Raw genomic sequence first — 114,391 nt, forward strand, 5'->3', positions numbered from 1 at the left:
GCCTGCAGCTGCTTCATGTGGCTGACAACGGGGTCATGGTCGACATAGTTGCGCGCCACATAGCGCTCCAGCCATTCTCCCGGCCACTCGCAAAGCAGCACATGGTCCTTTTGCTGGCCTCTTGGCGTGCCCGGTTGCGGAACCGTTCCGGCCATCAGCGCCGTCAGGCCGAACTCCGAGGTTATGCCAAGCAGTTTTTCGCAGACCGCGGCCGCCGTATCGGCGTGCTGCAGCTGATCTATGAATTCCAGTGTGCGATCGAAATGGCCCATTGCAACATCTACCCCATGTTGCCTTCCCGCGTTGAGATCAACGGCCCAGTGCTTGACCCGCACTTTGCCCTCGACCCCGGATTACAAACCTGCTCCCCTCAGTTTGCAGCGGCTTGCGGCTACCCTCCAGCCGACCGCCACACATGTTTGCAAGCTCGCCGAAGCATAGCCCTAAATCGGCGTGATGAAATCAAAAACCGTTGTGCCTGTGGCATTTTCGTACCAAAAGCCACATTGGACATGACAGGGCGGAGCTCGATGGTGGCAATTCGGTGGATGACCATCGTCTTGATGCTGGCAATGACGGGGGCAGCGTGGCTCACGGGAGCGCGTGCCGCGGAGCCGCAAGTGCCGGTGCTGTGGGATGCCAAGGAGCGGCTGCCGAAGCCTGACCTTTCCGCGCTGCCGCGTCTGAGATTCCTGACCACCACCGATTTCCCGCCGTTCAACTTCCTCGACGGGGCGGGCCGCTTGTCCGGCTTCCACGTCGATCTGGCGCGCGCGATCTGCGCCAAACTCGGCATCGCCGAAAAATGCCAGATCCAGGCGCTGCCTTGGGCCGAGCTCGAAGGGGCGCTGCAAAAGGGCGAAGGCGAAGCGATCATTGCCGGCATTGCCGCCACGCCGGAGTCGCGGTCGAAATATGCTTTCTCGCGTTCCTACCTGCAGTTTCCGGCGCGCTTCATCATGCCGAAGGCAAAGGCGCTCACGGAGCCTATCTTCGACAGACTGCGTGGCAAGCGCGTCGGCGTGGTCGCAGGCTCCGCGCATGAGCGGATGCTGCGCGATTATTTCGGCACCGTCCAGGTCGTTCCTTTCGCGCAGCTGGAAGCGCTCTACGACGGTCTCAAGGCCGGCAAGGTCGACGCCGGCTTCGGCGACGGCATGCGCTTCGCCTTCTGGCTGGGCAGTTCGAATGCCGCAGCCTGCTGCCGCTTTGCCGGCGGTCCCTATCTGGCGCCCGAATATCTGGGGTCGGGTATGGCCATCGCCACCAGGGCCAACGATCCAGCGCTGGCCGCAGCGTTCGACTACGCACTGCAGGAGATTTCGGTGAAGGGCATCTTCGCCGAATTCTATCTGCGCTATTTCCCGGTCAGCTTTTTCTGATCCGCGCGAACGGCGAACTTGACGAGTTGCCCCGCGCAGATGACGAGCCGATCCGCTTGGGCGATCCGAAGGTGCCGCATGAGTGCGGCCCCTTTCGGGCGTCCTGCCCGCCGCCATGTCACCGTATACGACACGCCGTCTCAGCTTGGCGGGAGCTTCACCGTCTCGATTGTCGAGACGCTTTCCAGACCAACCGCGCCGCACTCAGCAATGAACGAACAATGCCGCTCTTTCGAGCGGATCGATCCTGACAAAAATGGTGGTGCTCGCGCGCCACCATTCTTGCTATTCTTACGTAAATTACCTACTATAGGTACTTCAAAAGGAAGTACGACGATGAAGCAATTCACATTCTCGGACATGAATCGCGTGTCAGGCGAAATCCTCGAAACGGCATTGATCGAGCCGGTGGCCCTGACCAAGCGCGGCAAGGAAAAGCTCGTCATCCTGTCCGCTGCTCAGTACCATCAGCTCGTCGGCCAGCCGCATTCGGCCGCTTTTACGATCGAGGACGCACCGGATGAAGTCCACAATGAACTCATGACTGGACTGGATGCAATAATTTCCGGCGACACGCCCGATGCTTAAAGCCGGCGATCTGCTCCGATTTTATTACCTATGGGCGCGGGAAGCAGACGCCGGCGAGGAATCCGGACGCAAGGCGAGGCCGGTCTGTATCGTGGTTCGGACGCCCGCAACGCCAGCAGCCTTGTTTCTCTTTCCGCTGACTTCGCAAAAACCCGACCGGTCGCGCCCGCACCTCGCCATCAGCGAAATCGAATGCCGCCGCGGCGGCCTCGACTATCCGTCATGGCTGGTCCTGGACGAATATAACCGGGTGCAGGTCGATAAAGCCTATGATCTGACGACGACGAGGCCGATCGGCGCGTTCAGTCCGGCATTTGTCCGCAAGATTGCTGGCGTGATTAAAGAGACGGCGGCGCAGCGTCGATTGCGTGGCATCGTTCGCAAATAGCCGGACTGTCCGCCTCGCGGCGCACCAGTCGCGTATCGACGAGATTCAACGTCTGCTCGCTGGCTACCGCGCCTGACAACTCTGCGAACCGTCCATGAGAAGCTTGCCCCGCTTGCCTCCCTGCCGGAGACCCCAGTCGGGATAGTAGAGGAAGTCGCAACTTTACAGAAAGATGAAAATCGAGCTGGCGGCGCGTTCGAAAAGCGCCTGGCTATCTGGGATCGGGTATGGCCATCGCCACCAGGGCCAACGATCCAGCGCTGGCCGCAGCGTTCGACTAGGCACTGCAGCAGATTTCGGTGAAGGGCATCTTCGCCGAATTTTATCTGCGCTATTTCCCGGTCAGTTTTTTTCTGATCCGGCCCGGTCAGCTTTTTCTGATCCGGCCCGGTCAGTTTTTTCCGATCCGGCCCTGTCAGTTTCTTCTGAACCGTTGGGGTCTGGATCAAGTCAGCGTGCGCAGGCGAGCCTTGGCAGCTCGGGCGATGGCGGCGACGGTGAGCGTGTCGAGATCGAGCTGGCGACGGATAAGCTGCAGCACCCTCACCTCCTCCAGGCGCATTTCGAGGTCGACCGCCGCAACCTCGAAGGCTGCGGCATAGGCGGTGTCAAGCAGGCGCTCGGGCAGTGCTTCAGCGACGTGCGCCAAAACGCCTTCCAACCCGTCCTTTTCGTGCAGCAACTTCTGGCAGTCCTGGGCGACGCCGACCAGCCGGTTGTGGTCGAAGTCCTCGAACACCGGCCATGAGCGGACGACGTCGCCAATCCGCGCCAATTCGACATTGGTCATGTCACGATCGGACGCGGAAGTGATGACCATAAGATAGATCAGGGCTTCGTGCGGTGGCAATGGCATTTAACAACTCCTCAACGGGCTCCGAAGTTAGGAACGCGGCACCGACGTCGCAAGGAAAAAGCGCCGCGATCGTTGACGCCCACGGCAGGCACGCCTAGAGACCGGTTGAAAAAATCATCCGGCCCCTTCTTGCGACGATGCCGGCGAATAATTTGGAAAACAGTGACATGGCGGGGTCAAACATCATCGATCTCAATCCCGAGGTGCTTGCGGCAGCGGCCGAAAGCAAGGCGTGGCCGTTCGAGGAAGCCAGGAAGATCGTCGAGCGCTACAAAGGGGCTGACTTTCCCGAGACTGTCCTGTTTGAGACCGGCTACGGTCCGTCGGGGCTGCCGCACATCGGTACTTTCGGCGAGGTCGCACGCACCTCGATGGTCCGCCACGCCTTCCGCGTCCTCACCCGGGACACCGTCAAGACCAAGATCTTGTGCTTTTCCGACGACATGGACGGCATGCGCAAGATTCCGGACAGCGTCCCCGATCGCGCCGCACTCGAGCCGCACCTGCACAAGCCGCTCTCGTCCGTCCCCAATCCTTTCGGCGGCGACTATGCGAGCTTCGCAGACCACAACAACGCAATGCTTTGCCGCTTTCTGGACACGTTCGGCTTCGACTACGAGTTCGCCAGCGCGACGGAATACTACAAGGCTGGCCGTTTCGACGACGTTCTGCTGCGCGCCGCCGAACGTTTCGACAAGATCATGGACGTGATGCTGCCGACGCTCGGAGAGGAGCGTCAGGCGACCTACAGTCCGTTCTTGCCGATTTCCCCCAAAAGCGGCCGCGTGCTTTACGTCCCCATGAAGCATGTCGACGCCAAGGCCGGGACTATCACCTTCGACGATGATGGCACCGAAACCACGCTGCCCATAACCGGCGGCAGGGTGAAGCTGCAGTGGAAGCCGGATTTCGGCATGCGCTGGGCCGCGCTCGGCGTCGATTTCGAAATGTTCGGCAAAGACCACCAGACGAATGCGGTGATCTACGACCGTATCTGCAATATCCTGGGCGGGCGCGCTCCCGAGCATTTCGTCTATGAGCTGTTCCTGGACGAGAACGGCCAGAAGATTTCGAAGTCGAAGGGCAACGGACTGACCATCGACGAGTGGCTGACCTACGCGCCGACCGAAAGCCTCGAGCTCTATATGTACCAGCGGCCGCGGCAGGCCAAGAAGCTCTATTTCGACGTCATTCCGAAGGCGGTGGACGAGTATTACGCCTTTCTGTCCGCCTATCGCCGGCAGGAGTGGAAGGAGCGGCTGGGAAATCCCGTCTGGCACATGCATGACGGCAACCCGCCTGTCGTCGACCTGCCGGTATCGTTCGCGCTGCTGCTCAATCTGGTCAGCGCCTCGAACGCCCAGAACAAGGACGTGCTGTGGGGGTTCATTTTGCGCCACACGTCAGGCGTGACGCCGAAGACCCATCCCGAGCTCGACCGGCTGGCCGAGTATGCGATCCGCTATTTCGACGATTTCGTGAAGCCGGCCAAGGTGTACCGGGCCGCCGATGCGGTCGAGCGCGAGGCGCTGACGAAACTGTCCGAAGCGCTCGCCGCATTGCCGATAGATGCCGATGGCGAGGCGATCCAGAATGCCGCTCTCAACGTCGCGCGCAAGATCAAGCGCTATCAGGACCACTCGAAGCAGAGCCCGGAAGGCGGGCCGGGCGTCTCCGTCGCCTTCTTCCAGATGATCTACCAGATTTTGATCGGACAGGAGCGCGGCCCGCGCTTCGGTTCCTTCGCTGCGCTCTACGGAATAGCAGAAACCCGCGCGCTCATTCAGAAGGCGCTGGCTGGTCAGCTGGCGGCGTAGCCGCCGCCGAAGGATCGAGAATCGGCTGCGTCGGCTGCGCTGTGGCCGCAAAGGGGGCTGGTGCCGGAGGCAGGCCGGAGAGACTGGGCGCCGGCCCGAAAATGCCCTTCCTCGCCATACGGGCCTTCTCGCCGGCCTCGACGTAAGGGCCACCCTTGGCGGCGCGCGCCCAGCCGTTTTCGATCAACCACTGGCCGACATCCTGGTTGCCGACGCGGCATTCGGCGGTGATCAGGTCGCGGCCGCCCTCGGGTGGCACCGTGCAGACCACCGCCCGACCGCGCAGGAAGGCACGGAACGCCGTTCGCGCCCGGGTGCCACACGTCCACGACTTGCCGCCGTCGGTGCACGTTTCGTCCTGCCTGACGATGTCGACGCCGGAAATCGCGACGGAGTAGCCTTTGGCCTCGATCACACCGGCGGCCGATGCAACCGGCTGGAACAGTTTTGTCCCGTTCCAGTCGTCGGGCATTTTCGTTTTGGGCGGCTTGGGCGGTCCGGCCAGCGCCAACTCACTCAGCGGCGCGCGCGGCTCGACCCGCTCAAGCTCTTGCGGCTGAAGCTGCGGCGGCGCGACGACTTCGGGATCGATGGCCCTGGAACGCGCCTCTGGGCTCGCCGCCTTGGGTCGCGGATTTGCTGATGTAGCAGGCGCTTGGGATTGCGCCGCGATGCTGGCCTGCGCCCGAGCCGCGACGCGCCCATTTTCGTCCTGCAGCACGGCGCGGCCACCTGCGGCAATCGCAGCCCCCATTGCCAGGATCGTCAATACCGCGGCGGCGGCATGAAGCGGACTCACCGGCGGCCCCTACTGGCTTGCCCAGACAATCCGCGCCACCCATTCGACATCGCGCATCGGGATGTCGCGATCCGGGTGATCGGGATTGAGCGAGACCAGCATGATCGACTTCGCCGTCTGACGGTCCAGCACCTTGGCCATCACCTCGCCGGCATTGGTCTTGACGACGACGCGGTCGCCCTTGCGGGTGGCGGCGCCCGGCTCGACGATCAGCACGTCGCCGTTGCGGTAGAGCGGCAGCATGGAATCGCCCTGGACCTGCAGCGCATAGGAGGTTTCAGTCGCCCGTGCCGGAAGCTCGATCAGGTCCCAGCCCTGCCCCACGGGGAAGCCGGCATCGTCGAAGAAGCCGCCGGCGCCGGCCTGGGCGAAGCCGAGCAGCGGCACCGAAGACGTCTGTGCCGGCAGAGATCCGGGAACGGTCTTGCCCCGGCCTTCGACCAGTCCGGTGAATTCGTCGAGCGAAGCGCCGGTCGCCTCGATGATCTTGGCCAGCGACTCGGTCGACGGCCAGCGCGGCCGCCCGTCCGAGGACAGCCGCTTCGATTTGTTGAAGGCCGTCGAATCGAGGCCCGCGCGTTTCGCCAGCCCCGACGCCGAGAGCGAATAGCGCTCGGCGAGAGCATCGATGGCGGCCCACACGCGGTCATGCGAGAGCACTTTTGCTCTCCTTCAGAACAGGAAAAAATACCTTCTCCGTTCTAACCGGTGGCCGTGAGTTTGTCCACCATCGAAGGCGGCGTCACGCCGCCTTCTTGGCCTCGCTCCTGGCATAGGGGTCGAAGCGTTCGTAGAAAGTCTCGTCCTTCTCTGCCATCTCGAGCAGGAGCTTCGGCGCTTTGAACTCGCCGCCGTACTTCTTCTGAAGACCCTTGGCGATCTTGACGAATTTCTTTGCGCCGATGCCGTCGATGTAGGACAGCACGCCGCCGGTAAAGGGCGCGAAGCCGAAGGCGAGGATCGAGCCGACATCGGCCTCGCGCGGATCGGTGACGATGCCCTCCTCCATCACCCGGGCCGCCTCTAACGCGATGGTGACCAGGAGCCGCTGCTTCAGTTCCTCATAGTCGACCTCTTCAGGCGGCAACTGCCGATAGAGATCCTTCAGGCCCGGCCACAGCTTCTTCTTGGCAGGCTTTTGCGGATAGTCGTAAAAACCCTTGCCGTTCTTGCGGCCGAAGCGGCCATGCGTGTCGACCAGCGTGTTGATCAGCGTCATCTGCTTCGGGTCGACCGCCTTGTCGCCGAGATCGCGCATGGTCTGCTTCATGATCTTCTGCGCGAGGTCGATCGCCGTTTCGTCCGTCAGCGCCAAGGGGCCGACCGGCATGCCGGCGGCCTTCGCCGCGTTCTCGATCATCGGCGCCGGAATCCCCTCGATGAGCATCTTGTAGGCTTCCGACATGTAGCGCAGCACGCAGCGGTTGACGTAGAAGCCGCGCGTGTCGTTGACGACGATCGGCGTCTTCTTGATCGCGCGGACGAAGTCGATCGCAGTGGCCAGCGCCTTGTCGCCCGTCTTCTTGCCCAAAATGATTTCGACCAGCATCATCTTGTCGACCGGCGAGAAGAAATGGATGCCGATGAAATTCTTCGGCCGCGCCGAATTCTTCGCCAGCGACGTGATCGGGATGGTGGACGTGTTCGATGCAAAGACCGCCGCCGGCTTCAGCACGGCCTCCGCCTTTTCGGTGGCGTCCTTCTTGACGCCCGAATCCTCGAACACCGCCTCGACCACCAGGTCGCAGCCTGCGAGGTCGGCATAGTCCGCCGTCGGCGTGATCAGCGACAGCAGCCTGTCCTTGTCCTCCGGCTTGGCGCGGCCCTTCCTGACCTGATCCGAGATCAGGCTGTCCGAATGCGCCTTGCCCTTGGCGGCAGCGTCCATGTCGCGGTCGAGCAGCACCACCGGAATGCCGGCCTTGGCCGTGACATAGGCGATGCCGGCGCCCATGAAGCCGGCGCCGAGCACGCCGATCTTCTTGAACTTGGTTTCCGGCACGCCGGCCGGACGACGCGCGCCCTTGTTCAGTTCCTGCAGCGACACGAACAGCGAGCGGATCATCGCCGCCGCTTCCCTGGTCTGCATGATCTCGGTGAAATAACGCTGCTCGATGCGCAAGCCGGTATCGAACGGCACCAGCAGGCCTTCATAGACGCATTTCAGGATGGCTGCGGCAGCCGGATAGTTGCCATAGGTCTCGCGACGCAGGATGGCGATTGCCGGTGGCCACAGATTGGCGCCGGCCACCGAATAGACCGGGCCGCCGGGCAGCTTGAAGCCCTTCTCGTCCCACGGCGCCACTGGCTTCAAGCCATTCTTGATCATGGCTTTGGCGGTTTCGACCAACTTCGTCGGTTCGGCAATCTCATGGATCAGGCCCATCGACTTGGCCTTCTGCGGCGACAGCGTCTGGCCGGAAGTCAGCATCTGCAGCGCCTGCTGCTGGTCGGTCAGCCGCGGCACGCGCTGAGTGCCGCCGGCACCCGGGAAGATGCCGATCTTCACTTCGGGGAGCGCCATCTTGACCTTGTCGGAATCGGCCGCGACACGGCCATGGCAAGCGAGCGACAGCTCGAACGCGCCGCCCATGCAGGTGCCGTTGATCGCCGATACCCACGGCTTGCCTGAGGTCTCCAGCTTGCGGAACAGGCCGGTCATGTAGCCGGCATTGTCGAACAATGCCTTGGTCGCCTTGTCCAGGTCCTTGGCTTTATCGGCTGCGAACTTCGACAGCATCTTCTGCAGCATGGTGATGTCTGCACCGCCGGAGAACGTGTCCTTGCCGGAGGTGATCACCGCCCCCTTTATTGCCGCGTCGCTCGCCACCTTGTCGACGATGGCGTTCAGCTCCAGCATCGCCTCTTCGGTGAAGACGTTCATCGAGCGGTCGGGCATGTCCCAGGTGACCAGCGTGATGCCATCGGCGTCGATGTCGAGGGTGAAATTGGTGTAGCTCATCGGTCTCTCTCCCGTCAGACGCGTTCGATGATCGTTGCGGTGCCCATGCCGGCGCCGATGCAGAGCGTCACCAGCGCGGTGTTCAGGTCGCGGCGCTCCAGTTCGTCCAGCACCGTTCCGAAGATCATCGCACCGGTTGCGCCGAGCGGATGGCCCATGGCGATGGCGCCGCCATTGACGTTGATCCTGTCGTGCGAAATGTCGAAAGCCTGCATGTAGCGCAGCACCACCGAGGCGAACGCCTCGTTGAGCTCGAACAGATCGATGTCCGACAGCTTCATCCTGGCACGCTTCAGCAGCTTCTCGGTCACGTCGACCGGACCGGTCAGCATCAGCACCGGCTCCGAACCGATATTGGCGAATGCACGGATGCGAGCGCGCGGCTTCAGGTCGAGCGACTTTCCAGCCTTCTTCGAGCCGAGCAGAACGGCCGCCGCGCCGTCGACGATGCCGGACGAATTGCCGGCATGGTGGACGTGATTGACCTCCTCCACCTCGGGATGCTTCTGCACCGCGACGGCATCGAAGCCGCCCATTTCGCCGGGCATGACGAAAGACGGGTTGAGGGCCGCCAGCGACTGCATATCGGTCGAAGGCCGCATGTGCTCATCGTGGTCGAGGATGGTCAGGCCGTTCTGGTCCTTGATCGAGATCACCGAATTCTTGAAGCGGCCTTCGCCCCAGGCTTTGGCGGCGCGCTTCTGGCTTTCGACCGCATAGGCGTCGACGTCGTCGCGCGAAAAGCCGTACTTCGTGGCGATCAGATCGGCCGAGATGCCTTGCGGCACAAACCAGCCCGGCAGGCCGACCGAGGGGTCCATGAACCAGGCGCCGCCGGACGCGCCCATGCCGACGCGCGACATCGATTCGACGCCGCCGGCGATGACGATCTCGTCGGCGCCCTGCGCGATCTTGGCGGCGCCGAAATTGATGGCGTCCAGGCCAGAGGCGCAGAAACGCGAGATCTGCATGCCGGGCGCTTTCGTGTCGTAACCGGCCTCGAAGGCGGCGGCGCGCGGAATGACAGAACCCGCCTCGCCGACCGGATCGACGCAGCCGAAGATGATGTCGTCGACGGCGCCGGTGTCCAGCCCATTGCGGTCACGGATCGCCGCAAGCACCTTGGCGCCGAGCCGTACCGCCGGCACCTCGTGCAGCGAGCCATCCTTCTTGCCCCTGCCGCGCGGCGTGCGCACGGCGTCATAGACATAAGCTTCGGCCATTTTCCTGCTCCTTGGTTTGCTGAAAGTCTCTCAGAGAGAGCGCCCGATCAGCAATTTCATGATCTCGTTGGTGCCGCCGTAGATGCGCTGGACGCGGGCGTCGCGGAACATCCGGGCGATCGGATACTCATTCATGTAGCCATAGCCGCCATGCAATTGAAGGCATTCATCGACGACTTTTCCCTGCAGGTCTGACAGCCAGTATTTGGCCATCGAGGCCGTCACCGGGTCGAGGCCTCCATTGATATGGCGGGCGACGCAGTCATTGTAGAAGACCCGGCCGATGGTCGCCTCGGTCTTCAATTCGGCCAGCTTGAACTGGGTGTTCTGGAAATCGATAATCGCCTTGCCGAAGGCCTTGCGCTCCTTGACGTAGTCGATGGTCAACGCCAGCGCCCGTTCGACCATGGCGATGGCGCCGGTGCCGATCTGCAGCCGCTCCTGCGGCAATTGCTGCATCAATTGGACAAAGCCCTGGCCTTCCTCGTGGCCGAGCAGATTGGAGGTCGGCACGCGCATATCGTTGAAGAACAGTTCCGACGTGTCGTTGGCCTTGAGCCCGATCTTGTCGAGGTTGCGGCCGCGCTCGAACCCTTCCACCTCGTCGGTCTCGACGACGATCAGCGAAGTGCCCTTGGCGCCCTTCTCCGGGTCGGTCTTGGTGACGATTATGATGAAATTGGCGAGCTGGCCGTTGGTGATGAAGGTTTTTGAGCCGTTGACCTTGTACTGGTTGCCGTCCTTCTCGGCGCGCGTCTTGACGCCTTGCAGGTCGGAGCCGGCGCCGGGCTCGGTCATGGCGATGGCGCCGATCAGCTCGCCGGTCGCCAGTTTCGGCAGCCACTTCTTCTTCTGCTCCTCCGAGCCGTAGTGGAGGATGTAAGGGGCGACGATCGAATTGTGCAGGCCGATGCCGAAACCGTCGACGCCGACATGGCCGATCGCCTCGATGATGGCGCTCTCATGCGCGAACGTCCCGCCCGAACCGCCATATTCCTCCGGCACAGAGGCACAGAGCAGACCGGCCGCGCCCGCCTTCAGCCAGCTCTCGCGGTCGACCATCTCGTTCTTCTCGAACTCGTCATAGCGCGGCTCGATCTCTTCCGACATGAAGCGGTGCGCCATGTCGTAGAGCATGCCGACCTCGTCCGCCGCCCAGGCAGGTTTGGGAAGGCCAAGAATTTCGGCGGGGTTGGTCATGCTGTTTCTCCCTTGCGCCGACGTCCCCCTCCCCTCGAGTTGAGGGAAAATCGAGCTTAGAACGCTTCCGCCGGCAGTGCCATCAATGTATCGGCGCCGCTGGAGATGCGGGCGAGGTGTGCCGACGTTTCCGGCATGATCCGCTCCATGAAGAAGCGCGCCGTCACCAGCTTGCTGTCATAGAAGGCCGAAGAACCATTGGCGTCATTCGCCAATTTCGCCCCGGCTGCCTTGGCCATCTGCGCCCACATATAGCCCAGCGCCACCAGGCCGAAGAGATGCATGTAGTCGGTCGAGGCGGCGCCGGCGTTATCGGGCTTGGCCATGCCGTTCTGCATCAGCCACATCGTCGCCGCCTGCAGATCGTTGAGGCCCTTCTTCAGCGCCTTGGTAAAGGGCGCCATCTTCTCATCAGTGCGGTTCTCCTCGCAGAATTCGCCGACCTCCCTGAAGAAGGCCTGCACGGCGCGGCCGCCATTCAAGGCCAGCTTGCGGCCGACGAGGTCGAGCGCCTGGATGCCGTTGGCGCCCTCGTAGATCATGGCGATGCGGGCATCGCGCACGAACTGGCTCATGCCGTGCTCTTCGATATAGCCGTGCCCGCCGAACACTTGCTGCGCCATCACCGCGTGGTCGAAACCCTTGTCGGTGAGCACGCCCTTGACCACCGGCGTCATCAGCCCGGTGTAGTCGTCGGCAGCCTGGCGGTCCTTGTCGTCACTGGCACGGTGGGCGATATCCGACTTGATCGCCGTCCACAGTGCCAGTGCGCGACCGGCCTCGTTGAAGGCCTTCATGGTCATCAGGCTGCGGCGGATATCGGGGTGGACGATGATCGGGTCGGCCTTCTTGTCCGGCGCCTTCGGCCCAGACAGCGAGCGTCCCTGCAGGCGATCCTTGGCATAGGACACAGCGTTCTGGTAGGCGACCTCCGACACAGAAAGCCCCTGCAGGCCGACGCCGAGCCTCGCTTCATTCATCATCGTGAACATCGCTTTCAGCCCGCCATTCGTCTCGCCAAGCAGCGTGCCTTGTGCCTCGTCATAATTCATGACGCAGGTCGAATTGCCATGGATGCCCATCTTCTCCTCGATCGAGCCGCAGGAGACGGCATTCTTCTCGCCAGGATTGCCAGATGCATCGAGCTTGAGCTTCGGCACGATGAACAGCGAAATGCCCTTCACGCCTTCCGGCGCGCCCTCGATGCGGGCCAGCACCAGGTGGACGATGTTGTCCGCCATGTCGTGCTCGCCGGCCGATATGAAGATCTTCTGGCCTGAGATCCTGTAGGTGCCGTCGCCGTTGGGAACCGCCCTGGTGCGCAGCAGGCCGAGATCGGTGCCGCAATGCGGCTCGGTCAGGTTCATGGTGCCGGTCCAGACGCCTTCGACCAGCTTCGGCAACCAGAGCGCCTTCTGCTCGTCGGTGCCATGGGTAATGATCGCGGCGATGGCGCCCTGCGTCAGGCCGGGGTACATCATCAGCGACATGTTGGCCGAGATCATATATTCGGAAACAGCGGTATGCACCGCGTAAGGCAGACCCTGGCCGCCAAATTCGACGGGTGCGGCCAGCCCCAACCAGCCGCCCTCGCGGTATTGGTCGAAGGCCTCCTTGAAGCCCTTCGGCGTCGTCACCGAACCGTCGCCATGGCGCTCGCAGCCTTCCATGTCGCCGACGCGGTTCAGCGGCTGCATGACATTTTCAGCGAGCTTGGCGCCCTCGGCGAGGATGGCCTCGAGCACGTCCGGCGTCGCGTCGGAAAATCCGGGAAGATTGGAATAGCGCTGGTAGCCCAGCACTTCTTTCAGCACAAACAGCGTGTCCTGGACCGGCGCCCTGTAGATCGGCATGCATTTCCTCCACCATGCGGCCTTGGCCCCGAATCCCCAATGTGAAGTCAGACGGGCATGCGGACCAATGTTCAGGTCGGAATAGCAAAAGTTGACGTTTGCGTAAACGTCAATTTTTTGATGCGACAAATTAATCCCCGCCGCTCGCTCATAGCGTAACGGCGCTGGCCGTAGCCAGTCCGAACAGATTGAAAGATATTCGTCCCGTCGCAGCCGCAAGACAAAGGGAAGAGCCGCGCAGCCAAGGCCCACGCGGCTCTCTCCCAGAAGGCCGTTCACCGGAAGCCGGCGAAGAATTACCCGGCGACGCTGGCCTGCGGCGCCGAGCGTTCGCTCAGCATCTGACGCACCGCCGCCATCGAGTTGCTCAACTCGTTGATGGCATCGTCGATCAGAGCCCGCTGCTTCTGCAGGCGGGCAAGCTGCTTCTCCGACTTGTCGAGCGTCAGTCGCAACTGCTTGGTGTTGGAACCGCTGGGGTCGTAGAGGTCCATCATTTGCTTGACGTCGCGCAGCGAGAACCCGACCTTGCGGCCGAGCAGGATCAGCTTCAGCCGCGCCTTGTCGCGGCGCGTGTAGAGACGGGTCGAGCCGTCGCGCTGCGGATTGAGAAGGCCCTTGTCCTCGTAGAAACGCAGCGTACGCAGCGTTACTCCGTATTTCTTGGCCATCTCGCCGATGCGGACAAGATCCTCGCCGGCTTTATCGGACATGTCATTGGTATTGGCCGCGGCTTCGCCGGGCGAAACAAGTTTCATGGTCACTGGCTTTCCCCATCTGGTGGCGCCGCGGTCCTGGACCGTGCGTCGCCTGAGTCGAAGCGGGGGCGTGCTTCCACTCGTGGTTTCAACAAACAAAATCGCAAACGGCACAATCTGCACCCTTACGTTTACGTCAATTCTATACCGATAGCCGCCTCACGAAGCAAGGGCGTCGTGCGGGAGGACCTTTTTGCCGCATCCGCCAGCGCATGGCCCGGCGGCGCTTCAGGCGCTCGTCAACATCGTTGCAACTTCTTAAGCTTGGTTAACGCGTTGTTTACCACGTTGGGCGAATTGTGCGCATGTCGGTCACCCGTGGTTATCCTGTAGCGAATTTTTCACGGTTTCGGAGTCCACCGCAGCAAGCCGCGGCCGTCTTCGTTTCCGGCAGGACTTTGGGAACTGGTCATAAAGCCAGCAGCGATTGTGAACGGGCGCATCGATGAACAGCAAGCAGTCCTATCTCGATACACTCAACACCGGCCGGCAGCGCAGGCCGTACACCACGCTTGAACAGCTCAACCGCTCTCTGGAAACGCTGGAGCAGCGGCTGGAGCGGACGCGCGAGGACTTGAGCGAACGTCCCGATCCGCGCCGGCTGAGCGCGGAGCCGCGCTATGCCAGCGCCCGGCCCTATGAGGATCCGCGCCCGGCGCAGCCGCCGAAAAGCCCGGCGCCAGCTGCCTTCGACCAGAATTACCAGGCGATCGCCCGCGACATCGACCGCGTGCGCGGCCAGGAGGACGGCGTCGCCGTGGTCGGCAAGATCGCCGGCGAATTGCGTGGCCTGCGCGAGGAACTGCGCCACCAGATGACCACCGGCCTGCAGCGCGAATTCGAAGCGCTGCGCAACGACATCGAGCGGGCTTTCCAGGCAAGCACCCAGCCGGGTGGCCAATCGGCGGGAGGCAAAGGCAGCGCCGAACTCGGCGTCGAGTTCGAGCGGCTTTCCGGCGCCATCCAGTCCCTGGCCGAAAAGAGCGACGACAGAAGCGTCAACATGCTCCGGCTCGATCTGGAGCAGGTCAAGGCCGCACTCGACACGTTGGCGCGCGAGGAGAGCGTGGAGGCGGTCGGCCGCCGCTGGGACGAGTTCGACCGCCGCTGGACCGCGTTCGAGGATCGTGTCGATGCCGATCAGCGACAGCGGTCGGACGCACCCGGTCTTTCGATACTGACCGAAAGGCTCGAACAGATCAGCAATGCCGTCAACAATCTGCCGGAATCGCTTTCGCTGCGCTCGCTCGAAGAGAAGGTCCGCACGCTTGCCGGCGCCGTCGAGCATTTCGCCCGCCAGCAGGACAGTCTCGGCAGCAGCACATTGGCGATTATCGACGAGCGGCTGGACGAGATTTCCCGCGCCATCGTCGCCTCGACCGTCGCTGCGCAGGCCAATTCATTCGACCCCGAAGCATTCGAGCGTATCGAGAAGCGGATCGCCTCGCTTGCCGAACAGATCGAGGAAGTGACGCAAGTTCACCCCAGCGGCGAGGTCATCGACCGCCTCAACATGCTGTCGAGCCGGGTCGACGATCTTGCCAACCGGGCCAATTTGCCTGAGCAGGCGATGGAGCGTCTCGACAAGCAGATCGCGCTTATTGCCGACAAGATCGACCGGGCGCCTGCCATGCCGGACGCCGACTATATCTTCCAGGGGCTGGAACAGCGTTTCGACGTGCTGTCCGGCATGATGGAGCGCCGCCAGGGCGACGCGATCGAACAGGGCAACATGCTGTTTCGTGATCTCGAGCGCCGGCTGGGCGCAGTTGCCGACAGGCTGGACCAGCGCATGCCGCAGATCGACGGGGCCGGCATCATGGACGCCCTCGACGCCCGCTTCAGCGCGCTGGCCCAGCGCTTGGAGACGCGCGTTCCCGATCACGCAGGTGAAGCGGCGATCCGTGGCCTGGAAAGCCGGCTCGAAGACATTTCAGTCCGGCTGGATTCATCGGCGGCACAAGTCGCCGGTATCGACCCGGCCCTGATCCGCAGCCTGGAAGCGCAGGTCGCGGGCCTGTCGGCGCACCTTTCGAAACCCGGCGCGCCACTGCCGGAATTGGAGGATATCAGCCCTCGTCTCAACGAAATCGAGAAGTCGCTGGCTGGCACCCGCGATTCCATCCTCAGCGCGGCGCGCGAGGCAGCCGAGAGCGCCGTCCGTTCGTTGGCGGGCTCCAGTGCCAACACGGCGGCCGTCTCTGGCCTCGCCCAGGATCTGAAGACGCTCGAAGCACTGACGCGCCGTTCCGACGAGCGCAATTCGAGGACCTTCGAAGCCATCCACGACACGCTGCTCAAGATCGTCGACCGGCTGGGCTCGCTGGAAACCGGCGAGCCGACCGACGCTGTGAGCGAACTTCTGAATACGCAGCCGGCCGAGCCGGACAGCTGGCGCGGCGTGCGATCGTCAAAGATGGCCGTACGTGACGCGCCGTCCATGGACATCGACCAGCCACTGCCGCTGACGGAAGACATGGCCGACCTCGACAGCCATGTCTCTGCCATGATCAGCGATGAACCAGGTTCCCATAGCGAACCGGGCACGCGTAGCGACCCGGGCACGCGCACGCCGGCCGAAGCCGCCGCGGCCGCGGCCATGGCGGCGCTTGGCTCGGACACGTCGGAAAAAAGCCAGCCGACCGGCGGCCGGAAGTCGATGCTCGGCGGACTGGCGCGCGCCTTCAAGGCCAAGAAGGAGACGATTGTTCCACCGCTTGCCGGCTCCGCGCCTGATGTCGAGATACCGATTGCCGATCTCGACGAGCCGCTGGACCCGAAGGTTGCCAACCGGCCGCTGGAGCCCGGCTCCGGCCCACCTGACCTCAACGCCATCATGAAGCGCGTGCGCGACGAACGCGGCCCGCCCGGCAGGGCCGGCAATGCCGACGCATCGAAATCCGACTTCATCGCCGCTGCCAGGCGCGCGGCGCAAGCGGCCGCTGCCGAGGCCGACGCTCTCAAGCGGCAATCGACGATGAGGGGGCCGGTAAAGGCGCTCAGGATCGGCGACTTGCTCAAGGCGCGACGCAAGCCGATTCTGATGGCAGCCGCCGCGGTCATGCTGGCGCTCGCCGGCCTGCAATTGGGCAAGGCCTTTGTCTCCGACCCGGTCGATATTGCCAGCAACGACACGACGCAGATGGCGGCCGCGCAGCCAGCGGAAAGCGCATCGATCGGTACCGTCAACGAGCCGAAGACGGACGCACAAACTGCAGGGGATAGCGCATCAGGCGGCGCTGTCCGGCAGGCAAAGCCATCCGAATCGGTAGCCGAGGACGACATGCCGGCGCAGACCGCCATCGCCACGCCGTCGGAAAACGAAATATCGGCGGATGCCGAAACGCCGATCGACTCAGGGTCCGCGGCCGAGCCTGTTCCTGCGCCAATGGCTTCAACGACGTTGCCCGATCCGGCGGCGGCGAACGTGACAGCGTCGGCACCTGCGGGCCCGACGGTTGCGGACGCCGAACCAATGGCCACCGCGCCGGACGCCACCCCCGCGACCCAGGACATGACCGGCACGGTCACTTCAGCGGTTGCATCGACGGCGGCGGCCACTGCCAAGATCGACATTCCAGCCGATGCCGGCCCGGCTGCCTTGCGTGACGCAGCGGCCGGCGGCGACGCCGAGGCACTGTTCGAGATCGGCTCGCGCTACGCCGAATCGCGCGGCGTCAAGCAAGACATGGCAGCGGCCGCCAAATGGTACGAGAAATCAGCCGAGCTCGGCTTCGCACCGGCGGAATACCGCATCGGCAACTTCTACGAGAAGGGCACCGGCGTCGCCCGCGACGTCAAGAAGGCGAAGACCTGGTACCAGCTCGCCGCCGAGCAGGGCAACGCCAGCGCCATGCACAACCTCGCCGTGCTCTTCGCCATGGCGGCGGACGGCGTGACCGACAATGAATCGGCTGCGCACTGGTTCCAAGCCGCCGCCGATCTCGGTGTCAAGGACAGCCAGTTCAATCTCGGCATCCTGGCGGCGAAGGGCGTCGGCATGAAGCAGAATCTCGAAGAGTCCTACAAATGGTTCGCGCTCGTCGCCAAGACCGGCGACAAGGATGCGGCGGCAAAGCGCGACGAGATCGCCAAGGCGCTCAGGCCCGAGCAGCTCGAACGCGCACGCGCCGCCACGGAGCTGTGGAAGGCAAAGCCGCTCGATCCTGCGGCCAATTCGGCCGATATTCCCGAATCGTGGCAGGACGGCACGCCGCAGACGACCGCCAGCGTCGACATGAAGAAGGTCGTTCAGAACATCCAGCGCATTCTCAACAAGAACGGCTACGAGGCCGGCAATGACGACGGCGTGATGGGCCAGAAAACCAAGGATGCCATCATGGCTTTCCAGACCGACAACGATCTGAAGCCTACCGGCACGGTCGACGAAAAGCTGGTCAAGGCGCTGCTTGCGCGCAAATAACGTCAGATGCGTCGTTTCCGCGACGCCTTTGCCACACATTTGCCTGTTAACTGATTGAGTTGTTTTTTGTTTCGGCGACGTGGCGAGGTTTGACTTCGCCGCCCGGCCGGCGCAAGAACGGACAGGCTTTTGGCGCGAATGCCCGCCACGGTTGCATTCGCCGACGGGCAAACTGATCGAGACTGACGGGTGGGCATCTATCTCCCGATCGCGGAAATTTCCGTCAACATCTTCGTGCTGCTGGCCATGGGCGCGGCGGTGGGCTTCCTCTCGGGCATGTTCGGAGTGGGCGGCGGCTTCCTGATCACGCCGCTGCTGATCTTCTACAACATACCGCCGGCGATCGCAGTCGCCACCGGCGCCAACCAGGTCATCGCCTCCTCCTTCTCCGGCGCATTGTCGCACGTGAAGCGCGGCACGCTCGACTTCAAGCTCGGCGGTGTGCTTTTGGCCGGCGGCATCGTCGGCTCGACCGGCGGCATCTTCGTCTTTGGCTTCTTGCGCCGGCTCGGCCAGCTCGACCTGTTCATCTCGCTGCTCTACGTCGTGCTGCTCGGCACCGTCGGCGGGCTGATGCTGGTCGAGAGCGTCAATGCGCTGCGCGCCGCGCGCAGCGGCGCGGCACCGGTGCTGAAGAAATCCGGCCAGCACAACTGGATCCACCGCTTGCCGCTGAAGATGCGGTTCAGGGCCTCGAAGCTTTTCGTCAGCGTCATCCCCGTGCTCGGCCTCGGCGCCGGCATCGGTTTCCTGTCGTCGATCATGGGCGTCGGCGGCGGCTTCATCATGGTGCCGGCGCTGATCTATCTCTTGAAAGTGCCGACCAACGTCGTCGTCGGCACCTCGCTGTTCCAGATCATCTTCACCTCGGCCTACACCACGCTGGTCCATGCCACCACCAACCAGACGGTCGACGTCATGCTCGCCTTCTTGTTGATGGCGGGCGGCGTCGCCGGCGCGCAATACGGCGCCAAGGCCGGCCAAAGGCTGCGCGGCGAGCAGCTCAGGGCGCTGCTGGCACTGCTGGTCCTGGCGGTTGCCATCCGGCTCGCCATCGATCTGTTCGTGACGCCGCCCAGCCTCTATTCGCTGTCCGGCGCGGATCCGACCTGATGGCGGGTTTTAGGACGTTCCTGGCCGTTGCCTCGCTGTCGCTATTCGCCGCCTCGTCACCGGCAAGAACGCAGACGCCGGTTACCGAAAACATCCAGATCGGCCTGTCCACCGACCATGTCTCGATCACCGCCGGCTTTTCCGGCGCCGACCTCACCATCTTCGGCTCATTGGAAAATGCCGACCCGCGTGTCGCGCGCCAGGGGCGCTACGACATCGTCGTCGTGCTTGAGGGTCCGGCCCGGAAGGTCGTCGTGCGCCGCAAGGACCGGGTGCTCGGCATCTGGATCAATCTGGAGTCCGAGACCTTCAAGAATGTGCCGGTGTCCTATTCGGTGGCGACGACGCGGCCGCTGCAGGACGTCACCGACCCCAACAGCTACAAGCAACTGTCGCTTGGCGCCGCCAACATCTATATGCAGCCGGCCGACGCTGGCGACAGTCCGGCGACCATCCAGGAATTCACCGCAGCGCTGCGCGAGCGCAAGACGGCGACCGGCCTCTACAGCGTGAATGTCGGCGGCGTGCAGTTCCTGTCGCAGAACCTGTTCCGCGCCACCGTCAGGCTCGCCCCCAATGTTCCGGTCGGCACCCACAAGGCACGCGCGTTCCTGTTCAAGAGCGGCCTGTTCATCAAGGAAAGCTCCGCCCAGCTCGAAATCCGCAAATCCGGTTTCGAACAGTCGATCTTCCGCGTCGCCCACGATTATTCTTTCCTGTATGGCGTCTTCGCGGTGTCGTTGGCCATGCTGACCGGCTGGCTCGGAAGGCTCGTCTTCCGGAAGGATTAAACTCTCTTCAAAAGGCGGTTCCCCTTTTTACGCTCGTGGGTTAGACCGCGACCCCGGCCCGGCCGAACACCGGCTGTCGCTCCCCAAATAAAAAATACAGGACTTTGCGATGCGACCAGCATTCGGCGGTATCGACTTCGGCACTTCGAATTCCACCGTCGGCGTGATCAGGGACGGGCAGCCGCAACTGGTGGCGCTGGAAGACGGCGAGGTGACGCTGCCCAGCGCGGTGTTCTTCAATTTCGAGGACAACCGCACCTACTTTGGGCGCCGCGCCATCGCCAACTATACCGACAGCATCGAAGGTCGCCTGATGCGCTCGCTGAAGAGCGTACTCGGCGGTACGCTGGTCCATGAAAAGACGCGCATCAAAACCCGATCGATCGCCTTCACCGAGATCATCGGCCTGTTCGTCGGCCACCTCAGGAAAAGGCTGGAAGAGGATGCGGACGACACGGTTGAGAGCGTGGTGCTCGGTCGCCCCGTGCAGTTCGTCGACGACGATGCCGAGGCCGATGCCAAGGCCGAAGGTGAACTCGAAAACGCGGCCCGTAGCCAGGGCTTCAAGCATATCGCCTTCCAGTTCGAGCCGATCGCGGCGGCGCTCGACTACGAGCAGAAGGTGACGCGCGAAGAACTGGCGCTGATCGTCGACATGGGCGGCGGCACGTCCGATTTCTCGATCGTGCGGGTCTCGCCGCAGCGCGCCCGCTCCCTTGATCGCAAGGACGACATCCTGGCCAGCCGAGGCATCCACATCGGCGGCACCGACTTCGACCGGCTGTTGAGCATCGCCCATGTGATGCCGCAACTCGGCTACCTCTCGCCGACCAAGGACGGCAAGCGCAACTTGCCGGCCAGCTACTTCATTGACCTGGCGACATGGCAGCGCATCAATCTGGTCTACACCGCCCGGGCGATGACGCATCTGCGCCAGATCCGCTACGAGGCGGAACGCGCCGACCTGGTCGACCGCTTCATCGACATCGTCGAGCATCGTTACGGGCACGCGCTGGCCGCTTTGGTCGAGAGGGCCAAGATCGCGCTGACGGAGCAATTTTCTGGTGATGTCGTAGTCGCGCTGCCCGGTGCGAAGTTCGCGACCGAAATTACGCGCGCCGGGCTCGAGGCGACGATCGCCAGGGAAATCGAACGGGTGGCCGCAACGGTTGGTGAGACCATCCGCGACGCGCAGGTGAAACCCTCCGACATCTCCGCGGTGTTCCTGACCGGCGGATCGACCGCCATCCCGCTGGCAAGGCAGCAGATATTGGCCCTGGTGCCGCAGGCGTCGGTCATCGAAGGTGATATGTTCGGCTCGGTCGGGCTTGGGCTGGCGCTCGATGCGCAGCGGAAATTCGGTTGACCCGGCTTACCCGCGGACGGTCTCGCCGGCCCTCACGCCCAGATGCGCCTTGAGCGCCATCTGGGCCAGACTTGCCTGCCGGTCACGATGCGTGATCATGGCGAAATCGCGCTTTGGCAGATCGATCGGCACGGCTCGCAGGCTGCCCTCGGCGACCGCGCGTTCGACGACGAGCTCCGAAATGATGGTGGCGCCGGCGCCGGCCTCGACCGCCTGACGGACCGCCTCGTTGCTCGGCAGCACCAGGAATATCCGCAGGTCTGCGAACGATATCCCTTCGCGGCGGGCAAGATCTTCCAGCACCTCGCGCGTGCCCGATCCGCCTTCCCTGATGATCCAGCGGAGTTCCTTGATATCGGGATGCCCGGGCAAAACTTCGGCGATCTCGGGATGCGAATGCGCCACGACCAGCATCAGGCGATCCACATCGACCTTGGCGCGCCGCAATATGTCCGATTCAGTGCGCCCCTCGACCAGGCCAAAATCAGCCGTACCGTCGAGTACGGTGGTCTCAACCTGCCTGGTGTTGCCGATGGTCACGCTCAGCCTGACGGCGGGATAGGCCTCGTGGAAGGAGGCCAGCCGGCGCGGCAGCCAGTAGCTGGCGATGGTCTGGCTGGCGGCGATGGAAAGGCTGCCGGTGATCGTCTGCGAGACGTGCTCCAGCACGTCGTGGGCGGCAGCCGCCCGTTCGAGCACGGCCTTCGCCTCGGGCAGAAACCTGCGCCCGGTCTGCGCCAGTTCGATGTTGCGACCGACCCGGTTGAACAGCTGGACGCCATGCTGCTGTTCGAGCGAGCGGATGGCGGCCGAGGCGGCCGACTGGGAAATGCCCAGTAGCTCGGCCGCCTTGGTCATGTGCGCCCGTTCGGCGACAGCAACGAATATCCGCAGTTGGTCCAGGGTCATGCGGAGAATTAAGAAACAATTTCGATTGGAATTACAAGAGCAACTTGTTAGACGGATCGATTGCTTTGTTCTAATTTTCCCGGCGGAGTTGGAAAAAAATCGCGGCCAACCTGCAACGGGTAGAAAAGTGATCGGGCGGTTCAAATCCTTGTTTGCCCATTGGACCCGCGGTCTGCGGCGTCGGCTTGCCGGCGACCGTTATCATCCGGAAGAACACTACATGCGCGGCCCCGGGCCGAAGACGAGAGCCAAATTCGCAGACCGCAAAAGCCCCGAATCATGAACCACGGACCGCTGCGCGGCGCCAATTCCGCACCGTCCCAACGGTCGCTTGCCGACACCCGCGCGCCCCACGAGGGTGACGGCGTCGATACCTCGCCTGACGTCTCAGACAGCATCGCCAAGACCACCTGCTACATGTGCGCCTGCCGCTGCGGCATCGACGTCCACATCAAGGACGGCAAGGTGCGCTACATCAACGGCAACAAGGACCATCCGGTCAATCGCGGCGTGCTGTGCGGCAAGGGCAGCGCCGGCATCATGCAGCAATACAGTCCGGCCCGGTTGAAGAAACCGTTGCTGCGCACCGGTCCGCGCGGCTCGGGAGAATTTCGCGAGATCGAGTGGGAGGAGGCTTTCTCGATCGCGACGGAACGGCTTTCGAAAATCCGCCGCACCGATCCGAAGAAACTCGCCTTCTTCACCGGCCGGGACCAGTCGCAATCGTTGACCGGCTGGTGGGCGAGCCAGTTCGGCACGCCGAATTTCGCCGCCCATGGCGGCTTCTGCTCGGTCAACATGGCGGCCGGCGGGCTCTATACGATCGGCGGCTCGTTCTGGGAGTTCGGCGAACCCGACTGGGACAACACCAAATACTTCATGCTGTTCGGCGTCGCCGAGGACCATGATTCCAACCCGATCAAGATCGGTCTCGGCAAGCTCAAGGCGCGCGGCGCCAAGGTGGTCTCGATCAATCCATGCCGCACCGGCTACAACGCCATTGCCGATGACTGGATCGGCATCCGGCCCGGCACCGACGCCCTGTTCGTGTTTGCTCTCATCCATGAACTGCTGAAGGCCGGCCGCGTCGATCTCGATTATTTGCTGCGCTACACCAACGCCCATGTCCTCGTCATCCAGGAGCCGGGTGCAGCAGATGACGGGCTGTTCGCACGCGACAGCGGCGGCAATCCGCTGGCCTGGGACAGGCTGGCCAAAGTCTCGGTCAGCGCCACCGATACCGACGCAAAGCCGGCGCTGACCGGCAACTTCCAGGTCGATGGCCGCCGCTGCGTACCGGTCTTCCAGCTTATCGCAGACCGCTACCTGCACGAGAGTTATTCTCCCGATGCGGTCGCCGAACGCTGCGGCGTTACCGCCGACACCATCCGCCGCATCGCCGCGGAACTGGCGCATGTCGCCTTCGAGCAGGCGATCGAACTGCCGGTGGCGTGGACCGACTGGGCCGGCCGCCGGCACGAGACGATCAAGGGCCGGCCGGTGTCGATGCACGCGATGCGCGGCATCTCGGCGCATTCGAACGGTTTTCACACCTGCCGCGCCATCCACCTGCTGCAAGTACTCCTGGGTACGGTGGACGTGCCCGGCGGGTTTCGCTTCAAGCCGCCTTATCCGCGGTCGGCGCCGCCGGGGCCGAGGCCGGCGGGCAAGGACGTCAGGCCGATGACGCCGCTCGAAGGCATGCCGCTCGGTTTCGTCTGCGGCCCCGACGATCTGCTGGTCGATGACACCGGCACGCCGACCCGTATCGACAAGGCCTATTCCTGGGATGCGCCGCTGGCAGCACACGGGCTCATGCACACGGTCATCCGTAACGCCTGGGCCGGCGATCCCTACAGGATCGACATGCTGTTCATGTACATGTCCAACATGGCTTGGAACTCGTCGATGAATACCGTCGAGACGATGGCGATGCTGACCGATATGGATACGTCAGGCGAGTACAGGATCCCGTTCATCATCTATTCCGACGCCTATTATTCCGAGACCGTGCCGTTCGCCGATCTCGTGCTGCCGGACACCACCTATCTCGAGCGTCATGACTGCATCAGCCTGCTCGACCGGCCGATCAGCCACGCCGATGGACCGGGTGACGCCATCCGCCATCCGGTTGTCGAGCCGGACCGCGACGTGCGGGCGTTCCAGACGGTGCTGATCGAGCTCGGCGCGCGGCTCGGCCTGCCCGGCTTCGTCGCCGACGACGGCTCGGCCAAATACCGCGACTATGCCGATTACATCGTCAATCATGAGCGCAGGCCAGGCATCGGCTCGCTCGCCGGCTGGCGCGGCAAGGACGGAATTTTGATCGGCAAGGGCGATGCCAATCCCGACCAGCTTCAGCGCTACATCGACAATGGCGGCTTCTGGCACCACGATTTTGCCGACGACCAGCGCTACTACAAGATGGCCAACCGATCCTATCTCGAGTTTGCCGAGACCATGGGTTTCATCCCGAAGGCCGAGCCGATCGTGTTCCAGCTCTATTCCGAGCCGATGCAGCGGTTTCGCCTCGCCGCGCGCGGCCATGGCAGGGTGCTGCCGCCGGAGGCGGAGCGCAGCCGCATCGAAACCTATATGGACCCGTTGCCGTTCTGGTACACGCCCTTCGAGGAGGCGGTTGTCGACGTTGAGAAATACCCTCTGCATGCGCTGACGCAGCGGCCGATGCACATGTATCATTCCTGGGGCTCGCAGAACGCCTGGCTCAGACAGATCACCAGCCAGAACCGGCTGTTCGTGCACAGCCGAACCGCCGCCGGCCTCGGGCTTGCCGATGACGACTGGGTTTGGATCGAGAGCATCAACGGCAGGGTCAAGGGACAGATCAAGCTGGTCGACGGGGTCAACGTGGACACGGTGTGGACCTGGAACGCGATCGGCAAGCGGCGCGGCAGTTGGGGGCTGAAGGACGACGCGGCCGAATCCAACCGCGGCTTCCTGCTCAACCACATCATCGGCGACCAGACTTCTGCCGATGCGAACGGCAAGCGCTACTCGAATTCCGATCCGGTGACCGGCCAGGCGGCATGGTTCGACCTGCGCGTCCGCATCGTCAAATGCGCGGCTGAAGAAGCCGGCTTCACCGAGCCGCAGTTCGAGCGCTTCCGGCAGCCACCGCATTTTGAGCCCTCGCCCGACAAGCTCAGTTTCGGCGCTGAATTCCGCCGGGCAAGAGAGAGATCATGACCTGCCTTCCCGCCCATACCGACAAGAAGCTCGGCCTGGTCATCGACCTCGACACCTGCGTCGGTTGCCAGGCCTGCGTTACCGCCTGCAAGGAATGGAACACCGGCGGTCACATGGCGCCGCTGACCGACATCGATCCCTATGGCGGCGATGCCGACGGGGTCTGGTTCAACCGCGTGCACAGCTATGAGCACATGACGGAGATGGGTGGGCGCACGGTCAATTTCCCACGCTCCTGCCTGCATTGCGAGACACCGGCCTGCGTCACCGTCTGCCCGACCGGCGCCTCCTACAAACGGGCCTCGGACGGCATCGTGCTGGTCGACGAAGACAAGTGCATCGGCTGCAAATTGTGCAGCTGGGCCTGCCCCTATGGCGCGCGTGAGTTCGATACCGATGTCGGCGTGATGAAGAAGTGCACGCTGTGCGTCGACCGCATCTACAACGACAATCTGGCGGAAGAAGACCGCGTGCCGGCCTGCGTCGCCGCCTGTCCGACCAGCGCGCGGCACTTTGGCGATCTCGGCGACCCGGCATCGGCGATCTCGCAACTGGTGGCCGAACGCGGCGGGGTCGACCTGATGCCCGAACTCGGCTATCACCCGACCAACAAATATTTGCCGCCGCGCGCCCACACGCCGCGCGCTGCATCGGTGCCGGCGCCGAGGCTCGAACCGTTGCGGGTTGAAGGCGGTTTCCTCGGCTGGGTCGATCGCATGCTTTCGCATTGATCAGCATCCATGCATCCAGCCTTCTCCGTCGTCTTCTTCACCACTGCCACGGGCGCCGGTTACGGCCTGCTCGCGCTGCTCGGCGTGCTGGCCGGACAAGGATTTGTCCCGCCTGATTTCTGGCTCGGCCTCGTCGGCATGGGGCTGGCGCTCGGCCTGATCTCGGCCGGCCTGCTGTCGTCGGCCGGCCATCTCGGCCGACCAGAACGCGCCTGGAGAGCATTCTCGCAATGGCGCAGCTCATGGCTGTCGCGCGAAGGCGTTGCCTCGGTCGCGACCTTCGTGCCGGCGGGATTGTTCGCCTTCGGCTGGCTGTTCCTCGGCCGCACAAACGGCTGGGTGGCCGTCGCCGGGCTGCTGGCTGCGGTGGGCGCGGTCGCCACCGTCTGCACCACCGGCATGATCTATGCCTCGCTGAAGCCGATCGCCCAGTGGCACAGCCGCTTCACTTTGCCCGGCTATCTGATCTTTTCGGCGATGAGCGGCAGCGTGCTTCTCAACGCGCTGCTGCAGGGCTTCGCCCTCGGCTCGACTATCGTTCTGACAGGTTGCGTACTGGTGACCTTGCTCGGCTGGGGCTGGAAGCTGGCAAATTGGCGCTACAATGACAGGCTGGAAATCCCGACCAACGCCAACACCGCTACCGGACTTGCCGGCGGTACGGTGCGGTCGCTGGAATGGCCGCACACCGAAGAAAACTACCTGCTCAAGGAGATGGGCTTTCGCATCGCCCGCAAGCACAAGGCGCGGCTGCGCCAGATCACGCAAGTGCTGGCCTTCGCTCTGCCCGTCTTGCTGCTGATTGCCGCATTCGCCTTGCCATGGCCCTATGCGGCGGTGCTGTCGGCACTCGCCACATCAGCCCAATTCGCCGGCATGCTGGTCGAACGCTGGCTGTTCTTCGCCGAAGCGAAACACACCGTCACCCTCTACTACGGCCTATAGAGCAGCTCAGCCCGGCCGCAGCATCGCGTGGGAAATCGCAAAAATGCGCTCGGTGCCGAGCATATAGGCCATCAGCGTCTCGCGGCGGAACAGCCCGGCATAGGCGCGGTCGAGCACATTCAGCGAGCCGGTATAGGCGCCGAAGGCCGGCATGATCATGCGGCCGCCGTCGCCGGCAAAGCAGCGCCGTCGCACCGAGCGGCCTTGCTGCACGATGCGGGCGCAAGGGTGCAGATGACCTGATATCTCGCCTTCCACTCTCACCGCCGAAGGCTGGTGCCGGAATACGAGAGAGCCGATGGCCAACTCTCGCACCGTCTCGCCGGGCAGGCCGGCCGGCGCATCCGGGTCATGGTTGCCGGCAACCCAGAACCAGTCGCGGCCGGCCATCAGCGCTTCCAGGCGTTCGCGAAAGCTTGCATGCATGCGCGCGGCGCCGCCGCCGTCATGAAAGCTGTCGCCGAGGCTGATGACGATCGCCGGCTGATAATCGGCAATCACCGCCTGCAATCGCAGCAACGTCGCACCGGTATCATAAGGCGGGATCAACGTACCGCGCCGTGCCAGCGACGAGCCCTTTTCCAGATGCAGGTCGGACACGGTCAGAAGCCGAAGCTCGGGAAAATAAAGCACGCCGCGGCGATCGCAGATCGCACGCTCGCCGGCGATGCCGATAGGATCGGCATCCGCCAGGAGCGCCGTCATGGCGAGTGCGAATGTCATTTCGTCCCCATGGCCTCCTCGACCAGCGTTGCCGCATCCATCAGCAGCGTATCATCGGCCTCGCCATGCACCGGCATCTTGCCGATCTCGAGCATGATCGGCACGGCGAGCGGCGAAATCTGCTCGAGGTCTTTATGCACGATTCGTCCCTGGATACGCGAGAGCATCTCGGCAAGTCTGCTGACATCCAGCAGACCCGTGGCCGCGTCGGCACGCGTCGCCTGCAGCAGGATGTGGTCGGGCTCATGGCTGCGCAGGACGTCGTAGATGAGGTCGGTCGAGACGGTGACCTGGCGGCCGCTCTTCTCCTGGCCCGGATGACGCTTTTCGATCAGTCCGGAAATGAGCGCGCAATTGCGAAAGGTGCGCTTCAAAAGCCAGCTGCCGGCCAGCCAGGCTTCGAGATCGTCGCCCAGCATGTCCTGGTCGAAAAGCGCGGCCAGCGACGGTTTCTTCGCCCGGAACATCCTGCCCATATCGGCCAGCGACCATATGGCAAGCGCATAGTCGGTGGCGACGAAGCCGAGCGGCCTGGCTCCCGCCCTGTCGAGCCGGCGGGTAAGCAGCATGCCAAGCGTCTGGTGCGCCAGCCTGCCCTCGAACGGGTAGGCCACCAGATAGTAGCGGTTGCCGCGCGGAAAGGTCTCGATCAGCAGGTCGTCGCGCTTCGGCAGCACCGATTTGTCGGCCTGGAAGCGCAGCCAGTCGGCGACCTGTTCCGGCAGCTTCTTCCATCGCTGCGGGTCATCCAGCATGATGCGGACCTGTTCGGCGAGGTAAGTCGAAAGCGGGAATTTGCCGCCACCATAATAGGGCACCTTGGCGTCACTGCCGGGCGCATTCGACACGAAACATTCATTGTCGCGGATGCCCTCGAAGCGCAGCACCTTGCCGGCGAACATGAAGGTGTCGCCATGCGTCAGCGTTTCGAGGAACGCCTCCTCGATCTTGCCGAGAACCCGACCGCCGCGCGAGGCAGAGCCTTTGCTGCCGGCCTTGACATAACGCACGTTGAGCGCCGGCACCTCGATGATGGTGCCGACATTCAGCCGGTACTGCTGGGCGATGCGAGGATTGGAGACGCGCCACAGCCCGTCCTTGTTCAGGCGGATGCGGGCGTACCGCTCGTAGTTCTTCAGCGCATATCCGCCGGTGGCGACGAAGTCGACGACACGATCGAACGTCGGCCGGTCGAGTTCGGCATAGGGCGCGGCGGTTCGCACCTCCTCGAACAGCGCATCGGCATAAAAAGGCGCGCCGCAGGCGCAACCCAGGACATGCTGCGCCAGCACGTCGAGCCCGCCATTGACCAGTGGCGGCGTGTCCTGGGCGCCGAGATAATTGGCGTCGAGCGCCGCCCGGCATTCCAGCACCTCGAAGCGGTTGGCCGGAATCAGGATCGCCTTCGACGGCTCATCCATGCGGTGGTTGGCGCGGCCGATGCGCTGCGCCAGCCGGCTCGCACCTTTGGGAGCGCCGACATGCACGACCAGGTCGACATCGCCCCAGTCGATGCCGAGGTCGAGCGTCGACGTGGCGACGATGGCACGCAAGGCATTCTCGCCCATGGCTTTTTCGACGCGCCGACGCTGGGCGACATCGAGCGAGCCGTGATGCAGCGCGATCGGCAAAGTGTCCTCATTGACCCGCCACAATTCCTGGAACAGCAGTTCGGCCTGGCTGCGCGTGTTGACGAACAGCAGGGTCGTCTTGTGTCGCTTGATCTCGCTATAGATCTCCGTTGTCGCGTAGCGGGCCGAATGTCCGGCCCACGGCACGTGCTGTTCCGAGTCGAGGATGGAGATGTCGGGCCTGGCGCCTCCGGTGACGACGATCAATTCGGCCATGCAGCCGGGTGGATTCTGGCTGACCAGCCAGCGCCGCAATTCGTCCGGCTCGGCAACCGTCGCCGACAGGCCGATCGTCTGCAAGCTGGGAACAAAGGATCGCAGCCGAGCCAGCCCGAGCGACAGGAGATGCCCGCGCTTCGACGTCACCAAGGAATGCAGTTCGTCGAGCACGACATAGCGCAGATCCTCGAAGAAGCGCCTGGCGTCGGGCGCAGCAATCAGCAGCGCCAGTTGCTCGGGCGTCGTCAGAAGGATGTCGGGCGGGGCCAGCTTCTGCCGCTGGCGCTTGTGCGCGGGCGTGTCGCCGGTGCGCGTCTCGATGGTGAGAGATAGGCCGATCTCTTCCACCGGCTTGCCGAGATTGCGCTCGATGTCGACGGCCAGCGCTTTCAGCGGCGAGATGTACAGCGTATGGATGCCGCGACGCGCCTGCCCTGGCTTTCCCCCTGGCCGCCCGGCCAACTCGGTTAGTGAAGGCAGAAATCCGGCCAGCGTCTTGCCGGCGCCGGTCGGCGCGATCAGCAGAACCGATTGCCCGGCCTGGGCAGTCGCCAGCAATTCTATCTGGTGGGCGCGCGGCGACCAGCCTCTTTGCGCGAACCATTTGAGGAATGGCTCGGGCAAGCGCACGGCGGCATTCTGTTCGGCGAGGCGCGGCTGCTCTGTCACCCGCCAGAGGTAGCGCGGCGCCGTGCAATCGCCAAGCAGAATCGGAACAAAAGGTGATCGTGCGCTTTTCCTTCTCCCCCTTGTGGGGCATCGGCAATGCTCGGTCGCTATTGAGGTTGGCGCTCTACGGCGCCCCCCTCTGTCCTGCCGGACATCTCCCCCACTTGGGGGGAGATCGGCAGTTCCGCCGACAGCGCCTCTTTTTCGAGGTTGGCGATTGGCGAAATCAAAGATGACGGCCAATCTCCCCCCTTGTGGGGGAGATCGGCAGCTTCGCTTTGGCCGCCAATCCTGCAACGTTGGTGATTAGAGAAGGAAAAGCGCTTGCGCTACGGCCGCCTAAACCCTGTCGGACCGCCATAGAGATAGCCGATGCGGGCGAGGGCTTGCCTGAACCCTTCACGCGAGACCAGCATGGTGTGGCCGTTGGCGTGGATCATCGTTTCCGGGTCGGCCATGACAGCGACATGGCCTTTCCAGAACACCAGGTCGCCGCGCCGCAACCCGGCAAGATCCGGACCCGGGTCGAGCGGCTCGCCGATGGTCGCCGCCTGCATGTCGGAATCGCGCAGCACTTGCCTGCCGGTCATGTGCATCGCCAGTTGCACGAGGCCGGAGCAATCGATGCCGAAGCCGGAGGCGCCGCCCCACAGATAGGGGGTGCCGAGAAAAGTCTCCGCGACCGCGACATAGTCGGCAGCCGGCTCTCCTAGAGGCCTGAGATGGCCTGAGATGACTGCCTCGCCGGACGGCAGCAACGCATAATGCGTGCCGCGCGTTTCTGCCGCGCCGGTCACCGTCAGCGCCGATCCCATCGACAGTTGCCCGCTCAGCGGAAGCCGCAAATCAGGTCCCGGATAGAGGAAGGTGCGCGGCACCGAGACGACATGGGTGGGCGCATGGTCCCGTCCGCCCAGCACGGTGTCGGCGACATAGCCGACATAGCCGTCGCGCTCCGACTGGATCCAGGCCCAGCCCTCGGCATCTTCGAAGACGAGGACGTCGTCACCGAACAGGGCTTGCGTGTTGACGCCGGCATCCGGCCGCGGCGCCTTGCGGATGTCGGCCACTGCGGCTGAAACCCGCGCTGGCCGCCCGGCGACGAAGCGATCGGCGGCGACCTCGCCTTCCAGCCTGATATCGGCGAGATCGGAACGGAAGGCGTGAAGGCGGGCATCCCTGGCGGTCAAATCGGCAACTCGGTGTCAGAAGGGCGGTTCGGTCAGATGGGCAATTCCTGGGCTCTGGCGATGATAACATCGCCGAAGCGCTCGACAAAGAGAGCACCTTCCACGGTTCGCTTGACCAGCACGTTGCGCTTGTCGAGCTCATCGCGATGGCGCGAAACCAGCTTCATTGCGCCCATCGTGTCGAGCGCCCTGGTGATCACCGGCTTGGTGACATTGAGCCGCGCGGCGAGGCCGCGCACCGTATGCGGCGGTGGATCGAGATAGATCGTGAACAGGATCGCCGTCTGGCGCATGGTGAGGTCCGGCGCATCGTCGCGCACCTGGTGCAGCATCACCTGCTGCCACAGTCGCAAGGCCTGGCTCGGGCGCATCGAAATCGACATCCGGCCACAATGACGGCAAATTGTTTCGGTTCCGTTTCAGTCACGAGAATGTCCTGCACCGCGCCGTCAGGCGTAGCGTTTCGAGATCACCCTTTCCAGCGCGCGGATGCCTTGCGCCTCGCCGCCGGCGAGACCGTACGGACGATCGGACGGGTTCCAGGCGAAGATGTCGAAATGCGCCCAGGCGGCGGTCTTCTCGACGAAGCGCTTCAGGAAAAGCGCCGCGGTGATCGAGCCGGCGAAACTGTCTGACGTGACATTGTTGATGTCGGCGATCTTCGACGACAGCTTTGCGCCATAGGGTTTCCACAGCGGCATGCGCCACAGTGGATCCTCGACTGCGACCGAGGCCGCAGCCAGGTCGGAGGCCAGCGCTTCATCGCCGGTGTAGAACGGTGGCAGATCGGGACCGAGCGCGACGCGAGCAGCCCCGGTCAAGGTCGCCATGTCGATCAGCAGTTGCGGCTCGTCGTCATCCGCCAGAGCCAAGGCGTCCGCCAGCACCAGCCGTCCCTCGGCGTCGGTGTTGCCGATCTCGACGGTGATGCCCTTGCGGCTCACCAGCACGTCGCCGGGCCGGAAGGCGTTGCCGGCAATCGAATTTTCGACCGCCGGGATCAGCACACGCAGCCGGACCTTCAGCCCGGCGGCCATGATCATCAAGGCGAGGCCCAACACGTTGGCCGCGCCGCCCATGTCCTTTTTCATCAAGAGCATGCCCGAGGACGGCTTGATGTCGAGACCCCCGGTGTCGAAGCAGACGCCCTTGCCGACCAGCGTCACCTTCGGGGCGTTCTCCGGTCCCCAGATCATGTCGATCAGCCGCGGTGCGCCTGATGAAGCGCGGCCGACCGCATGGATCATCGGGAAATTCTTCTTGAGCAGGTCGTCGCCCCTGGTCACCGACACTTCGGCGTCGTACGTCCCGGCCAGCGTCCGAACTGCCTTCTCCAACTCGTCAGGTCCCATGTCGCTGGTCGGCGTGTTGACCAGATTGCGCGTCAGGAAAACGCCCTCGGCGATGCGGCGAACGTAAGCCCCTTCAGCGCCGGGGGGCAGCGAGAAACGCAGCGTCCTGCCAGGCTTTTTGCCATAGCGGGTGAAGACATAGCCGCCGAGCGCCAATGCGATGGCCGCGATTTCCGGCTCGGCCAGTGTGGAGGCGAAATGCCAGTCGCCTGCGGGCAAGGCTCTCGCCAGCGCGCCGATGGCAAGCGCGCCTTCGCCGTCGCCCGTGCCGAACAGGGCGCCGGCGAGCGCGCCGTTTTCGCCGGGCAGGATCAGCGTCCTGCCGGCCTGACCGGAAAAGCCGTTGGCCCTGGCCCAGGCGAGCGAGGAGGAAGCAAGCCCTGCCGCATCCAGTCTATCCTTCGCCACCAGATGAACCGGCAGCGTGGTCTTCAGTTCTCTCTCGATGAGTTCGACTGGCATTCGACGGTCTCCGGCTTCCGAGTCGGCGCGTTTTAACGATCCGTTAGGGTTAACAGAATATTTCTGCGGGAGGGAAGATGGCCACGTAAAAGCCAATGTGACGAATGGAGGCCCTGGTGCAGATGCCGACCAACCGCATGACCAACGCCACGGCCAAGCGGCTGATCACCACGGCGTTTATAATAGCGCTCGCGGCCAGCGTTGCAGGCTGCGGGACCAGCAAGCTGACGACCGGCTCGATCGGACGCCCCAGCGGCAAACCCTTGGAAACCATGTCGGCCGGCGAGTTGCACAAGGCGACGATCGCGCTGGGTCAGTCCTACGCCAAGAACCCCAACGACAAGCGGATCGCGACGAATTATGCCGCGGCGCTGCAAATGGATGGCGACGCCGACCAGTCGCTCGCCGTGATGCGCAAACTGGCAATCGTCCTGCCGAAGGACCGCGACGTGCTCGCCGCCTATGGCAAGGCCCTGGCCGCCAACGGGCAGTTCGAGCCGGCGCTCGACGCGGTGCGCCGCGCGCAGACACCGGAATATCCCGACTGGAAGCTGGTGTCGGCGGAAGCCGCTATTCTCGACCAGCTTGGCCAGAGAGACGGGGCGCGCCAAAATTACCGCAAGGCGCTTGACCTCAAGCCGAACGAACCTTCGATCCTTTCCAATCTCGGCATGTCCTATGTTCTGGAAGGTGACCTGCGCACGGCTGAAACCTATATGCGCTCGGCCGCCCAGCAGCCGAATGCCGACAGCCGCGTCCGCCAGAACCTGGCGCTGGTCGTCGGCCTGCAGGGCCGCTTCGACGAGGCCGAGACGATCGCCTCGCAGGAGCTGTCGCCCGAACAGGCGCAGGCGAACGTGACTTACCTTCGCCAGATGCTCGCCCAGCAGAATGCCTGGAGCCAGCTCAAGGACCAGGACAAGACAAAGCCCGCCACCAACTGACGGCGGCTCGTCATACATATCGATGTCGACGCTGCCCCTCATTGCCCTACCGGGCATTTCTCCCCGTAAACGGGGAGAAAGAAGCTGACTGGCCCATCAGCGCCCTTCCTGAAACGCTTGTCGTTGGCGAAACCTTCGACGACGCGGCTTTCTCCCCGTCACTATACGGGGAGAAATGCCCGGCAGGGCAATGAGGGGCAGCGCCGGCCTGTCAAGAATGCATTACTGGCTGCTCGATGACGGCTGGTCGCCGAAAATGCCGCGCTCGCTGACCTGGATGCCGGCGGGACCCAGAATGATGGCGAACAGCACCGGCAGGAAGAACAGGATCATCGGCACGGTGAGCTTCGGCGGCAAGGCCGCGGCCTTCTTCTCGGCGGCGTTCATGCGCATGTCGCGGCTTTCGCCGGCAAGCACGCGCAGTGCGTGCGCCACCGGCGTGCCGTAGCGCTCGGCCTGGACCAGCGCCTGCGACACCGACTTGACCGATTCCAGGCCGGTGCGGCTTGCTAGGTTCTCGTAGGCCTGCTTGCGCTCCTGCAAGTAGGAAAGCTCGGCATTGGTCAGGATGAACTCTTCGGCAAGCGCCACCGACTGCGCGCCGATCTCGTCGGCGACCTTATGAAACGCCGCCTCCACCGACATGCCGGATTCGACGCAGATAAGCATCAGGTCGAGCGCGTCCGGCCACGCCATCTGGATCGACTGCTTGCGCTTGGTGGCGCGGTTGTTGACATAGAGCACCGGCGCGTAAAAACCGGCATAGGCGACGACGATACAGACGAACAACTTGATGAGAGGCGGCTGCTCCGGCAACCCGCCGAGCACGAACAGATAGATCGCAGCCAGGGCAAAGCCGACAAACGGCAGGATCAGACGGAAGAAAAGGAAACGCGTCAACGGATTCTGCCCGCGGAAGCCAGCCACCTTGAGTTTCTGCAAGGTGCCTTCATCGGCCAGGGCGCGCCTGAGGTCCAGCCGGTCGACAATATTGCGCATGCCGATCGACTGTTGCTCGCGCAGGCCCTTGCGGCGGCGATCGGCATCGAGGGCAAGCCGCGCACGCTGCTTGGCGCGCAGTTCGTCGCGCTCCAGCGCCACCGATTTCATGCGCGCCTTGAGCTGGTTTCCGCCAAAGGCAGGCAGCAGCGTGAACACGGTGGCAAACACCGCAATGCCGACCAGCAGGGCAATCAGAAATGCCGGATCGGTAAGGGTTTTGACGACGTTCTCAGTCATGCGCTAAACCTCGAAGTTCATCATCTTGCGCATCACCAGGATGCCGATCGACATCCAGACCGCGGAGCAGCCGAGGATCAGATTGCCGACGCTGGTGGTGAACAATGGCATGATGTAGTTCGGGCTTGTCAGGTACACGAGACAGGCGACGACGAATGGCAAGGCGCCGATGATCACCGCTGACGCCTTCGCTTCCATCGACAGCGCCTGGACCTTTGCCTTCATCTTCTTGCGGTCGCGAAGCACGCGCGAAAGATTGCCCAGAGCCTCCGACAGATTGCCGCCGGCCTGGGACTGGATCTGGATGACGATGCCGAAGAAGCTCGCCTCGGTGCACGGCATCGTCTCGGCCATGCGCAGGCTGGCGTCGGGGATCGACAGGCCCATCTGCTGCGAATCGATGATGCGGCGGAACTCGGTCTTGACCGGTTCGGGGGATTCATTGGCGATCAGGCGGACGGCGTCGTTCAGCGGCAGGCCGGATTTGACCGCACGCACGATGATGTCGAGCGCGTTCGGAAATTCGTTGAGGAACGCCTTGACCCGGCGCGCGCGGCTAAACGAAACGAACCAGCGTGGCAGGCCGAGGCCACCGACCAGCAGCGCACCCGGCAAGACATACAAAGGCGCACCGGCGAACCAGGCAAGAAACGTCAGGACGACGCCGCAAACCGCCGAGTAGAGATAGAAGCGCTCGAGCGAGACCTTCATGCCTGCCTGACGGATCTGGGCCTTCAGGGGCGGCTTTTTGGCGAGGCTCTGGCTGGTTTTGTGCTTCTGTTCGAGGTCCTTCAGTGAATCCTGAACCGATTTGCGCCGCTTGGCCGCTTCCGCCACGCGATCGCGCGAAGCCTTGACGACGGCACCATCCGTCTCGGCGGTCTTGATCGTTTCAAGCCGCCTGCCGACCTGCTTTTCAGTGCTGATCCGGTTGAACAGAAAAGCATAGGCGACCGCGCCGGCGCTGAGGCCGGCGAGCACGATGAATGCCAATACGGTGCCGTCAATTCCAAACATCGGCCCTGGCCCCTACGCCTCCAGATGAATCAGTCAGCGCGTTTCTCCATCGCCTCGAGCGCATTGGCGAGGCGCTGTTCCTCGCCATAGTAGCGGGCGCGCTCCCAGAAATGCGGACGACCGATGCCTGTCGAAACGTGCTCGCCCAGCAGCCTGCCGTTCGCGTCCTCGCCTTTGATGTTGTAGAGAACGATGTCCTGCGTGATGATGACGTCGCCCTCCATTCCGATCACCTCGGTGATGTGGGTGATGCGCCGCGATCCGTCGCGCAGACGTGCGGCCTGGATGATCACGTCGACGGAACCGACCACGATTTCACGCACGGTTTTCTGCGGCAGCGTGTAACCGCCCATCGCGATCATCGATTCGATACGGTTCAGGCATTCGCGCGGGCTGTTCGAGTGGATAGTGCCCATCGAGCCGTCATGGCCGGTGTTCATCGCCTGCAGAAGATCGAACACTTCAGGTCCGCGCACTTCGCCGACGATGATGCGCTCGGGCCGCATGCGCAGGCAGTTCTTGACCAGATCGCGCATGGTCACCTCGCCCTCGCCCTCGAGGTTGGGCGGGCGGGTTTCCAGACGCACGACATGCGGCTGCTGCAGTTGCAGCTCGGCCGAGTCCTCGCAGGTGATGACGCGCTCATCGCGGTCGATATAGTTGGTCAGGCAATTGAGCAGCGTCGTCTTGCCCGAACCGGTACCGCCTGAAATGACGATGTTGCAGCGGACGCGGCCAATGATCTTGAGAATCTCGGCGCCGGGCGGCGAAATGGCGCCGAACTTGACCAGCTGGTCGAGTGTCAGCTTGTCCTTCTTGAACTTGCGGATGGTGAGAGCTGCGCCGTCGATGGCGAGCGGCGGCGCGATGACGTTGACGCGGGAGCCGTCGGGAAGGCGCGCGTCGCAGATCGGGCTCGATTCATCGACGCGGCGGCCAACCTGGCTGACGATGCGCTGACAGATGTTGAGGAGCTGCTGGTTATCGCGAAAACGGATGCCGGTCTGCTCGACCTTGCCGTTGACCTCGATATAGACGTCCTTGGAGCCGTTGACCATGATGTCGGCGATGTCGTCGCGGGCGAGCAACGGCTCCAGCGGCCCATAACCGAGCACGTCATTACAGATATCCTCGAGCAGTTCTTCCTGCTCGGCGATCGACATCGCGAAATTCTTGATCGCGATGATGTCGTTGACGATGTCGCGGATTTCCTCGCGTGCGCTTTCGGGATCGAGCTTGGCGAGTTGCGACAGGTCGATGGTGTCGATGAGCGCGGCAAAGACCTGGCTCTTGGTGTCGTAATAGGTTTCGCTCTTTTGGCGCTGGAGCTTTTTCGGCTCCGGGGCCAATGGCGGCGCCTCGACCGCACGGCGTGCGGGCGGCGCGGCAGACGCGCCAGGCGTGCCGGACGACGGCGGCGGTGCGGGTTTGGCGAGAACCGCCGTTTCCGCAGGTTTTGCCGCCGGCGTGGCAGGCGCAGATGCCGGCTGACGGAATTCCGGGGTGAACCGGCTGCCGTCGTCGCTACCTCTTTTGCCAAACATGATCGATTACCAATTCCGCTCCGGAAGCATCACTTCTTGCCGCGCGAGAGCTTGCCAAGGAGATTGCCGAGGCCCGCTTTCTTTCTTGCCTTGATTTCGCTGCGCCCGGTCAGCACATGCGCAATTTCGTTGATCGTGCCGACAACCGGGTTCCTGGCATCCATTTCGCCGAGCATGCGCCCGTTGTTGGCGGCGTTTCCGAACAGCAGCGGCTCGAAGGCAATGACCGACATCGGCGACAGGCCGAGCGAGTCGGCGAAGTCGGACGACGAAATCTCCGGGCGCTTCGGCACTCCGGCCTGGTTGATGATCAGCTTCGGCGGCGGATCGTTCGGGCGAAGCCGCTTGAACATGTCGGCCAGATTCTTGGTGTTGCGCAGATTGGCCAGCTCCGGCGTCGCCGTGATCACGATCTCGTCGGCTTTGACCAGTATGTTCTTGGTCCAGCCCGTCCAGACGTGCGGAACATCGAGCACCAGCAGCGGCACGCTGCGCTGCGCCGTGTCGATAAGCTGGGTGAAAGCCTCCGGGTCGAAATCGTAGACCCGATCGAGCGTTGAAGGCGCTGCAAGCAGCGACAGGTGCTCGGCGCACTGGGCAAGCAGCCGATCGAGATAGACCTCGTCGAGGCGCTCCGGTGAGAAAACGGCTTCGGCAATGCCTTGCGCCGGATCCTGATCGAAATTGATGTTGGCGGTTCCGAAAGCCAGGTCGAGGTCGGCGACAACCACTTCCGACTTGAACAGCGACGACATCGCCCAGGCCACATTATGGGCAATGGTCGAGGAGCCGACGCCACCCTTGGCGCCGATGAAGGCGATCGAGCGTCCGATCGGCTCGGCTTCCGGATCAACGAAAATCGTCGAAATCACGCTGACGATATCGGCCATCGATACCGGCGCGATGACATATTCGGAAATGCCGGAGCGGATGAGCTCGCGATAGAGCCCGACATCGTTGTAGTGGCCGATGACCACGACCTTCGAGGTCGGATCGCAGTATTCGGAGAGCTGCGTGAGCTGCTCGAGCAATTGCTTCGGCTCGCTGCGCGATTCCAGCAGGATCAGGTTCGGCGTCGGCGCCGATTGGTAGAACTCGATGGCGGTGGCGATGCCGCCCATATGGACCTTCAGATGGGCGTTGGCCATGCGGCGATCCTCGCCGGCGCGCTCGATCGGATTGGCAACGCCCTCGGTCTCGCAAAATGCCTGGATCGAGATGCGCGGAATCGGCCGCAGCGCCTGCATGGCGGCGACATCCTGCTGCGAGCTTTCGCCGCCGTCTAACCCCGTGTCGTAGGCAAGATTGCTCATTGTCATTTCTTTCCGTGACTTGTCTTCCCGTGACTGGCGCGGCTCAAGCTCAATACTCGACTTCCGAATTGCCGAGGAACTCGTCCGAAATGCCTCGCTCGCGGTAGACGTCGATCACCCCGCTGCGATTTTCTGCGTCGATAACGGATTGCTTGCGGGGCCCGAGCAGATCGGTAGGGTTTGCGATCTGGGCGGCAAGATTGTTCTGATACGAGCAGCCGAAATCGGCATAGTGCTTGTTTTCCGAGGTCTGCAGCAGGTCTTCGGGCCAGCGTCCGCATCTGCCGGTCTGCGCCTTCACCGTGACATAGGCGACGCGGATCGGCGCGGACGCTTCGGGCGAAGCCGACTGGTAGGTGGTGATGACGATCCGGCTGCGGCTGATGCCGCTGGCAATCGCAAGCCTGGCGAAATCGCGACCGGCCGCGGTCGCGGCGATCTCGTTCGCCGAACCGCTCGGGATCGAGATCGTCAAGGTCGGAGCGGCGCTCTTGTCATAGCCATCCAGGAAGCCGAGAAGCGTGTCGCGCTGCGACCCGGTCATACCGCGATCGCCGGCGCCGACCGGAAGGTCGATCTTCTGGTTTTTCTCGGCAATGACGATCGGATGGTTGGTGCGATAGTCGTCCGGAACAGCGCCGACAGTGATGCTGTCCCGGTTGGCGCAGCCCGCCAGCAATGCCGCGACCGCAACCGCCAGGAGCGGAACGACCGGCTGGCTGATCCGCGACCGGCCGGACCGCATCGCTGCGATGATTGTCCTTGGCTTCAATGCTGACCGAGACATGTCCGCTTCCCCCTTACTTGTAGATGAAGCCGACGACGCCGTGGTAACGGCCGTTGGGCTTGTCGGTCTGCATGGTGCCGTAGACGCGATTGACACGGCCAAGGAACATGCCGGCGCCATCGCTGGCGGCGTTGAAATTGTCATCCGGCTTGGCAAGGGCGTTGCGCGTCACCGGCTTCACCAGATAGGGCGTGATTATGATGACCAGCTCGGTCTCGTTGCGGACGAAGTCCCGGCTGCGGAACAGCGTGCCGAGCACCGGAATCTTGGTCAACCCAGGCAGGCCGTTGACGGCTTGCCTGATGTCGTCTCGTACCAGGCCGGCGATCATCATCGAGCCGCCGGAAGGCAGCTCCACCGTCGTGTCGGCCAAGCGTTTCCGGAGCGACAGGACGTTCGTGCCGGGGCTTGTCACACCCTCGGACAAGGATACCGATGCCTCGGTCGTCGGCTCGGAAACCGACGTCCTGACCTTCAGGCTGATGCGGCCGGGAGACAGCACCACCGGCTGGAATTCCAAGCCAATGCCGTATTCGAGCTTCTCGATGTCATACGTCTTCAAACCGGTCTGGTTATCGTCGGACACAGCTTGGGAAACGCCGGTCACCATATTGTACTCGCCGCCGACCTTGAAGGTCGCCTTCTCGCCGGATACGGCCGTCAACGTCGGCTCGGCCAGGGTTTTCATGACGCCTGACTGTTCCATGGCGTTGATGTAGGCGTCGAGCGTCGAGGTGCCGATAGCCAGGCCAGAGTTCGACAGCGACTTGCCCAGGCCGGTGAAATTGTCGCTTACCGCGGCCCAACTGATGCCGTTGCTGCTGCCGCTGCCGATCAGGTTGACGCCGAGCTGCTTCATCACCGAGCGGCTGACCTCGGCCACCGTCACTTTCAGCGTCACCTGGTCGTCGCCGATGATCTGCAGCAGGTTGACGATCTGGCTGACGCGACGCTCGGAATCCGGATTGTCGATGTCGACACCGGCTTCGGCCGAGCCGCCGGAGGCGGTCTGCGAATACTGTCCCGTGGTCGCTTCACCGCCGGACACGAAGATGGTGGCCAGCTGTTCCGCGCGCTTGGCATCCAGCGGAGTGTCCACGGTTCCGGTCAGGACGACGTTGTCGTTCAGCAATTCGACCGTGATGCTCGATGACGGTATGAAGCGCCTGATATAGTCTTCCAGTCCGGCGACGTCACGTTCGACCGCCAGGTCGAGGCTGACGATCTGTTCGCCATTGGGGCCGAAGACGAAGATGTTGGTGTCGCCGACCGCCTTTCCGAAGAGATAGATGCGCCTGGCGGTGCGGGTCACCGCATCGGCGACCGCCGGGTTGGCGACGAGAATATCATAGGCATCGCTCGGCAGGTCAATGACCACCGATTTGTTGAGGCCGAGCTTGACCCGCTGGGTGGCGGTCGAAGCCGACACCTCGGCGCCTGCCGCATTCGCCTCGATGAGGCCATGTGCATTCGTTCCAAGCAGGAACAGGCCGAGAGCCGCAGCCAGTGTGACCGGAGCGTTTAACCTCATTGCCTTGCTCCCACTTCGGAAACTTCGCCCGACTTGATCAGGCGCACTGTTCCGCGCCGGCCATTGCCGGAAACGAGATAGTCGGCCTCGCCCAGATTCTTCTCCTGGGTGTCGGTGATCGACCGCAGCGCCAATGTCAGGCGATCCGCCATCTGCTGGGCGACGGTGATGATTTCCGCCTGCTGCGGTGTCAGTTCCAGCGTCGCGGTCTGGCCGACCCTGGTCCGCTTGCCTTCCTCGTCCTCCTGGATGGTCTGGTCGATCGCCAGGACGCGAATGTTCTTGAGGATGGTCTCGGTGGTAAAGCCGCTGCCGCCGGCTGCCGGATCGGCCCTGCGGGTCATGATGACGTCGACGAAATCATTGGGAAGTATGAAGCCGCCGGCCGACGTGTCGGCCGATACGGCTGTGGCGACGGCCCGCATGCCGGAGGGCAGGATCGACGACATGAAGCTCTGTCCCTCGCCGATCAGCTTGGAGCGCCGCAACGGCTCACCGGCATACATCGCCACACGGGCGACGCCGCCTTTCAGCTTCTCCAGCGCATCGGGCTCCGCGGCGCGGGTTATGAAATTCGCGTTGATGCCGTCGGCCGGCCAGGACTGCCAACTGATGTTGTTCTCCAGCGGACTGCCCATCGGAACGTCGCCGGACAGGACAAGCACGTCCTGCAGCGCGATTGCCGGCGCCTGGGGGCCGGAATCGACGATTTGAGGCGGCGGCGTCGCCACCATGTTTTTTGCGACATATCCTGCGCCACCCGCCGCGGCGACCGCCACGCCCAGAATGATCAGTCGGGATGCTGGCATCTGTCCGAACCTCGTCCTTGGCAAACAAACTAGCCAAGCCGGACCATGCAGCGGCAATCGTCAAAACAAGGTTAATTTAATACTTACGATCGTGATTAATTTAAGGTTTACATAAATTTGAGGCATCGGTCCGGACCGCAAAAAAGGCGGCCAAAGCCGCCTGTTTAAACGCCAAATCGAATGTGAAAGGCAGGCCTGACGCGGGAAGAATCAGGCCGCCAGGCTTGCGAGCGCCCATGCCATCAACGGGGAAGCCGGAAAGGTGAGCAGGCCGCCAATGCCAAGCGCAATGCCATAGGGAACGCCTGATGTCTCGTCGGCGAAATGGCGTAAAAACGGATTGTGGCTTGTGACGGCCGCAAGCGGCGATTTCCGATAGACGAGGATGGCGAGCGTCAGCAGGCCGCCGATGACGGTCGAGACCAGGAGATATTCGACGAGGTGGATGTTCAGCCCCATCCAGACGGCGCTGGCGGCCAGCAGCTTGGCGTCGCCGCCGCCCATGCCGCCGAGCGCGAACAGCCCGAAGGTCACGGCGAGGACCAGGCCGCCGGCGGCAAAATGCCAGCCATAGCTTGCCCAGTCCATGCCGGTCAGCGGCGCGACCAGGGCGAAGACGGCGACAAGCAGCACAGGCACGCGATTGGCGATCGTCATCGACAGCATGTCGGAGATCGCGGCAAAAAGCATGCAGAACGGAAAGACAACGAAGATCAGGGCTTCAAGCATGGGCGTGGCGCCTGTGGTCAAACTGTGGCCGGCCCCAGCCTAGGCATGTCCGATTAACGATTGGTGAGGCCGAAATTTCAAATCGTCCGATACGATTAGATAAGGGCCGCCAGTGCGGCGGCCCTTATCTGGAAACAGCTGAGCGCCGCTAGCTGCCTTAGGGGGCGACGGGGGCGTTGGTCACCGCGTTTCCGATAACGTTGAACTTGGTGTTCAGCGCGGTGCCGAGCTGGCCGGCGCCGACCATGATGGCGAGCGCGATGAGAGCGGCGATCAGACCGTATTCGATGGCGGTCGCGCCGGATTCGTCCTTCACAAAACGTGCAATGAGATTAGACATTCGAGAGCTCCTACTCCAGGTGTTACAGCAATTCCGTCAACTTCTCTGTTGGCTGATCGGATACTGCCAATCTATCGAGAAGCTCTTTCAATCGGCTTAATAAACAGCCTTACCGATTCCTTTCCGGCCTCGATGGCATTGCCTGGTTAATTGTAGACTAAGCGACGCCTATGGATCCGACAGGCACGGCAGGCTGCGAAAGGCGCAATTTAGCGACCTGGTTCCTCGACACAGTGATGTTGATGATCGGTGATCGGCAACGAACGTCGATTTGAGACTAGCGGATGCATCCCCCCTTCGTCATCCAGAGCGAAGCGACGCGGCGCCACCCCGTTCCGCGAAAAAGCTCGAACCATTCTGGATTGGCCATCTCGATCAGCTCGATCTTCCACTGGCGCGGCCAGCGCTACAGCGACTTCTCGCGCCGGATGGAGTCGCGAATGTCGAAATGTTCCTCGTACCAGACCAGGCGCTGCACGCCGTAGCGGCTGGTGAAGCGCGAGCCTGCGCCGGATTTGTGCTCCGGCATGCGGCGGCCAAGATCGTCTGTTCGCGGATGTAGATCGTGCCGCGCTTCTGGCTCGCGGTCATATAGCCGGTCATGGACAAAGGGTAGCTCGGACCGTTGCGGATGCAAGTGCCGTTCTGGGCCGCTGCATTCTTCGGCTGATGTCACGGCATGGATCCCAGGGTCTGCGCTGCGTCGCTTCGCTCCTTGCTCCGCCCTAGGATGACGAAGACATGGTGGCTTGTGGCTAACCCGGATATCTCACACAGTTGAAGTGCATCGGGGCTGCGAATCAGAGAAAATTGTTTTGCGACAACAGCTTAGCTTTGATTGCGAGGCGCCCCGATGCAAACAGAGTGTAGCGCAGAACAGTTTGATTTTGCACCCGTCGAAAAGCGCGGGGTTGTGGCTGGTTTTGACGGCGGGACGATCACTTCGGATGCCGGCGCGCTTCTGCTGGGGCTGACGGACCGGGCGATCGGACTGGTCGGCCGCTTTGCCCGTTGCTTCACGGACGCGCGCAACGGGGACTTGATCGAGCATGAAGTGAAGACACTGGTTGGCCAGCGCATCTTCGCCATGGCGCTCGGCTATGAAGACCAAGCAAGATCAGTGCTTTCGCTGCGGTCCGGGCCATGAGCGAAGGACGGCTGCATCAAAATTCCTGTGTGCGCGCAAAATACGGGATGATCATGGCAGCAAAACTTTGATGAAACGTATCGGCACCACTTGCCGAATCGATGATCGTTCGATTGGCGCGCGGCTGCCGGTTCAGTGAACCCGGTAGAGGACGAGTGGCTGGTCCAGCGTCTCCGATATCGGCTCAAGCCAGGACGGAGCGTCCCCCTTGACGATATCCGCCATCAGGCCGTTGGGCGCCCAATCCACCAGCGACCCGGTCTCGTCATTTCCGGGACAGAAGGCGAGCAGTCCGATCTTCTCGCGTCGCATGACTGCATGCGCCTGGTCAGGCGTTCCCATGAAGGCATCGAGCACCGCGATATTGCCAGCATTGTTGCGGTGATAAGGCCCTGCGAGAACCCGGTGAGGCGTCGTCGCGATCATCGGTGCGCCAAGGTTCGAGATCGTCAGCACCGTGGTCGGCGGCTGTTGGGCCAGCAAGGCATAAGTTGCATCGGCGGTACAGGACAGTTTGCCCTTGCCGGCGGTTGTGGCGCCAGCGTTCTGCTTCGGCGCGATGGCATTGGCGATCGCATGCGAACCGGCGCTCCATACCAGCGTCAGCGAAATCAGCCAGGCGAAGACCATTTTGAGCGTCGCCTTGGCGGTGCGCCCCTGCGCATCGCGCCTCGCGGCCGCCACCATTGCGGCAAGCGGGATGATGGCGAACGGCAGCGAGAAACTCGTACCGCGTATCTGCCAGACGCTGACGGCGGTGGCTGCCACCAGGAAGCCGAGAAGCATCACTTCAGGCCGTCGCACGCCGTGCCGCAGCGTCGCCGTGACAAGTATCCCCACAGCAATGGCCGGCGTCGCATAATTCTGGGCGACATTCTCGGGTTGCAACGCGACTATGTTCCATAGCGGTTGCGCCTCGGCCACAGAATTCAGCCAAAAATCGCGCATCCTTGGATCGAGTCCGACAAAAGGGTCGCCCAAGCATTGCGGGGCGATCAGGATCGCGACGGCGCCGACGGCGATCGCCAGGATCAGGAGACCGGCAAGCCGCGCCGGCATCCCCTTCGAAATAGTGACGGTGGCAGTGGCGGCAAGCCCGAGCCCGCCCAGCAGGGCGACCACAGCCAGCCGTGCCGAATAGGCGTCGCACTGCGCGATCCACCATGACGATGGCGGCACGGTCGCAACGAGCGCGAGAGCGGCCGCGCCGGCGAAGCCAAGGCCGAAACCGATCGCATCGCCGGGACCGTCCTTGCGTGAAAACAACAGCGCCGCCGCCGCGCAAGCGCCTGCCACCGCGACATAAGGCGCGGTCTCCATGCCGATCGCCAGCATCAGGGCAGCGCAAACGCCGCTGCCCGCTGCCCTGCGCCATCCGGGCGCCAGCAGCAGCTTCACCATGGCCAGGGCGAACACGACCTGGAGGTTGTGATGGTCCAGCGCCCGCGCGGTAAACAGGCCCATGGCACTCAGCGTTATGGCGCCGATCACCAGCGCCGGAAGCATTGTGTGCGGACCGGCCAGCAACCGCGCCGCCCGGACGATGAGAAACAGCGCCGCGATGCTGAGCAAGGCCGGCCAAAGTATCTCGGCAACCACCTCGCCCGCGGCCATGCTGCCGGTCAGCGCCGCCACTGCCAAAACGATCGCCGCAATCGGCACGTCGACGATGCGCGACCAGTGCATGACGAAGCCGCCGTCCGGCCCCATGCGGTACTGGTGGAGGTCGAACCACGATTGTCCGCCCAGCCAGTCGCGGATCTGCGCCAGCCGCATCATGCTGTCGTTATCGCCGCCAGAATCGAACAATGTCGGGAAACCGGTCGCGGCCTGCGCACCGACCATCACCAGCGCCGCGAGCAGGCTCGCGGCGAGGTCGGCCTTCCAACCTTCAAGACGCGACGGCCGCGCGATAGCGAGCGTGGTGGCGTTGGACATGTCGATGGTTCCGGTGAATTCGTCCCAACTTAAACCTAGCCTTAACGGCTTCAATAAATAGTAAACCTCGAGGTGCGGAGCGGACGCGGACCGGTCGCGGCCCATTCCACCCCGCCGGAGTTCCACGATGCCACACAGCACGCGTCCCGACCTGACAATCGCGATCCTGATTCCTTGCTACAATGAGGAACAAACCATTGGCGACGTCGTGCGTCGCTTTCGCGAGACGCTACCGGCCGCAACAGTCTACGTCTACGACAACAATTCGCGCGATCTCACCGCGCTCAAGGCGCGCTCCGCCGGCGCCATCGTGATCCGCGAAGCGCGGCAAGGAAAAGGCAATGTCGTACGGCGCATGTTCGCCGATATAGACGCCGATATCTATCTCATGGCCGATGGCGACGGCACCTATGCGCCGGAAGACACGCCGCTTCTCATCAACACGCTGATCACCGAGCGCTGCGACATGGTGGTCGGCACGCGTCGCGGCGTGACCGCGGATGCTGGCCGATCCGGACATGCCTTCGGAAACCGCATCTTCAACAGCCTCTACAAACGCCTTTTCGGACGCGACTTTACCGATATCTTCTCCGGCTATCGCGCTTTTACGCGACGTTTTGTGAAGAGCTTTCCGGCCGTCTCCTGCGGATTCGAGATCGAGACGGAAATGTCCGTCCACGCCTCGCAGCTCAAACTGCCGGTCGCCGAAATCCCGCTCGACTATGGCCGCCGGCCGGAAGGGTCGTCGTCGAAACTGTCCACCGTCCGCGATGGCGCCAAAATCCTGCTGATGTTCGCGATGCTGATGAAGGAGACACAGCCTTTCCGTTTCTTCGGAGCCATCGCCGCCGTACTCCTGGTTGCCAGCCTGATCCTGATGGCGCCGGTGTTGGTCGAATATTTCGAGACCGGCCTGGTCCCGCGCATGCCGACCTGGGTGCTGTCCATCGGCTTGCTGCTGCTCTCGGTACTGATGGCCGTGACCGGGCTCATTCTCGACTCGGTGTCGCGCGGCCGGGCGGAACAGAAGCGTATCTTTTATCTCTCCCTTCCGACTTTCGGCGCGGGCAAACCCGACGCGATCATCGGCGCCAGCCGCCGCGACGTAGCCTGACGTCCACCATCGGAGCCGCACCCGTGAATAGAGAAACCACAAACCGCATCCGCTTCGTCCTCGAGGATGTGCTGCCGCCGATCGTGCGGGACTCCGCCCTGTTCCGGGGCGTCGCCAGTATGGCCTGGGGCGGCCACATCACCCGGCTTGCGGCCTTCCGTGAGCGTGCGCCGTTCCTGACGGCCGATGAATACGAAACGCTCTATCGCGAGCATCCGCGCGTGCATGAGGGCACGGACAATTCCGAAGCCTGCATCGAGCGCATCATCGCCGACACGGTCGGCGACAGCGTCTGCGATGTCGGCTGCGGCACCGGCGTATTGATCAAGCGCATCCGCGAGGCGCGGGATGGCGCCGGCCATTATACCGGCGTCGACTTCGTGGTGGCGGACGCGGCGGCGATCCCCGGCGTCGACTACGTTGCCGCTCGTATAGAATATCTGCCCTTTCCAGATGCGGCCTTCGACACGGTCATCTGCACGCATGTCATCGAACACGTTCTGGAATACCGGCAGGCGATCGCCGAACTGCGCCGCATCTGCCGCACGCGCCTGATCATCGTCGTGCCGCGCGAGCGCGAATACCGCTATTCGTTCAACCCGCATTTCAACTTCTTCCCCTACACGCATTCCTTCCTGCGGGCCGTGCATCCGGTGCCGCGGAATCATGCGTGCGTGGATATCGGCCGCGATATCTATTACTCGGAAGACCGGCTGGAAGCCTGAAGCCGTGGGAGTCTATTCGTTTCCCGTTCTCGCAGGGCTCGTGCTGACGCCTCTGCTGATCTCGGCGGGTCAGGTGCTGTTCAAACTGACCAGCGCGCGGGCCGGCGGCACGGACGTTCCGAGTGTGCTCGCGCTGTTCGCCGACCCTTACCTGATCGCCGCCTTCGCCATATACGGCTTTGGCACCATCGTCTGGATCTATGTGCTGAAATCCGTTCCGCTGACGGTCGCCTATCCGTTCATGGCGCTGACCTTTTGCGCCGTGCCGCTGCTCGCCTGGTCGCTGCTCGGCGAACAACTCAGCCTGCGCTACGGGCTCGGTGCCGCGCTGATCATCGCCGGACTGCTCGTCGTCAACGGTTGACGTCCCTTTAGCCCGGATATCTCACACAGTTGAAGTGCATCGGGGCTGCGAATCAGAGAAAGTTGTTTTGTGACAACAGCTTAGCTTTGATTGCGAGGCGCCCCGATGCAAACAGAGTGTAGCGCAGAACAGTTTGATTTTGCACCCGTCGAAAAGCGCGGGGTTGTGGCTGGTTTTGACGGCGGGACGATCACTTCGGATGCCGGCGCGCTTCTGCTGGGGCTGACGGACCGGGCGATCGGACTGGTCGGCCGCTTTGCCCGTTGCTTCACGGACGCGCGCAACGGGGACTTGATCGAGCATGAAGTGAAGACACTGGTTGGACAGCGCATCTTCGCCATGGCGCTCGGCTATGAAGACCTGAACGACCACGACGAGTTGCGCCACGATCCGGTGATGGCGGTGCTGGCCGGCAAACTCAAGGCGCGGCGCCCCCAGAAATGCGCGGCCGTGGCCGGCAAGTCGACGCTCAACCGGCTGGAGCTGAGCCGGCGCGAGCCTTCGCGCTATCACAAGATCAGCCATGATCCGGCGGCGATCGAGGCGCTGTTCGTCGAGCTGTTCATGGGCGCACACGCGGCGCCGCCCGAGGAGATCGTGCTCGATTTGGACGCCACCGACGATCCCGTGCACGGCAATCAGGAGGGGCGCTTCTTCCACGGCTAGGGCGCGAAGGATCACGGCATTTATCCTGGGCCGTTGCATTCCTCGGCTGATGTAACGGCATGGATCCCAGGGTCTCCGCGACGTCGCTTCGCTCCTGCTCCGCCCTGGGATGACGAAGCGAGGGGTGTTTCGGCTAATCTTGGAGGTTTGCGATTGCCACTGAGATTCGCCGCTGAAAGTGCTGTGGCACCTTCGCTGCCGGCCGGTCGGGCAGCCAAATCTCCAACGCTGGCGATTGGCATAAACCACCACGACTTCGTCATCCTAGGGCGAAGCAAGGAGCGAAGCGACGCGGCGCAGACCCTGGGATGACGAAGGCATGGTGGCCTGTGCAGAGGAACTAGGAGAGGGCGGGCCGCTCCTGGCGATCCCAGCTCCCAGGCGATCAAACTGCCGAGCCGACATCTTCACAGCTCCCCTCCGCTTAACCCTTGCTTCACCAATCTCGTTCATGTTCCGTTGAGCAAATTGCCGCCGTGGAGCGCTTCAATGACCGGGCCGAGATCGTCCTTTCCGTTTGCCGCGCTGCTTGCCGCCACGGCTCTTATCGTGCCGGCCAAGGCCGGCGCCGGCATCGAGGTCACCATGAACCAGGCGAAGATCGTCAAATTGTCGCGCGTTGCCGATACGATCGTCGTCGGCAATCCGGCGATCGCCGACGCTTCGGTGCAGGATGCTTCGACGATCGTGCTGACGGGCAAGGGCTTCGGCGTCACCAATCTCGTCGTCCTCGATCAGGAGGGCCGTCCGATCGTCGACGAGCAGATCACCGTCGTGCGACAGGACGCGTCCTCGGTGCGCATCTATCGACGCGCCGAAATACAGACCATGTCGTGCACGCCGTATTGCGAAAGCTCATATAAAAGCGAGGCGGAGAAGACCTCGGAAGCCGAGATGAGCGCCGGCCAGTAAGCGACCCCGACCGTTTCGTCTCGCTGAAAAAGCCGCTTCGGTTATCGGCCTGTTAAAACCTCCCCTTCGAATTTAACGATCATCAAAACCGCACTTCAATGGGTTTGCGCTAATGTTGCCCGACACCCCCTAAGGGATCGGCAGGCACGGGACATGAGCAAAGCAAGACGATCAAGCCTTTCAGCGCGCTTCCTTGGCGACCGGCGCGGCAGCACCGCTTTGGAGTTCGCGATGCTTGCGGTGCCATTTGCGCTCCTCGTCTTTGCCATACTGGAGAGCTGCATTTCATTTGCCGGGCAAGAGGTGATGGCCAATATCACCGACGATGTCGCGCGCCAGCTGCGGACTGGCCAGATAAGGCAGGCCAACGTGACCGAGGCGACGCTGAAATCCATGATCTGCAGCCGGCTGGAGATCATGGTCGCCAAGGACTGCCCGGGATTGGAAGTGGATCTGCGCGCGTATCCGAGCTTCGCCGCTGCGGCCCAGGCGGGCTTCAATATCCAAGACGGCGAAATCGCGTTGACCGGCACGACCCCCTCGACTTTTACGGTATCCCCGGGCTTGGCTGAATCGATAAACATGCTGCGGGTTTTTTACAAATGGCCCGTCATGACCGATTTCATGGCCAAGTCGATGGCCAATCTGAAAGACGGCAACACGCTGCATTTCGCATCGATGACCTGGAAGAACGAGCCGTTCGACGACTGAAAATGCAAACCGCTGCGTGGGAAAAGGACGATAGCATGGGGCGTGCGGGGGCACATATGAGGACCGCTTGGATCTGCGCGAAAGCCATACGGTTCTGCCGTGATCGCCGCGGTGTCGCGGCGGTTGAGTTTGCCTTCATCGTGCCCGTCCTGCTGATGATGTATTTCTTGACCATGGAAGCCTCGCAAGCCATCGAGACCAACAAGAAGGTCAGTCGCATCGGCAGCATGGTGGCGGATCTCGTCACCCAGCAGCAGACCGTCACGCCGGCCGAACTCGATGCGATCATGCAGATCGGCAACTCCACCCTTCAGCCGTACAACCGATCGACCCCGGAAATCACCGTCACCGCAATAGAGGTCACGAACGAGCCGACGCCGCGGGTGCTGGTCGCTTGGTCACGCAAGATGGTCGGCGATGCCTTCAGCGCCGGCGCCGCCAAAAACTCCGTCACCACGGTTGCACCGCAGCTCGAGGTCAAGGGCACGTTTCTCGTTCGCGTCGAAAGCAATCTGGCATACGAGCCGATCATCACCTGGTCGGCGGATAGTGAAAAGCGGCTTGGCTTCAGTTCGGCTTTCAACTCGATATCGATGGGCGAAACTTATTATCTCAGGCCCCGCAGGAGCCCGACGATTACCTGCGACACCTGCTGAACGACGGCGCCCGATCGCCATTGCTATCCGTTTGCCTGGTTCCGAATTGCCAATGGCGGCGCGGCCGCCTATGTCTGGGCGGACAGACAAACGATAATAATGATCCCCTGCAATGGCGCGCGCCTTCCTTTTTGTTCTCGATTCCTTCGGCATCGGCGGCGCGGCCGACGCCGAGCGCTATGGCGACACCGGTTCCAACACGTTCGGACACATCGCTCGAGCCTGCGCGGAAGGCCGGGCGGATCGCGAGGGGCTGCGCAAAGGACGGCTTTTCGTACCCAACATGCTCTCGCTCGGCCTGGCGCAGGCGGCGAAAACCGCGACAGGATTCTGCTTCGACAGCGGCGGCCTGCTTGCCTCCGCCTTCCACGGCGCGGCGCAGGAGATTTCCAGCGGCAAGGACACGCCGTCAGGCCATTGGGAAATCGCCGCCTTGCCGGTCCGCTTCGACTGGGGCTATTTCCCGGACACGGTTCCCGCCTTTCCAGCCGACCTGACCGAAGCGATCATTCGCGAAGGAAAGGTGCCGGGCATTCTCGGCAATTGCCATGCTCCGGGCACCGAGATCATCGAGCGGTACGGCGAGGAGCATGTCCGCACCGGCAAGCCGATCTGCTACACTTCGGTCGACTCCGTCCTGCAGATCGCCGCGCATGAAGTTCACTTCGGCCTGGAGCGGCTCTACGAATTCTGCAAGGTGGTGCGCAGGCTGGTCGATCCCCTGAACATCGGACGGGTGATCGCGCGGCCTTTCATTGGCGAAACTGCCGCCAGCTTCGAACGGACGCACAACCGCCGGGACTATTCGGTGCCGCCGCCCGAACCGACCCTGCTCGACCGGCTGACGGCGCGCGGCAGCCGGGTCATCGCGGTCGGCAAGATCGGCGACATCTTCGCCCATCGCGGCATTTCGGAAGTGCGCAAGGCCGCCGGCAACATGGCGATGTTCGACAAGGCGCTCGGCGCGATGGATGACGCGGGCGACGGCGACCTCGTCTTCGCCAATTTCGTCGATTTCGACACCGAGTTCGGCCATCGGCGCGACGTTGCCGGCTATGCCGCCGCGCTCGAGGCCTTCGACCGGCGGCTGCCGGAGGCGCTTGCACGGCTCAGGGAAGGCGACCTTCTCATCCTCACGGCCGACCATGGCAACGATCCGACCTGGCACGGCACCGATCATACGCGCGAACGCATTCCGGTGATCGGTGCCGGACCGGGCTTTGGCGGCGACATCGGGTTGAGAGCGACGTTCGCCGACATCGGTGAAACCGTCGCCGAGCATCTTGGGTTGGCACGCGGCCGTCACGGCACCTCCTTCTACACAGCGATAGGCGGCCATGCCTGAGTTGCCTGAGGTCGAAACGGTGCGGCGGGGCCTGCAGCCGGTTCTGGAAGGCGCCCGCATCGCCCGCGTCGAGGCGCGCCGGCCCGACCTGCGCTTTCCGTTTCCCGAGAATTTTTTGGAGAGGCTGACCGGCAAGACGATTACGGCGCTCGGCCGCCGGGCCAAATACCTGACGATGCACCTGGAAGGCGGTCCGGTGCTGATCTGCCATCTCGGCATGTCGGGCTCGTTCCGCATCGAAACCTCCGATGGCAGCGAAATGCCCGACAGCAGCGAAATGCTGGGCGCGTTTTATCATGAGCGCCCGAAGGCCGCGGTACACGACCATGTCGTCTTCCATATCGTCTCTCCCCAAGGCGCCCGGTCCCGGGTGACCTTCAACGATCCGCGCCGTTTCGGCTTCATGCTGTTTTCGGAAGGAGCGCCTGACACCCATCCGATGCTGGCGGGGCTTGGCGTCGAGCCGACAGGCAATGCGTTGGACGGCGAGCTGCTCGCCTCGCTGCTGAAAGGCCGGAAGTCGCCGCTAAAGGCAGCACTTCTCGATCAGCGGCTGATCGCCGGGCTCGGCAATATCTATGTGTCGGAGGCGCTGTGGCGCGCCGGCCTGTCGCCGTTGCGCGAGGCGGGCACCATCGCAAAGCCTGGAAAGAAGGCCAAACAGCAGCGCGACGCCCTGGCCGAAGCAATCCGCGCGGTGATCGCCGATGCGATCGCCGCCGGCGGATCGTCGCTGCGCGACTATGTGCAGACCGACGGGTCTCTGGGCTATTTCCAGCATTCGTTCGCGGTCTATGATCGCGAGGGCGAGCCCTGCTCCAAGCACGGCTGCAGCGGCCATATAGAACGCATCGTGCAAAGCGGGCGTTCCACCTTCTATTGCCGGAGCTGTCAGTTGTAAGCTAGTTCGTTTGCGCACCACGTCTTCGTCATCCCAGGGCGAAGCAAGGAGCGAAGCGACGCGGCGCAGACCCTGGGATCCATTCCGTGACATCACCCGAAGAATGCAACGGCCCAGAACGGCGCTTGCATCCGCAACGGTGACAGTTACCCTTCTACCATGATCGGCTATGCCTATATGACCGCAAGCCAGAAGCGCGGCACGATCTACATCGGCGTCACCAACGATCTTGGCCGTCGCATGCCGGAGCACAAATCCGGCGAAGGCTCGCGCTTTACCAGCCGCTACGGTGTGCAGCGCCTGGTCTGGTACGAGGAGCACTTCGACATTCGTGACGCTATCCAGCGCGAGAAGTCGCTGAAGCGCTGGCCGCGCCAGTGGAAGATCGAGCTGATCGAGAAGACCAATCCAGAATGGTTCGAGCTTTTTCGCGGAACGGGGTGGTAGCGTTTAGTTCTGGGCCGTAGCATTCTTCGGCTGGCATAACGGCATGGATCCCAGGGTCTGCGCCGCGTCGCTTCGCTCCTTGCTCCGCCCTGGGATGACGAAGGGAGGGAGGAACCGAGGCGCCAAGGTGTGAGCTGGCGCGCCTGGATGCAAGGAGATGACCGAGTGAGGAGATACAGTCATGGCCTATGAAACGATTATCGTCGAAACCCGCGGCAAGGTCGGGCTGATCACGCTGAACCGACCGAAGGCGCTCAATGCGCTGAACTCGCAGGTCCTGGCGGACGTAGTCGCGGCCGTGAACGGCCTTTGCGCGAATGCCGATATCGGCGCTATGGTCATCACCGGCTCCGAAAAGGCCTTCGCGGCAGGTGCCGACATCAAGGAAATGCAGGCGATCTCCTTTGTTGACGCCTATGTGCAGGATTTCTTTATCGGCTGGGAAGAGCTCACCCGAGCGCGCAAGCCTGTCATCGCGGCGGTGGCCGGCTATGCGCTCGGCGGCGGCTGCGAGCTGGCGATGATGTGCGATTTCATCATCGCCGCCGACAACGCCAGGTTCGGCCAGCCCGAGATCACGCTCGGCGTCATGCCGGGCATGGGCGGATCGCAGCGCCTGACCCGTTTCGTCGGCAAGTCGAAGGCGATGGACATGTGCCTGACCGGACGGATGATGGATGCGGCGGAAGCCGAGCGTTGCGGCCTGGTGTCGCGTGTCGTGCCCGCCGGCGAATTGCTCGAGGAGGCGTTGAAGGCGGCGGCCAAGATAGCCGATTTTTCGCTGCCGTCGGTGATGATGGCGAAAGAGGCCGTCAACCGCGCCTATGAAACGACACTGGCCGAGGGGCTGCGGTTCGAGCGCCGGCTGTTTCACTCACTGTTTGCACTCGATGACCAGAAGGAAGGCATGGCGGCCTTTGTCGAGAAGCGGAAGCCAAATTTCTCGAACCGGTAGCCAAAATTTCTCGAACTGGTAGATGGCGACGACATCAGCCGGGAGCGAGCGACAGCAGCGGCCAAAAAGAAGGCGAAGCAGCGTTGACGCGCCGGAAAAGCTGAACTATAAGCCGCACCAACCGAGGCGGCCCTGTGGCTGCCCGTTTGTTTTTTGCGCCTTGCGGCATCCCGCATGCGCCCACCAGATCAGAAGAGAGGCATCATGGCCAATACCTCCTCGGCCAAAAAGGCAACGCGCAAGATCGCCCGCCGCACGGCGATCAACAAGAACCGCCGCTCGCGCGTGCGGACCTACATCCGCCAGGTCGAAGAGGCGCTCGCCTCGGGCGACAAGGCGGCCGCGCAGGCTGCTTTCAAGGTGGCTGAGCCGGAATTGATGCGCGCCGCGAGCAAGGGCGTGGTGCACAAGAATACGGCATCCCGCAAGGTGTCGCGCCTGGCCCAGCGCCTCAAGGTGTTGTCGGCCTAACCCGGATATCCGGGCTGATATACCTTTACTAAACTTGTCCTTTTCAGACCCGGCCGCTCGTGCCGGGTTTTTTCGTTTGCCGGCAAGTACTTAAAAAGAAAGCCCGCAAGCAACACCCCGCACGATTTCGAAGTTCGAATTGCTTTGCCGGCATATACATGCCGGCTGACAGGCGTAGCCGCTGAAAGCGTTCACGGCGAAAATATCAACTGTCGAAAATCACCTTTATTTTTCAAACGGTTGCGGACGGTCATCCACAGCTTGTTCACATCGGGTGCGAGGGATGGGGGACAATTGCCTGTCAAGAAAATTATTTGATAAAATTTCGCGCGACGCGGCCTTTTTCACATTCGCCGGAAAAGGGTTTGAATCACAATGGGTTTGTCAAAACAAGCCAGTGCAACGCAGGCTCCGAACACGTTTGCGCTAACCACATTCCTTAAAAATCCGTTAGTCGTGGCCTTGCCCTATCCACAGCGATTTCGCTAAGGTCTGTCTATCGAGAGGGACGGGCCGTTGGCCCTTAACCCAGCCTGAATCGGCCAGCACAAAATGGCAGAATTCATGACGCGGATCATCTCCGCGTACGGGTTTGGTTTGCCTTTTCGATACGGTAGGGGAATGGCGTAATTGTACATGGCAGATCAATGACGCGCCGGCGTTTCGCCGGGCGGAATTGTATTGCCCTGACATGACCAAAGCGGGCTGGCTCCGAGGAGCCGGCGCCGGTTCCCCGACAATGAGGCGACATCAGCTGCCGGCGGCGGCGATGGTGTCGCTGTGAGGACACGGTCGCCGGAAACATGAATGCAGGAGGCGCATTCCCGGCGGAAAAAGGTACAAAAGGACAAGGAACTCGATCATGCAGAGCGGCATCGAAAGGGAGCTTACGGGCGACCTCCCATTCCCTGGGACCTTAACCGGAGGGGACGCTATGTCGGCTTCCATCGACGCGGAACAAAAGTTCGACCGGGTCAAGGCCCAGTTGAAGGCGCGTCTGGGAACCGAAGTCTATTCGAGCTGGTTCGGGCGCATGAAGGTCGCCGAGGCGTCCCGGGGCATTGTCCGCATCTCGGTGCCCACCGCCTTCCTGCGCTCGTGGATCAACGGCCACTACCTCGACCTCATCGCCGAGTTGTGGAAACACGAGGATCCTGAAATCCTCAAGATCGAGATCGTCGTGCGCACCGCTACCCGCCCGGGGCGCAACGGCGTCGAGCCCGAAGTGGCCCCGGCGCGCAAGATGACCAGGCAGGCGCAAACGGCGCTGGCCGCGGGAACAGCGGCCCCCGGCAGGGTGGAGCGGGTACCGGCACCTCGCCCGGGAATGCCTGCCGAGACCGAGTTCCGGCACAATGTGCTCGGTTCGCCGCTTGACCCGCGCTACACGTTCGGCTCCTTCATCGAAGGACCGTCGAACCGGGTGGCCTTCGCCGCCGCCAAGGCGGTGGCGGAATCGCAGTCGAGCGCGGTGCGCTTCAATCCGCTGTTTCTGCACGCGACGGTGGGGCTGGGCAAGACGCACCTGCTGCAGGCGATCGCGGCGGAATCGCTGAAGCAGAATCCGAAATCGCGCGTCGTCTATCTCACGGCCGAATATTTCATGTGGCGGTTTGCCACCGCGATCCGCGACAACAACGCGCTGACGCTGAAGGAACAGTTGCGCGACATCGACCTCCTCATCATCGACGACATGCAGTTCCTGCAAGGCAAGTCGATCCAGCATGAATTCTGCCATCTGATCAACATGCTGCTCGACAGCGCCAAGCAGGTGGTGGTCGCCGCCGACCGGCCGCCGTCGGAACTGGAATCGCTGGAGCCCCGCGTCCGCTCGCGCCTCAACGGCGGCGTCGCGCTCGAAATGTCGGCGCCGGATTTCGCCATGCGGATCGGCATGCTCAAGCTGCGCCTTGCCACCGCCAAGGCCGACGATCAATCGCTCGACATCTCGGAGGAGATCCTCAACCATGTCGCCCGCACGGTGACCGGCAGCGGGCGTGAACTCGAAGGTGCGTTCAACCAGCTTCTGTTCCGCCAGTCGTTCGAACCGCAGATCACCATCGACCGCATCGATGAGATCCTCGGCCACATCTATCGTTCGGGCGAGCCGAAGCGGGTGCGCATCGAGGACATCCAGCGCATCGTCGCGCGCCACTACAATGTGTCGAAGACGGAACTTCTGTCCAACCGGCGCACCCGCACCATCGTCAAGCCGCGGCAGGTCGCCATGTACCTGTCGAAGGTGATGACACCGCGCTCCTTGCCGGAGATCGGGCGGCGTTTCGGTGGCCGCGACCACACGACGGTGCTGCACGCCGTGCGCAAGATCGAGGACCTTTCAGGCGTCGACAACACGCTGGCGCAGGAGCTCGAATTGCTGAGAAGATTGATCAACGATCAGGCCTGACCGGCCCGAAAAACAAAAGCGTGTCGCGTCTGGATGGCCGCGACGCGCTCGTTATCTCCGTCCTTATGCACGTCGTTGCCGCAAAAACCGCCGCGCACCCTCGGGCCTGACCCGGGCTGACCCGAGGGCATACTTTTGGGCGACGAGCATTGGCTTGCGGGCTTCGCCGGTTTTATCCCAAGAAAGCCCGCGTAACCGGCCCGAACCGTCAGCGCGGGCTTGCGTTCACCGGTTTTTTCCTGTCAGTTTGTGCAGATTCTGACCTGTTCAGACCTTTCGCGGGTTGCCGCTTGCCGGAGACCCGCCCATTCATTCAAGCGAGCCTGTTTCGTCATGCGTGTTATCCTGGAACGGTCAAATCTCCTGAAGTCGCTCAACCACGTTCATCGCGTGGTCGAGCGGCGCAACACCATACCGATCCTGTCGAACGTGCTGCTGAGCGCCGAAGGCGCCACCCTTGAAATGAAGGCGACCGACCTCGACCTGGAAGTGACCGAAGCCACGCCCGCCAAGGTCGAGCGCGGCGGCGCGACGACGGTTCCGGCGCACCTGCTCTACGACATCGTGCGCAAGCTCGCCGACGGCGCCGAGGTCATGCTGAAGACTGACGAGGACGGCAACGCCATGACGGTGACCTCGGGCCGCTCGAGCTTTCGCCTCCAATGCCTGCCGCAATCCGATTTCCCGGAGCTTTCGGCCGGATCGTTCTCGCATATCTTCCGGCTCGATTCGGTCGCGCTCAAGGGCCTGATCGAGAAGACCCAATTCGCCATCTCCACCGAAGAGACGCGCTACTACCTGAACGGCATCTACCTGCACACGCATGACGCCGACGGCAAGCTGAAGCTGCGCTCGGTAGCGACCGACGGCCATCGGCTGGCGCGCGCCGAGATCGACGCGCCGGCAGGATCGGAAGGCATGCCGGGCATCATCATTCCGCGCAAGACGGTCAGCGAATTGCAAAAGCTCGTCGATGACCCGGATATCGCGGTGACCACCGAATTGTCCGACACCAAGATCCGCTTCACCATCGGCAGCGTCGTCTTGACCTCGAAGCTGATCGACGGCACCTTCCCGGACTATCAGCGGGTGATCCCGACCGGCAACGACAAGAAGCTGATCATCGACCGCCAGAGTTTCGCCGCCGCCGTCGACCGCGTCTCGACCATTTCGTCCGAACGCGGCCGGGCGGTGAAGCTTTCGATTGGAGAAGGCCAGGTCACGCTTGCTGTCAACAATCCGGATTCGGGCAGCGCCACCGAAGAACTGGCCGCGGATTATTCGTCCGACGCGATCGAAATCGGCTTCAACGCCAAATATCTGCTCGACGTCGCCGCCCAGTTGACCGGCACCGAGGCAAAATTCATGCTGGCGGATGCCGGCTCGCCAACGCTGATCCACGACATGGCCGACGAAACCACGCTCTACGTGCTGATGCCGATGCGGGTCTGATGCATGTCGCGCAAAAGTGTGCAGCGGTTTTGCGATAACGACTTGCATAAAACAACAACCTAAAGCGCGTCGCATGAGGCCGGTCAAACGCGGCGCGCTTTAGGCCCGAACGAGGCCATCTTGCTGTCATGACCGGAGTTGCGAAGCAGCCTGAGCGCGATCAGCAGACTCATATAAGTAAGCTTTCGCTTACCAGTTTCCGCAATTACACAACACTGTCGATCGATCTCGATCCCGGCCCGGTGGTTTTTTCCGGTGACAATGGTGCCGGCAAAACCAATCTGCTGGAGGCGATTTCCCTGTTGACGCCGGGGCGCGGCCTGCGCCGTGCGCCTTATGCCGACGTGGCGCGCGAAGGCGGCGACGGCGGCTTTGCCATTCATGCCCGGCTCGATGGGCCGGACGGCCCGGTCGAGATCGGCACCGGCATCGCAGGCGGCGACGCCGCCGAAGGCGGCCGGCGGGTGCGGATCAACGGCGCGGCGGCGCGCTCGGCGGAGGACATGCTGGAATGGTTGCGCGTCGTCTGGCTGACACCGGCGATGGATGCATTGTTCACCGGGCCGGCCGCAGATCGGCGGCGCTTTCTCGACCGGCAGGTGCTGGCGATCGATCCGGGCCACGGCCAGCGCGCGCTCGACTACGAAAAAGCGATGCGCGGCCGCAATCGACTGCTCGCCGAAGGCTCGCGCGACGGCGCTTGGTTCGATGCGATCGAGACGCAAATGGCCGAAACCGGTGTGGCGATTGCCGCGGCGCGTGCCGAACTGGTGCGCCTGCTCGCCGCCATGATCGACAGGCTGCCAAGCTCCGGTCCCTTTCCGCAAGCCGACATCGGCCTGTCCGGCGCGCTGGAAAGCGAGGTCGCAACCAGCGCGGCTGTCGATGTCGAGGAGCGGTTCCGCCGCACTCTTGCCGAAGCGCGCGATCGCGACCGCGCCGCCGGGCGCACGCTCGACGGGCCGCACCGGTCGGATCTCGTGGTGCGGCACCGACCAAAGGCGATGCCGGCCGAACTCTGTTCGACCGGCGAGCAGAAGGCGCTGCTGGTCGGCATGGTCCTGTCGCACGCCCGGCTGACCGGCGAGATGTCTGGCATGACGCCGATCCTGCTGCTCGACGAAATCGCCGCCCATCTCGACGCGGGCCGACGCGCCGCGCTGTTCTCGATCCTCGAAGAGCTGAACTGCCAGGCTTTCATGACCGGGACCGATGCGGCGCTGTTTTCCAGTCTCAACGGACGCGCGCAGTTTTTGACCGTCGATCATGGGGCGGTTAGGCCGACTATAGCGAGTAGCGAGTAGCGAATGGTGAATGGTGAATGGTGAAATAAGGGTGCTCTCGGTGCTCGCTACTCACTTACTCACTACTTTCACTACTCACTACTCACTACTCGCTATTCGCTATTCGCCCGCTGCGTACCTCGATGGCCAAGCTCGATGGCAGGCTATATGGTCCGGCGATGATCACCACCGCGCTCACCGACGAAGAACTCGAACGCTACGCCCGCCACATCGTGCTGCCCGAGATCGGCGGCGCCGGCCAGCAGCGACTGAAGCGGGCTCGCGTCCTGGTCATCGGCGCCGGCGGGCTGGGAGCGCCGGTGCTTGAATATCTTGCCGCAGCCGGCGTCGGCACACTCGGCATCGTCGACGACGACAGCGTCTCGCTGTCGAATCTGCAAAGGCAGGTGATCCACGGCACCGGCGCTGTCGGCATGGCGAAGACCGACAGTGCCAAGGCGGCGATCGCCCGCATCAACCCCAACGTCGCCGTGGAACTGCACAATCTCAGGCTGACGGCGGACAACGCCCCTGCCCTTGTCGCCGGTTATGACATTGTCGTCGACGGCTCCGACAATTTCGAAACCCGTTATGCGGTGGCCGACGCCTGCGCCGTGGAAAAGCGGCCGCTGGTCCATGCCGCCGTCGGCCGCTTCGACGGCTCAGTGACCGTGCTGAAACCGTTCGAGACCGGCACGGACGGCAGGCCGAATCCGAGTTATCGCGATCTGTTTCCGGAACCGCCGCCGCCGGGCCTGGTGCCATCCTGCGCCGTGGCCGGCGTGCTCGGCGTGCTGACCGGCGTCGTCGGCACGCTGCAGGCCATGGAGGCGATCAAGCTGATCGCCGGCATCGGCGAGCCGCTGGTCGGCCGGCTGCTGCTTTACGATGCGTTGGCCGCGCGCTTCGACACTATCCGCTACAAGAGCAGCTAGATTTTGGGCAGCCTGGTTTCCGTCGCGCAGCTTCCGGCCGATTTCGACCGTTGGGACGAGGTGCTGGCGCTGATCATGCGCGCCTTCGCTGCCATGGACGGCGTCATCGATCCGCCATCCTCGGCGCATCGGCTCACGGTCGAAAATCTCCGGGACAAGGCCCGGCAGGAGACGGGCTTTGCGGCGCTGAAGGGCGGCAGGATTGTCGGCTGCGTTTTTGTCCTGGAGCGGGCCAACGATTTCTATGTCGGAAAGCTCGCGGTCGAACCTGACTTTCAGGGACAAGGCATTGCCAGGCAGCTGATGCAAGCTGTCGAGGACCTTGCCCGCGACCGCGGCAAGCCTGCGATCGAGCTTCAGACGCGGATCGAATTGACCGCGAATCACGCGGCCTTTGCCCGCCTCGGCTTTCGCGAAACGGAACGGACGGCGCACAGTGGCTATGACCGTCCGACCTCGATCACCATGCGCAAGGTGCTTTCGTAAGCCTACGCTAACTTACGATGGCAGCCGGTCACGTCCGCAGCGGCAGCACGCGATCCGGCGGCCGATGGCCATCGAAGAAGGCGCGGATGTTGATGATCACCTTCTCGCCCATGTCGATGCGGCCTTCGAGCGTCGCCGACCCCATATGCGGCAACAGCACGACCTTGCCCTTGGCGGCGAGCTTCAGCAATTTGCTGTTCAGCGCCGGCTCATGCTCGTAGACGTCGAGCCCGGCGCCGGCGATCTTGCCGTCCTGGATCAGCTTGACCAGAGAGTCCTCGTCGATGATGTCGCCGCGCGCCGTGTTGACGATGTAAGCGGACGGTTGCAGAAGCGCCAGCCGCCGCGCCGAAAGCAGATGGAAGGTCGCCGGCGTCGACGGACAATTGACCGAAATGATGTCCATGCGGGCAAGCATCTGGTCGAGGCTTTCCCAATAGGTCGCCTCCAGCTCATCCTCGACCGCGGCAAGCACGCGATGGCGGTTGTGATAGTGGATCGACAGGCCAAAGGCCTTGGCCCGCCGGGCGACGGCGGTGCCGATGCGGCCCATGCCGACAATGCCGAGGCGTTTTCCCCAGATACGCCGGCCGAGCATCCAGGTCGGCGACCAGCCGGCCCATTTCTTGTCGCCGGTCAGCACATTGGCGCCTTCCGCCAGCCGCCGCGGCACCGCCAGCATCAGCGCCATGGTCATGTCGGCGGTATCTTCGGTCAAAACGTTCGGCGTGTTGGTGACGGTAATGCCCTTCTTCGCTGCTGCTGACACGTCGATCTTGTCGACGCCGTTGCCGAAATTGGCGATCAGCTTGAGGTTGTCACCGGCCTGGGCGATCAGCGCCGCGTCGATTTGATCGGTTATGGTCGGCACCAGCACGTCGGCTTCCTTGACCGCCGCGACCAATTCCGGCTGCGTCATCGGCCGGTCTTCGACATTCAGCCGGGCGTCGAACAGCTCACGCATGCGGGTCTCGACCGGGTCGGGCAGCTTGCGCGTGATGACGACGAGGGGCCTTTTTCTGCCTACCATTGTTTCCTCGAACCCGACCTCGTTGAGACCTCTTTAACCAAGACAGGCGAAACTGCAGGCCGGTCGCGGTGCCAGTTCTCCATGTAACAAGAGGTTCCGCCGAAGACAAAGAAAAAGGGGCGCCAAGGCCGATGAGCCGGCGCCGAAAGGGAACGAAAGTGTCTGGTTTCGCGTCGCTCCGCCTGGCCCTCAGCGCAGCATTTCTCGGCGCTCTACTTTATTCCCCGGATGTGGCGGCACAGAATGCGGCAGCACCGACCCAGAGCGTCACGCTCGGGCCGAGCGGCCTGCCGCTGCCGCGCTTCGTCAGCCTGAAAGCCGGCCGCGTCAACTCCCGCGTCGGACCAGGCGTCAACTATTCCGTCGACTGGATGTATATGAAGCCCGGCCTGCCGATGGAGATCATCCAGGAATTCGACACCTGGCGTCGTGTGCGCGATGCCGACGGCTCGGAAGGCTGGATCAACCAGTCGCTGCTTTCCGGTCGCCGCACGGCGATCGTAGCACCCTGGCAGCGCGGCAAAGATGCCCGAATCAACCTGCTCGACGACCCGCAAAAGGATGCCGGCATCGTCGCAATCATCGAGCCGGGCGCCATGGGCACGATCAAGTCCTGTGACGGCCAGTGGTGCGAAATGACCTTCAGTGGCCACACCGGCTGGCTCGCCCAGTCGCTGGTCTGGGGCGCCTATCCCGGCGAACGGGTCAAGGACTGACTCTTCTTGCCGGTCGAGTCCGGAGCCGATATCGGCGAAACGGTATCTCGCGGCCTTATGACGAGCCGATCACTCGTAGCGTTTGGGGCGCAGCCTCACCACGATATCGACATTGGCGATCTCCATGCCCTCCGGCGGCTCCGGCAGGTTGGAAACCGTGACAGGACCGCTGGCGATGTCGAAAATCCTGTTTTCGCCCTCAATGTAGAAATGATGGTGATCGGAGGTGTTGGTGTCGAAGTAGGTCTTCGACCCCTCGACGGCCAGGATGCGCAGAAGGCCCGCCTGGGTGAATTGATGAAGGGCGTTGTAGACGGTGGCGAGCGATACCGGCACGCCGGCGGCGATCGCCTCCTCGTGCAGTTCCTCGGCCGACAGATGGCGGTCGCCTTTGGCAAAAAGCAGATCGGCCAGCGCAATGCGCTGACGCGTCGGCCTCAGGCCAGCTTCGCGAACCCGCTTGTCCACAGCGACATTTTCCTTCCGGCAGCCCAGATCCATCTATCCGTCCAAGCTCAAGTTTCGCCTCAAGAGCTGCCCAGAACGGCAAAAAACGAACATTGACCGAACCTGGACATAACCCGACATATATTCTGTCGGCCGAATACGATCAATAGCGCGCATTGACCCCGGCAGGCGGGCAGGTTAAGCGCAAACGCCGGTTTCCGGCCGGAAATAGATTGTGTTAGGAACCAACGACAAGGGCGCGCTACCGCCCGGACGATTATTGGGGACGGAGACTGATGGCGGTTTCGAAATCCAGCTACGATTACGAGGAACTGCTTGCCTGCGCCCGCGGCGAGCTGTTCGGACCTGGAAACGCCCAGCTGCCCTATCCGCCGATGCTGATGTTCGACCGCATCACCGAAATCAGCGAGACCGGCGGCGCCTTCGACAAGGGCTTCATCCGCGCCGAGTTCGACATCAAGCCGGACCTGTGGTTTTTCGCCTGCCACTTCATCGGCAACCCGATCATGCCGGGATGCCTGGGCCTCGACGCCATGTGGCAATTGACGGGATTCTACCTCGGCTGGCTCGGCGAGCCGGGCAAGGGCATGGCGCTGTCGACCGGCGAAGTGAAATTCAAAGGCATGGTGACGCCGTCGGTCAAGAAGGTAGAATATGGCGTGGATTTCAAGCGCGTGATGCGCGGCCGGCTGGTGCTGGGTATCGCCGACGGCTGGCTGAAGGCAGATGGCGAACCCATATACGCAGCAACGGATCTCAAGGTGGGTCTGTCCAAGCAATCGGCCGCCGCCTGACCGGCGCCTGCGCAGCGCGGCGAGTCCGCGGGAGGCGCAAAGGAAGCTGTAGAACTTAATTTGCGCATCCTTGTCCGGCAGGTTTCGGTCCGGCAGGTTTCGGGTTCATGCGCTGGAAGGAGTTGCTAATGAGACGGGTCGTAGTGACAGGCCTCGGCATCGTGTCCTCGATCGGCAACAATGCCAACGAGGTGCAGGCCTCGCTGCATGATGCCAGATCCGGCATCAGCTTCTCCGATTCCTTCGCCGAACACGGCTTCCGCTGCCAGGTCTGGGGAGCGCCGACGCTCGACCCCGCCGCGCTGATCGATCGCCGCGCCATGCGCTTCCTGTCGCAAGGTGCGGCCTGGAACCATGTCGCCATGGACCAGGCGATCGTGGACGCTGGACTTGGCGAGAACGAGATCACCAATGAGCGCACCGGCATCGTCATGGGATCGGGCGGTCCATCGACCAGAACCATCGTCGAAGCCGCTGAAACCACGCTCAAGAACGGCAGCCCCAAGCGCATCGGCCCGTTCGCGGTGCCGAAGGCGATGTCGTCGACCGCTTCGGCGACGCTCGCCACCTGGTTCAAGATCCACGGCGTCAATTATTCGATCTCTTCGGCCTGCTCGACCTCGGCGCATTGCATCGGCAATGGCTACGAACTGATCCAGTGGGGCAAGCAGGACATGGTCTTCGCCGGCGGCCATGAGGACCTCGACTGGACGATGTCGGACCTGTTCGATGCGATGGGCGCCATGTCCTCCAAGTTCAACGACCGGGCATCGGCTGCCTCGCGCGCCTATGACGTCGATCGCGACGGCTTCGTCATTGCCGGCGGCGCCGGCGTGCTGGTTCTGGAAGAGCTCGAGCATGCCAAGGCGCGCGGCGCCAAGATCTACGCCGAGGTCGTCGGCTATGGCGCAACCTCCGACGGCTTCGACATGGTGGCGCCCTCGGGCGAAGGCGCGGTGCGCTGCATGCGGCAGGCGCTGGCGACCGTCTCTTCGCCGGTCGACTACATCAACACGCACGGCACCTCGACGCCGGTCGGCGACTCCAGGGAAATGGGCGCGATCCGCGAGGTGTTCGGCGAAAACATGCCGTTCATCACCTCGACGAAATCGCTGACCGGCCATTCGCTGGGTGCGGCCGGCGTGCAGGAATCGATCTACTCGATCCTGATGATGCAAGGCGGCTTCATCGGCGAGAGCGCCCATATCGAGCAGCTCGATCCGGAATTCGAGGGTATGCCGATCGTGCGAGAGCGCATCGACGATGCCAGGATCGACACTGTCCTGTCCAACTCGTTCGGTTTCGGCGGCACCAACGCAACGCTGATTTTCCAGCGCTATTCCGCATAAGGACTGCCAACCATGGACGGATTGATGAAGGGCAAGCGCGGGCTTGTCATGGGTGTCGCCAACGACCATTCGATCGCCTGGGGCATCGCCCGGAAACTGTCCGAACATGGGGCGGAACTCGCCTTCACCTATCAGGGCGAAGCCTTCGGGCGCCGGGTCAAGCCGCTCGCCGACAAGCTCGGCTCCTCGCTGGTCGTGCCTTGCGACGTCGAGGACAGCGCATCGGTTGCCGCCACCTTCGAGACCTTGGGCGAGGCCTGGGGCGGCCTGGACTTCGTCGTCCACGCCATCGGCTTTTCCGACAAGAACGAGCTGAAAGGCCTTTACGCCGACACCAGCCGCGACAATTTCGTCCGCACCATGGTCATCTCCTGCTACTCCTTCACCGAGGTCGCCCGTCATGCGGCCGCGCTGATGAAGGACGGCGGCTCGATGATCACGCTGACCTATGCCGGTTCGGTCCGCGTCATGCCGAACTACAACGTCATGGGCGTCGCCAAGGCCGGGCTTGAAGCCAGCGTCCGCTACCTCGCTAACGACTACGGCCCGCGCGGCATCAGGGTGAACGGCATATCCGCCGGACCGGTGCGGACACTGGCCGGCGCCGGGATTTCCGACGCACGCCACATGTTTTCCTACCAGCAGCGCAACTCGCCGCTGCGCCGCACAGTGACTATCGACGAAGTCGGTGGTTCCGCGCTCTATCTGCTGTCCGACCTGTCGTCGGGCGTCACCGGCGAAATCCACTATGTCGATTCCGGCTACCACATCGTCTCGATGCCGGCGCTCGACGAGCTGAAGCGGACCGACAGCGGACGAGAGTAATTTAATTTCGGCCGCAGAAGATGCCGTTGTCCGCGTGAACCAGCCTTCAGCGGCGCGCCGCGAAAACCTTGAACATGCCGTCGCGGGCAATCTCGGCATGGCTGGAGAAGGCGGCCGCCAGCACCGGCTCGTAGGGAAGCTGGCGGTTCGCCACCACGAACAGCCGACCGCCCGGCTTCAGCGCCTTTGCCGCGGCGCGGATCATGCCTGCGCCGATCTCGGGCTCGGCCGCCCGGCTGCGATGGAAGGGCGGGTTCATGGCGATGGCGTCATAGCGCCGCTCGACCGGCTCGCTCAAAAGATCGATCCAGAAGAAGTTGGGTTCCGCCGCTGTGTTGCCGATATTGAATTTCGCCGCCTCCAGCGCATCGAAGTCGGCCTCGTAGAGATCAAGCGCCGATATGCCAGGTGAGCGGGCGGCGACCTCGGCCGCCACATAGCCCCAGCCGGCGCAGAAATCGGCAACGCTGCCACGCAGGTCGCCGGGGAGATTGTCGACCAGCAATCTCGAACCTGCATCGATCTTATCGAAAGAAAACATGCCTGGTGCGGTGCGGAACCGATCCTCGACCAGAAGGGCGGGATTGGCAGCGCGAAGCGCTGCCGCGACCGAAGCATCGGCAGGTCGATGAAACCAGAAGGCGATGCCGTGATGTTTCGGCAAATGGCCGTCGAGAGACACAAGCTCGTCGATGCGCTTGCGCAGGCTGGCAATGCCAGCGTCCTTGGCGCCGGCAACGACAATCGATCCGCCCGGCCGCACACGCTCAATCGCCTCGGCGATGCGCAATTCGTTCTGCCCGCGATGGCGGCCGGCAAGCACCAATGCCGCATCGAAACCTTCGCCCTCCAGGCGCGGCGTGACGGTGAAACCGGCCGCCTGCAGCGCGCGAAAGTGCGGCCGGAAGCCTTGCACAAGATGCAGTGCTGCATCAAAACCTTCGGGCAGGCGGAAGCCCGGCTCAGCGCCCAGAAAGAGGACACGCTCGCCCTTACGCGGCAAGGAAACAGCCCCCGCCTCGAACGGATGGAACAGTGTCTTCAGCGGCTCAGCGGACATTTTTCGATCTCGAAGTGCAGCTGGCTTGACCAGAAAATGAAAGCGGGCGCGACCTGTCGGCGCGCCCGTTTCGATTGTTCGGTCAGATCGCTCAGGCGGCGTCTTCTTCGCCGTCGGCCTTCTTGTCGCGGGCGATTTCCTTGCCGGTGGCCTGGTCGACGACCTTCATCGACAGGCGGACCTTGCCGCGCTCATCGAAGCCCATCAGCTTGACCCAGACCTTGTCGCCTTCCTTGACGACGTCCGAAGTCTTGGCGACGCGATCATTGGCAAGCTGCGAGATGTGGACGAGGCCGTCACGCGGACCGAAGAAGTTGACGAAAGCGCCGAAGTCGGCGGTCTTGACGACCGTGCCCTCGTAGATTTCGCCGACTTCCGGCTCGGCGACGATGGTGTGGATCCACTTCTTCGCCGCCTCAATCTCCTTGGCGTTGGACGAAGCGATCTTGACCGTGCCGTCGTCCTCGATGTTGATCTTGGCGCCGGTCTTTTCGACGATCTCGCGGATGACCTTGCCGCCCGAGCCAATCACGTCGCGGATCTTGTCGGTCGGGATGTGCATGACCTCGATGCGCGGCGCGAATTCGCCGAGTTCGGAGCGCGCGCCGGACAGCGCATGGCCCATTTCGCCGAGGATATGCTGGCGGCCGTCCTTGGCCTGATCCAGCGCGATCTTCATGATCTCCTCGGTGATGCCCTCGATCTTGATGTCCATCTGCAGCGAGGTGATGCCGTTGGCGGTGCCGGCAACCTTGAAGTCCATGTCGCCGAGATGGTCCTCGTCGCCGAGGATGTCGGAGAGCACCGCGAAGCGCTCGCCTTCCTTGATCAGACCCATGGCGATGCCGGCGACCGGCTTGGCCAGCGGCACACCGGCATCCATCAGCGCCAGCGAGGTGCCGCAGACGGTAGCCATCGACGACGAGCCGTTGGACTCGGTGATCTCCGAGACGACGCGCAGCGTGTAGGGGAACTGGTCCGATGTCGGCAGCATCGGGCGGATCGCGCGCCAGGCGAGCTTGCCGTGGCCGATTTCGCGGCGGCCGGGCGAACCCATGCGACCGGTTTCACCGACCGAATAGGGAGGGAAGTTGTAGTGAAGGAGGAACTTTTCCTTGTACATGCCGGTCAGCGAATCGACATACTGCTCGTCCTCGCCGGTGCCGAGCGTGGCGACGACCAGCGCCTGGGTCTCGCCGCGGGTGAACAGCGCCGAGCCGTGGGTGCGCGGCAGGACGCCGACTTCGGAGACGATCTTGCGAACCGTCTTCAGATCGCGGCCGTCGATGCGCGAACCGGTGTCGAGAATGTTCCAGCGCACGACCTTGGCCTGGAGCTCCTTGAACACGGTGCCGATCTGCTCGGACGTATACTTGGCTTCTTCGCCTTCTGCGGGTGCGAACGCAGCCTTGACCTTCGCCTTGACGGCGTCGACGGCGGCATAGCGCTTCTGCTTGTCAGTGATCTTGTAGGCATCGCGAAGCTCGCCTTCGACGATCTTCAGCATCTCGGCTTCAAGCGCCGAATAATCCGGCGCGGTGAAGTCACGCGGATCCTTGGCGGCGACTTCTGCCAGCTTGATGATGGCGTCGATCACCGGCTGGAAGCCGCGATGGCCGAACATGACGGCGCCGAGCATCAGATCCTCGCCGAGTTCCTTGGCTTCGGACTCGACCATCAGCACGGCGTCGGAGGTGCCGGCGACGATCAGGTCAAGCTTGGATTCCTGCATCTCGTCGACATGCGGATTGAGCACATATTCGCCGTTGATGTAGCCGACGCGGGCGCCGCCGATCGGACCCATGAAAGGGACGCCGGACAGCGTCAAAGCCGCCGAGGTGGCGACGATCGACAGGATGTCCGGGTCGTTTTCGAGATCATGCTGGACGACGGTGACAACGATCTGCGTGTCGTTCTTGTAACCGTCAGCGAAGAGTGGGCGGATCGGACGGTCGATGAGACGGGAAACCAGCGTTTCCTTTTCGCTCGGACGGCCTTCGCGCTTGAAATAGCCGCCCGGGATCTTGCCGGCGGCATAGGTCTTCTCCTGGTAGTTGACGGTCAGCGGGAAGAAATCGAGGCCGGGTTTTGGTTCCTTCATCGAAACGACGGTGGCGAGAACCTTGGTTTCGCCGTAGGTGGCGAGCACCGCGCCGTCAGCCTGGCGCGCAATCTTGCCGGTTTCGAGGATGAGCGGACGGCCGCCCCATTCGATTTCCACTTTGTGGTGATTGAACATGTCTTGTCCTTCATATGCGGAAAGGGCCGCGCCATTTCATCGTGCGCGAGTGCCCCTTTCCCTTGGCTTCGTTTCTCGGGCAGCCACGGGCAAGACAACGGGAAGCTCGGGTAAAATCCGGCGCGGGTGCCGCGCGAGCGTCCTGCAATCCTGCCCCATGACCGTCCATGGGCGGTTTCGAATGGCCCTGTGCTATATCGAAACCGGGTCTGGCCAATCGATCCGACTGGCCTTGCGCATGACCCGAAAACCGCGGCTCTCGGAAATGCCTTGCGCAAATTCAAAGTTTCAGAGCGTCCCATGTGCGCGTCCAAATCGAAGCGCGGCGCTCTACTTCCTTCATTGGAGCAATGGACTGCTCCAATGCGCGACCGGCGGGCTCTCAAAAGAACCCGCCGGTCAATTCGTCAACGGCGCAGACCGAGCTTCTCGATCAGCGTCTGATAGCGCGCGTCATCCTTGCGCTTGAGATAATCAAGCAGGCTGCGGCGCTGGGAGACGAGAGCGAGCAGACCACGGCGGGAATGGTTATCCTTCTTGTGGTCCTTGAAATGGTCGGTCAGGTTCTTGATGCGCTCGGAAAGGATGGCCACCTGGACTTCCGGAGACCCGGTATCGCCCTTGGCGGTTGCGAATTCACCCATCAATTCCTTCTTGCGCTCGGCAGTAATCGACATCGTGTTTTTCCTTATCTGTTTGAGGAAACGGGACGCCCTCGGCCGGGATGTCGTCCAGCAGGGGCCGGTACAAGCAACGTGGCATTGCACGATGCTGCGGCGCATATAGGGCAATTCAGGCAAAAACACCAGCCCAATTCACAAGCCGGCTTTTTGCTGCACAAACGAAGATTTCGCGTCGGCTAAAGCCACTTCTTCCATCTGAAGAAGGCGACAAGCCCGAGCGCGACAACGGCCATGAACACCAGCGCTGCCGGATAGCCGTATTGGGCCTTCAGCTCCGGCATGTTCCATGGCGAGGCTTCGGGATCGAAGTTCATGCCCCACACGCCAGCGAGAAAGGTGAGCGGGATGAAGATCACCGAGACGATCGTCAGATAGCTGATGACGTCGCTGGTGCGTGCCTGACTCAGCGACAGATGCATCTCGATCAGACCGGTCAGCATGTCGCGCTGGGTTTCGACCAGTTCGATGAGCCGAAGCGAGTGATCGAGCGTGTCGTTCAGGAAGATCTTGGTCTCGGGCTTGACGTAGGGCACGTCGTTGCGGATCAGCGTCGCTAGCGCGTCGCGCATCGGCCAAAGCACCCCCTTCAGCACGTTGGCGTCGCGCCGCAACTCGTGAAGCCGCCGCATCTGGTGCCTGTCCGCCGCGCGCAGCATCTGGTCCTCGATGCTGTCGACCAAGTCCCCGGCGGTCTCGATCGGCGGGAAATAACTGTCGACAATGGCGTCGATCAGCGCATAGGCGAGATAGTCGGCGCCGCGTGAGCGCAGCCGGTTGGGCATCGAGCTTTCGATGCGCTTGCGCACGGGATCGAACGGATCGCCTTCGCGCTCCTGGAAGGTGACGACGAAGTTCCTGCCGAAGAAGACCGCGATCTGCTCGTAGCGATGCGCGGTGACGTCGTCGATCATCCTGACGACGACGAAGGCATGGTCCTCGAAGAAGTCCACCTTCGGCCGCTGGCCGGTGTTGACGACGTCTTCCAGCGCCAGCGGATGCAGGCTGAAAATCCGGCCAATCTCCTCGATCAGCGGGATGTTGGCGAGACCGGTGCAATCGAGCCAGATGACCGGCCATGCGTTGCAATGAGCATTCAGGTCGTTGATGCTGGCATCTTCGATTGTCTCGAATTTGTCGGGCGACATCAGTGTCAGTCGCAGTTCGCTGCGCCGCGCCGCAGGGTCGGCGATCAGTGTGCCTGGTGATGCGCCGATCGGCGGCCGCCGTTCTGTCACCGGCGCCCGCTTCCTGATCGTCTCGGCCTTTGCCATGTGCCCCTCGAATGTACCTCTGATCGAGATTAGACGAGGGGGCTCAGCCGGCAAAGACCCGCTTCGGCTTGAACATGCCTTGCTCGATGGCGCCGATGGCGACCAGCTTGCCGCGCGCCGTGGCGCAGGCTTCCTCGGCTTCCACCGGCGCGTCGCGGCCACGGATGATGACCGGGTTGCCGAGGCGGATTTTTGTTGCCGCGTCGTCGCTGATCGCGATCTGCGGCAGGCAGTCGAGCGCGGCTGACGTGTCGACCAGAAACGCGTCGATGGCGTCGAAGTCGACCGGCACCGTGTCCGCTGAATCCGAACCCTCATCGGGCTGTTCGCCGAATCGGGCGGCTTCCAGCTCGGCGATGGTGACGAATTCTTCCTGCGTGAACGGCTCGACCTCGATCCGGCGCAGTTCGGCGATGTGACCGAAACAGCCGAGATCGCGGCCCATGTCGCGGGCCAGCGAGCGGACATAGGTGCCCTTGCCGCATTCGACCTCGAAAATGGTGCTGTCAGCACTGTGCTCGATCAGGTCGAGGCGGCCGATCTCGACTTCCCGCGCCGGAATGTCGACCGTCGCGCCGTCGCGGGCAAGATCATAGGCGCGCTCGCCTGCGATCTTGATGGCCGAAAATTGCGGCGGCGTCTGCATGATGACGCCGGTGTATTTCGGCATCAGCAAAAGCACATCGGCTTCAGCCGGACGCTGGTCGGAGCTTTTCGTCACCGGCCCTTCGAGGTCATCGGTCGAACGCTCCTCACCCCAGGCAACCGTGAAGCGGTAGACCTTGGCGCCATCCTGGACATAGGGGACGGTCTTGGTCGCTTCGCCGAGCGCGATCGGCAGCATGCCGGAAGCGAGCGGGTCGAGCGTGCCGGCATGGCCGGCCTTTTCCGCCTGGAACAGCCATTTAATCTTGGAGACGGCTTCGGTCGAACCCATGCCGACGGGTTTGTCCAGCACCAGCCAGCCGGAGATCGGCCGACCCTTCTTCTTGCCGCGACGCGCCACTATTTTTCGTCCTTGTCGTTGTCTTTGTTCTGGTCGCCGATCTGGGCGTCTGGGCCGAGATCGCGCGCCACTTCGGGCGAGTGCAACAATTCGTTGATCTTCTGGAAATTGTCGTAGCTGGTGTCGAGCCTGAAGCGGAATTCCGGCATGTACTTCATCTGCCGGAGCGCGCCGGAAACGCGGCCGCGCACGAATTTCGCATGCTTGTTGAGCGCCTCGACCACCCCATCGGCATCACTGGCGCCAAGCGGCGAGACGAAAGCGGTGGCGATCTTCAGATCGGGCGACATGCGCACCTCCGAGACCGAAACCACCGAATTCTCGATCAGCGGATCGAGGATCTCGCCACGTTGCAAGGTTTCCGACAGCGCATGCCGCACCTGCTCGCCGACGCGAAGCATGCGCTGGGATGGACCTGACGTGGTTGAACGGGGCATTTTTCTCTATCCTGAAATCGTGAGGCACGGGATGGGACCGCGCCGCATGTCTCATATGCTTTAAAGCCTGATCCATCCCGATAGAAATCGGAATGGATCAGGCTCTATTTTTTGTTGACCATGATCTCCTCCGAAAACCGGATACCACTTTTCGGGAGGTTTAGGCGGCAGCCTTTCGACCACCGCCCGGTCTGTAAATGCTCGAACTCAAGTTGCTCGAACTCAGAGCGTCCTGGTCACCATCTCGACGCGGAAGCACTCGATGACGTCGCCGACGCGCATGTCTTCGTAGTTCTGGAAGGCCATGCCGCATTCCTGGCCACCCGGAACCTCCGCAACTTCGTCCTTGAAGCGCTTCAGCGTCTTCAGCGTGCCTTCGTGGATGACGACGTTGTCGCGGATCAGGCGAACGCCCGCACCGCGCTCGACCTTGCCTTCGGTGACACGGCAGCCGGCGATCTTGCCGACCTTGGTGATGTCGAAGATCTCGAGGATCTCGGCATTGCCGATGAAGGTCTCGCGACGCTCCGGCGACAGCAGGCCGGACAGCGCCGCCTTCACGTCATCCACGAGGTTGTAGATGATCGAGTAATAGCGGATCTCGATGCCTGCAGCCGCAGCCGCCGCACGCGCCTGCACATTGGCGCGAACGTTGAAGCCGATGATTGCGGCGCCCGAGGTTTCCGCCAGCGAGACATCGCTTTCGGTGATGCCGCCGGCGCCCGCATGAACGATGCGCGCACGCACCTCATCGGTGCCGAGCTTGTCCAACGCCGCGCTGATCGCCTCGATCGAGCCCTGCACGTCGCCCTTGATGACCAGCGGGAATTCCTTCAGCCCGCTCGTCTGCAGTTGCGACATCATCTGTTCGAGCGAACCACGCTGGCCGGCATGCTTGGCCACCGCCTTCTCACGCGCCAGACGCTGGCGATATTCGGTGATCTCGCGGGCGCGGGCCTCGTTGTTGACGACGGCGAAGCGGTCGCCGGCCTGCGGGGTTCCCTGCAGGCCGAGCACTTCCACCGGCATCGCCGGCGGCGCTTCCTTGATCTGCCCGCCGCGGTCGTTGACCAGCGCGCGCACCCGGCCCCATTCGTTACCGGCAACGAGGATGTCGCCAGGCATCAGCGTGCCGGTCTGGACCAGCACCGTGGCGACGGGGCCGCGGCCCTTGTCGAGCTGGGCTTCGATGACGACGCCCTCGGCGGTGCGGTCCGGATTGGCCTTCAGGTCGAGGATTTCGGCCTGCAGCAGGATCGCTTCGAGCAGCTTGTCGAGATTGGTGCCCTTGGTCGCCGACACTTCGACGTCCAGCACCTCGCCGCCCATCGATTCGACGAAGACTTCGTGGCGCAGCAGTTCCGAGCGCACCTTCTGCGGGTCGGCGTCATGCTTGTCGATCTTGTTGATCGCCACAATGATCGGAACGCCGGCCGCCTTGGCATGGCTGATCGATTCGATCGTCTGCGGCATCACGCTGTCGTCGGCCGCCACTACCAGGATGGCGATGTCGGTCGCCTGCGCGCCACGGGCGCGCATTGCCGTGAAGGCGGCGTGGCCGGGCGTGTCGATGAAGGTGATCTTGTTACCGTTCTTCTCGACCTGATAGGCGCCGATATGCTGGGTGATGCCGCCGGCCTCGCCGGACACGACATTGGCATTGCGGATGGCATCGAGCAGCGACGTCTTGCCGTGATCGACATGGCCCATGATGGTCACCACCGGCGGACGCGGCTCGAGATCTTCGGGACGATCGGCGATGTTGAAGAGGCCTTCCTCGATGTCGGACTCGGCGACGCGGCGAACCGTGTGGCCGAATTCGGTAGCGACCAGTTCGGCCGTGTCGGCGTCGATGACGTCGCCCGGCTTCAGGATCTGGCCCTGTTTCATGAAGAACTTGACCACATCGACGGCGCGCTCGGACATGCGCTGCGCCAGTTCCTGGATGGTGATGGTTTCGGGAAGTATCACTTCGCGCATGACTTTCTCGCGCGGTTCGTTATGCAGCGCGCGCTTGAATTTCTCCTGGCGCCGACGCATCGACGACAGCGAACGCGCCCGCGCATCCTCATCGGAAAGTGCGGCATTCAGCGTCAGCTTGCCGCGGCGGCGATCTTCCTCGCCCTTGGTCGGCTTGGCCGGACGCGCCACTTCCGGCGTGACCGGACGGCGCACCGGGGCGCCGGCGCCGGTCCGCTTCGGCTTGATGTCCTCGTCGTCGACTGTCGCCAGTTCGGCGGTCAGCGGCGCGCGGCGGCGCGCCTCTTCCTCGGCACGCCGGCGGGACTCGGCCTCGGCCTGCAGCCGGGCTTCTTCCTCGGCCTGGCGGCGCGCGGATTCCTCGCGCTCGCGACGGCGGCGCTCTTCATCCTCGGCGCGGCGCTTGGCCTCGTCGATGGCGCGCTGGCGATCCTCGACGTCGCGCACCTTCGAACCCTCAAGAGCCCGGCGGCGCGCCTCCATTTCATCGCGCGACAATTGGTTCAGCACCATGCCGCCGCGTTCGACCGGCGGCGGAGGCGGCGGCGCCTTGGGCGCTTCCTGCACAACCGGCGCTGCCGCGACCGGTGGCTTCGGCGTGAAGACGGACACAGGGGCAGCAGCCGGCTCCGGCTTGTCACCGGGCAGCGAGAACTTGCGCTTCTTGGTCTCGACCACGACCGCCTTGGTGCGGCCATGCGAGAAGCTCTGGCGCACGGTGCCCTGTTCCGTACCGGGGCGCTTCAGCGTCAAAGTCTTCTTCGGCGTAACACTCAACGTCTTGTCGTCGCCCGATTTCGTATCGCTCATTCCATATCCTCTGCGGCATCATCTTCGTCAGCAACGGCCGCAAGCATTGCCAGATCGTCCGGGGAACCGCCCCGATACCGGTCGAGCGCAACCATGCGCTTCTGGACCGCCCTGCCCGCGTCTCCCGCGAGAACGGCAGCATGTATCACATTTGTACCCCCCAATGCCAAGCTCAACTCGGCCTCGGAGAAAAGTTTGTAGGCAAGGATGGCGGGGCCACCGAGGTGGACGGTTGCCCGTCGCGCCTGGCTGATCTTGCGGACGCCGTCATCTGACGCCTCGGTCGCATGCAACACGAAAAGCGCCAGCCCGCCACGCACCGCGCTCTCGACCTTGGTGGCGCCGAGCGCGATCGCGCCTGCCTTGCGGGCAAGACCGAGCATGCCCAGAGCGTATCTGGAAAGCAGCCCGTCGACCATGTCGCCGAGATCGGTCGGCACGGTCACCTGCGCCTTGAAGGCGCGAGCGAACAGGTTTTTCGCTGCCGCCTTGTCGATATGTAGGCGGTCGGCAGTCACCCAGCAACCGCGTCCGGGCAGGTTTTTCTTGATATCCGGAACGACGGCCGAATCCGGGCCGACGACGAAACGGATCAGTTCATCCGGTTCGGCCTGTTTGCGCGTGACGATGCAAGTGCGATCGTTCATCTCGTCCAAGGGCGGCTTGTGTGCGATGCGGTTTCACCTCACGCACCAACGGCTTCGTCAGCCGGCACGTCTTCGGCTGCAAGCTCGTCTTCGGTGATCCAGCCGGCCTTGAGGCGAGCAGCCAGAACCATCTGTTCAGCATCGGCCCGCGACACGCCGTGATTGGCGAGCACGCCCGGGAATACCTTCGTCTCGCCGTCCTTGCGTTCCTTCCAGCCGGTCAGATCATCGGCCGCATAGCCGGCGAAATCCTCGATCGTCTTCACGCCGTCCTCGCCGAGCGTCACCATCATGGCGGTGGTCACGCCTGGAATCTCACGCAACTCGTCCTTGACGCCGAGCGCCTTGCGCTTCTCGTCATGCTCGGCTTCGATCTTCTCCAGATATTCGCGGGCGCGGGCCTGGATTTCCGAGGCGGTGTCCTCGTCGAAGCCATCGATCGACGCGATCTCGTCGGCATCGACATAGGCGACTTCCTCGACGCTGGTGAAGCCTTCGGAGGCGAGCACCTGGCCGACCATCTCGTCGACGTTGAGTGCATCCATGAACAGCGCCGAGCGTTCGACGAACTCCTTCTGGCGGCGCTCGCTCTCTTCCTGTTCGGTCAGGATGTCGATATCCCAGCCGGTGAGCTGCGAGGCGAGCCGGACGTTCTGGCCGCGGCGGCCGATGGCCAGCGACAGCTGGTCGTCCGGCACCACGACCTCGATGCGTTCGGCGTCCTCGTCGAGCACGACCTTGGCGACTTCCGCCGGCTGCAGCGCGTTGACGATGAAGGAAGCGGCCGAAGGCGACCACGGAATGATGTCGATCTTCTCGCCCTGCAATTCGCCGACCACCGCCTGAACGCGGCTGCCGCGCATGCCGACACAGGCGCCGACCGGATCGATGGAACTGTCACGCGAGATGACGGCGATCTTGGCGCGCGAACCCGGATCGCGGGCGACCGACTTGATCTCGATAATGCCGTCGTAGATTTCCGGCACTTCCATGGTGAACAGCTTCGCCATGAACTGCGGATGGGTGCGCGACAGGAATATCTGCGGACCGCGCTGCTCGCGGCGCACGTCATAGACATAGGCGCGGACGCGATCGCCATATTTGTAATTTTCGCGCGGGATCAGCTCGTCGCGACGGATTATCGCCTCACCGCGGCCGAGATCGACGATGACGTTGCCGTATTCGACGCGTTTGACAGTACCGTTGACGATCTCGCCGATACGGTCCTTGTACTCGTCGTACTGGCGGTCACGCTCAGCCTCGCGCACCTTCTGCACGATGACCTGCTTGGCCGACTGGGCGGCGATGCGGCCGAAATCCATCGGCGGCAGCTGTTCGGCAATGAAGTCGCCGAGCTGGGCGTCGGGATTGCGCTCACGCGCCGAGGATATGGCGATCTGCGTCGCATAGTCGTCGACCTTCTCGACCACTTCCATCAGCCGCTGCAGCTTCATCTCGCCGGTATTCGGATTGATGTCGGCACGGATGTTGGTTTCCTGGCCATAGCGCGAGCGCGCCGCCTTCTGGATCGCATCGGCCATGGCGGCGATGACGATCGACTTGTCGATCGACTTCTCACGCGCGACCGCATCGGCGATCTGCAGCAGTTCAAGCCTGTTGGCGCTTACAACCATCTCTTTTCTCCCGAGCTTGTTGCCGAGGCTTTGCGCCCGGCAGCCCAATCACATTTCCTGTTCGGTTTCATCTTCTACGCCCGCTTCGCTCTCTGGCGCGTCTTCGGGCTCGCCGCGGCGCTTCTTGGCTTCCTTGCGCGCCCTGTTGTCCTTCGACAGTGCGTCGCGGATAAGGTCGTCGGTCAGGATCAGCCGTGCTTCGGCAATCGCATCGTAGGGCACACGCACCGTCGGCTGTTCGCCATAGGCCGCCTTGTCGCGCTCGATCAGCACGCCGTCCGCGTCGCTCTCGGCGATCTTGCCCTTGAAGCGCTTGCGGTCGGCGACGAGGACCGAGGTTTCCATCTTCACCAGATGACCCGTCCAGGTCGCGAAATCCGACTTGCGGACCAGCGGCCGGTCGATTCCCGGCGACGACACTTCGAGATGATACGCCTTTTCGATCGGATCATCGACATCGAGCGCCGGCGACACTGCCCGGCTGACCTCTTCGCAATCCTCGACGGTCATGGTGCCGTCCTCGCGTTCGGCCATGATCTGCAGCGTCAGCCCGTTCTGGCCCGTCAGATGCACCCTGACAAGGCGGAAGCCAATGGCACGCAGAACCGGCTGCACGATCAGCGCGATGCGAGCATCGATGCCGCTTTCGCGGATGATGCGGTCGTCGCTGTCGGGTACCGTTGCCGTCATTCTATTCCTGTCGCTTCGTCGGCGGCCGGAAGGTAACAAAAAAGAGCGGGACCGGGTGGACCCACTCTTCGCCATACCGACCAAGAATTTGAGCCTGATATAGACGATCGCAGCCGTCGTTTCAAGCCCGCATGCAGTCCGTGTCGTAAGCAGATGAATTGTCCGGATGCAGGGTGGGCGAAACTGTCGGGGGCGGCAGCGTTGCACAGGGCGCATGGCGGCCATGCGCCAACGTCCCTGTGATATCAGGCAGTACGCGCCTACCTATGTTGCGTTGCACAAAATCAATCACGCATTGCAGCAGGCGAAAGGGCATAATCATGACCAACCGCAAGGTTTTCTCGGCTATCGGCGATTTCTTCACCGTCTTCGGCAGCGCCGTCGCCGCTTCGCACGCCGTCGAAGCCGGCCGCAAGCCGCGCGCGCACGATCTGCGCAATCTCGGCATGGATCCGGCCGCCTTCAACAAGATCGGCCGCTTCTAAGTCCGGCGACGCAGGGGCGAGGACATCTCTGGTCCTCGTCGACGTCAAAGCGCGCCTAGGCGCGCTTTGAATAGGACTATCTTCGGACGAAGGTGAGGTAGGCTGGCCGCCGGCCTTCGCGAACGGCCTTCGCCTCGTAGCGTGTACCCGGCCAACCCTTATAGGGCCGCTGCCAGTCGGCTGCCTCTTCAGCCTGCCACGCAAACGCTTCATGTGCCCGGCAGTGCAGCAGCGTCCAGTTCACATAGCTGTCGATATCGGACGCAAAGCGGAATATTCCGCCTGACTTCAGCACGCGCGCGAAACGGTCGAGATTGACCGGACTGACGAAGCGGCGCTTCCAGTGTTTCTTCTTCGGCCAGGGATCGGGATAGAGAAGGTCGATGCCGCGGAGCGAGGCTTGCGGGAGCCAGTCGAGCAGGCGCGTGGCGTCGTCGTCATAGACCCGAAGATTGGCAAGCGGCCGTTCCCTGACCGCCATCATCATCTTGGCCATGCCGTTGACGAAAGGCTCGACGCCGACAAAACCGGTCTCAGGAGCCGCCGTCGCCCGATGCAGCAGGTGCTCGCCGCCACCAAAACCAATTTCGAGATGAATGGCGCGGACATCGGCTTCGAACAGGCTGCGCAAGTCGGCCGGCGGTCCGGCCGTCAGATCAAGCCGGTAGGTGCTGAAACCGCTTTCCAGTGCCGCTGCCTGCTGCGGACGGATGGCCTTGCCGCGCCGGCGACCGAAAAATGCTTCGGTCGCACGGCTTGGCCGGTCTTTCGGAACCATGTCTTCCGGATCTATGGACGCCGCGGCTAGGCCGCGACTGCTTCGGCAGGCGCTTCGGCGAGTGCGTCCTTGAGAGCCTTGGCGAGGTCGGTCTTTTCCCAGGAGAAGGACCCGTCGCGGCCGGCCTTGCGGCCGAAATGACCATAAGACGACGTCTTGGCATAAATCGGCTTGTTGAGATCGAGATGGCGGCGGATGCCGGACGGCGACAGATCCATCACGGTGCGCAGCGCCTGCTCGAGCTTTGCCTCATCGACCCTGCCGGTGCCGTGCAGGTCGACATAGACCGACAGCGGCTGGGCCACGCCAATGGCATAGGAAAGCTGGATAGTGCAGCGATCGGCGAGCTTCGCCGCCACCACGTTCTTGGCGAGATAGCGGGCCGCATAGGCTGCGGAACGGTCGACCTTAGTGGTGTCCTTGCCGGAAAAAGCCCCGCCGCCATGAGGCGCAGCACCGCCGTAAGTGTCGACGATGATCTTGCGCCCGGTCAGGCCGGCGTCGCCGTCGGGCCCGCCGATGACGAACTTGCCTGTCGGGTTGATATACCAGTTGCAGCTGTCGGCGATCTTCAGGTCGCCCAGCGCCTCGCGAATATAGGGTTCGACGACGTTGCGGACCTTCTTCGAATCCCAGCTGGCGTCGAGGTGCTGGGTGGACAACACGATTTGCGTCACTTCCGCCGCCTTGCCGTCGATATAGCGGACGGTGACCTGGCTCTTGGCGTCCGGCCCGAGCCGGCCGGCATCGCCGTTGCCTTCATGGCGCGCGGCGGCCAGCAGTTCAAGGATCTTGTGGCTGTAGTAGATCGGCGCTGGCATCAGATCCGGGGTCTCGCGGCAGGCATAGCCGAACATGATGCCCTGGTCGCCAGCCCCTTCCTCGCCTTGCCGGTCGGAGGCATTGTCGACGCCCTGGCCGATATCCGGTGACTGGCCGTGCAGCAGAACCTCGATCTTTGCCGTCTTCCAGTGGAAACCGGCCTGTTCATAGCCGATTTCGCGGATCGCCTTGCGGGCGGCCGACTTGAACTTCGCCGGATTGACGAGCGGATGACCGGCGGCATCCATCAGGATGTTGCCGGCCTTGTCCTTCTTGAGCAGGGTCTCGGGGACGCGCACCTCGCCAGCGATGACGACGCGATTCGTGGTCGCCAGCGTTTCGCAGGCGACGCGGACCTTCCAGGGGTCCATGCCGGTCTTTCTGGCCTCGCGATAGACCAGATCGACGATCTCGTCGGAGATACGGTCGCAGACCTTGTCGGGATGACCCTCGGCAACGGATTCCGAGGTGAATAGATAGTTTTGCCGCGTCACGGGTGTCCCCTCTTGAAAAATCATCGGCACGCTGCCGATTGGCGCGCCACGTGTTAGCTGTGTCGAGCAACGCTCGTCAAGCGGTGGGCACCATTATCTTGTGCCACTTTGACCGCCGGCAGGATGCCGCCAGCCTGCCTGGCTCCAGCACGTGCTTTAGCTTCAACACGTTGATGAGAAAGACTTTGAGCATGGCTGTCGAGCAAAATCGATCCGCCCTCCTGCATGCCTGCGGGATGTAAATTCCACGATGCGCGAGACCGCAAGAAATTGCCTGCCCGCAATGACGGCTTCGCTATCTTCGACTTTTCAACGGCTGCCAATCAATCGACCCAGACCAATCTGCGTAATCAATCGACTGCGTCGGAGGAAAGGGCCTTCACAAGCTCGATAACCTTGCGGCGTATCTTCACGTCGGTGATCTTGACGAAGGCCCGGTTGAGTTGAAGACCTTCAGGACTGCCGCAGAATTCGACGGCAGAAGCCATTGATGCATCCTCGGCAAATCCGCGGTTGCCCACGGCTTCCTGGCCCGGCGCGTCCTCGAAAAAGAAAGCGACAGGCACACCCAGTATCGAGGCGATTGCCTGCAAACGGCTGGCGCCAACGCGATTGGTACCCTTTTCGTATTTCTGTATCTGCTGAAACGTTATACCGAGGTTCTCGCCCAGCTTTTCCTGGCTCATTCCCAACATATTGCGACGAAGCCTGATGCGACTTCCGACATGGATGTCGATAGGATTCGGCTTCTTCTTGTTTTCTTCTGCCATTTTTTCCTCGCCGAATTTTTCCGGCTTTTTGTGTTTTTTCTGCCCAGAACGAGGCCGGCGGCCAGTGCCCCAACAGAACCGACGTGCTGACTTCGAGAAATTTCAGGCGGTTACAGTATGAGTTTCTAATGTGTCGACTGTCAATTCGCCCGTAGCCGTTGCCTTACATTCATTGTGAAAGCGGCGAGAGCGAACAGCAACATGATCATCAGTCCATTAATGCGTCTTTGGCTGGAAGAAACGATGGCTCGATTGGAAATCGGCACGTGGACATCGATGGCTCCGCGGGCGTCGATTGCCAGCGCGTCGAGGATGTGTCCGCGCGGATCGACGACAGCGGAAATGCCGTTATTGGCTGCACGCAACAATGGCACCCCGTTCTCCACCGCACGAATCTGCGCCTGCCTGAAATGCTGGTACGGACCCGGCGTGTCACCGAACCACGCGTCGTTCGTGACATTCACAATAAGCTCAGCTGACGTTGCGTCAACCGCCACCAGATCGGGAAAGATGACTTCGTAGCAAATGAACGGAAGCACGCGGATGCCGCCGGGCAACGCGATCGGGTGCCGCTCATTGCCCGCCGCGTAGGTTGTCGGCCCGGCGACGAGTTGTTTGAGCCCCAAGCGGCCAAGCAGGTCGGCAAAAGGCAGATATTCGCCAAAGGGCACCAGATGAACCTTGTCGACTGCATCGGCGATTTGACCCTTGTCGTCGATCGCCACCACTGAATTGTAGTACCGCCTGTCGGCATCATCCGCCGACCCGCCTTCCTCCCGGACGACGCCGGCGATCAGCGTCTGGCCGTCGCCAAGCATTTCTCCCAGCGCGGTCAGCGCATCGGGACGTTCGGCGAAAAAAAACGGCACGGAGGTTTCCGGCCACAGGATCAATTGCGGCTTGGCATGACCAGTCTCTGGCGCCTTGGCCGAAAGCCCCATCAGTGTAGCGAAAATCCGGTCGGGCACTGAAGGGTCCCACTTTTCGCTGAGGTCGACGGCCGGCTGCACGATGCGGACGTCGATTGCGCGGGTTGCGGGTTCGACCTTGGCAGCAAGCCTGACATAGCCGAAGCCGACATGGGCCGCGACGAGAACGGCAGCCAGTGCACCCCCAAGGCGGATATGCGGGCGCGCCGCAAGCAGGGCCGGCAAGGCAAAGACGAAGACCGCCAGCGCGTTGATGCCGACCATGCCGGTCACCGACACGCTCTGCATAAGCAAGGGCACCGGCATCGCCGCGTAGCCGACGGCATTCCAGGGAAAGCCGGTGAACAGAAAGTCGCGCAGCCATTCCGCCAAGCCGAAGCCGAAGGCAAGGGCGGCGATGCGGCCGATGTCGTTGCTCCACAGCAGCCGGGCAACCGCTGTCGCGAAGCCATAGAAAAAGGCGAGCGCCAGCGGAATTCCGACCACTGCGAAGGGAAGCGCCCAGGCGAAACTGTCGGCCTCGACCAGGAGTGCTGAGCCGATCCACCACAATCCGGCGAGAAAATAGCCGAAGCCGAACCACCAGCCGACGGCGAAGGCCGGCCGCAAATGCCGGAACCAGCCATCGGAGGCTTCGCCGGTTGCGCCGTCGAGGAGCCAGACCAGCAGCGGAAACGAAACGAAACAGACGGCGAAGAAATCGTAAGGCGCCTGGGCAAGAACCGCCAGCGCACCGGCAAGAAACGCCACAAGCGCGCGGCGCCAGCCCCACAGCAGAATTATCCGGCCGGCCAGGCGCTTCATCGATGCTTCCGAGTCGTGCGAATCACGGCAGAAGATTTATCAGGCCGCAGTCCACGCTCCAAACGGCCATGCTTCAGCCAGACTGCCGGATTAGGTCTGCTGGATAGGTGGGGCGACTGACGCCGGCAAGATAAGTGTCGCATGTGAATTGTCGCGCAGACCGCACGTGCCGGTGTATCACTATAATGCGCGTGATAGAAATGCGTTCAGCCGCTCCAGCACGAGATCCGGGGCTTCGAGCTGAGGCAAGTGACCGACGCCAGGTAATGTTTCGAACGATGCCTGCGGGATCAGCGTATGAAGCGCTTTGCCTCGCTCCAGCGGGATCCATGGATCGTCCTCGCCCCAAATTATCTTTACCGGACACCTGATATCACCGAACGCCGGCTCGACTTCGGCGGTATATTTTTCGTCGGCTTGCGCGAATTGCCGATAGAAGCTTCCTCGTCCCTCCTCGGCAAGCCACGGCTCGACAAGTTTCTCGAAATCTCCGGGCGCGATGTCTTTTACGATCGCCCCCTTGATATATGCTTCCACGACCGCTCTGTGGATATGCGGCGGCAGGCCCAGAAAGGCATCCACATGGCGACCGACATGATCGAAGAACGCCGATCCCCAAGGGCGCATGGCGACGACATTCATCAGGACATACCGCTCGAAGTCGCAGCCATGCAGCAAATGCGCCCGTAGCGTCGTCGCTCCGCCGAAATCATGGGCAACAACGGTGGGCTGCTCAAGGTTCCAATGCGCGAGCATCTCGGCGAATACTTCTCCTTGCACATCGAGTGAGGTGCGCTGCTCCGCGCCTTTGTCGGATCGCCCGTATCCGGGCATATCGTACCAGTGGACACGATACCGCCTTGCAAGATCTGGAATAATCCGATGCCATGAGAACGAAGACCACGGCCAGCCGTGAGCCAGCACAAGCGCGGGTCCACTACCAAATTGACCCGCTGCCACAGCGCCCGCGGATGTTTCCACGGTCTCATCGAGTTTCCACGACATCAGACATTCTCATAGAGCGTCGGCCCTAAAGGTGGAAACCGGTTTTTGGCAAATTCCGACGCTCAAATAAAGCTGGTATTCAGGACAGAGCCCTCCGTACGAATTGGTTCGCAAGTGGTTGAACGGATCGTCGACCGTCATCGGGCGAGCGGCGTCTTTCACGCCTGCTCGGCGCGGACGGCGCGCCGGCGGCGCTCGCCCTTCTGGGTTTCCACGATGCGCACCCGCTTGACGCGGCGTGGATCGGCGTCGAGCACATGGAATTCGAAGCCGGGGATGGCCTGCACCACTTCGCCGCGGGCCGGGACCCGGCCAAGCGTGTTGAAGATCATGCCGCCGATCGTGTCGACATATTCGCCATGCTCACCGGCGGCGAAATCCTCACCGATCATCTTGGCGACATCGTCGATCTCGGCCTTGCCGTCTACGACGAACACGCCTTCGCCGGTCTGGGTGATCATCGGCTCGTCCTCGTCGTGCTCGTCCTCGATGTCGCCGACCACCATCTCGACGATATCCTCGAGCGAGACCAGACCATCGGTGCCGCCATATTCGTCGATGACCAGCGCCATCTGGGTGCGCATCGCCTGCATCCGCCCCATCAGATCGGAAGCGAGCATCGACGGCGGCACGAAAAGCACCGGGCGGATCAGGGTCAGGTCGCCGATGGTGCGCGTGAGATCGACCTTGGCGAGATCGAGAAGCGTGGCAGGGGCGGCTTTCCTGGTCGTCCTGCTCTTTCTGACGCGGGCCAGCTTGGTGATGTGAGCGAGCACGTCGCGGATGTGGACCATGCCACGCGGGTCGTCGAGCGTCTCCGAATAGACCGGCATGCGGGAATGGCCGGACTGCTCGAACAGCCCCAGAAGATCGCCCAGGTTCGTCGTGATCTCGACCGCCTCGATGTCGGCGCGCGGCACCATGACATCCTCGACGCGAACCTCGCGCAGGCGCAGAATGTTGTTGAGCATGGCCCGTTCGCCGGGCGAAAAGGCGCCGGCATCGCTCGCCGTTTCGGCAAGCGCGTCGGCGATCTCCTCGCGCAGGCTGGTGCCGTTGCGCTGCCTGAACAGGCCGAGCACGCGATCGAACAGGGAAGGACCGGCAGGCGATGGCTCGCTGGCGAAGCTGCCGGTCGTGGTACTCGGACTAGAGTCCTCTTCCGTCTGTTCGGATGGCTTGGTCGCACTGCCGGCGTCTGGGTGGGCGGCAGTCTCTGGTTTGTCGTTCATCGTCGTCCGGTCATTTGATCTTTTTAGTTACGCGTAAGGATCGGGAATGGCAAGCCTTGCAAGCGCTGCGCGTTCGACGGCTTCCATTTCTTCGGCCTCGGCGTCGGTCTCGTGATCGTAGCCCAGCAAATGCAGCAGGCCGTGGATGACGAGGTGGGTGATATGGTTGTCGACAGGCTTGTCTTCCAGTGCGGCTTCGCGCGCAACCGTCTCGGCGGCCAGCACAATGTCGCCCAGCATGGGCGGAAGCGGACCGCCCTTGGCGAGCGGATAAGCCGGGAAAGACAGGACGTTGGTCGGTTTGTCCTTGCCGCGCCATCCCGCATTGAGACTGCGGATATGGGCATCGTCAGAAAAAACGATGCTGAGCTCGGAACGGCCGGCCGCGCCCGTTTCGGCAAACGCGACGGCAACGGCGCGCTCGACCAGCCGCGTCAGCGTGGCCTCATCGGGCCAGTCGCCCGCGTCGACTGCTATATCGATATCGACGGGGACCGGAAGATCCCCGCCTACAGTTTTTTTGTCCTCAGCCATAAGGCTGCATCTTCAGCCTTCGGCGCCCAGGCCCCGGGCCAGCTTGCCGTCGCGGTCGTAGGCCTTGACGATCTCGGCGACCAGCGGATGCCTGACGACGTCGCCTTCATTGAAGCGCACCGTCACCATGCCGGTGACGCCGTCGAGGATCCTGAGCGCCTCGACCAGACCGGATTTGGTGTTTTGCGGCAGGTCGATCTGGGTCGGATCGCCGGTGACGATCATGCGCGAATTCTCGCCGAGACGGGTCAGGAACATCTTCATCTGCATCGGCGTGGTGTTCTGCGCCTCGTCGAGGATGACGGCGGAGTGCGCCAGCGTGCGGCCGCGCATGAAGGCCAGCGGCGCGATCTCGATCACCTCGGCGGCAATCGCCCGCTCGACCTTGTCGGCCGGCATCATCTCGTAAAGCGCGTCATAGAGCGGCCGCAGATAGGGATCGACCTTCTCCTTCATGTCGCCGGGCAGGAAGCCGAGCCGCTCGCCGGCCTCGACGGCAGGCCGCGACAGCACGATGCGCTCGACCATGCCACGTTCGAGCAGCATCGCCGCATGCGCCACCGCCAGGAAGGTTTTTCCAGTGCCAGCCGGGCCGATGCCGAAGACGAGCTCGGACCGCTCCAGCGCGCGCATATAGGCGTCCTGGTTGAGCGAGCGGGCATAGATCGTCTTCTTGCGCGTCGATATCTGGGCGGCTGACACCTTGCCCTTGCGCTCCAGCGTCGGCAGCGTCAGCTGGTCGTCGGCGGCGATCGCCATGCGCACGGCGCCGTCGACGTCCGACTGGCCGATGTCAGCGCCTTTCTGGAGAATGCCGTAGAGATTATCCAGGGCGCGGCGCGCCTGCTCGGCGGCCGAGGCGGAGCCCTTGATGGTCAGCTGGTTGCCGCGCGAGCGGATATCGACGCCAAGCTTCTGCTCGAGCCTGGCCAGATTCTCGTCGAACTGGCCATAAAGGGCGCTGGCAAGCTTGTTGTTGTCGAAAGTCAGAACGATGTGCGCCATATCCGAAGCCCCCGATGGTAGGTTCTGGGGCAGGTTCTTCACTTCCGCAGCGCTCAACCGTCTCTCCTCATCTGCCGAGACCTTCAGGCCAATTCGGCGAACAGGCTGTTGTAACCCGTCTTCGTGATTCGTACCTGGATAATCTCACCGATTTCGCCGGACTTTTCATCAACAATAACCGGCTGCAGCCACGGTGAGCGGCCGACCTTCTGGCCAGCCTGGCGGCCCGGCTTCTCGATCAACGTGTCGATGGTGCTGCCGACCAGGCTGGCGCCGAACTCCTGCTGCTGGGTCAGCAACAGCGCCTGCAGTCGCTGCAGGCGCTCGTCCTTGACCGCTTCCGGCACATGATCGGCCATCTCCGCGCCCGGCGTGCCGGGGCGCGGCGAATATTTGAACGAGAAGGCCGAGGCATAGTTCACCTGGTGGACAAGGTCCATCGTCGCCTCGAAATCGGCATCCGTCTCGCCGGGAAAGCCGACAATGAAGTCGCCCGAAAGCGCGATATCGCTCCGTGCGGCGCGGATCCGGTCGAGCAGCGTCAAATAATCTTTTGCCGTATGCCTGCGGTTCATCGCCTTGAGGATGCGGTCGGAGCCGGATTGCACAGGCAAATGCAGATAGGGCATCAGCGCCGGCAAGTCACGGTGAGCGGCGATCAATTCGTCGTCCATGTCGCGCGGGTGGCTGGTGGTGTAGCGCAACCGCGCCAGCCCGGGAATCTCGGCCAGCCGGAACAGCAGGCGGCCAAGACCCCATTCCTCGGTCTTGCCCCCTTTGGCTTCGCCTTCGCCGTGCCAGGCATTGACGTTCTGTCCAAGCAGCGTCACCTCGCGCACGCCGGCTTGCGCCAGCCGCTCGGCCTCGGCGACGATCTGCGCCACCGGCCGCGACACTTCCGAGCCTCTGGTATAGGGCACCACGCAGAAGGTGCAGAACTTGTCGCAGCCTTCCTGCACCGTCAGGAACGCGGTGACGCCGCGCCTGATGATCTCGGCGCGCTTCGGCTGCGGCAGATGCTCGAACTTGTCTTCGATGGCGTAGTCCGTCTCGACGATCTTTTCGCCGCCGCGCACCCGTGCCAGCACGTCGGGCAGCCGATGATAGGTCTGCGGGCCGATGACCAGATCGACAGAAGGCGAGCGGCGGATGATCTCGGAGCCCTCGGCCTGCGCCACGCAGCCGGCGACGCCGACCAGCATCTCGCGGCCGGCCCGAGCCCGTTCGGCCTTCATCTCACGAATGCGGCCGAGTTCGGAATAGACCTTTTCGGCGGCTTTCTCGCGGATATGGCAGGTGTTGAGCAGCACCAGATCGGCCTCGCCGATCGCATCCGTCGCAGTATAGCCGTCGGCGGCCAGCGCGTCGGTCATGCGCTGCGAATCGTAGACGTTCATCTGGCAGCCATAGGTCTTGACGAAGACCTTCCGGCTCGCGGCAGGCGGCGCGACCGCAGTTTCGGTCGCAGTATCGATGTCGTCCCGTTCGATCGTGTTCAATTCCATCTGGCGGCTTCTAACGCCTTTCCCCGACAAAAAACAGACGATTCTGCCTTACAGCGCCGCGCCTCCTTTGGACGCGCAAAGCGCTGGAGCTTTTCCGGCTTACCGGCTCAGGCGCGGATCGGCGAGCGCCGCCTGCACCATATCACGCACCTGACTTTCCATCAGCCTGGCCGTTTCCTTGCGCCTGGAGCCCTTGGAGAAGGCGACCGGCTCGCCGAAATGCACTTCGACATCGAGCCCGCCCTCCGCCATCAGTACCTTGAGATGCGGCATCAAATCCTCGTCGCCGATCCAGGCGGCAATCGGCCGGTGCCTGCGGCCGAGCGGCACGCCGTGCAGGCGCGTATAGACGATCGCCACCGGCTGGATGAAGACCGTTTCGGCCGCCCCTTCCGAAATCGCCATCGAGGCGGCGCCGAACAGCGTGCTCTTGAACGGCAAAATCATGTTGCCGTCGCTAGTCGAACCTTCGGCAAACAGCACCATGGCGTCGCCCTTGGCCATGCGGCTGGCGATCTCGCTCGCCTGGTCGCCCGACGAACGTTTGCGCTCGCGCTCGATGAAAACGGTGCGCTGCAGCTTCGACAACATGCCGATCAACGGCCAGCCGGCCATGTCGGCCCTGGCGATGAACGTCACGTCGGCCATCGACCCCAGCACCATGATGTCGGTCCATGAAACGTGGTTCGACGCAACCAGTAACGGGCGCTGATTGGACAAGGTCCCCTTGACGTGGATGCGCATGCCAAGCGCCCGGATGATGAGCCGGTGCCAGATCTTCAGGATGAACGTCTCGCGCCACAGGCCGGTCTTCATCGACAGGATCTGCAACGGCACGAGGATCAACGAGCCTGCGACAACGAGGCCCAGCGCCAGGAAAATCCTGATTTTTCCGATCATTCGCTCTTGGCCCTGTCCCGAGTTCTGGCTAGAGCGACGCGTCCAACTGGACGTCCAAGCACGCTCTAGCGCTTTTTAATCTGCGCATCTCAACCTGCGCATCATGCTTTCCGAGAATCGGTTCCGATTTGCGGGCCGATGCGCTAGCGAAGATCGCGGCGCATGACAAGCGCTCCGGTCGGGCCGTGCTCGGGCGATCTGTAGTAGTTGGCACGTTTGCCGACCTCGCGGAATCCCAGCCGCCGATAGAGCGCGATCGCGGCGACGTTGGTCTCGTCGACGTCGAGGAAAAGCGCCTCGGCGCGTTGCGCATGCAGTTCGCGCAGCACCGCATCCATCAGTTGCCAGCCAAGGCCCTGGCGGCGATGAGAGCGCGCCACCGCGACAGTCAGGACCTCGCCTTCGCCGGCCGCCAGGCGCGCCAGCACGAAACCGACCGGCGGCTTGGCACCCTGGCCGGTCTCGCGCGCGGCATAGCCGAACACCGTGTCCTGCTCGATCAGCGCGGCGAATTCGTCATCACTCCACGGCCGGACGAAATCCTCGCGATGCAGCACCGACAGGGCCGCACTGTCGGCGACCGTCAGCGGCTCGAGCGCAAAGTCCCTGCGACGCGGCTGGAGGAAAGGAATGCGCATCAGTTTTTCTTCCCGGCTTTCTTCCTGGACAGGATAAACCCGGCCTGCGGCTTGGCGTCAGCTCCGCGCAGATAAAGCGGTTTCGGCTTTTCGCCTTCACCCTTGGCAGCGGCCAGCCGGGCATAGATTGCGATATCCGCAGTGGCGCTTGTCGGGCCGACGTCGAAGGCGCGCCCGGCCGATGCAGCAATTTGCGTGGCCGCGGTGCCGGCCAGAACCGGAAACCCGTCAACCGCCATGGCGGCGGCTTGCGAAAGCATGGCCACCGCGGGACCATAAATCAAAACGGATGCTTCGTCATAAAGCGCTGCATGGATCTCCTCGCGCCCGGCGTCGAGCGCGGCCAGCACGGCGCGGCCGGGAAATGTCTCTTTCGCCTGCGCCGCCAGCGCTTCCAGCGTCGTCACCCCGATTGCCGGGATTTTCAGCGCCAGCGCCAGGCCCCGCGCCGCCGAGACGCCGACGCGCAGGCCGGTGAAGGAGCCCGGGCCGGTGGAGACAGCGATGGCGTCAAGACCGGCATAGTCGGTGCCGCCGGTCGTCAACGCCTCTTCGATCACAGCCATCAGATGTTCGGCATGGCCCTTGCCGAGATCGAGCACCGAGCGGCCGAGTTCCTTCCCGGCCGCCGGGTCGTAGACACAGGCGGCGCAGAGATTGGCGGCACAATCGATGGCAAGCAACTTCATGAGACGGCCGGTTGGCAGCGCCCGCTTGGGGCACAGGGGGTTCGAAAGACAATTTCCCTGTGCCTGCCATGGCTCGTCCCTGCAAGGGGATAATGCATAAATCGTTTGGCGGCTTCGCTTCGACCTCGCCCCCAAAAAGAGGTAACTCTCGGCGACCACAACCGTCAATGAACCAGTGCGGCACTATGCGGCCTGGTCGATGCGCAGCATGTGATTGTCCCAGACATAGTCCGGCTCGGACCGTGTCGCGCCGCCGGCTTGGGCTATCTGCCCCGTGCCGGTCGTCGCCATGAAGCTCGCCCCGTCGGGCGCCACGCCGCAGACCTCGGCCAGTGCGCTGGTGGCGACGATCCGGCCGCTGGCCGCATCGATGATGACAAGCGAGTTGCCTTCCGGCGAGGACACCGCGACGGTACCGGCAGCAGGGTTGGCGGCGACCGAGCCGATGTAATTCCTGAAGCCGGACAGCACGTCCTGCGGCATGTCGAGCAGTTGCAGATCCTTGCCGCGCGCGGCGCGGCCGACCAGCAACGGACGATCGCCGCCCGGCCCCCTGTACTGGCAGCCGAACCAGACCGCGCCGGATTTGTCGGTATCCATATGCCGGATCGAAAGCTGGTGCAGCGCCGGCGGCAATTCGTGCTTTTCGACAAGGTCGCCGGTAAAGCGGTCGACCAGCACATAAGATGGCTTCATCGTCGCGATGTTGAGCTCGGCGCGGCCATAATCGGGATGCGTCTCGATGCCGCCATTGGCGACGGCAATCGTCCTGCCATCGCCGAGCAGCAGCAGCTCGTGCGGACCCATGCCATAGGTCGGGAACTCGCCAACGCGCTTGAATTTCGTACGCGTGTCATAGACGCCGACCACGCCGGCGGCATTGTCGAAATCGTTCTCGGTGGCGTAGAGCAACGCACCGTCGGTCGAAAACACGCCGTGGCCGAAGAAATGCCGGCCACTGATGCTGGCAATGGTCAGCGGCTCGTCGCGGCCAGTATGGTCGAACACAACCGCGAAAGTGCCGGGCTGCCTGGCAAAGACCACCGAGCGTTTCGACAGCGGATCGAAGGTGACGTCGTGACCGCGGGCGGGCAGGTCGATGGCATGCAGCACCTTGCCGGCCTCGGACAGGATCGCCGCGCCATAGCTGCCGTCGCGCTTGACGAAAGCGGTGGCGAAGACGGCGTCCGTGCTAAGCGTCTTCGCCCATGCCGACGGCGCCATCGCGGCAACAAAGCTTGCCCCGGCAGCCCTCAGGAAGTCGCGGCGGTCGATCAGCGACGTTTTCAGAATCAGTCTCCGTCGAGCGACGAGAACCCGGCGGTCAGGCCGAATTCGGCGGTTAGCCTGGTGCCGATGAGGGTCGACAGGCTGGATGTCACAAGCGAGAAGTGGTCGAGCTTCTGGCGCAGCGCCGGATCGGCAAGCGCCTTGTCGATCGGGCCTCTGATGGCGGTGGCGTCGGCGGCGCCGTTGACGAGCTGGATGTGGATCGATTCCGCCATCCAGCGCGCATCGGGCGACAGCGCGTCGCCAAGCTGCGAAGCCTGGAACAGAGCGTCCATCCCCGAAAGATTTCCGGTCAGCGAACGCGCGGTGTTTTGTGAACGCCAGTAGATCGCCTGTTTCGGCTTGTCGGCCTGCGGGCTACTGCCCAGAAAACCTTTCAGGCGCACGTCACGGACCATCTCCAGTTCGTTGATGAAGACGCCGACCAATTCGGTCACCGCTTCCGTGCCGTCGCGGTAGAGTGCGTTTTGCGGCCCCGGATTGGCCCAAAGTGCAGCAAAGCCGTCGGGCTTGTTCCAGGCGTCGCTGACCTCGGCGGCAATCGTTTCGATGTTGCCGGCGACGGCCGCGCCGTAAGCGCAGCGATAGGGATCGTCCCTGCCGGCGAGCCGCTCGGCGCCATCGCCGAAAAGCACGAATTCCAGCGCGCCGAGCCCTTGCATGGCGACGCTCTTTTTCGCCAGATGGGCCGGATCGGCGGCGGTCCGGTCTTTACTGGCCAACGCCGCCTGCACCTGCCTCAGGCCGATGCTCTTGCGGTCCGGCCAAAACAGCATGCGTTCCAGCCGGTTGTTCTGCGTGATCGGTCCGATGCGGATGATCTCGACGACCGACCAGGCATCCACGGTGCCGGAGAATTCGGCGCGCGCCGCATCGAGATGGTCCTGCGAAGGCGCGTCGCACAGCGTCCGCACTGCCTTGCTCAGGCTGTCGGCATGGTCTTGCAGGCGTGCATAGGCCGGGCGGACAAAGCCGTCGATCGCTCGCTGGATCACGTCGGAAGCCTTCACCGCTGCGGACGCCGGCAATGAGCCCGCGAGGACCAGCGGGAAAACCAGGACAAACGCCAGACGATTCGACATCACAAAGACTCCAGGAATTTGATCAGTGCGGCGCGATCGGGCGCGGCGGCGGCGGCAAAACGGTCGCGCGCCTTCTGCCCCTCGCCGCCATGCCACAGGATCGCCTCGGTCAGCGTGCGCGCCCGCCCGTCGTGCAGGAAGAAGTTGTTGCCGTTGACGGTCTGGGTAAGACCGATGCCCCACAGCGGCGGCGTGCGCCATTCGCTCCCGCTGGCATCGCCCACCGCTTGCCCGTCGGCGAGGCCCGGCCCCAAGTCGTGCAGCAGAAAATCGGAATAGGGCCAGATCAGCTGGAAGGCCTGCGCCTTGTTGGGCGTGCCGCGGCGGGTGACGAATTTCGGCGTATGGCAGGAAATGCAGCCCATGTCGTAGAACAGCTTCTTGCCGGCCAGCACATCGGGCTTGTCGAGATCGCGCCGCGCCGGCACGGCGAGGTTTTGCGAATAAAAGGTGACCAGGTCCATCACCGGCGGCGGCGCCTCGACTGGGCCGAGGCGCTCCTGTACGCCGTTTGCCATGGCAAGGCAGTTCTTTTCGGCCGCGGTGCAATCGCCCCAGTGGTTCGGCACTTCCGGCGTCGAAATGCCGATGTCGCCAGCGAATGCGTCCGCCACTTGCTGGCGAATCGAAGGGGTCTGCGCCTTCCAGCCAAAGCGGCCGAGCGTCGGCTCGCCGCTGTGGCCGTCGCGCACAATATTGGGCTTTCCGGAGATGCCGTCACTGTTGCGATCGTCCGGATCGGCACTGGCGAGAATGTCGGCCGGCGCGATTTGCTCGACCAGGCCGAGGCCGATCATCGGCGGCGTCAAGCGCGGCGAAAGCGTGGTGTGCGGATCGAGCGGCCCGTTGGCAAGATCATCGACCGAATAGCTCGGCTTGCGCAGCCAAACCACGGTGCCGTCCGGCAGGGTGACTTTTTGCTCCTGATAGTCGACACGCATCCTGCCTTCGCCGCGAAGGCCCGGAACGGCCAGTTCCTGCAATTGCGAGCCGTAGACCGGATCAGGGAAGTTGAGCACCTTGCCGGCGGCGAGCGCTGCTTTCTCCTCCTCGGTGCTCGCCTGCTGCGCCAGCCGCAGGAACATCGAGGTGGTGCCGCTGTCGGCTTGCGGCGGATGACCGCGACCGTCCTTCAGATGGCAATTCTGGCACGCCCGCTCGTTGAACAGCGGACCAAGCCCGTCCGATGCCTGCGTCGACGAGGGCGACGACACCCAGTTCTTGCGGAAAAGAGCATTGCCGAGCTTGAAGGTGCCTTGTTCCTCGAAAGTGATATTGGCGGAAGATTGCGAGAAAGCGTCCTTGTTGGCGCCTTTCCGCGACGTGCCGGCGCCGCCCGGCATCGGCTCGAACTGCTCGGGCTTGGAGAAATCCCTGGTCGGCCTGGCGATGGCAATGACACGCGCCAGATCCTTCGGCGTCAGATCGGCACGGCTGGTGGCGAGACCCGCCGGTTCGGGCGCGCCGGCCAACGCCGAGGCGGTCAGCGCGACCACTACGGCAGGCGAAAGCCGGCGAAGCCAGCCGTATCGCGGGTTGTGCTGGGACGGCAGGCCGCAATCCTCGGCCCGCCGCAAGCGGCGCAAGTAGTCTAAGCGGCGGCGCATTCCCGCATGTCCCTAATCCGCCTCGTCGGCCGATGCGGCGTTGAGCTGGCCGTATTTTTCCTCGCCGATCGAGGCGAGCAGGTCGAGTTGCGTCTCGAGGAAGTCGATGTGACCTTCCTCGTCGGACAACAAATCCTCGAACAGCTTCATCGTCACATAGTCACCTGCTTCGTCACAAATCTCGCGCGACCGTTTGTAGGCAGTGCGCGCGTCATATTCGCCGGCAAGATCCGATTCGAGCACTTCCTTGACATTCTGTCCGATGCGCAGCGGCGCTACCGACTGCAGGTTCGGATGGCCTTCAAGGAAGATGATGCGGGCCACGAGCCGGTCGGCATGGTGCATCTCCTCGATCGATTCCGCGCGTTCCTTCTTTGCCAGCTTGGCGTATCCCCAGTCTTCCAGCAGGCGGAAATGCACCCAGTACTGATTGACTGCTCCAAGTTCCAGAAACAGAGCCTCGTTAAGCCGCTCTATGATCTGTTGTTCGCCTTTCATGGGTTCTGCTCCCGTATTGGACGCGCAGGCCTCTGACGCGATCCAGGTGTGAAACGACATCCACACCGCTCGCCTCCGAGCGGGCGTGGTAATTTTCGGTTACCCGAATGATCGTTTCGACCACATTTGGGAAACAGCCGCAACAGCGACCACGCTTCTGCATGGCATGATAGATCTTCGCCGGCACGATAAGCTGCCAGGGATCCTGATCCAGCAGCCCGACGATCGTCTGCTCAATCTCCTTCTCGGTGATGATGTTGCAATGGCAGATCAGCATTATTTGCTCTGTGTGGCTGACGGCGCGTGCTCGGCGCCATGTGGCTTATTTTCTTAGCGGAGCCTGGACTTTCGGTTCGGGCTCCGGGCATCGACGCCTTACTGAAACACCTTGTCCGGCGCATCGAGGCTGTCCGAGCCCTCGAAGGCGATGGCATTGAGTTTCAGGGTGCCGACGGCGCGTTCGATCGACTTGGTCTGGTCGACCAGCGCGTCGATCGCCGCCTGCACGGTGGCGTTGCCTTGCGTATTGCCTTCGCCGATCTGCTGGTCATAGGCCTCGCCGCCAAGCGCCCGCGCCTTGATCGCCTCCATCTTGGCGACGGTGACATCCAGCTTGTCCGACAGTTCCTTGTCGACAGCCGGATCGGCCTCCTTGACCATGTCGGATACCGACGGTCCTTCGACGACGGTGCCGTCGAGGCGGGTGTAGCTGCCCTTATAGGCGGCGCGAATGCCGACGGCATCGTAGAAATGGGAATCGTAGGTGTTGTCGGAGAAGCAGTCATGCTCCTCTTCCGGGTCGTGCAGCAGCAGGCCGAGCTTCATGCGCTCGCCGGCGAGTTCGCCGTAGGACAGCGAGCCCATGCCGGTGAGGATGGTCGAGATGCCGGCTTTCGGCTCGCCATCGACAAGGTTCTTGCGGGCGGCGCCGCCTTCCTTCCAGTCGTCGACCATGTCCTGCAGATCGGAAACCAGAAGCTCGCTCGCCGACTTCAGGTACTGCGCGCGACGATCGCAATTGCCGCCGGTGCAGTTGGCGAGGTCGTAGTCGGTATAGGGCCGTTCGCCAGCGCCCGGGCCGGTGCCGTGCAGGTCCTGGCCCCACAACAGGAATTCGATGGCGTGATAACCGGTCGCCACATTGGCCTCGATGCCGCCGGCTTCCTGCAGCGTGCCGGAGAGGAACTCGGGAGTAAGATTGGTGGCGTCGATCTTCTTGCCGTCGATCTCGATCGACTTGCTGGCGATCACATTGGCGGTGTAGAGCGCATTCGCGTCCGACTCGGTGCCGTAGTTCTCGGCGACATAATCGATCAGGCCCTCGTCCAGCGGCCAGGCGTTCACCTTGCCTTCCCAGTCGTCGACGATGGCGTTGCCGAAGCGATAGACTTCGGTCTGCTGATAGGGAACGCGCGACGCTTTCCAGGCCTCGCGGGCGGCGGTGAGCGTTTCCACCGAAGGCTTGGCGAGCAGCGCGTCGACGGCCTTGCCGAGCGCCTGCGCCGTGGTCAGCGAATCCTCATATTTGGCGAGCGCAACATCGGAATAGGTCTTGATGACCGCCTTGGCATCGGTTTCCGCCTTGGCCGGCAGCACGAATATCGCCGCCGTCAAGGCCACCGTGGCGCCGATCGCTGCAAGCCTGCTGCCATATCGCGCCGTGATCATCGCTCTCATGATTGTCATCTCCCTCGGGAATTCAGTGAAAATGCCGGCGCCAAAGGCGCGTCGGCAGGCAATCGGCGCCAAGGCAGATCCATGCCATTGAGCGATATACAGGCCGCGGCACAGCGCGGTTTGCGGAAGAAAGACATCGAAATGCCTCCAATCGAAAGGGTTCAAGGCCCAGACATCAAAGGGATGCGCTTGACGCGCACGCTTCCATAAAGCGATGAAGGTGCCGGAAGTCAACCAATTTCAGAGAGAAAAGCCAATTGAAACAACAGTTTAGAATTATTCTAAACTGCAAGTATCAACTTTAGCCGTATTTGCCGCGCCGCCGTCGAACGAACGATTGACAGACCGCCATTCCGGGTGCGACCCGCAAGGGTGGTCTTGCGGCGGCGTCAGACAATCGCCACTTGGCGAGACGTCCTAGACTTGGATAACGCCTAGGAGAGATGAGGAATTGGGGCTGCGATGAAAAACGGTGTGGTCATTGTCGGTGCGGGTCATGCGGGCGTGCAAGCGGCCGCCAGCCTGCGCGAGGACGGCTACGACGAACCCGTGATCCTCATCAGCGATGAGGACGAACTGCCCTACCACAAGCCGCCGCTGTCGAAGACCTTCATCAAGGATCAGGAGGCCAAACCGCAGCCGCTGCGCGGCGAGGCTTTTTATACCGGCAGCGCGATCGACTACCGGCTGGGCGTCCGCATCGATCGCATCGATGCCGGCGGCCGCAGGCTGGAGCTATCGGATGGCGGCACACTGCCGTTCGACCGGCTGATCCTGGCGACCGGTTCGCGGCCGCGCATGCTGTCGCTGCCGGGTTCGGATTTTTCGGGCGTGGTGTCGCTGCGCTCGCTCGCCGACGCGCGCCTGATCCGCGAATTGAGCGCGCAGAGCGAGGATGTCGTCATCCTCGGCGGCGGCTTCATCGGGCTGGAGATCGCCGCGACGCTCACAGCGGCCGGCCGCAAGGTCATCGTGGTCGAGGCGGTCGACCGGCTGCTCGGCCGGGCGGTGGCGCCGATCATCGCGCGCCACGTGCGGCAGCGGCTGGAAGCGACCGGCGTGCGCATTGTCACCGGCACCACGATTGCACGGCTCGAAGCCGAGAACGGCCATGTCTCGGCGGCAATCACCGCATCCGGCGATCGGCTGCCGGCGCAGATGGTCATCATCGGCATCGGCGTCGTGCCGAATGTCGAACTGGCGCAAGCCGCCGGCATTACTGTCGCCAACGGCATCCGCGTCGACCAGCAGATGCGCACGTCGGTGCCCGAAATCCTCGCCATCGGCGATGCCGCCTCCTACCGGCACTGGCTCACCGGCGGCGATGTGCGGCTGGAATCGGTGCAGAATGCGACCGACCAGGCGCGTCTTGCAGCACGCACCGTTGTCGGGCATGCGGACGCCTTTGCGGCGGTGCCGTGGTTCTGGTCCGACGTCGGTGACATCAAGCTGCAGATGGTCGGCCTGATTTCGGGCGGCGACAGCCATGTCGTGCTGGGCGACGTCAACGAGAACCGGTTCTCCATCTACCACTATGCTGGGAATCGTCTGCTCGGCATCGAATCGGTCAACCGGCCTGGCGACCACATGCTTGGCCGCAAGATGCTCGGCGCCGGCTTTTCGCCGACGCCGCAGACGGTCGCGACAGGACCGGACGGATTGAAGGCGGCGCTCGCCGCTTTCCAGCAGGTAGAGCCCGTCCGCGCCGCGGAGTAGGGAGCCGCCCGCCAATTGTCGATCTCGGCGCTGCCCCTCATCGCCCTGCCGGGCACTTTTCCCCGTGAAGGACGGGGAGAAGGGGCTGATCGCAACGCTGGCGCCCCCTCTCCCCGTTTTTCACGGGGAGAGGGTAAGGGTGAGGGGCAGCGCCAACGCCCGGAAAGATCCGCTCAAGCAGCGCGGACCTCGCGGATCGAGCTTTCCAGGATGTCGAGCGCTTCGTTCATGACGCCGTCCTGGATGGTGATCGGAGCGAGGAAGCGGATGACGTTGCCGTAGACGCCGCAGGTGAGCAGGATCAGGCCCTTGTCGAGCGCCTTCAGCCGGACCGCATTGGCGATCTCGGCCGACGGCAGGCCCTTTTTCACATCGTTGAACTCGACAGCGTTCATGAAGCCCGGGCCTCTGATATCGACGATCTCCGGCGTGTCGTCGCGGATCGATTGCAGCCGCTGCTTCAGCCGGTTGCCCAGCGTGTTGGCGCGGTCGCAGAGCTTTTCCTCGTCGATGACGTCGAGCACGGCATGCGCCGCGGCAACGCTGATCGGGCTGCCGCCATAGGTGCCGCCGAGCCCGCCGGGGCTGGGCGCATCCATGATCTCGGCGCGGCCGGTGACCGCCGACAGCGGGAAGCCGCCGGCAAGGCTCTTGGCCATGGCGGTGATGTCGGGCGCCACCTCGTGATGATCCATGGCGAACATCTTGCCGGTGCGGGCAAAACCGGTCTGCACCTCGTCGGCGATCAACAGCATGCCGTGCTGGTCGCAGATCTTGCGCAGCGCCGTCATGAAGTCGCGCGGCGCCTCGTAAAATCCGCCCTCGCCCTGCACCGGCTCGACGATGATGGCGGCGACGCGGGCCGGATCGACATCGGCCTTGAACAGCCGGTCGAGCGCGGCCAGCGAATCGGCGACCGTGATCCCATGCAGCGCAACCGGGAACGGCGCGTGGAAAACATCGGCCGGCATGGCGCCGAAGCCGACCTTGTAGGGCACAACCTTGCCGGTCAGCGCCATGCCCATGAAGGTGCGGCCATGGAAGCCGCCGGCAAAGGCAATGACCGCCGGACGGCCGGTTGCGTTGCGGGCGATCTTGATGGCGTTCTCCACCGCTTCGGCACCGGTGGTGACGAAAATCGTCTTCTTGTCGAATTTGCCCGGCAGCAAGCCGTTCAGCCGTTCGGCCAGCCTGACATAGCTCTCATAGGGCACCACCTGGTGGCAGGTATGGGTGAAGCGGTCGAGCTGCGCCTTGACCGCCTCGATCACCTTGGGATGGCGGTGGCCTGTGTTGACGACGGCGATGCCGGACGAGAAATCGATGTAGCGCCGGCCTTCGACATCCCAGATTTCCGAGTTCTCGGCGCGGTCGGCATAAATCTGCGTGGTCATGCCGACGCCGCGCGAGATCGACTGGTTCTTGCGTTCGGAAATGGCAGAGTTCTTCATGATGTTCCCTCACCGGGCCGACGCCCGTTCTCGTTTGGATGATTGCCGGGAATTGTTCTGGCCTTATTTCATGTTTTCCTCAAGTTGGCACCGGTGGCAGGCGATTGGGCCTGCCGGGACCGCCGCCAGGCAATTGGGCCTGCCGCCTTTGGCGTCGTGTTCCTTCGCGCCCCCCTCTGGCCTGCCGGCCATCTCCCCCACAGGTGGGGAGATTGGCTGTCATTGATGGTTTCGCCAATCGCGAACGCTGCAGGAGGAGCGCCGTCGATGAAGCTGCCGATCTCCCTCCTCGTGGGGAGATGGCCGGCAGGCCAGAGGGGGGCGCGAAGGAATGCGACATATGGAATAAAAAGATAGTCTAAGCCCTGACAAACCCGTCGCTCGCCCTGAGCAGATTGCGCGTATAATCCTTGCTGACGCGGCGCTCGACGAGGTCATCAGCGGTGAGATGCTCGACCGCCTCGCCGTTCTGCATCACCATCAGCCGCTCGCACATATGGGTGATGATGGCGAGGTCGTGGCTGACCATCAGGAAGGTCAGCTTGCGCCGCCGCCGGATGTCTTCCAACAGGTTGAGCACCTCCGCCTGCACGGAAGCGTCGAGCGCCGAGGTCGGCTCGTCGAGCAGCAGGATCGCCGGTTCGAGGATCAGCGCCCGCGCAATCGCCACCCGCTGGCGCTGGCCACCCGACAATTGATGCGAATAGCGGAAGCGGAAGCCGGTGCCGAGCCCGACCTCGTCGAGCGCCCGCTGGATGCGCTTCTCGCCATCGGCAAAGCCGTGGATGGCGAGCGGCTCCTGCAGCAGGCGGTCGACGGTCTGGCGCGGATGCAGCGAGCCGTAGGGGTCCTGGAAGACCATCTGCACCTCGCGATAGAAGGCCTTGTCGCGGCGCTTGCCGAGTTTTTTCCCGCTGACGGTGATGCTGCCCGAAGCGGCCGGCGCGAGGCCGGCAATCGCGCGCAACAGCGTCGATTTGCCGGAGCCGGATTCGCCGACCAGGCCGAAGGATTCGCCGGATTGCACCTCGAGGCTGACACCCTTCAGCGCGCGAAAGCGGTCGAAGACCACCTCCAGCCTGTCGGCGGAAAGTGCTGCCGTCATGCCGCCCACTCCGGCTTGCGGTCGAGCACCGGCAGCGGGTGGCGGTCGGCGCCGATCTTGGGCATGCAGTTGAGCAGGCCGCGCGTATAGGGATGCTGGGCGCGGCCGAGCTCCGAGGCCTTGAGCTGCTCGACCACCTTGCCGGCATACATGACGATCACCCGATCGCAGAAGGACGAGACCAGGCGCAGATCGTGCGAGATGAAGATCAGGCCCATGCCGCGCTCGCTGACCAGCCTGTCGAGGATGCCGAGCACGTCGAGCTGAACGGTGACGTCGAGCGCCGAGGTCGGCTCGTCGGCGATCATCATCTCCGGCCCGGCAATCAGCATCATGGCGATCATGGCGCGCTGGCCCATGCCGCCCGACACCTCGTGCGGATGCAGGTCGAAGACACGGGCGGGTTCGCGGATCTGCACCGCCTCCAGCATGGCGAGCGCGCGGTCGCGGGCTTCCGCCTTGCCGACCTTCTCATGCGTACGCAGCGTCTCGACAATCTGGCGGCCGATGCTCATCACCGGGTCGAGCGAGTATTTTGGATCCTGGAGGATCATCGCGATGCGCTTGCCGCGCAGCGCCCGGCGGTCGCGGGGCGAGGCCGCGAGCAGGTCGGTGCCGTCGAAGGCAAGCTTCCTAGCCGTGACCTCGGCCTGCGGCGGGGTCAGGCCCATGATGGCGCGGCCGGTCTGCGACTTGCCGGAACCGCTCTCGCCGACGATACCGAGCCGTTCGCGGCCGAGCGAGAAGGAGACGCCGCGCACCGCCTCGATCCGGCCGGTGCGCGTCGGGAAGGTGACGCGCAGATCGTCGACCTCGAGAAGCGTGCTCATTGGTCACCACTGCGGGGGTCGAGCGCGTCGCGCAGGCCGTCGCCGAGCAGGTTGAAGCCGAGGCTGACGAAGAGGATGGCAAAGCCCGGTGCACCGGCCACCCACCATTGGTCGAGCACGAAGCGGCGGCCCGACGCGATCATCGCGCCCCATTCCGGCAGCGGCGGTTGCGCGCCGAGGCCGAGGAAGCCGAGACCGGCGGCGGTCAGGATGATGCCGGCCATGTCGAGCGTCACCCGGACGATCAGCGACGAGATGCAGAGCGGCATGATGTGGCGCAGCACGATGCGGAACGGCGAGGCGCCCATCAATTGCACCGCCTTGATGTAATCCGAATTCCGCACGGTGAGCGTTTCGGCACGCGCGATACGGGCGTAGGGCGGCCATGAGGTGACGGCGATAGCGAGCACCGCATTCTCGATGCCGGGGCCGAGTGCGGCGACGAAGGCCAGCGCCAGGATCAGCTTCGGAAAGGCGAGAAAGATGTCGGTGATACGCATCAGGATCGCATCGATCCAGCCGCCGGCATAACCGGCGACGGTGCCGACCAGCAGGCCGATAGGAGCGGCGATGACTGCGACGAGAATGACGACGTAAAGCGTCCATCGCGAGCCGAAGATGACGCGCGAAAGGATGTCGCGGCCAAGGTCGTCAGTGCCGAACCAGTGCTCGGCACTTGGCGCCAGCAGCCGCGAGCCCTTGAGGTCGCCGAATGTCGGCGAATAGGGCGCCAGCACATCGGCAAAGGCGGCGACTACCAGCAAAGCGATGATGATGAGCAGACCGAGAAACGCCAGCCGGTTGGCGGAAAAGCGCCGCCACGCGACATAGGCACGGCCGAGCCTGGCCTGCATGCGCGACGCCGGCCGCTCGCTGAGCAGCCAGTCGCGGCGGCTCTGGATTGCTTCAGCGCTCATTGTACCTTGGTCCTTGGGTCGAGCACCCGGTAGAGCAGGTCGGACAGGAGATTGATGCCGATGAACACCGAGCCGATGATGATGGTGCCGCCGAGCACGGCGTTCATGTCGGCGTTCTGCAGGGAATTGGTGATGTAGAGGCCGATGCCCGGCCATGAGAACACAGTCTCGGTGAGCACCGAGCCTTCGAGCAGACCGGCATAGGAGAGCGCGATCACGGTGACCATCGGCACGGCGGCGTTGCGCAGCGCGTGGCCCCAGATGATGCGTGTTTCCGACAGCCCCTTGGCGCGCGCCGCGACGATATATTCCTGGGCAAGCTCGTTCAGCATGAACGATCGCGTCATCCGGCTGATATAGGCGAGCGAGAAATAGCCAAGCAGCGAGGCCGGCAGGATGATGTGGCGAAAGGCGTCGCGAAACACATCCCACTGCCGCTGCCACAGCGCATCCAGAAGATAGAAGCCGGTGATCGGCGTGAAGGTGTATTCGTAGACGATATCGAGGCGGCCGGGAAAAGCCACCCATTGCAGCCTGGCATAGAACAGTACGAGCGCCAGCAGTCCCAGCCAGAAGATCGGCACGGAATAGCCGACCAGGCCGATGATCCGCACGATCTGGTCGATGATGCTGCCGCGCCGGACCGCGGCCAGCACGCCGAGCGGCACACCAAGCAATGCACCGATCAGAGTTCCCAGCGTCGCCAGCTCGATCGTCGCCGGAAAGGCGCGGCGGATGTCGGTCATGACAGGATTGGTGGTCAGCACCGAGGTGCCGAAATTGCCGTTCAGGGCATTCTTCACATAGATGTAGAACTGCTCGATCAGCGGCAGGTCGAGCCCCATCTCGCGGCGCGTCCGCTCGACGACATTGGCCGGCGCCCGGTCGCCGAGCACCGCCAGCACCGGGTCGATCGGGATGACCCGGCCGATGAAGAAGGTCACCGCGAGAAGACCGAGATAGGTGGTTATCGCGATGACTAGGAAACGGGCGATCGACGAGGCGACAGCGACAGCACGGGCGCTGCCGCGCCCTGCCGTCGCTTCGCTTTCAACAGTACTCATGCGGCGCGTCCGCCGGCGTCACTCCTTGGAGATCTGGCTGACGAAATTGGTGTCGAAGCTCGGGCCGAGCGCAAAACCCTTGAGGTTCTTGCGCAGGCCGGCCACTTCCAGCTGCTGGTGGACGATGATGAAAGGACTGGCTTCGAGAACCTTCCTCTGCAGATCCTGGTACATTGCGGCGCGCTTGGCCGCATCCTTCTCGAGCAGGGCAGCCTCGGTTTCCTTGCTCAATTCCGGAATGTCCCAGGCGTTGCGCCAGGCCAGCGTCTTGGTCTTGCCTTCATCCGAATTGTCGGGGTTGCTGGCGAAGGTCTGGGCGTTGGAGTTCGGATCGAAATAATCCTGGCCCCACTGGCCGATATAGATGTCGTGATTGCGAGCGCGGTATTTGGTCAGCGTCTGCTTGCCGTCGCCGGGAATGATCTCCAGCTTGACGCCGGCCTGGCCGAGCGTCTGCTGGAACGATTCCGCCATGCCGGTCACCGGCTGGGTGTTGCGTACGTCCATGGTGACGCTGAAGCCGTCGGCCAAGCCGGCCTTGGCGAGCAGTTCCTTGGCCTTGGCGAGGTCGAATTTGAACGGATTTTCGTCCAGCTCGCCAAGCACGCCTTTTGGCAGGAAGGTCTGGTGGATCTCGCCGATGCCCTTGAGGATGGTCGAGCTCAAGGCATCATAGTCGACGAGATATTTGAAGGCCTGGCGAACCTCCGGCTTGGCGAGGTTCGGGTTCTTCTGATTGAGGCTGATGTAGAAGACCGTGCCCTTCGGCGCGCTGGTGGTGGTAAGATTGGCGTTCTTGGCGATGGCGTCGAGGTCGTTCGGCTCAAGATTGCGGGCAACGTCGATGTCGCCGGCCTCCAGCGCCAGGCGCTGGCCCGAGCTTTCCTTCATGTTGCGATAGATGACGCGGGCGAGCTTGGCCTTTTCGCCGTGGTAATTGTCGTTGCGCTCCATGACGACGACCTCGTTGGCCCGCCATTCGCGCAGCTTGAAGGCGCCGGAGCCGGCATAGCCGGTCTTCAGCCAGGCGTTGCCGAAGTCGTTGTCGTATTTGTAGTCGGCACTGGGCGTCACCGCGGCGGCATGCTCCTTGACCAGCTTGGCGTCGACGACCGACGCGACCGTTGCCGACAGGCAGTTCAGGACGAAGCTCGGCGCATAGGCCTTGTCGACCGTGAACTGGAACGTCGTATCATCGACGGCCTTGGCCTTCTCGGTGACGTTGTCGCCATTAATGCCGAACTGGCCGATGATGAAGGCCGGGCTCTTGTCGAGCTTGATGGCGCGCTCGAACGAGTAGGCGACATCAGCCGCGGTGATCGGATTGCCCGATGCAAATTTCAGCCCGGGCTTGAGCTTGAAAGTGTAGGTCAATCCGTCGTCGGAGACTGTCCAGCTTTCGGCGAGATCGCCCTTGACCTTGGACGTGTCGCTCAAGTCGAGGCGGACAAGCAGATCGTAGGTGTTGCCGGTGACCTCGGCGGTCGACAGCTCGAACGCCTCACCCGGATCCATCGAGATGATGTCGTCGATGGCGAAACCCTCGACCAGCGTGTCGGCCGGCGTGACCGCAAGGGCAGGCGCACCGGCCAGAAGCAGCGCGGACATGGCTGCGCCGGCAAGCAGGACGCGGGAGCGTAAGGCAAACTTTTCCATCATCATTTTTGACTGTTCCCTGTTTTTGTTGACCTGAGTTCCCGGCTCAGGGTTTGGCATTCACTTGACACATCGGCCCGAAAATCGGAATCGATTTTCGGAAAGCACGATGTGTAGTTCAAAGTCTTAGAGCGTCCTTTGCGCGTCCAACGGACGCGCGGCGCTCTAATCGAACGGTGACCCTGAATCGGTCGTCCTGGTGATTTTTATCCAGTTCGGCCTCACCATATCCGGCGGTTTCAGGCGCGGCAACGAGCATTTGCAAAGCTGTTTGTTGGGCCAGATCAGGCAGCCACCACCGCCGGAAGCAACAACCCGGAGCGCAGCTATTTCAACGCGGTGACCAGGTCGGCGTCGGGAAAACAGGTGGCGGCGCGACCGTTCCTGGCCTGCCATTTGCCGATCGACCGGCGCGTCTTGAAACCGGGCAGGCCGTCGGCGCTGCCGACATCGTGGCCCTCGGCCTCCAGCGCCCGCTGCAAGGCGGCGATATCGGACCTGTGGAGCCCGCCGACCGCGCCCCAGCGCCCAGAAAAATTGCTGTCGCCGTTGGCGATGCGGTCAGCGCCGTGGCCGATGAACAGGGCGTAGAGATCGCTGGTGTTGTATTGCTTCAGCACGTAGAAATTGGGCGTGACGATGAAGGCCGGACCGCTGCGCCCGGCCGGCATCAGAAGGAAGCCTTCGGCCTTCAATTCGCGCGCCGGGAACGGTCTTGCCGCGACACGCTTGATGCCCATATCAGCCCACTCGGAAATCCTTTTGCCCTGGTCGGGGCCTTCGAGCGAACAGGAGACCGCTTCCGGCACCGTCACCTCAAAACCCCAGCCGCGACCCTTCACCCAGCCATAATGGACGAGGTAGTTGGCGATCGAGGCCAGCGTGTCCGGCACCGAGTTCCAAATGTCGATCCGACCGTCGCCATCGAAGTCGACGGCATGTTTGAGGAACGAACTCGGCATGAACTGCGGCTGGCCGAGTGCGCCGGCCCATGACGATTTCATCGCGCCGACCGGGGCCAGCCCGCGCTCGACGATCTCGAGCGCCGCCATAAGCTCGGTGCGGAAGAAATCCTTCCTGGTCGCCATGAAGGCCTTGGTGCCCAGCACTTCGAAGGCGTCGTAAGGTATTTTCGCCGCGCCAAAGCCGCTCTCGCGACCCCAGATCGCCAGCAGCACCTCGCCCGGCACGCCGTAGCGCTTCTCGATCGCAGCAATGGTCCTGGCATTGGCCGCCTTGCGCGTGCGCCCACCAGCGGTCACGGCGCGAACCGTCTTTTCGGCGAAATAGGCGCCGGGCGAACCGAACTCGGCCTGATGCTGCTTTTGCGGCGTCGTCGCTTTTTTGCCCGGCATTACCAGGTCGGGCAGTTTGAGGTTCGGTTTGGTGCCGTCGAAGGCGGCGTCGAAGGTTTTTCTGGAGATGCCGTTGGCGTTGGCTTCGGGCCAGAGGTCGTTGTTGAGCCAGGCGCGGAACTGGGTGTCGAGTTTTGTGGCGGAGGCGGGAGTGGTGGCGAGGAGGAATGCAGTCAGTGCGGCGAGAAAAAAAGCAGCCAATCTGCAAAGTCCGCATTCCGTCGCGCCCCCCTCTGTCCTGCCGGACATCTCCCCCACTTGGGGGGAGATTCGCAGCTTTGATTTTGTCGCCAATCTTGCAACATTGAAGACTGGCGAAAACAGGCGCGACAGCCAATCTCCCCCCTCGTGGGGGAGATGTCCGGCAGGACAGAGGGGGGCGCGACGGAATGCAATCATCTCAATAGGCCCCCCCTTCAAAACGCCGTCCGCGAGCGCAGCGCGGCGGCCAGCGTGCCTTCGTCGAGATAGTCGAGTTCGCCGCCGACCGGGACGCCATGCGCCAGCCGCGTCACCTTGATATCGAAGCCGGACAATTGATCGGTGAGATAATGCGCGGTGGTCTGGCCCTCGACGGTGGCGTTGACGGCAAGGATCACCTCCTTGACCTCGCCGCCGGCGACGCGGTCGACCAGCGAGCGGATGTTGAGCTGCTCGGGGCCGATGCCGTCGAGCGGCGACAGCGAGCCGCCGAGCACGTGATAGCGGACATTCATGGCGGCCGCCCGCTCCAGCGCCCACAGGTCGGCCACGTCCTCGACGACGATGAGCGTGCCGGCGTCGCGGCGCGGATCGGTGCAGATCATGCAGGGGTCGGACGTATCGACATTGCCGCAGGTCGAGCAGATGCGCACCTTGTCGACCGCCTCGCTCATGGCGGCGGCGAGCGGCGACAGCAACTGCTCCTTCTTCTTGATGAGGTGAAGCGCTGCCCGCCTGGCCGAACGCGGCCCAAGCCCCGGCACCTTGGCCAGGAGTTGGATCAGGCGTTCGATCTCGGGACCGGCGATTCGCTTCGACATCGCATCGGTTTAGGATTTTTCAATGGGTTTTGGAACACCGCAGCGGCATGTGTCCTTCGAGCGCAACGACGCTGCTGCGGGACAATCGCGTCGGCTTGCGCTGCCGACGTCGACTATCAATAGCTCAGTAGGCTTCCAGCGGCCTGCCTTGGCCGGCGATCATCGCACCGATGGCATCGGTGTTCTCGGGTGTCGATTCAAACGACATCGTCGGCTCGGCCGGCGCCGCCGAAAATGAACTAGCCGGTTGCGCACCGGCGGTGCTGCCGAAACGGGCGGCGTCCGGCTCCTGCATCGCCACAAAGGTCACCTTCTCCGGCGTTGCCTTCCCTGGAGTAGCCTTTGCCGGTTGCGATGCGACCGCCGTCACATAGGTTGCCTTGGTCGGTGTTAATTTGGCGGCCGGCGCCGCAGAGGCCATGAGCGTCACCGGTGCGGCGCGCGACCGCCGCGGCGTCGCCTGCGCCACCGCGACCGTTGGCTCGTCCGGCAACGGTTTCCAGTTCCGGCCGCGCTTTTCGTAGAAGGCGTTGCCGCCGGCGACCATGGTGTAGTGCATGTTCTTGTAGGGGAAACGCAGGCCGGCGGTGTGAAAGAACATCGAGTTCTTCAGCTTGGCCTTGCGCTCGCCCCTGAGCACCGCCTCGGCGGCTTCCTCGACATCGGGCATCGCCTTCGAATTCATCGGCCGTGTCATCACGCCCGGCGCGAACTGGCCGCGTTCGCCGACCACCTGGCAGATGGTGTTGCCGTGCTTGCCGGAGCGCAGCCGGTTCATCACCACCGTGCCGACGGCAATCATGCCGTCGCGGCTCGACCGGTTGGATTCGAAGAACATCGCGCGCTGGAGGCACTCCTTGTCCTTCGCTGTGTGATTGTAGGGCCGGGACCTGGCGGTATCGGTCAGGCTGGCCACGGACAGGCCGTGTGTGGTCTGACTGCAGGCGGCCAAAAACAGCGGAGAGGCGATGACGCCGAGCAGCAACGGCGTCTTCCATCGGGTCACGATCAAAGATATCCCCTCATTCTGTCGCCAGCCCGCCCCTGGTTGCGGCAAGAATGAGACACTTTCGGGCAAAAAGATGGCTAAAGCGTTATTAAGTCTGCGGAGTTGCCCAATAGACACAGCGGGCGGGCAGACGGTGAATCGCTGCGCTCCCCGGACTCGCTCGATCGGCACAACCATCAATACAGCTGAGAGGCTGTTGGAAAGTCGTTCCGGCGAGTCATATGGTGGTGGTTTCGAGAACCGGAGCGGAGCGGACATTTTGGGTCCGTGAGCACCGGAAGCGCAGAAACCGCCATCAGATGGCCGCCGGAGTAGAGTTTCCAAGCCTCTTAGAACGGCAGCTTCATTCCCGGCGGAATCGGCAGCCCGGCGGTCAGTGCCTGGGTCTTTTCCTGCATCATCTGTTCGACCTTGGCCCTGGCGTCATTGTGGGCGGCGAGAAGCAGATCCTCCAGAATCTCGACCTCGTCCTCCTTGAACAGCGACGGATCGATCTTCAGCGCCTTCATCTCGAACTTGCCGGTCAGCGTGACGCTTACCAGGCCGCCGCCGGCCTGTCCGGTGGCTTCCAACGTGGCGATCTCGTCCTGCATGGCCTGGAACTTGGCCTGCATTTCTTTCGCCTTGCCCATCAGGCCGAGAAGATCTTTCATCGCGTGGTCCTCTATGATTGATTTGTTTCTTTTTTAAGCATGATCGTCTCCGAAAACCGGCTCTCAATTTTTTGCTTCGCTGACCTTCGGTTGCTCAGGTTTCGTCTTCGTCGGTGGCCGGCTCGATCGGAACCTCGGCCTCCACCGCATCGGCTTCCGGTGCGTCGGGAATGCGCACGTCGATGATCTTGGCGCCGGGAAAACGCGCCAGGATGGCGGCGACGGTCGGGTCGCTCTTGGCGTCAAGGAGGGCGTTTTCGCGCTTGGTCGATTCCATCTCGGCCAGCGTCTGGCCGCCCGCTTCCTTCGACAGCGACACCAGCCAGCTGCGTCCGGTCCAGGCGCGCAATTTGGCGGTCAGATCGTTGAGCAGCATCTTCGGCGCGTCGTCGGTCAGGCCGACGTCGATGCGGCCCGGCTCGATGCGCACCAGGCGCACGCAGCGCTTGACCAGCACCTTGAAGGCGATGTCGCGCTGGGCGTCGGCAAGGGCGATGATGTCGGCCAGCGATTTCACCGGCACCGGCGGCGCATCGGCGACCGGCTCCGGCGCCGGAACGAAAGGCGCAGGCATCGGCTCGGGTTCGACCAGCCGCATGGTCTGGGCGCCGCCATTGGCCGCCGGCATCCGCGTCTGCGCCACGCTGGCGCCGCCATTACCGGGATTTGCTGGGCCGGGATTTGCCGGGCCGGGATTTGCGGCGGCAGGGGTTGCGGGTGCACCATTCGAGCGTGGCGCGCCATTCGGCACCGACGCTGCGCCCTCCAGCGATTTCAGCGCCTCGTCCAGTGTCGGCAAGTCGGCGGCATGCGCCAGCCGGATCAGCACCATTTCGGCGGCGCTGACCGGCCGGTTGGAGGACTGCACCTCGGGAATGCCTTTCAACAGCATCTGCCAGGTCCGCGACAGCACCCTGACCGACAGCGCCTTGGCGAAATCGGCGCCGCGCCGTCGCTCGTCCTCTGACAGCGAGGCGTCCTCGAGGGCTGTCGGCACGAAGCGCAGCCGGGTGACGAGATGGTTGAACTCGGCCAGGTCGGTCAGCACAGCGGCCGGATCGGCGCCGGTGTCGTACTGGTTGCGGAATTCGGCCAGTGCGGCCGCCACATCGCCCTTCATCACATGTTCGAACAGGTCGACGATGCAGGCGCGGTCGGCCAGCCCGAGCATGGCGCGCACCGCTTCGGCGCTGACCACGCCGCTGCCATGGGCGATCGCCTGGTCGAGAATGGACAGCGAATCGCGCGCCGAGCCCTCGGCCGCACGGGCGATCATCGCCAGCGCGTCGTCATCGACCGCGATGCCTTCTTTTCCGGCGATCGAGGAGAGGTGCGCGACCAACGTGCCGGCATCGATACGCCTGAGATCGAAGCGCTGGCAGCGCGACAGAACGGTGATCGGAACTTTTCTGATTTCGGTGGTGGCGAAAATGAATTTGACGTGCGGCGGCGGCTCTTCCAGCGTCTTCAGCAGGCCGTTGAAGGCCTGCGTCGAGAGCATGTGCACTTCGTCGATGATGTAGACCTTGTAGCGCGCCGACACCGGCGCGTAACGCACGCGCTCGATGATGTCCCTGATGTCGTCGATGCCGGTGTGCGAGGCGGCGTCCATCTCGATGACGTCGACATGGCGGCCTTCCATGATCGCCTGGCAATGCTCGCCCGGCACGGCAAGATCGACCGAAGGCTGGTCGACATCAGATGTTTTGTAGTTCAGGGCCCGCGCCAGTATGCGCGCCGTCGTCGTCTTGCCGACACCGCGCACGCCGGTCAGCATCCAGGCCTGGGCGATGCGGCCGGTGGCGAAAGCGTTGGTGAGGGTGCGGACCATCGGCTCCTGGCCGATCAGTTCCGAGAAATTGGCAGGACGGTATTTGCGCGCCAGAACGCGATAGGCGGCGGCTTTTTCCGTTCCCGAATTTCCGGCTTCGCTCATTCGCCCGTAAAGCTCCAAGGGCCGCGGCTCAAGGCGGCCGATTCCTGCGCATAGTTTCGCCCGCAGGGCTTGGCGCCGTCAATGTCGCGGGAGAAAGGCGAAGAGGTGGGAGGCTGGAACAATGACCCGTTCCGGGCTCGTTAGGGCTGCTTCCTTCCGGACCTGACCCGGTTGGCGAGTGGACCGTCCACCACCAACCTCCCGGCTCCCATATCGGCAATCCGGCGATGAAATGCAAGGGCGCAGTGACAGGCGGCGAAACCAGAAAATAAAAAAACCGCCTCGGAGGCGGATCGCTGGCGCGATTAAGCACCATGTTGAAACTACTGGCATAGCGGCCGGCACAAAGCAAGAACAGATGAGCGAAAGCCATGGCCGGCAGACCAGAGGGGGCGAGATGGTGACTTCATTCCAGCCCAAAGTCTTGGCAGGCCATACCCTGAGTTCTTCGCCGGACCATCATCGCCACGATAGGCCTTGATTCGCTTGCCGCCCTCTTGCGGGCTAACGGCGGCCGCTCTAGCGTCCATGGAGTAAAAAAATACTACAAAAGTGAAGGAAACGCCGAT

The 114,391-nt window shown here is 63.1% G+C and carries 102 protein-coding genes, 1 other RNA gene and 4 pseudogenes (2 of these 107 running past the window's edge); 38 read left to right on the forward strand and 69 right to left on the reverse strand.

The window, feature by feature from the left end; translation table 11 throughout:
- Positions 1-272, reverse strand: partial view of a helix-turn-helix transcriptional regulator gene (locus AC0L3H_RS07025; RefSeq protein ID WP_023802176.1) — the 5' end (the start) only. 463 nt of this gene lie to the left of the window's left edge; 272 of the gene's 735 nt are visible here — the first part of the coding sequence; it begins with the start codon at positions 270-272; the stop codon falls past the left edge of the window.
- 276 nt (positions 273-548) lie between these two features.
- Between AC0L3H_RS07025 and AC0L3H_RS07030 the strand changes: the two genes are divergently transcribed.
- From AC0L3H_RS07030 to AC0L3H_RS07045, 4 genes and pseudogenes are all read left to right on the forward strand, one after another.
- Complete coding sequence (locus AC0L3H_RS07030; RefSeq protein ID WP_473584961.1) at positions 549-1,382, forward strand: transporter substrate-binding domain-containing protein; 834 nt, start codon at positions 549-551, stop codon at positions 1,380-1,382.
- A gap of 78 nt (positions 1,383-1,460) precedes the next feature.
- On the forward strand, positions 1,461-1,970 hold the full coding sequence (locus AC0L3H_RS07035; RefSeq protein ID WP_473584962.1) for a hypothetical protein: 510 nt from the start codon (positions 1,461-1,463) through the stop codon (positions 1,968-1,970).
- Positions 1,963-2,358: a hypothetical protein gene (locus tag AC0L3H_RS07040; RefSeq protein WP_473584963.1), complete on the forward strand. Its 396-nt coding sequence runs from the start codon at positions 1,963-1,965 to the stop codon at positions 2,356-2,358. Before AC0L3H_RS07035 ends, AC0L3H_RS07040 begins: the two co-directional genes overlap by 8 nt.
- Positions 2,359-2,561: 203 nt before the next feature.
- A pseudogene (locus AC0L3H_RS07045) lies at positions 2,562-2,711 on the forward strand (transporter substrate-binding domain-containing protein); the annotation flags it as partial.
- Positions 2,712-2,803: 92 nt separating this feature from the next.
- Here the strand turns inward: AC0L3H_RS07045 and AC0L3H_RS07050 are convergent.
- On the reverse strand, positions 2,804-3,214 hold the full coding sequence (locus tag AC0L3H_RS07050; RefSeq protein WP_091600334.1) for a tellurite resistance TerB family protein: 411 nt from the start codon (positions 3,212-3,214) through the stop codon (positions 2,804-2,806).
- A 167-nt stretch (positions 3,215-3,381) separates the two neighbouring features.
- Between AC0L3H_RS07050 and AC0L3H_RS07055 the strand changes: the two genes are divergently transcribed.
- Positions 3,382-5,031, forward strand: coding sequence for a lysine--tRNA ligase (locus AC0L3H_RS07055; RefSeq protein WP_473584964.1), 1,650 nt, complete (start codon positions 3,382-3,384; stop codon positions 5,029-5,031).
- Here AC0L3H_RS07055 and AC0L3H_RS07060 read toward each other — a convergent pair.
- From AC0L3H_RS07060 to AC0L3H_RS07090, 7 genes are all read right to left on the reverse strand, one after another.
- The gene (locus AC0L3H_RS07060) at positions 4,994-5,830 is read right to left on the reverse strand and encodes a thermonuclease family protein (RefSeq protein ID WP_473490484.1); all 837 of its coding nucleotides are present in this window, start codon (positions 5,828-5,830) and stop codon (positions 4,994-4,996) included. The genes AC0L3H_RS07055 and AC0L3H_RS07060 overlap by 38 nt on opposite strands.
- A gap of 9 nt (positions 5,831-5,839) precedes the next feature.
- On the reverse strand, positions 5,840-6,490 hold the full coding sequence (locus tag AC0L3H_RS07065; RefSeq protein ID WP_091600331.1) for a S24 family peptidase: 651 nt from the start codon (positions 6,488-6,490) through the stop codon (positions 5,840-5,842).
- Between the two features lie 82 nt (positions 6,491-6,572).
- A complete protein-coding gene (locus tag AC0L3H_RS07070; protein WP_473584965.1) occupies positions 6,573-8,792 on the reverse strand; it encodes a 3-hydroxyacyl-CoA dehydrogenase NAD-binding domain-containing protein in 2,220 nt (739 codons plus the stop codon).
- A gap of 14 nt (positions 8,793-8,806) precedes the next feature.
- Positions 8,807-10,015, reverse strand: a complete 1,209-nt coding sequence (locus AC0L3H_RS07075) for an acetyl-CoA C-acetyltransferase (protein WP_473490486.1) — start codon at positions 10,013-10,015, stop codon at positions 8,807-8,809.
- Positions 10,016-10,045: 30 nt separating this feature from the next.
- On the reverse strand, positions 10,046-11,215 hold the full coding sequence (locus AC0L3H_RS07080) for an acyl-CoA dehydrogenase family protein (RefSeq protein WP_473490487.1): 1,170 nt from the start codon (positions 11,213-11,215) through the stop codon (positions 10,046-10,048).
- A gap of 56 nt (positions 11,216-11,271) precedes the next feature.
- On the reverse strand, positions 11,272-13,068 hold the full coding sequence (locus AC0L3H_RS07085; RefSeq protein ID WP_473584966.1) for an acyl-CoA dehydrogenase: 1,797 nt from the start codon (positions 13,066-13,068) through the stop codon (positions 11,272-11,274).
- Between the two features lie 296 nt (positions 13,069-13,364).
- Entirely contained in the window at positions 13,365-13,826 is a 462-nt protein-coding gene (locus AC0L3H_RS07090; protein WP_023802166.1) for a MerR family transcriptional regulator, read from the reverse strand.
- Between the two features lie 445 nt (positions 13,827-14,271).
- Here AC0L3H_RS07090 and AC0L3H_RS07095 point away from each other — a divergent pair, with 445 nt between their 5' ends.
- From AC0L3H_RS07095 to AC0L3H_RS07110, 4 genes are all read left to right on the forward strand, one after another.
- On the forward strand, positions 14,272-18,249 hold the full coding sequence (locus AC0L3H_RS07095) for a peptidoglycan-binding protein (protein ID WP_473584967.1): 3,978 nt from the start codon (positions 14,272-14,274) through the stop codon (positions 18,247-18,249).
- A 189-nt stretch (positions 18,250-18,438) separates the two neighbouring features.
- Positions 18,439-19,362 (forward strand): sulfite exporter TauE/SafE family protein, encoded by a 924-nt coding sequence (locus tag AC0L3H_RS07100; protein WP_091600326.1) that lies wholly within the window; start codon positions 18,439-18,441, stop codon positions 19,360-19,362.
- Positions 19,362-20,153 carry a TIGR02186 family protein gene (locus tag AC0L3H_RS07105; RefSeq protein ID WP_473510170.1) on the forward strand — a complete coding sequence of 264 codons (792 nt, stop codon included), beginning with the start codon at positions 19,362-19,364 and terminating at the stop codon, positions 20,151-20,153. Before AC0L3H_RS07100 ends, AC0L3H_RS07105 begins: the two co-directional genes overlap by 1 nt.
- 109 nt (positions 20,154-20,262) lie before the next feature.
- The gene (locus AC0L3H_RS07110; protein WP_473584968.1) at positions 20,263-21,519 is read left to right on the forward strand and encodes an Hsp70 family protein; all 1,257 of its coding nucleotides are present in this window, start codon (positions 20,263-20,265) and stop codon (positions 21,517-21,519) included.
- 6 nt (positions 21,520-21,525) lie between these two features.
- Here AC0L3H_RS07110 and AC0L3H_RS07115 read toward each other — a convergent pair whose 3' ends face one another.
- Entirely contained in the window at positions 21,526-22,428 is a 903-nt protein-coding gene (locus AC0L3H_RS07115) for a LysR substrate-binding domain-containing protein (protein WP_473584969.1), read from the reverse strand.
- 279 nt (positions 22,429-22,707) lie between these two features.
- On the opposite strand from AC0L3H_RS07115, the gene AC0L3H_RS07120 reads away from it, so the two are divergent.
- Genes AC0L3H_RS07120 through AC0L3H_RS07130 form a run of 3 tightly spaced genes read left to right on the forward strand, consistent with a single transcriptional unit; the run spans position 22,708 to position 27,311 of the window.
- Positions 22,708-25,635: a molybdopterin oxidoreductase family protein gene (locus AC0L3H_RS07120; RefSeq protein ID WP_473584970.1), complete on the forward strand. Its 2,928-nt coding sequence runs from the start codon at positions 22,708-22,710 to the stop codon at positions 25,633-25,635.
- Positions 25,632-26,366, forward strand: coding sequence for a 4Fe-4S dicluster domain-containing protein (locus tag AC0L3H_RS07125; protein WP_473490495.1), 735 nt, complete (start codon positions 25,632-25,634; stop codon positions 26,364-26,366). Before AC0L3H_RS07120 ends, AC0L3H_RS07125 begins: the two co-directional genes overlap by 4 nt.
- 9 nt (positions 26,367-26,375) lie before the next feature.
- Entirely contained in the window at positions 26,376-27,311 is a 936-nt protein-coding gene (locus tag AC0L3H_RS07130) for a dimethyl sulfoxide reductase anchor subunit family protein (protein WP_473584971.1), read from the forward strand.
- 6 nt (positions 27,312-27,317) lie between these two features.
- Here AC0L3H_RS07130 and pdeM read toward each other — a convergent pair whose 3' ends face one another.
- The 5 genes from pdeM to AC0L3H_RS07155 all read right to left on the reverse strand — a co-directional run bounded on the left by pdeM (position 27,318) and on the right by AC0L3H_RS07155 (position 33,557).
- Entirely contained in the window at positions 27,318-28,034 is a 717-nt protein-coding gene (pdeM, locus tag AC0L3H_RS07135) for a ligase-associated DNA damage response endonuclease PdeM (RefSeq protein WP_473584972.1), read from the reverse strand.
- Complete coding sequence (locus AC0L3H_RS07140; protein ID WP_473584973.1) at positions 28,031-30,553, reverse strand: ligase-associated DNA damage response DEXH box helicase; 2,523 nt, start codon at positions 30,551-30,553, stop codon at positions 28,031-28,033. Before AC0L3H_RS07140 ends, pdeM begins: the two co-directional genes overlap by 4 nt.
- 329 nt (positions 30,554-30,882) lie before the next feature.
- The gene (locus tag AC0L3H_RS07145) at positions 30,883-31,743 is read right to left on the reverse strand and encodes a C40 family peptidase (RefSeq protein WP_473584974.1); all 861 of its coding nucleotides are present in this window, start codon (positions 31,741-31,743) and stop codon (positions 30,883-30,885) included.
- A gap of 32 nt (positions 31,744-31,775) precedes the next feature.
- The gene (locus tag AC0L3H_RS07150) at positions 31,776-32,126 is read right to left on the reverse strand and encodes a MarR family winged helix-turn-helix transcriptional regulator (RefSeq protein WP_027151718.1); all 351 of its coding nucleotides are present in this window, start codon (positions 32,124-32,126) and stop codon (positions 31,776-31,778) included.
- Between the two features lie 66 nt (positions 32,127-32,192).
- Complete coding sequence (locus AC0L3H_RS07155; protein WP_473584975.1) at positions 32,193-33,557, reverse strand: leucyl aminopeptidase family protein; 1,365 nt, start codon at positions 33,555-33,557, stop codon at positions 32,193-32,195.
- A gap of 122 nt (positions 33,558-33,679) precedes the next feature.
- On the opposite strand from AC0L3H_RS07155, the gene AC0L3H_RS07160 reads away from it, so the two are divergent.
- Positions 33,680-34,501, forward strand: a complete 822-nt coding sequence (locus AC0L3H_RS07160) for a tetratricopeptide repeat protein (RefSeq protein ID WP_128185443.1) — start codon at positions 33,680-33,682, stop codon at positions 34,499-34,501.
- 222 nt (positions 34,502-34,723) lie between these two features.
- On the opposite strand, the gene AC0L3H_RS07165 is transcribed toward AC0L3H_RS07160, so the two are convergent.
- From AC0L3H_RS07165 to AC0L3H_RS07210, 10 genes and pseudogenes are all read right to left on the reverse strand, one after another.
- On the reverse strand, positions 34,724-35,740 hold the full coding sequence (locus tag AC0L3H_RS07165; RefSeq protein ID WP_287311950.1) for a type II secretion system F family protein: 1,017 nt from the start codon (positions 35,738-35,740) through the stop codon (positions 34,724-34,726).
- Between the two features lie 3 nt (positions 35,741-35,743).
- Positions 35,744-36,757: a type II secretion system F family protein gene (locus tag AC0L3H_RS07170; RefSeq protein ID WP_473584976.1), complete on the reverse strand. Its 1,014-nt coding sequence runs from the start codon at positions 36,755-36,757 to the stop codon at positions 35,744-35,746.
- Between the two features lie 29 nt (positions 36,758-36,786).
- Positions 36,787-38,301, reverse strand: a complete 1,515-nt coding sequence (locus AC0L3H_RS07175; RefSeq protein WP_473584977.1) for a CpaF family protein — start codon at positions 38,299-38,301, stop codon at positions 36,787-36,789.
- A gap of 29 nt (positions 38,302-38,330) precedes the next feature.
- Positions 38,331-39,614: a CpaE/TadZ family protein gene (locus AC0L3H_RS07180; RefSeq protein WP_473584978.1), complete on the reverse strand. Its 1,284-nt coding sequence runs from the start codon at positions 39,612-39,614 to the stop codon at positions 38,331-38,333.
- Between the two features lie 49 nt (positions 39,615-39,663).
- The gene (locus AC0L3H_RS07185; protein ID WP_091600310.1) at positions 39,664-40,401 is read right to left on the reverse strand and encodes a CpaD family pilus assembly protein; all 738 of its coding nucleotides are present in this window, start codon (positions 40,399-40,401) and stop codon (positions 39,664-39,666) included.
- 13 nt (positions 40,402-40,414) lie between these two features.
- Positions 40,415-41,932 carry a type II and III secretion system protein family protein gene (locus AC0L3H_RS07190; RefSeq protein WP_473584979.1) on the reverse strand — a complete coding sequence of 506 codons (1,518 nt, stop codon included), beginning with the start codon at positions 41,930-41,932 and terminating at the stop codon, positions 40,415-40,417.
- Positions 41,929-42,741 (reverse strand): Flp pilus assembly protein CpaB, encoded by an 813-nt coding sequence (cpaB, locus tag AC0L3H_RS07195; protein ID WP_091600308.1) that lies wholly within the window; start codon positions 42,739-42,741, stop codon positions 41,929-41,931. Before cpaB ends, AC0L3H_RS07190 begins: the two co-directional genes overlap by 4 nt.
- Before the next feature lie 210 nt (positions 42,742-42,951).
- Entirely contained in the window at positions 42,952-43,470 is a 519-nt protein-coding gene (locus AC0L3H_RS07200; protein WP_473510194.1) for an A24 family peptidase, read from the reverse strand.
- Between the two features lie 157 nt (positions 43,471-43,627).
- Entirely contained in the window at positions 43,628-43,810 is a 183-nt protein-coding gene (locus tag AC0L3H_RS07205; RefSeq protein ID WP_091600306.1) for a Flp family type IVb pilin, read from the reverse strand.
- Between the two features lie 277 nt (positions 43,811-44,087).
- Positions 44,088-44,413 (reverse strand): annotated as a pseudogene (locus tag AC0L3H_RS07210) (GIY-YIG nuclease family protein).
- A gap of 250 nt (positions 44,414-44,663) precedes the next feature.
- Between AC0L3H_RS07210 and AC0L3H_RS07215 the strand changes: the two are divergent.
- Positions 44,664-44,918: pseudogene (locus AC0L3H_RS07215) on the forward strand (transposase); the annotation flags it as partial.
- Between the two features lie 171 nt (positions 44,919-45,089).
- On the opposite strand, the gene AC0L3H_RS07220 reads toward AC0L3H_RS07215, so the two are convergent.
- Positions 45,090-46,895: a GtrA family protein gene (locus AC0L3H_RS07220; RefSeq protein ID WP_473584980.1), complete on the reverse strand. Its 1,806-nt coding sequence runs from the start codon at positions 46,893-46,895 to the stop codon at positions 45,090-45,092.
- 127 nt (positions 46,896-47,022) lie between these two features.
- Between AC0L3H_RS07220 and AC0L3H_RS07225 the strand changes: the two genes are divergently transcribed.
- The 17 genes and pseudogenes from AC0L3H_RS07225 (at position 47,023) to AC0L3H_RS07305 (ending at position 62,725) form a co-directional block, all read left to right on the forward strand.
- A complete protein-coding gene (locus AC0L3H_RS07225; protein WP_473584981.1) occupies positions 47,023-48,009 on the forward strand; it encodes a glycosyltransferase in 987 nt (328 codons plus the stop codon).
- 23 nt (positions 48,010-48,032) lie between these two features.
- Positions 48,033-48,734 (forward strand): class I SAM-dependent methyltransferase, encoded by a 702-nt coding sequence (locus tag AC0L3H_RS07230; protein ID WP_091599960.1) that lies wholly within the window; start codon positions 48,033-48,035, stop codon positions 48,732-48,734.
- A gap of 4 nt (positions 48,735-48,738) precedes the next feature.
- Complete coding sequence (locus AC0L3H_RS07235) at positions 48,739-49,098, forward strand: DMT family transporter (protein ID WP_091599962.1); 360 nt, start codon at positions 48,739-48,741, stop codon at positions 49,096-49,098.
- A 105-nt stretch (positions 49,099-49,203) separates the two neighbouring features.
- A pseudogene (locus tag AC0L3H_RS07240) lies at positions 49,204-49,761 on the forward strand (transposase); the annotation flags it as partial.
- Positions 49,762-50,253: 492 nt separating this feature from the next.
- The gene (locus tag AC0L3H_RS07245; RefSeq protein WP_473584982.1) at positions 50,254-50,676 is read left to right on the forward strand and encodes a pilus assembly protein N-terminal domain-containing protein; all 423 of its coding nucleotides are present in this window, start codon (positions 50,254-50,256) and stop codon (positions 50,674-50,676) included.
- 153 nt (positions 50,677-50,829) lie between these two features.
- Positions 50,830-51,387 carry a TadE/TadG family type IV pilus assembly protein gene (locus AC0L3H_RS07250; RefSeq protein ID WP_473584983.1) on the forward strand — a complete coding sequence of 186 codons (558 nt, stop codon included), beginning with the start codon at positions 50,830-50,832 and terminating at the stop codon, positions 51,385-51,387.
- A 35-nt stretch (positions 51,388-51,422) separates the two neighbouring features.
- Positions 51,423-52,043 carry a TadE/TadG family type IV pilus assembly protein gene (locus AC0L3H_RS07255; protein WP_473585055.1) on the forward strand — a complete coding sequence of 207 codons (621 nt, stop codon included), beginning with the start codon at positions 51,423-51,425 and terminating at the stop codon, positions 52,041-52,043.
- A 112-nt stretch (positions 52,044-52,155) separates the two neighbouring features.
- Positions 52,156-53,388: a phosphopentomutase gene (locus tag AC0L3H_RS07260; protein WP_473584984.1), complete on the forward strand. Its 1,233-nt coding sequence runs from the start codon at positions 52,156-52,158 to the stop codon at positions 53,386-53,388.
- Positions 53,381-54,289 (forward strand): bifunctional DNA-formamidopyrimidine glycosylase/DNA-(apurinic or apyrimidinic site) lyase, encoded by a 909-nt coding sequence (gene mutM / locus AC0L3H_RS07265; protein ID WP_473584985.1) that lies wholly within the window; start codon positions 53,381-53,383, stop codon positions 54,287-54,289. The genes AC0L3H_RS07260 and mutM overlap by 8 nt, the downstream gene beginning before the upstream one ends.
- Before the next feature lie 159 nt (positions 54,290-54,448).
- Positions 54,449-54,736 (forward strand): GIY-YIG nuclease family protein, encoded by a 288-nt coding sequence (locus AC0L3H_RS07270; RefSeq protein WP_473584986.1) that lies wholly within the window; start codon positions 54,449-54,451, stop codon positions 54,734-54,736.
- 181 nt (positions 54,737-54,917) lie between these two features.
- Complete coding sequence (locus AC0L3H_RS07275) at positions 54,918-55,691, forward strand: enoyl-CoA hydratase (RefSeq protein WP_473584987.1); 774 nt, start codon at positions 54,918-54,920, stop codon at positions 55,689-55,691.
- 204 nt (positions 55,692-55,895) lie between these two features.
- The gene (gene rpsT, locus AC0L3H_RS07280) at positions 55,896-56,162 is read left to right on the forward strand and encodes a 30S ribosomal protein S20 (RefSeq protein WP_023802137.1); all 267 of its coding nucleotides are present in this window, start codon (positions 55,896-55,898) and stop codon (positions 56,160-56,162) included.
- 934 nt (positions 56,163-57,096) lie between these two features.
- Positions 57,097-58,569, forward strand: coding sequence for a chromosomal replication initiator protein DnaA (gene dnaA / locus AC0L3H_RS07285; protein WP_023802135.1), 1,473 nt, complete (start codon positions 57,097-57,099; stop codon positions 58,567-58,569).
- A gap of 333 nt (positions 58,570-58,902) precedes the next feature.
- Positions 58,903-60,021, forward strand: a complete 1,119-nt coding sequence (dnaN, locus tag AC0L3H_RS07290; RefSeq protein ID WP_023802134.1) for a DNA polymerase III subunit beta — start codon at positions 58,903-58,905, stop codon at positions 60,019-60,021.
- Positions 60,022-60,149: 128 nt separating this feature from the next.
- Positions 60,150-61,325, forward strand: a complete 1,176-nt coding sequence (recF, locus tag AC0L3H_RS07295) for a DNA replication/repair protein RecF (protein ID WP_473584988.1) — start codon at positions 60,150-60,152, stop codon at positions 61,323-61,325.
- Positions 61,326-61,483: 158 nt separating this feature from the next.
- Positions 61,484-62,239, forward strand: coding sequence for a molybdopterin-synthase adenylyltransferase MoeB (locus tag AC0L3H_RS07300; protein WP_473585056.1), 756 nt, complete (start codon positions 61,484-61,486; stop codon positions 62,237-62,239).
- Between the two features lie 3 nt (positions 62,240-62,242).
- On the forward strand, positions 62,243-62,725 hold the full coding sequence (locus AC0L3H_RS07305) for a GNAT family N-acetyltransferase (RefSeq protein WP_473584989.1): 483 nt from the start codon (positions 62,243-62,245) through the stop codon (positions 62,723-62,725).
- Between the two features lie 28 nt (positions 62,726-62,753).
- Here the strand turns inward: AC0L3H_RS07305 and AC0L3H_RS07310 are convergent, their stop codons facing one another.
- Positions 62,754-63,755: a 2-hydroxyacid dehydrogenase gene (locus AC0L3H_RS07310; protein ID WP_023802130.1), complete on the reverse strand. Its 1,002-nt coding sequence runs from the start codon at positions 63,753-63,755 to the stop codon at positions 62,754-62,756.
- A 158-nt stretch (positions 63,756-63,913) separates the two neighbouring features.
- On the opposite strand from AC0L3H_RS07310, the gene AC0L3H_RS07315 reads away from it, so the two are divergent.
- Complete coding sequence (locus tag AC0L3H_RS07315) at positions 63,914-64,471, forward strand: SH3 domain-containing protein (protein ID WP_473584990.1); 558 nt, start codon at positions 63,914-63,916, stop codon at positions 64,469-64,471.
- Positions 64,472-64,540: 69 nt separating this feature from the next.
- On the opposite strand, the gene irrA is transcribed toward AC0L3H_RS07315, so the two are convergent.
- Positions 64,541-64,972, reverse strand: a complete 432-nt coding sequence (irrA, locus tag AC0L3H_RS07320) for an iron response transcriptional regulator IrrA (RefSeq protein WP_473584991.1) — start codon at positions 64,970-64,972, stop codon at positions 64,541-64,543.
- A 242-nt stretch (positions 64,973-65,214) separates the two neighbouring features.
- Here irrA and fabA point away from each other — a divergent pair, with 242 nt between their 5' ends.
- The 3 genes from fabA (at position 65,215) to fabI (ending at position 67,907) form a co-directional block, all read left to right on the forward strand.
- Positions 65,215-65,733, forward strand: coding sequence for a 3-hydroxyacyl-[acyl-carrier-protein] dehydratase FabA (gene fabA, locus AC0L3H_RS07325; RefSeq protein WP_023802127.1), 519 nt, complete (start codon positions 65,215-65,217; stop codon positions 65,731-65,733).
- A 128-nt stretch (positions 65,734-65,861) separates the two neighbouring features.
- Positions 65,862-67,082, forward strand: a complete 1,221-nt coding sequence (fabB, locus tag AC0L3H_RS07330; RefSeq protein WP_473510213.1) for a beta-ketoacyl-ACP synthase I — start codon at positions 65,862-65,864, stop codon at positions 67,080-67,082.
- 12 nt (positions 67,083-67,094) lie between these two features.
- Complete coding sequence (fabI, locus tag AC0L3H_RS07335; protein ID WP_023802125.1) at positions 67,095-67,907, forward strand: enoyl-ACP reductase FabI; 813 nt, start codon at positions 67,095-67,097, stop codon at positions 67,905-67,907.
- A gap of 46 nt (positions 67,908-67,953) precedes the next feature.
- Here fabI and AC0L3H_RS07340 read toward each other — a convergent pair whose 3' ends face one another.
- The 10 genes from AC0L3H_RS07340 to rimP form a co-directional block, all read right to left on the reverse strand.
- Positions 67,954-68,967 (reverse strand): class I SAM-dependent methyltransferase, encoded by a 1,014-nt coding sequence (locus tag AC0L3H_RS07340; protein WP_473584992.1) that lies wholly within the window; start codon positions 68,965-68,967, stop codon positions 67,954-67,956.
- 91 nt (positions 68,968-69,058) lie between these two features.
- Positions 69,059-71,206: a polyribonucleotide nucleotidyltransferase gene (pnp, locus tag AC0L3H_RS07345; RefSeq protein WP_023802123.1), complete on the reverse strand. Its 2,148-nt coding sequence runs from the start codon at positions 71,204-71,206 to the stop codon at positions 69,059-69,061.
- Between the two features lie 407 nt (positions 71,207-71,613).
- Entirely contained in the window at positions 71,614-71,988 is a 375-nt protein-coding gene (gene rpsO, locus AC0L3H_RS07350) for a 30S ribosomal protein S15 (protein ID WP_274609416.1), read from the reverse strand.
- 77 nt (positions 71,989-72,065) lie between these two features.
- Complete coding sequence (gene corA / locus AC0L3H_RS07355; protein WP_473510217.1) at positions 72,066-73,160, reverse strand: magnesium/cobalt transporter CorA; 1,095 nt, start codon at positions 73,158-73,160, stop codon at positions 72,066-72,068.
- Positions 73,161-73,203: 43 nt separating this feature from the next.
- Positions 73,204-74,166: a tRNA pseudouridine(55) synthase TruB gene (gene truB / locus AC0L3H_RS07360; protein ID WP_473584993.1), complete on the reverse strand. Its 963-nt coding sequence runs from the start codon at positions 74,164-74,166 to the stop codon at positions 73,204-73,206.
- Complete coding sequence (rbfA, locus tag AC0L3H_RS07365) at positions 74,166-74,603, reverse strand: 30S ribosome-binding factor RbfA (protein WP_473584994.1); 438 nt, start codon at positions 74,601-74,603, stop codon at positions 74,166-74,168. The genes truB and rbfA overlap by 1 nt, the downstream gene beginning before the upstream one ends.
- A gap of 222 nt (positions 74,604-74,825) precedes the next feature.
- Positions 74,826-77,393, reverse strand: a complete 2,568-nt coding sequence (infB, locus tag AC0L3H_RS07370; RefSeq protein ID WP_023802118.1) for a translation initiation factor IF-2 — start codon at positions 77,391-77,393, stop codon at positions 74,826-74,828.
- Positions 77,390-78,040, reverse strand: coding sequence for an RNA-binding protein (locus AC0L3H_RS07375; protein ID WP_091599993.1), 651 nt, complete (start codon positions 78,038-78,040; stop codon positions 77,390-77,392). Before AC0L3H_RS07375 ends, infB begins: the two co-directional genes overlap by 4 nt.
- Before the next feature lie 38 nt (positions 78,041-78,078).
- Positions 78,079-79,674, reverse strand: coding sequence for a transcription termination factor NusA (nusA, locus tag AC0L3H_RS07380; RefSeq protein ID WP_023802116.1), 1,596 nt, complete (start codon positions 79,672-79,674; stop codon positions 78,079-78,081).
- Between the two features lie 48 nt (positions 79,675-79,722).
- On the reverse strand, positions 79,723-80,364 hold the full coding sequence (gene rimP / locus AC0L3H_RS07385; RefSeq protein ID WP_473584995.1) for a ribosome maturation factor RimP: 642 nt from the start codon (positions 80,362-80,364) through the stop codon (positions 79,723-79,725).
- A gap of 320 nt (positions 80,365-80,684) precedes the next feature.
- Between rimP and AC0L3H_RS07390 the strand changes: the two genes are divergently transcribed.
- Positions 80,685-80,849, forward strand: coding sequence for a hypothetical protein (locus tag AC0L3H_RS07390; protein WP_077377234.1), 165 nt, complete (start codon positions 80,685-80,687; stop codon positions 80,847-80,849).
- A gap of 76 nt (positions 80,850-80,925) precedes the next feature.
- On the opposite strand, the gene trmB is transcribed toward AC0L3H_RS07390, so the two are convergent.
- The 19 genes from trmB to AC0L3H_RS07485 all read right to left on the reverse strand — a co-directional run bounded on the left by trmB (position 80,926) and on the right by AC0L3H_RS07485 (position 99,099).
- Entirely contained in the window at positions 80,926-81,627 is a 702-nt protein-coding gene (trmB, locus tag AC0L3H_RS07395; protein ID WP_473584996.1) for a tRNA (guanosine(46)-N7)-methyltransferase TrmB, read from the reverse strand.
- Between the two features lie 26 nt (positions 81,628-81,653).
- On the reverse strand, positions 81,654-82,967 hold the full coding sequence (gene metK, locus AC0L3H_RS07400; RefSeq protein ID WP_210163894.1) for a methionine adenosyltransferase: 1,314 nt from the start codon (positions 82,965-82,967) through the stop codon (positions 81,654-81,656).
- 29 nt (positions 82,968-82,996) lie between these two features.
- Positions 82,997-83,266 (reverse strand): hypothetical protein, encoded by a 270-nt coding sequence (locus tag AC0L3H_RS07405; RefSeq protein WP_473584997.1) that lies wholly within the window; start codon positions 83,264-83,266, stop codon positions 82,997-82,999.
- A gap of 27 nt (positions 83,267-83,293) precedes the next feature.
- Positions 83,294-83,713: a helix-turn-helix domain-containing protein gene (locus AC0L3H_RS07410; protein WP_023802110.1), complete on the reverse strand. Its 420-nt coding sequence runs from the start codon at positions 83,711-83,713 to the stop codon at positions 83,294-83,296.
- Between the two features lie 140 nt (positions 83,714-83,853).
- Positions 83,854-85,446 carry an apolipoprotein N-acyltransferase gene (gene lnt / locus AC0L3H_RS07415; RefSeq protein WP_473584998.1) on the reverse strand — a complete coding sequence of 531 codons (1,593 nt, stop codon included), beginning with the start codon at positions 85,444-85,446 and terminating at the stop codon, positions 83,854-83,856.
- Between the two features lie 180 nt (positions 85,447-85,626).
- Positions 85,627-86,451, reverse strand: coding sequence for an alpha/beta fold hydrolase (locus AC0L3H_RS07420; protein ID WP_473584999.1), 825 nt, complete (start codon positions 86,449-86,451; stop codon positions 85,627-85,629).
- 158 nt (positions 86,452-86,609) lie between these two features.
- Positions 86,610-87,683: a hemolysin family protein gene (locus tag AC0L3H_RS07425; protein ID WP_128247969.1), complete on the reverse strand. Its 1,074-nt coding sequence runs from the start codon at positions 87,681-87,683 to the stop codon at positions 86,610-86,612.
- 27 nt (positions 87,684-87,710) lie between these two features.
- Positions 87,711-88,217 (reverse strand): rRNA maturation RNase YbeY, encoded by a 507-nt coding sequence (ybeY, locus tag AC0L3H_RS07430; protein WP_473585000.1) that lies wholly within the window; start codon positions 88,215-88,217, stop codon positions 87,711-87,713.
- A 12-nt stretch (positions 88,218-88,229) separates the two neighbouring features.
- Positions 88,230-89,222 carry a PhoH family protein gene (locus AC0L3H_RS07435; RefSeq protein ID WP_287305617.1) on the reverse strand — a complete coding sequence of 331 codons (993 nt, stop codon included), beginning with the start codon at positions 89,220-89,222 and terminating at the stop codon, positions 88,230-88,232.
- Positions 89,223-89,305: 83 nt separating this feature from the next.
- Positions 89,306-90,727 carry a tRNA (N6-isopentenyl adenosine(37)-C2)-methylthiotransferase MiaB gene (miaB, locus tag AC0L3H_RS07440; protein ID WP_287258257.1) on the reverse strand — a complete coding sequence of 474 codons (1,422 nt, stop codon included), beginning with the start codon at positions 90,725-90,727 and terminating at the stop codon, positions 89,306-89,308.
- A gap of 99 nt (positions 90,728-90,826) precedes the next feature.
- A complete protein-coding gene (gene olsA, locus AC0L3H_RS07445; RefSeq protein WP_473585001.1) occupies positions 90,827-91,627 on the reverse strand; it encodes a lyso-ornithine lipid O-acyltransferase in 801 nt (266 codons plus the stop codon).
- A 143-nt stretch (positions 91,628-91,770) separates the two neighbouring features.
- A complete protein-coding gene (locus tag AC0L3H_RS07450) occupies positions 91,771-92,265 on the reverse strand; it encodes a GNAT family N-acetyltransferase (protein ID WP_473585002.1) in 495 nt (164 codons plus the stop codon).
- Positions 92,265-92,954, reverse strand: coding sequence for a tRNA (adenosine(37)-N6)-threonylcarbamoyltransferase complex dimerization subunit type 1 TsaB (gene tsaB, locus AC0L3H_RS07455; protein ID WP_473585003.1), 690 nt, complete (start codon positions 92,952-92,954; stop codon positions 92,265-92,267). The genes AC0L3H_RS07450 and tsaB overlap by 1 nt, the downstream gene beginning before the upstream one ends.
- Before the next feature lie 183 nt (positions 92,955-93,137).
- Positions 93,138-94,244: a DUF1513 domain-containing protein gene (locus AC0L3H_RS07460; RefSeq protein ID WP_473585057.1), complete on the reverse strand. Its 1,107-nt coding sequence runs from the start codon at positions 94,242-94,244 to the stop codon at positions 93,138-93,140.
- A gap of 2 nt (positions 94,245-94,246) precedes the next feature.
- Positions 94,247-95,326 (reverse strand): imelysin family protein, encoded by a 1,080-nt coding sequence (locus AC0L3H_RS07465; protein WP_473585004.1) that lies wholly within the window; start codon positions 95,324-95,326, stop codon positions 94,247-94,249.
- Entirely contained in the window at positions 95,326-96,933 is a 1,608-nt protein-coding gene (locus AC0L3H_RS07470; protein ID WP_473585005.1) for a di-heme oxidoreductase family protein, read from the reverse strand. Before AC0L3H_RS07470 ends, AC0L3H_RS07465 begins: the two co-directional genes overlap by 1 nt.
- Positions 96,934-96,945: 12 nt before the next feature.
- On the reverse strand, positions 96,946-97,431 hold the full coding sequence (gene bfr, locus AC0L3H_RS07475) for a bacterioferritin (protein WP_023802097.1): 486 nt from the start codon (positions 97,429-97,431) through the stop codon (positions 96,946-96,948).
- Entirely contained in the window at positions 97,397-97,708 is a 312-nt protein-coding gene (locus AC0L3H_RS07480; RefSeq protein ID WP_023802096.1) for a (2Fe-2S)-binding protein, read from the reverse strand. The genes bfr and AC0L3H_RS07480 overlap by 35 nt, the downstream gene beginning before the upstream one ends.
- Before the next feature lie 98 nt (positions 97,709-97,806).
- The gene (locus tag AC0L3H_RS07485) at positions 97,807-99,099 is read right to left on the reverse strand and encodes an imelysin family protein (RefSeq protein WP_473585058.1); all 1,293 of its coding nucleotides are present in this window, start codon (positions 99,097-99,099) and stop codon (positions 97,807-97,809) included.
- Between the two features lie 471 nt (positions 99,100-99,570).
- Here AC0L3H_RS07485 and AC0L3H_RS07490 point away from each other — a divergent pair, with 471 nt between their 5' ends.
- Complete coding sequence (locus tag AC0L3H_RS07490; protein ID WP_473490536.1) at positions 99,571-100,824, forward strand: NAD(P)/FAD-dependent oxidoreductase; 1,254 nt, start codon at positions 99,571-99,573, stop codon at positions 100,822-100,824.
- Positions 100,825-100,997: 173 nt separating this feature from the next.
- On the opposite strand, the gene AC0L3H_RS07495 is transcribed toward AC0L3H_RS07490, so the two are convergent.
- The 12 genes from AC0L3H_RS07495 to ffs form a co-directional block, all read right to left on the reverse strand.
- Positions 100,998-102,275 (reverse strand): 4-aminobutyrate--2-oxoglutarate transaminase, encoded by a 1,278-nt coding sequence (locus tag AC0L3H_RS07495; protein WP_473585006.1) that lies wholly within the window; start codon positions 102,273-102,275, stop codon positions 100,998-101,000.
- Positions 102,276-102,633: 358 nt separating this feature from the next.
- Positions 102,634-103,380 carry an ABC transporter ATP-binding protein gene (locus tag AC0L3H_RS07500; RefSeq protein ID WP_473585007.1) on the reverse strand — a complete coding sequence of 249 codons (747 nt, stop codon included), beginning with the start codon at positions 103,378-103,380 and terminating at the stop codon, positions 102,634-102,636.
- Positions 103,377-104,210 carry an ABC transporter ATP-binding protein gene (locus AC0L3H_RS07505; RefSeq protein ID WP_473585008.1) on the reverse strand — a complete coding sequence of 278 codons (834 nt, stop codon included), beginning with the start codon at positions 104,208-104,210 and terminating at the stop codon, positions 103,377-103,379. The genes AC0L3H_RS07500 and AC0L3H_RS07505 overlap by 4 nt, the downstream gene beginning before the upstream one ends.
- Positions 104,207-105,127, reverse strand: coding sequence for a nickel transporter permease (gene nikC, locus AC0L3H_RS07510; protein WP_287258245.1), 921 nt, complete (start codon positions 105,125-105,127; stop codon positions 104,207-104,209). The genes AC0L3H_RS07505 and nikC overlap by 4 nt, the downstream gene beginning before the upstream one ends.
- Positions 105,124-106,191: an ABC transporter permease gene (locus tag AC0L3H_RS07515; RefSeq protein ID WP_473585009.1), complete on the reverse strand. Its 1,068-nt coding sequence runs from the start codon at positions 106,189-106,191 to the stop codon at positions 105,124-105,126. Before AC0L3H_RS07515 ends, nikC begins: the two co-directional genes overlap by 4 nt.
- An 18-nt stretch (positions 106,192-106,209) precedes the next feature.
- Complete coding sequence (locus AC0L3H_RS07520; protein WP_473585010.1) at positions 106,210-107,853, reverse strand: ABC transporter substrate-binding protein; 1,644 nt, start codon at positions 107,851-107,853, stop codon at positions 106,210-106,212.
- 320 nt (positions 107,854-108,173) lie between these two features.
- The gene (locus tag AC0L3H_RS07525) at positions 108,174-109,451 is read right to left on the reverse strand and encodes a lytic murein transglycosylase (RefSeq protein WP_473585011.1); all 1,278 of its coding nucleotides are present in this window, start codon (positions 109,449-109,451) and stop codon (positions 108,174-108,176) included.
- A gap of 167 nt (positions 109,452-109,618) precedes the next feature.
- The gene (recR, locus tag AC0L3H_RS07530) at positions 109,619-110,224 is read right to left on the reverse strand and encodes a recombination mediator RecR (protein ID WP_023802085.1); all 606 of its coding nucleotides are present in this window, start codon (positions 110,222-110,224) and stop codon (positions 109,619-109,621) included.
- Positions 110,225-110,348: 124 nt separating this feature from the next.
- Positions 110,349-111,236 (reverse strand): cell wall hydrolase, encoded by an 888-nt coding sequence (locus AC0L3H_RS07535; RefSeq protein WP_473585012.1) that lies wholly within the window; start codon positions 111,234-111,236, stop codon positions 110,349-110,351.
- Between the two features lie 326 nt (positions 111,237-111,562).
- The gene (locus tag AC0L3H_RS07540) at positions 111,563-111,886 is read right to left on the reverse strand and encodes a YbaB/EbfC family nucleoid-associated protein (RefSeq protein WP_065005911.1); all 324 of its coding nucleotides are present in this window, start codon (positions 111,884-111,886) and stop codon (positions 111,563-111,565) included.
- A gap of 94 nt (positions 111,887-111,980) precedes the next feature.
- A complete protein-coding gene (locus tag AC0L3H_RS07545; protein ID WP_473585013.1) occupies positions 111,981-113,822 on the reverse strand; it encodes a DNA polymerase III subunit gamma/tau in 1,842 nt (613 codons plus the stop codon).
- A 105-nt stretch (positions 113,823-113,927) separates the two neighbouring features.
- Positions 113,928-114,024, reverse strand: an RNA gene (gene ffs, locus AC0L3H_RS07550) — signal recognition particle sRNA small type.
- A 365-nt stretch (positions 114,025-114,389) separates the two neighbouring features.
- Between ffs and AC0L3H_RS07555 the strand changes: the two genes are divergently transcribed.
- Positions 114,390-114,391 carry a 2-nt sliver of an HIT domain-containing protein gene (locus tag AC0L3H_RS07555; RefSeq protein WP_473585014.1) on the forward strand. Its footprint extends 418 nt past the window's final position, so just 2 of its 420 coding nucleotides fall inside the window; only part of the start codon is in view: it crosses the right edge, with 2 bases visible at positions 114,390-114,391; the stop codon falls past the right edge of the window.

It is taken from the genome of Mesorhizobium sp. WSM4816, assembly GCF_055811535.1.

What these genes read in the sequence shown, in the direction of transcription:
- AC0L3H_RS07035 (WP_473584962.1), top strand. Translation starts at nt 1,461, where the DNA reads ATGAGTGCGGCCCCTTTCGGGCGTCCTGCCCGCCGCCATGTCACCGTA.
- infB (WP_023802118.1), bottom strand. Translation starts at nt 77,393, where the DNA reads ATGAGCGATACGAAATCGGGCGACGACAAGACGTTGAGTGTTACGCCG.
- AC0L3H_RS07525 (WP_473585011.1), bottom strand. Translation starts at nt 109,451, where the DNA reads ATGTCCGGCAGGACAGAGGGGGGCGCGACGGAATGCGGACTTTGCAGA.
- AC0L3H_RS07375 (WP_091599993.1), bottom strand. Translation starts at nt 78,040, where the DNA reads ATGAACGATCGCACTTGCATCGTCACGCGCAAACAGGCCGAACCGGAT.
- AC0L3H_RS07545 (WP_473585013.1), bottom strand. Translation starts at nt 113,822, where the DNA reads ATGAGCGAAGCCGGAAATTCGGGAACGGAAAAAGCCGCCGCCTATCGC.
- AC0L3H_RS07175 (WP_473584977.1), bottom strand. Translation starts at nt 38,301, where the DNA reads ATGTTTGGCAAAAGAGGTAGCGACGACGGCAGCCGGTTCACCCCGGAA.
- AC0L3H_RS07095 (WP_473584967.1), top strand. Translation starts at nt 14,272, where the DNA reads ATGAACAGCAAGCAGTCCTATCTCGATACACTCAACACCGGCCGGCAG.
- rbfA (WP_473584994.1), bottom strand. Translation starts at nt 74,603, where the DNA reads ATGCCCCGTTCAACCACGTCAGGTCCATCCCAGCGCATGCTTCGCGTC.
- rimP (WP_473584995.1), bottom strand. Translation starts at nt 80,364, where the DNA reads ATGACGGCAACGGTACCCGACAGCGACGACCGCATCATCCGCGAAAGC.
- AC0L3H_RS07540 (WP_065005911.1), bottom strand. Translation starts at nt 111,886, where the DNA reads ATGAAAGATCTTCTCGGCCTGATGGGCAAGGCGAAAGAAATGCAGGCC.
- AC0L3H_RS07465 (WP_473585004.1), bottom strand. Translation starts at nt 95,326, where the DNA reads ATGTCGAATCGTCTGGCGTTTGTCCTGGTTTTCCCGCTGGTCCTCGCG.
- AC0L3H_RS07255 (WP_473585055.1), top strand. Translation starts at nt 51,423, where the DNA reads ATGGGGCGTGCGGGGGCACATATGAGGACCGCTTGGATCTGCGCGAAA.
- AC0L3H_RS07120 (WP_473584970.1), top strand. Translation starts at nt 22,708, where the DNA reads ATGAACCACGGACCGCTGCGCGGCGCCAATTCCGCACCGTCCCAACGG.
- AC0L3H_RS07485 (WP_473585058.1), bottom strand. Translation starts at nt 99,099, where the DNA reads ATGATCACGGCGCGATATGGCAGCAGGCTTGCAGCGATCGGCGCCACG.
- AC0L3H_RS07220 (WP_473584980.1), bottom strand. Translation starts at nt 46,895, where the DNA reads ATGTCCAACGCCACCACGCTCGCTATCGCGCGGCCGTCGCGTCTTGAA.
- AC0L3H_RS07250 (WP_473584983.1), top strand. Translation starts at nt 50,830, where the DNA reads ATGAGCAAAGCAAGACGATCAAGCCTTTCAGCGCGCTTCCTTGGCGAC.
- AC0L3H_RS07480 (WP_023802096.1), bottom strand. Translation starts at nt 97,708, where the DNA reads ATGCTGATCTGCCATTGCAACATCATCACCGAGAAGGAGATTGAGCAG.
- AC0L3H_RS07390 (WP_077377234.1), top strand. Translation starts at nt 80,685, where the DNA reads ATGACCAACCGCAAGGTTTTCTCGGCTATCGGCGATTTCTTCACCGTC.
- AC0L3H_RS07075 (WP_473490486.1), bottom strand. Translation starts at nt 10,015, where the DNA reads ATGGCCGAAGCTTATGTCTATGACGCCGTGCGCACGCCGCGCGGCAGG.
- dnaN (WP_023802134.1), top strand. Translation starts at nt 58,903, where the DNA reads ATGCGTGTTATCCTGGAACGGTCAAATCTCCTGAAGTCGCTCAACCAC.
- AC0L3H_RS07150 (WP_027151718.1), bottom strand. Translation starts at nt 32,126, where the DNA reads ATGTCGATTTCGATGCGCCCGAGCCAGGCCTTGCGACTGTGGCAGCAG.
- AC0L3H_RS07260 (WP_473584984.1), top strand. Translation starts at nt 52,156, where the DNA reads ATGGCGCGCGCCTTCCTTTTTGTTCTCGATTCCTTCGGCATCGGCGGC.
- AC0L3H_RS07500 (WP_473585007.1), bottom strand. Translation starts at nt 103,380, where the DNA reads ATGACGGCAGCACTTTCCGCCGACAGGCTGGAGGTGGTCTTCGACCGC.
- AC0L3H_RS07115 (WP_473584969.1), bottom strand. Translation starts at nt 22,428, where the DNA reads ATGACCCTGGACCAACTGCGGATATTCGTTGCTGTCGCCGAACGGGCG.
- AC0L3H_RS07515 (WP_473585009.1), bottom strand. Translation starts at nt 106,191, where the DNA reads ATGAGTACTGTTGAAAGCGAAGCGACGGCAGGGCGCGGCAGCGCCCGT.
- AC0L3H_RS07495 (WP_473585006.1), bottom strand. Translation starts at nt 102,275, where the DNA reads ATGAAGAACTCTGCCATTTCCGAACGCAAGAACCAGTCGATCTCGCGC.
- olsA (WP_473585001.1), bottom strand. Translation starts at nt 91,627, where the DNA reads ATGATCGGAAAAATCAGGATTTTCCTGGCGCTGGGCCTCGTTGTCGCA.
- AC0L3H_RS07225 (WP_473584981.1), top strand. Translation starts at nt 47,023, where the DNA reads ATGCCACACAGCACGCGTCCCGACCTGACAATCGCGATCCTGATTCCT.
- irrA (WP_473584991.1), bottom strand. Translation starts at nt 64,972, where the DNA reads ATGGATCTGGGCTGCCGGAAGGAAAATGTCGCTGTGGACAAGCGGGTT.
- recR (WP_023802085.1), bottom strand. Translation starts at nt 110,224, where the DNA reads ATGTCGAAGCGAATCGCCGGTCCCGAGATCGAACGCCTGATCCAACTC.
- AC0L3H_RS07050 (WP_091600334.1), bottom strand. Translation starts at nt 3,214, where the DNA reads ATGCCATTGCCACCGCACGAAGCCCTGATCTATCTTATGGTCATCACT.
- AC0L3H_RS07085 (WP_473584966.1), bottom strand. Translation starts at nt 13,068, where the DNA reads ATGCCGATCTACAGGGCGCCGGTCCAGGACACGCTGTTTGTGCTGAAA.
- AC0L3H_RS07520 (WP_473585010.1), bottom strand. Translation starts at nt 107,853, where the DNA reads ATGATGATGGAAAAGTTTGCCTTACGCTCCCGCGTCCTGCTTGCCGGC.
- AC0L3H_RS07180 (WP_473584978.1), bottom strand. Translation starts at nt 39,614, where the DNA reads ATGAGCAATCTTGCCTACGACACGGGGTTAGACGGCGGCGAAAGCTCG.
- AC0L3H_RS07105 (WP_473510170.1), top strand. Translation starts at nt 19,362, where the DNA reads ATGGCGGGTTTTAGGACGTTCCTGGCCGTTGCCTCGCTGTCGCTATTC.
- AC0L3H_RS07040 (WP_473584963.1), top strand. Translation starts at nt 1,963, where the DNA reads ATGCTTAAAGCCGGCGATCTGCTCCGATTTTATTACCTATGGGCGCGG.
- bfr (WP_023802097.1), bottom strand. Translation starts at nt 97,431, where the DNA reads ATGAAAGGCGAACAACAGATCATAGAGCGGCTTAACGAGGCTCTGTTT.
- fabA (WP_023802127.1), top strand. Translation starts at nt 65,215, where the DNA reads ATGGCGGTTTCGAAATCCAGCTACGATTACGAGGAACTGCTTGCCTGC.
- AC0L3H_RS07410 (WP_023802110.1), bottom strand. Translation starts at nt 83,713, where the DNA reads ATGGCAGAAGAAAACAAGAAGAAGCCGAATCCTATCGACATCCATGTC.
- AC0L3H_RS07340 (WP_473584992.1), bottom strand. Translation starts at nt 68,967, where the DNA reads ATGTCCGCTGAGCCGCTGAAGACACTGTTCCATCCGTTCGAGGCGGGG.
- AC0L3H_RS07055 (WP_473584964.1), top strand. Translation starts at nt 3,382, where the DNA reads ATGGCGGGGTCAAACATCATCGATCTCAATCCCGAGGTGCTTGCGGCA.
- AC0L3H_RS07300 (WP_473585056.1), top strand. Translation starts at nt 61,484, where the DNA reads ATGATCACCACCGCGCTCACCGACGAAGAACTCGAACGCTACGCCCGC.
- AC0L3H_RS07205 (WP_091600306.1), bottom strand. Translation starts at nt 43,810, where the DNA reads ATGTCTAATCTCATTGCACGTTTTGTGAAGGACGAATCCGGCGCGACC.
- AC0L3H_RS07125 (WP_473490495.1), top strand. Translation starts at nt 25,632, where the DNA reads ATGACCTGCCTTCCCGCCCATACCGACAAGAAGCTCGGCCTGGTCATC.
- AC0L3H_RS07425 (WP_128247969.1), bottom strand. Translation starts at nt 87,683, where the DNA reads ATGAACGACAAACCAGAGACTGCCGCCCACCCAGACGCCGGCAGTGCG.
- AC0L3H_RS07110 (WP_473584968.1), top strand. Translation starts at nt 20,263, where the DNA reads ATGCGACCAGCATTCGGCGGTATCGACTTCGGCACTTCGAATTCCACC.
- AC0L3H_RS07270 (WP_473584986.1), top strand. Translation starts at nt 54,449, where the DNA reads ATGATCGGCTATGCCTATATGACCGCAAGCCAGAAGCGCGGCACGATC.
- AC0L3H_RS07200 (WP_473510194.1), bottom strand. Translation starts at nt 43,470, where the DNA reads ATGCTTGAAGCCCTGATCTTCGTTGTCTTTCCGTTCTGCATGCTTTTT.
- fabI (WP_023802125.1), top strand. Translation starts at nt 67,095, where the DNA reads ATGGACGGATTGATGAAGGGCAAGCGCGGGCTTGTCATGGGTGTCGCC.
- rpsO (WP_274609416.1), bottom strand. Translation starts at nt 71,988, where the DNA reads ATGCGCCGCAGCATCGTGCAATGCCACGTTGCTTGTACCGGCCCCTGC.
- mutM (WP_473584985.1), top strand. Translation starts at nt 53,381, where the DNA reads ATGCCTGAGTTGCCTGAGGTCGAAACGGTGCGGCGGGGCCTGCAGCCG.
- AC0L3H_RS07160 (WP_128185443.1), top strand. Translation starts at nt 33,680, where the DNA reads ATGCCGACCAACCGCATGACCAACGCCACGGCCAAGCGGCTGATCACC.
- AC0L3H_RS07030 (WP_473584961.1), top strand. Translation starts at nt 549, where the DNA reads ATGACCATCGTCTTGATGCTGGCAATGACGGGGGCAGCGTGGCTCACG.
- AC0L3H_RS07245 (WP_473584982.1), top strand. Translation starts at nt 50,254, where the DNA reads ATGACCGGGCCGAGATCGTCCTTTCCGTTTGCCGCGCTGCTTGCCGCC.
- AC0L3H_RS07190 (WP_473584979.1), bottom strand. Translation starts at nt 41,932, where the DNA reads ATGAGGTTAAACGCTCCGGTCACACTGGCTGCGGCTCTCGGCCTGTTC.
- AC0L3H_RS07420 (WP_473584999.1), bottom strand. Translation starts at nt 86,451, where the DNA reads ATGTCGTGGAAACTCGATGAGACCGTGGAAACATCCGCGGGCGCTGTG.
- AC0L3H_RS07080 (WP_473490487.1), bottom strand. Translation starts at nt 11,215, where the DNA reads ATGACCAACCCCGCCGAAATTCTTGGCCTTCCCAAACCTGCCTGGGCG.
- AC0L3H_RS07165 (WP_287311950.1), bottom strand. Translation starts at nt 35,740, where the DNA reads ATGACTGAGAACGTCGTCAAAACCCTTACCGATCCGGCATTTCTGATT.
- AC0L3H_RS07130 (WP_473584971.1), top strand. Translation starts at nt 26,376, where the DNA reads ATGCATCCAGCCTTCTCCGTCGTCTTCTTCACCACTGCCACGGGCGCC.
- cpaB (WP_091600308.1), bottom strand. Translation starts at nt 42,741, where the DNA reads ATGCCAGCATCCCGACTGATCATTCTGGGCGTGGCGGTCGCCGCGGCG.
- nikC (WP_287258245.1), bottom strand. Translation starts at nt 105,127, where the DNA reads ATGAGCGCTGAAGCAATCCAGAGCCGCCGCGACTGGCTGCTCAGCGAG.
- corA (WP_473510217.1), bottom strand. Translation starts at nt 73,160, where the DNA reads ATGGCAAAGGCCGAGACGATCAGGAAGCGGGCGCCGGTGACAGAACGG.
- metK (WP_210163894.1), bottom strand. Translation starts at nt 82,967, where the DNA reads ATGATTTTTCAAGAGGGGACACCCGTGACGCGGCAAAACTATCTATTC.
- AC0L3H_RS07090 (WP_023802166.1), bottom strand. Translation starts at nt 13,826, where the DNA reads ATGAAACTTGTTTCGCCCGGCGAAGCCGCGGCCAATACCAATGACATG.
- trmB (WP_473584996.1), bottom strand. Translation starts at nt 81,627, where the DNA reads ATGGTTCCGAAAGACCGGCCAAGCCGTGCGACCGAAGCATTTTTCGGT.
- recF (WP_473584988.1), top strand. Translation starts at nt 60,150, where the DNA reads ATGACCGGAGTTGCGAAGCAGCCTGAGCGCGATCAGCAGACTCATATA.
- miaB (WP_287258257.1), bottom strand. Translation starts at nt 90,727, where the DNA reads ATGGAATTGAACACGATCGAACGGGACGACATCGATACTGCGACCGAA.
- lnt (WP_473584998.1), bottom strand. Translation starts at nt 85,446, where the DNA reads ATGAAGCGCCTGGCCGGCCGGATAATTCTGCTGTGGGGCTGGCGCCGC.
- AC0L3H_RS07435 (WP_287305617.1), bottom strand. Translation starts at nt 89,222, where the DNA reads ATGGCGCACATCGTTCTGACTTTCGACAACAACAAGCTTGCCAGCGCC.
- AC0L3H_RS07310 (WP_023802130.1), bottom strand. Translation starts at nt 63,755, where the DNA reads ATGGTAGGCAGAAAAAGGCCCCTCGTCGTCATCACGCGCAAGCTGCCC.
- nusA (WP_023802116.1), bottom strand. Translation starts at nt 79,674, where the DNA reads ATGGTTGTAAGCGCCAACAGGCTTGAACTGCTGCAGATCGCCGATGCG.
- AC0L3H_RS07070 (WP_473584965.1), bottom strand. Translation starts at nt 8,792, where the DNA reads ATGAGCTACACCAATTTCACCCTCGACATCGACGCCGATGGCATCACG.
- AC0L3H_RS07450 (WP_473585002.1), bottom strand. Translation starts at nt 92,265, where the DNA reads ATGCGCATTCCTTTCCTCCAGCCGCGTCGCAGGGACTTTGCGCTCGAG.
- AC0L3H_RS07155 (WP_473584975.1), bottom strand. Translation starts at nt 33,557, where the DNA reads ATGCCAGTCGAACTCATCGAGAGAGAACTGAAGACCACGCTGCCGGTT.
- tsaB (WP_473585003.1), bottom strand. Translation starts at nt 92,954, where the DNA reads ATGAAGTTGCTTGCCATCGATTGTGCCGCCAATCTCTGCGCCGCCTGT.
- AC0L3H_RS07170 (WP_473584976.1), bottom strand. Translation starts at nt 36,757, where the DNA reads ATGTTTGGAATTGACGGCACCGTATTGGCATTCATCGTGCTCGCCGGC.
- AC0L3H_RS07490 (WP_473490536.1), top strand. Translation starts at nt 99,571, where the DNA reads ATGAAAAACGGTGTGGTCATTGTCGGTGCGGGTCATGCGGGCGTGCAA.
- AC0L3H_RS07185 (WP_091600310.1), bottom strand. Translation starts at nt 40,401, where the DNA reads ATGTCTCGGTCAGCATTGAAGCCAAGGACAATCATCGCAGCGATGCGG.
- AC0L3H_RS07275 (WP_473584987.1), top strand. Translation starts at nt 54,918, where the DNA reads ATGGCCTATGAAACGATTATCGTCGAAACCCGCGGCAAGGTCGGGCTG.
- AC0L3H_RS07505 (WP_473585008.1), bottom strand. Translation starts at nt 104,210, where the DNA reads ATGAGCACGCTTCTCGAGGTCGACGATCTGCGCGTCACCTTCCCGACG.
- fabB (WP_473510213.1), top strand. Translation starts at nt 65,862, where the DNA reads ATGAGACGGGTCGTAGTGACAGGCCTCGGCATCGTGTCCTCGATCGGC.
- ybeY (WP_473585000.1), bottom strand. Translation starts at nt 88,217, where the DNA reads ATGGCTGAGGACAAAAAAACTGTAGGCGGGGATCTTCCGGTCCCCGTC.
- pnp (WP_023802123.1), bottom strand. Translation starts at nt 71,206, where the DNA reads ATGTTCAATCACCACAAAGTGGAAATCGAATGGGGCGGCCGTCCGCTC.
- pdeM (WP_473584972.1), bottom strand. Translation starts at nt 28,034, where the DNA reads ATGACATTCGCACTCGCCATGACGGCGCTCCTGGCGGATGCCGATCCT.
- AC0L3H_RS07470 (WP_473585005.1), bottom strand. Translation starts at nt 96,933, where the DNA reads ATGCGCCGCCGCTTAGACTACTTGCGCCGCTTGCGGCGGGCCGAGGAT.
- rpsT (WP_023802137.1), top strand. Translation starts at nt 55,896, where the DNA reads ATGGCCAATACCTCCTCGGCCAAAAAGGCAACGCGCAAGATCGCCCGC.
- dnaA (WP_023802135.1), top strand. Translation starts at nt 57,097, where the DNA reads ATGTCGGCTTCCATCGACGCGGAACAAAAGTTCGACCGGGTCAAGGCC.